Below are 115343 nucleotides of genomic sequence, written 5' to 3'. Positions count from 1 at the left end.
GAGGGGCTTTTTTGTGCCCGCACCCAGGACGGAGCAGCACCGAGGAGACACCATGCCCCAGGACCAGGACCAGGACCAGACCGCGCTGGCCACGCCGACCGTCGCGACCGTGAAGGCACCCGAGACCTCGCCCGCCGAGCACACCGGCCCGGCGGGGCAGGCTCGGATCGAGGCCCGCTGGCAGGAGGTCTGGGAGCGGCTCGGGGTGTTCCGGGCCCGCGACGACGGATCGGCCGAGCGCCGGTACCTGCTGACGATGTTTCCGTACCCGTCGGGCGACCTGCACATGGGGCACGCCGAGGTCTTCGCCCTCGAGGACGTCGTCGCGCGGTACTGGCGCCTGCTCGGGCACGACGTGCTCAACCCCATCGGGTGGGACTCGTTCGGCCTGCCGGCCGAGAACGCTGCGATCCGGCGGGACGAGAACCCTGCGGTGTTCACCGAGGCCAACATCGCGACCCAGGCCCGCTCGATCCGACGCTACGGGGTGTCGTTCGACTGGTCGCGGCGCCTGCGGACGTCGGACCCCGAGTTCATGCGCTGGACACAGTGGCTCTTCGTGCGCCTGGTCGAGAGGGGGCTCGCGTACCGCGCGACGGCCTCGGTCAACTGGTGTCCGCAGGACGCGACCGTCCTGGCCAACGAACAGGTCGTGGGCGGATCGTGCGAACGGTGCGGGGAGCCCGTCGTGCGGCGTGACCTGACGCAGTGGTTCGTGCGTATCACGGACTACGCCGACCGGTTGGTCGACGACATGGACGATCTCGTCGGACAGTGGCCCGAGAAGGTCCTGACGATGCAGCGGAACTGGATCGGGCGCAGCCGCGGGGCGCGGGTCGAGTTCGAGGTCGCGGACGGGAGGCCACGACCGGGCGGCCGCCAGAGCGTGTCGGCCTTCACGAGCCGACCCGAGACGCTTTTCGGCGTGACGTTCCTGGCCGTGGCGCCCGACGCCGACGTCGCGCGCGAGCTGTGCGCGCCGGACCGCGCGCAGACGCTCGACGCGTACCGCGCGGCGAGCCGGGACCTGAGCGACATCGACCGCCGGTCCACCTCCCGGGACAAGACCGGCGTCTTCCTGGGGACTCATGTCGCGCACCCGGTGACGGGCGAGCGGCTGCCCGTGTGGGCGGCCGACTACGTCCTGCCCGGGTACGCGTCGGGGGTCGTGGCGGGGGTCCCGGCGCACGACGAGCACGACCGGGCGTTCGCCGAACGCCACGGTCTGCCAGTGCGCCGGGTCCTGCGCTCCGGGGGCGAGGGGGACGCGGTCGTGCACGACGTCGTCGTGCGCTCGAGCGGGGGCGGGCTGACGCTCGACGGGCTGAGCGCAGCAGAGGCCGCCGAGCGCGTCGTGACCTGGCTGTCCGCGCACGACCGAGGTGGGCCGCAGGTCGTCTTCCGGCTGCGGGACTGGCTGGTCTCGCGTCAGCGCTACTGGGGCGCCCCCATCCCGATCGTCCACTGCGCCGTGTGCGGTGAGGTCCCCGTACCCGACGACGAGCTGCCCGTGCGCCTGCCGGATCTGCGCGGCAAGGACCTCGCGCCCCCAGGGGTCTCGCCGCTGGCCGGCGCCGAGTCGTGGGCGCGCACTCCCTGCCCACGGTGCGGCGACGAGGCGCGACGGGACACCGACACGCTCGACACGTTCGTCGACTCGTCGTGGTACTTCCTGCGGTACTGCTCCCCCGGGCACACCGCCGGGCCCTTCGACCCCGAGGCCGTGCGGCGCTGGATGCCCGTCGCCCAGTATGTCGGCGGTGTCGAGCACGCGATCCTGCACCTGCTCTACAGCCGCTTCGTGACGAAGGTGCTGCACGACATGGGACTGGTCGACGTCATCGAGCCCTTCACCACCCTGCTCAATCAGGGGCAGGTGATCAACCAGGGAAAGGCCATGAGCAAGTCGCTGGGCAACGGGGTGGACCTGAGCGCCCAGCTCGACGAGCACGGCGTCGACGCGGTGAGGCTGACCATGGTCTTCGCCGGGCCGCCGGAGGACGACGTCGACTGGGCCGACCTGTCTCCGCAGAGCATGCGGCGCTTCGTGGGGAGGGCGTTGCGCGTCGCCCAGGACGTGACGAGCCCTGCCGTGGCCGACACGTGGTCGACGTCCTGCCCGGCGGCGTCGGGCGGCGACGAGGGGCTGCGGCGGACGACACACCGGGCCGTCCAGGACGTCTCGACGCTGCTGGAGGCCTCCCGGTTCAACGTGGCGGTCGCGCGCGTCATGGAGCTCACCCGCGCGGCACGCAGGGCTATCGACGCCGGGCCCGGTCCGAGCGATCCGGCCGTGCGCGAGGCCGCGGAGACCCTCGCGATCATGCTGAGCCTGTTCGCTCCGTACACGGCCGAGGAGATGTGGGCCGCGCTGGGGCACGCACCGTCGGTCGCGGTGGCCGGATGGCCCGTCGTCGATCCCGCTCTGCTGTCCGAGCCGACCGTGGTCGCCGTGGTGCAGGTCGACGGCCGGGTGCGAGACCGGCTGGCCGTCCCCGCGACGATCGAGGAGGACGCCTTGCGCGCTGCTGCTCTGGGGCGTGATGCCGTTCGTCGCGCCGTGGGCGACCGGTCCGTGACGCAGGTCGTCGTGCGCGCCCCGCGGGTGGTCAACGTCGTGACCGTCCAGGCATGACAGGTGAGCCCGGTCACCTCCGCCGACGACCAGCTCGTGACCTTGGCCACGACCGGGTGAATTCACCCGCTCCTGGTTCTTTGGAACATGCACGGGTGTGCCACCTTCGTTGTCGACATTTGACGACAAAGGATGCGACATGGCACACGACACCGGCGCAGGCCCACGAGGAACAGGATCTGGGCCGCACTCACCGCGCTGGTGGTAGCGCTCCCCCTCGTGGTCGCCCCGGCGACCACGGCGACCGCCGAGGAACCCGGGTTCCTCACGGTCACCAAGACCGCCTCGGTCACCGAGGTCGTGCCCGGGCAGCGTTTCACGTACACCGTCGAGATCGGGTGCACCACGTTCGGCGCCGGCTGCACGAACGCGACCCTGAGCGACCTCGTCCCCGACGGCCTCCTCGTCGTCGGCGAACCCGTCCTGGGCGGCACCACGACCGGCGACGTGCGCGTCGACGGCAACCAGGTCGACGTCGTGTTCACCAACGCGCTCACCGACCCCGTCGGAGCCGTCGGCATGCCCGCCGCGTCCACGGCCATCGTGACCATCACGGTCGACGTCGACCCCGACCTCCCCTACACCGCGAGCGGCATGCCGATCGTCAACACCGCGACCGCCGACGCCACCAACGCCGGCCCGGCCACGGACGACGCGACCGTGACCCCCACCGTGCCCCTCGCGCTCCGGGCGAGCGTGACCAAGTCCATCGACCCCGCGTCGGCCCCCGCCGTCCCGGGCGCCTCCGCGACCGCGACCCTGAGCGCGACCAACAGGTCCAACGCCGCCGTCGAGTCCCTCACCCTGACCGACCCGGCGGACCCGCCGCCACGCCCAGCCCGTTCGAGCACCTCGCGTTCGCGGGCTTCGGCACCGTGACGTTCCCGCAGGACGCCGACCAGGCGCAGGCCTTCGTGTGGGACGGGTCCGCGTGGGTCGCGGGCCCCGTCGGCGCACAGCCCACGCTGCCCGCCGGGATCGACCTCGAGGACGTCCGCGGGGTCCGCGTCGAGTTCACCAGCTCGACCGGCGCGCACCTGCCCGCCGGAACCACCGCGACGGTCCCCCTGGAGCTCGTCCAGCGCCCGAGCGTGTCGACGCTGACGGACCCGCTGACCGTGACCAACACCGCGACGTCGAGCGTGCGCCTCGGCGCCGCGACCGCGACGTCGGCCCCTGCGAGCGACACCCACGAGATCCTCCCCGTGCACCTGTCCGCGACCGCCGGTAAGACCTTCTCCCCCGACCACGTGCGGGCGGGCGACCCCAGCACGGTGACCCTCACGGGGACCAACAGCGGCACCGCCGTCACGTCGCTGTCCATCGCCGAGCCCGGGCCCGGCGCCGCCACGAACCCCTTCACCGACGGCCTCACCTTCACCGGCTTCGGCTCCGACGGCGCCGGTGCGGACGTCGTGTGGCCCACGGGTGCCACGAGCGCCGGCGTGACCTTCACCTACGCCGACGGCTCGACCCGGACCCTCACGGCCACGGGCCCCGACACCCTGCCCCAGCCCCCGGCCGGCAAGACCGTGACCGGGTTCGTCGTCGAGTACACGGGCGCGATCGTCGCCGGGGCGCAGGCCACCGTGCCTTCACCGTGGACACCGACCCGGACCAGAGCATCGAGGAGCACGCGCGGCACAACGAGATCCTCGTGACCGTCGTCGACGGCCCCGACAGCGGGACCGCGACCGCCGCGCACACGCTCACGAGCTACGTCGACCGCCTCGCGGTCGACGTCACCAAGCGGATCAGCCCCGCCGAGATCCTCGCCCACCCCGGCGAGATCGCCACGGTCCAGCTCCCGACGCAGATCAAGCCCTTCCCCGCCTCGACCACCGACGCGACCCACCTCGTGGTGCAGGACCCGCGCGTCCTGCCCGCCTCCCCCTCGCCCGACCCCTGGTGGAACGCGTTCGACGCCCGCAGCATCGCGCAGACCGCCGTCCCCGCCGGGGCGACCCTCACGATCCGCTACTGGGACGGCTCCGGGTGGGTCGTGCTGCCCGGCGGCGCGAACCTGGCCGGCCCGCAGATCGTGAACCTGCCCATCCCCGACGCCCTCAAGGACGACGTCCACGGGCTGCAGTTCGACTTCGCGAACCCGGCGGGCTTCCCGCCGGGCACGAGCGTCCAGCCCAACTTCTCGGCCGAGCTGCGCGCGACGCAGCGCGACGGCGCGCCCCTGCAGAACCTCGCGCAGACGATCGAGAACTGCGCGTCGGCGAGCGCCACGGACGGCGCCGTCTCCGGGTCCGCGGACGTCGCTCCGCCGTGTCCGGCGATCACCCTGATCCCCGTGACCCCGGGAACGGGCGACCTGGTCGAGAAGGAGTTCCTCGAGCCCGTGCCGGGCGCCGGAAAGACCGTGGTCGCGCGCTCCGGGGACCGGGTCGACGCCCGCCTGCACTGGTCGACGGGCGGTTACTCGGGCCTCGACGAGGTCGCGATCTCCGACGTCGCGGACCCGCAGACCACGAACGTCGCCGACTCGGTGTTCGACGCGTTCGACCTCGTCGCGGTCAGGCCCGTCACCCCCGCGACCGACCCGCTCATCGCCTACGACGCCGTCGCACGCGTCGAGCTGTGGGACGGGACGCGCTGGGCGCGTGCCGCGAACGACCCCTGCGCCGCGGGCTCCGCGTGCGACGGGACGTTCCCCGGGGTCACCCTGACCGCTCAGGAACGTGCCTCGACGCAGGCCGTCCGGCTCGTCGTGGTCGAGTCGACCACGCGCGGCGCGCGCCTCGCGGGCGACCCCACGCTCCCCCAGCCCGGTGACGGGGTGGCCCGCTCGACCGGCAACGGCCGCACGATCGACCTCACGTTCCAGGTCCGCGACACCAGGCGCAGCGACGGGACGCCCGCGCTCGGGAGCTCCTCCGGCGTCGTGTACAACCAGGCGGCGGCCGGGGACGTCCTCAACTCCGCACGCGTCTCGGGCGTCGTCGCGGGCTCCCAGGTCGTGACCGACACCGACGTCGACGTCGTGACGATCGTCGACGTCCCGCTCAACGTCGACGTGACCAAGTCCTGGACGGGCGGACCGCTGGGCATCCCCGTCGCGGGCACGCCCCGGGACGACTACCCGTCGGCGCGCGTGCGGGTCGAGGCGACCAACGCGACGGCCGCGAAGGTCGACCGCCTGACGGTCACCGAGCCCGGCACGACGGACCCGGCGGACGACCCCTTCGACGTGTTCGACCTCAAGGACGTCGTGACCCTCACGGTCCCGGCGGGTGCGACCAGCACGACCGTGACCCTGGTGCGCGAGGACGGGTCCACGACGACCCACACCCGGGCCGAGGCCCTGGCGCTCTCCGCGACCGACCTGGCCGACGTCGTCGGCGTCACCGTGGACCACGAGGGGCGCATCGCGGCGGGGGCGACCACGGTCCTCGTGCTCGACCTGCGCCTGCGGCCGGACACCCGCGGTACGGCAGACCCCGTCACCGTCGCGGCGTCCCCCGTGCGCAACCTGGCCCGCGCGAGCGTGGCCGACCTGGGCGGCAACGCCACCGGGGCCGACCCGACGGCGGACGACGACGCGACCATGACGCTCGTGCCCCAGGGCCTCGAGCTCGTGGTGACCAAGAAGTTCACGCCGGGCGTGCTGACCGAGCCGCGGACCGGCCCCGTCACCATGACCCTCACCGGGACCCCGGGCGGGGCGTCCCGAGCCCTCCGCATGGTGCTCACCGACGACGAGCCGCAGTTCTGGAACCAGTACTCCTTCACGGGCTTCGCGCCCACGTTCGGCCTGACCGCACCCATCGACCGCGTCCAGGTCGACGCGCTCGTCGGCGCCACGTTCACCGCCGACGAGGTCGGGATCTCGACCGCGGGCGGCCGCTGGGTCACGGGCTCGCCCACCACCGCGGCAGGCGTCAGGCTGCCCGACGGCGTGTCCCCCGCCCAGGTGCAGGGGCTGCGGTTCACGTTCACCCGGGCCGACGGGAAGATCTGGGAGAACCCGGCGACGCCGACCCAGTCCGTCCCGGTCCTCGTCGAGCGCCGCACCGACCTGCTGACCGGTGGCCCCGTCCTGTCGGACATGGCGGGCAACGCCCCCGCGCCCGGTGAGCGCACGCCCGGGACGGCGAGCAACTCGGTCCGGGGGCTCGTCCAGGGCGCCGAGCTCGTGGCCGGGTTCCCGATCTCCGCGAGCGACGAGGCGGAGGCCTCGATCCTCTACCAGCACCTGCCGAACGCGGTGAAGGTCGTCAAGAAGGCGAACGGGTCCGTGGCCGGCGGCTCGCAGGTCCCGGGACGCGCGTTCCCGTACACGCTCGAGGTCACGAACACGGGCCAGGTCGCGATCGTCGACCCGGTCGTCACGGACCGCCTGCCGAGCGACGCCGACGGCGCGCAGCTCGTGTTCGACCCGGTCGCGCACCCCGGTGGCGCGGGCGCCTTCGCCTACTCCCTCGCCGGGGCCGCCCCGAAGCCCGCGAGCGGGCCGGCGATGCCGTCGGCGCCCGCCGACGTGACGGTCGACGTCCAGGGTGACGTCGAGGAGCTCCGCTTCACGTTCCCCCAGGGCTCCGTCCTCGAGGTGGGGCAGACGTACACCATCACGGTGCGGCTCATGCTGCGCCCGGGCCTGCCCGGCGGCACGGCCGTCGTCAACACGGTCGGCGTGACCGGTGAGCGGCCGTGGGACCAGTGCTCCCCGACCCTCGACCCCGCGACGGGCGAGTGCCGCGCCTCGACGACGGTCACGTCCGTCAAGGCGGGCACCCTGCGCTCCGAGAAGCTCGTCCGCGCCGAGGACGACGAGCTCGGCGCGTTCGCCTCGACCGGTGGCGCCACCTGCGTGCCCGACGCCGACGGCTTCCACTCCTACCCGTGCGTGCCCGTGACCAAGCCCGCCTCGAGCGAGGTGTGGCGCCTGCACTACACGAACACCGGCAACCTGCCCATGGACCGCCTGCGGGTGATCGACAAGCTGCCCGCGCCGGGCGACACCGGCGCCGTGAACCCCTTGCCCCGTGGGTCGCAGTGGCGGCCCCTGCTGGAGGGGCGGGCCGAGCTGGCACACCCCCCCCAGGGCGCGACCATGGCGCGGTACTACACGTTCGACGCGACCCCGTGCGTCGACGGCACCTCCTGCGCACCGGGTCGATGGACCGCGTTCACGGGGTCCGAGGGTCCGGAGATCCTCGACCGCGTCACGGGCGTCATGACCGAGGTCGCCTTCACGGACCAGGACCTGCTCGCCCCCCTCGGCGAGGTCAAGATCGACCTCTGGACGACGACCCCTGCGGTCTCGCCGACCACGGGCCCCGACACCATCGCCTGGAACTCGGTCGCCGGGACCGCACGGACGGTCGACGGCGCGAACCGGCAGTGGATCGCCGCCACCGAGGGCAACAGGGTCGGTGTCGCGCTCGCGACCGGACCCGTCAGCGTCGTCAAGGAGGTCACCGGTGACGGCGACCGCTTCGCACCCGGCTCGTTCCCCGTCCGGCTCGTGTGCCGCTCGGGCGTCGGGACCCGCCTCGAGCAGGAGGTGCCGCTCGGCGCACGCGGTGACCTGACCCTCGTCGCCGGGGTCCCGCAGACCGTCGCGGACGTCCCGTGGGGCTCCGAGTGCACCGTCGAGGAGGACGACGCCGCGACGGCGCCCACCGACTTCGACGCGACCACCGTCACCGTCGGCCGCGACGACCAGGCCCCGCCTGTCGTGATCGCTACCAACCGGTACGACCAGGCGTCGCTCCGGATCGCGAAGACCGTCGACTCGGCAGCCGTCGACCAGGACGGGACCCCCGTCGCGTACGGCCCGTTCACCATGACGGTGCAGTGCACGTTCCTCGGGGCCCCCGTCCACGCCGACGGCTTCGGACCGGGCAAGCCCATGGTGGTGTCCGTCGACGCGGGCGCCCAGGTCGAGCTGACCGGCCTGCCCGCCCGGGCCGAGTGCACGGTGACCGAGACCGGGACCGCGGGCTCGCCGTCGGGCTCGGTCACCGTCACCCAGGGGGCGGACGCACCCGTCACGTCCCCCGGGACGACCGCGACCCTGACCCTCCTGCCCGACGACGACGGTGAGCCGGCCAGCACGGTCACCGTCACGAACTCGTTCGAGGTCGGCGAGGTCGTGCTGACCAAGGTGGTCGACGGCGCCGGCGCGGACTTCGGCACGGGCCCCTTCACGCTCGCGCTGACGTGCACGCTCGACGACCCCAGCGGGACCCGGGTCGTGTACTCCGGGACCGTGGTCGTCGGCGGGGACCAGCCCCTCGAGGCGACCGTCGGGAACCTGGCGAGCGGTGCGGTGTGCGCCGTGTCCGAGCCCGGCGACGGCGGCGCCACGACCACGACCGTGTCGCCCGACGTCACGGTCACGACGGGGAGCCCGGCGCACCTGACGGTGACCAACACGTTCGAGGTCGGCGACCTGGTGGTCACCAAGGACGTCGTCGGGGACGGCGCGGAGCTCTACGGCGCCGGACCGTTCGAGGTCACGCTGCAGTGCACGCTCGCCGGCTCACCGATCACGGTGCCCGGGGGCGCCGCCCGCGCCGTCAGCCCGGACGGGCCCGCGACGTACCTCGGCCTGCCCGTCGGCGCGGAGTGCGACGTGACGGAGACCCGCACCGGCGGCGCCACGACCACGGTCGTGGGCGGCGACGACGAGACCGCCGCGGGCGAGGCCGTCGTGGTCACCGCCGGCACCCCCGTCCAGGTCACGGTGACCAACACGTTCGACGTGGGCGAGGTCCGCGTCGTCAAGCGGCTCTCCGGGTCCGGCGCGGCGCAGCACGAGGACGACGAGTTCACGTTCCTGCTCGTGTGCACGCGTGACGTCGACGGCACGGCCGTCCCCGTCGCGGTCCCGGACGGCCCGACCCGCACCGCGTCGGCGGCCTCCGACTGGGTCGCGATCTTCACCGACCTCCCCGTCGGCGCCACGTGCACCGTCACCGAGACCACGGTCGGCGGGGCGGACGAGGTCCGGGTCGTCGTCGACGGCCGGACCACCGTGACCGACCCCGCCGCCGGTGACCCCACGTCGGTCGAGTTCCGGCTGCCGTCCGGCCCGGACGTCTGCCTGCCCGTCGAGGTCGTCAACACCTGGGGGCTGAGCGGGGCCCTGGGCGGCACGGCCGGCGGACCCCTGGGCGGCACGGCCGGCACGGCCGGCACGACGACCCTGGCCTCGCGCACGGCGTCCCCGTTCGGGACGCCGCAGGTCGGGCTGAGCAACGACGCCGGGTGCGCCACCACGCCCCCCGGCGGCCTGACGCCACCGGACGAGGAGCCTGCTCCCGGCGACGGGGGCTCCTCGGCCGGCGGGACGACCCCCGGCGTCGGGACTCTCCCCCCTGACCGGCGTGAACGTCGGCCAGGCCGCCCTGCTCGCGAGCCTCCTCGTCGCCACGGGGTACGTCCTGGTCCGGGGCGCACGCACGCGCCGGTCATGAGGGCGCGGCGCCCCGGCGGGTGATCTCGCCGGGGCGCCGGGCTAGGCTCGAACCATGCTCCTGCGTGCCTACGACGACTCCGACGCCGACGCGACCCTGGGCGTCTTCCTGCGGGCCGTGCGGGTCACGGCTCGCGCCGACTACACGCCCGAGCAGATCGCGGCCTGGGCCTCCGACGACATCCCCATCGACGTCTGGGCGGCCAAGCGACTCCTGGTCGACACGGTCGTCGCCGTCGAGGGGGACGAGGTCCTGGGGTTCAGCGACGTCGACGAACGCGGCTACATCGACATGATGTTCGTCGACCCTGCCGTCACCCGGCGCGGTGTGGCCACGGCCCTGCTCGGACGGGTGACGGAGATCGCCCGCGAGCAGGGGGCCGACGAGCTCACCACGTATGCGAGCCTCACGGCCCGCCCGTTCTTCGAGAAGCACGGGTTCGTCGTGGTCGAGGAACGTGAGCCCGTGCTCCGCGGCATCTCGTTGACGAACTTCAGCATGCGGCGCGCACTCGTCTGATCCGTCCTGCATCACGCTCCCCGAGGTCCCGCTCCTTCCAGGTAGCGGGTGCACCCGCACCCGCCACGACCGAAGGAGGGGGCACCATGGCACTCACGACCAGCGCGCTGACACTCATCGGCCGACGGCACCCAGCGATCTTCGACCTGCTGGGCAACCCGTACGGCCCCTTCACCGGCTCCCGTGGAGCCGAGGTCTTCCTCAACCCGCAGCCGCTGCCGCCCGGCCCCCCGGACGGGATGCGCACCGGGTTCCACGCGGGCGCGGCGCTCGTCCAGCTCGCGTTCACCGCGCACCACCTTCACGTGGGCTTCGACATCGACATCGACGACTGGTGCCCGACCCCTCCCCGCCGCCCCAAGCTCCCGCCCTGGCCGGGTCCTCGCCCGCGCCCGTGGCGCACGGAGGTCGTCGACGAGTCCTGGGGGGCCGACTACGTGCTCGGGCTCGCGGGCTCGCTCGAGGTGTCGGCCTCCGTCTGGGAGGGGTTCGCCGGGGCCGACGTCCTGGACGGTGTCCACGGCAGGGCCCTGGAGATCGGGGCCAAGCAGGGGTGAGGCGGCGCCCGGTGCACCGAGATGCCGCTGGTCGTCGCCCCGGGGGGTGGGGCGACGACCAGCACCCGGGCGGGAGAGGTGTCGGGTCGGTGCCGGGAGCGCCCGGACGTCAGCCCTGACGCCCGACCAGCACCGAGACCGCGACGGCCGCCCCCGTGCCCACCTCGACGGCGACGGCGTGGCCGAGGCCCAGGTCCACGTCGTCCGCGGTGGTCAGCGCGACGTACCCCGCCTCGCCCTGGCGGAACCCGCACGAGACCGATCCGAGGGCTGCGCCGTCGACGGTCACGTGAGCGTCTCCGTCGCCCTCGCACGTGATCGCCACGGTGAGGGGCGCAGCGCTCGGCAGGTCCGCCCCGTCCGCGAGCGCCCCGGGTTCGACCGTGAGGTCGAGCGAGGAGCGCCCGACCGAGGACACGAGGTCGGTGTCCGCCGGCATCAGGTCACGCTGCGCCTGCAGGAGGTCGTCGGGCGTGACGGGGTCCACCGCGCACCCGGTCAGCAGGACGAGGGCCGCGACGACGCACCCGGTCAGGAGCCCGGGCCTCGATCGGCGGCGGGCACGTACGGGTCCGGTCCTCATGGGCCCCGAGTATGCCAGCGCGTCCCCTACTGGAAGTCCCGCGACCGCGACGCGACCTGCAACGACAGCGGCGCGAGGTGCTCCGCGAGGAGGTTCGTGGCGCCGTCGGCCCGTTCGAGACGCCCCCGCACCACGAGCGCGGGCGACGACCGCGCGACCCGCCGGAACCGCTGCCACAGGCCGGGCGTGCAGATGACGTTGAGCAGCCCCGTCTCGTCCTCGATCGACAGGAACGTCACGCCTCCCGCCGTCCCGGGGCGCTGGCGGTGGGTCACGACTCCCCCGACCGCGACCCGCCGACCGGCCTCGTGCTCGACGGCCTCCGCGACCGTGACGACCCCGGCCCGGCGCAGCCCGGGGCGCACGTACTGGGTCGGGTACGAGTCGGGCGAGACGCCCGTGGCCCACACGTCCGCGACCGCGGTCTCGACCTCGCTCATGCCCGGCAGCGTCGGCGCCTCGACCCCGACCGAGACCCCGGGCAGCGTGTCCGGGCCCTCCTGGGCGAGAGCGCCCGCGGCCCACAGCGCCTCGCGCCGGGCCACGCCCAAGGACTCGAGCGCGCCGCCCGTGGCGAGCGCCTCGAGCTGGGTCGTGGTCAGGTCGACGCGTCGCACCAGGTCGCGCAGGTCCGTGAAGGGGCCGTCCGCGCGCGCCGCGACGACCGCCTCCGCGACCGGGTCCCCCACCCCGCGCACGCTGCCCAGCCCCGTGCGCACCGCGAGGGACAGGTCGGGGTGCGGGGCGCCGTCGGGCGGGGCGGGAGAGCGCGGGGCGGCGGGACCGCGTCGGGGTGCGGCGCGGCTCGCCGGCGCCCGGGGCAGCCGCTCGAGCCCCGCCTTGACGCCCGACGCGTTGACGTCCGGGCGCAGCGTCGTGACCCCGTGACGGCGCGCGTCCGCGACGAGCGACTGCGGCGAGTAGAACCCCATGGGCTGCGCTGCGAGCAGCCCTGCGTAGAACGCGGCCGGGTGGTGCACCTTGAGCCACGCGCTCGCGTACACGAGGTACGCGAACGAGTAGGCGTGCGACTCGGGGAACCCGAAGTCCGCGAACGCCTTGAGCTTGTCGAAGATCTGCTCGGCGACGTCCGGGGCGACCCCGTTCTTCGCCATGCCCTCCAGGAGCCGCCCGTGCAGCGCCTCCATGCGCTCGACCGACCGCTTGGACCCCATCGCGCGGCGCAGCTGGTCGGCCTCGGCCGCGCTGAAGCCCGCGACGTCGATCGCCATCTGCATGAGCTGCTCCTGGAACAGGGGCACGCCCAGGGTCTTGGCGAGCGACTTCTCGAGCAGCGGGTGCAGGAACGTGACCTTCTCCCGGCCGCGGGCCCGGTTGATGTACGGGTGCACCGAACCGCCCTGGATGGGGCCGGGGCGGATGAGCGCGACCTCGATCACGATGTCGTAGAACGTGCGCGGCTGCAGACGCGGCAGCGTCGCCATCTGGGCGCGCGACTCGACCTGGAACACCCCGACCGTGTCCGCCGCGCACAGCAGGTCGTACACGGCCGGGTCCTCGTCGGGCAGCGAGTGCAGCTCCAGGTGGAGCCCTTCGTGCTCGGCGATCAGCTCGAACGCGACCCGGATCGCCGTGAGCATCCCCAGGCCCAGGAGGTCGAACTTCACGAGCCCCGCGTCCGCGCAGTCCTCCTTGTCCCACTGCAGGACCGTGCGCCCCTCCATGCGGGCCCACTCGACCGGGCACACCTCGATCACGGGGCGGTCGCACATGACCATGCCGCCCGAGTGGATGCCGAGGTGCCTCGGGAGCCTCAGGAGGCGCTCCGCGAGGCTCAGCACCGGGGCCGGGATCTCGCCCTCCTCGGCGGCCGACGGCGGGCGGTGGGCGGGCACGACGTCGTGCGGGTCGTCGGAGCGCAGCGCGGGGTCGTCCCGCCGGTCCGCGTCGTCGTGAGCCAGCGGGTCGACGACGCGACCCGACAGGTCCGGGGTCCGGTCGGCGTGCCCCGCGTGCGGGCGGTCAGGGCGTCGCCGGGGTGCACCGGTCCCCCAGACCTCGGCCGCGCGGGCGTCCTTGGCCGCGGTGCGGGTCACGACGACGGGCGGGCCGACGGGCGTCGTGACCCGCCCCGCCGAGGCTGCGGCCCCGGCCGCCGGGCCGTGCGCCCCGCGCGCCGCGATCGCCCGTTCCCGGGCCGCCCGGTCCGCCGCGGGGCTCGACGGGTCCGGCCCGCGCAGCGACCCCCACCGCTCGATCGACTTGCTCCACGCGTCCTGCTGCCCGACGTCGTGCCCGAGGGCCCGCGCGGCGTCCCGCACCGCGGACTTCGGCCGGTAGGAGATGACGTTCGCGACCTGCGCCGCGTGCGTGCGCCCGAACCGCTCGTACACGTACTGGATGACCTCCTCGCGGCGCACCGACTCGATGTCGACGTCGATGTCCGGCGGGCCGTCGCGCTCGGGCGCGAGGAAGCGCTCGAACAGCAGGCCGTGCTTGACGGCGTCCACGGCCGTGATGCCGAGCGCGTAGCAGACGGCCGAGTTCGCGGCCGAGCCGCGCCCCTGGGCGAGGATCCCGCGCGTGCGGCAGAACTCCACGAGGTCGTAGACGATGAGGAAGTACCCGGGGAACCCGAGCTGCTCGATGATCGCGAGCTCGTGGTCGATCTGCCGCCACGCACCGGGCTCGTGCTCGGCGTCGCGCGGGCCGTAGCGGTCCGTGGCCCCCCTCTCCACGAGCACACGCAACCACGACCGCTCGTCGTGGCCGGCCGGGACCGGGTACGGCGGCAGCTCCGGGGCCACGAGGCGCAGGTCGAACTGGCACTCGGCCCCCAGCTCCGCCGCGGTGACCACGGCCTGCGGGTGGCGGCGGTGCCGGTCCGCCATCTCGGCCGCCGAGCGCAGGTGCGCGGTGGGGGCCCCGGGCAGCCAGCCGTCCATGTCGTCGAGCGACGAGCGTGCACGCACGGCCGCGAGCGCCCCCGCGAGAGGCGCGTCGCGGGGGCGCGCGTAGTGGACGTTGCCGGTCGCGACGAGCGGCAGGCGTGCCCCCGCGGCCAGGTCGGCGAGCGCGTCGCACAGGTCGCTGTCGCGGGGGTCGCCCGAGTCGGTGATCTCCACGGCCACGTTGTCCGGGCCGAAGACCTGGACGAGCCGGTCGAGCTCGCGCCGAGCGGCCCGCGGCCCCTCGGTGAGCAGCGCCGAGCGCACCGCGCCCTTGCGGCAGCCCGTGAGGACGAGCCACTGGCCGCCCGACTGCTCGCCGAGCAGGTCGAGGCGGTAGTCGGCCGCCCCCTTGGTGCCCGTCGCGAGGTGCGCGGTCGCGATCGCGCTCGACAGGTTGCGGTACCCGTCGGGGCCGCGGGCCAGGACGAGCAGGTGGGACGCGCGCGAGTCCGGCACGCCCGTGGGTGCGTCCAGGACGGGGGCGGCACCGGGGGTGGGCGCGACGGGCAGGTGCAGCTCGGCGCCGAACACGGTGGGCAGGGACAGCGCGCGCGCTGCGGTCGCGAAGCGGACCACCCCGTACAGACCGTCGTGGTCGGTCACCGCGAGCGCGGACAGGCCCAGGTGCGCGGCCTCGGCCGCGAGCTCCTCGGGGTGGCTCGCGCCGTCGAGGAAGCTGAACGCGGAGTGCGCGTGCAGCTCGGCGTAGCGGGGCGCCGAACCGACGGGCCTAGTCATAGACGGCCTCCACGGTCCAGCGCCCCTGGGCGCTCGCGAGCAGCACACCGCGCCCGTCGTCGAGCAGCACCTGCAGGTACGCCCGGCGGCGCGGTGCCTCGCTCCACCAGCGTTCGGCGAGCGGCCACGGCCCGGACCAGCCGAGCACGCGTCTGCCGGCCCCGGCGCGAGGCGCGAGCCACCGCACGGTCGCGGGCGGTGCGCTCATCGCAAGGCGTACGTCGACGCGGACGGGTGCTCCGGCGTCGTCCAGGACCGCGACGTCCTCCGGGACGTCCAGCACGAGGGCGGGCGCGGGCTCGGGCAGGCGTCCCGGCCACGGCAGGTCCGCCCGCCGGGGCGCGGGAGCCGCGTCCCCCCAGGGGGCGAGGTGCACCTGGTCGTGGACGTCGCGCCCGCCCTGCGTGGTGACGCTCAGGACGCCGTCCCCGCCCAGGAGCCCCTGGACGCGGCCCAGCGCACGCCGGGCGCGTGCGTCCTCGCCGCTCGACACGCCCCACAGCCGCGGCTGCTCGACCCCTGCGGGCACGACCTCCTCCGCGGTGATCGCGAGCCGCACGAGCGGCGAGGGCCGGTCCTCGGGCAGGTCCGGCAGGTCGTCGTGGGCCGTGCCGTCGTCCGGCTCGCTCCCGCGACCTCCCTGCGGGCTCCCTCGTCGCTGCCGCTGCTCCTGGCGCCGGCGCTGCCCCAGCGCGACGCGCGACGCCGTGAGCCACCCCTCGAGCTGCCAGCGCACGCGGTCGGTGATCCGGGCCGCGGTGAGCCCGCCCATGGCCCCGTCGTCGCAGCGCCAGGTCCGTTCGAGCTCGCGCCCGTCCTCGGTGCGGGCCGTGATGCGCAGCCGACCGCACGACGACGACCGTTCGACGAGCTGGGCGTGCAGGTCCTCGGCGAGGCGGCGGGCCGCGAAGGTCGCGACGTCGACGCGCTCGGCGGGCGGGTCGAGCTCGCACCCGACGGCCACGTCGGCCTCGATGCGACGCCTCGCGGGCGGGCGCAGGTCCTCGCCCTGCGCGAGGCGCTGGGCCCACGCTCCCAGGTCGCCGAAGCGCGACAGGACGCTCGCGGCGGGCAGCGCCGCGAGGTCGGCGAGGGTCCGCACACCGAGGCGTCCCAGGAGGTCGACGAGCTCGGCGACGGGCTGGGCGTCGCCCGCGACGACGTGGACGAGCTCTCCCAGCGGGCGGGGGGCGAGGTAGGCGCGCGAGCCCCCCGCGGGCACGACGGACGAGGCCCGCGCCGCGAGCACCGCGGCCAGGATCCCGTCGGCGACGCCGACCTGGCTCTCGTGGCCGGTGTCGTGGACGACCCGCTCGACGAGCACCTGCGCGAGGCGCTCCTCGGTGCCGTGGTAGCGCGCGGGGCCGCCCGAGGGCAGGAGCAGCAGGCCCGGGCGCGCGACCTCGATGCCCGCGACCACGGTCTCGGCGGCGAGCGCGACGGGCTCGAACTCGCGCGCGTCGCGGGCGTTGTCGGCGTCGAGCAGCTCGATCTCGGGGCAGCACTCCTGCGCCCGACGGCGCCGCATCCCCCGGCGCACGCCCTGCGCCCGCGCGGTGGCCGAGACCGCGAGGACCCGGCGGCCGTCGTGCGTGGCCGCGGGCACGTGCGCGGGGACCTGCGCGGCGCCCATCGCGGCGACGACGGGCCAGTCCGGCACCCACAGGACCGCGGTGCGGGTGGCTGCCTCGGTGCTCATCCGACGAGCCGGAGGCCGGGCGGGGTCTTCTCGACCTGCCGCGGGTTCTTCACGGCGCCCCCGTGCAGCGGCAGCTCGACCTGGCGCACGATGCCGCGCGAGGCACCGGCCCGCCCGCTGCGCTCGACCGTGAGCCGTCGCCTGCGCAGGTACCCGGCACCGTGGTCCGTACCCGACCACGTGCCGTCGCGGACCGTGAGGACCACGTGCGCCCCCGCCCAGGGTTGTGCGGCGACGAGGAGGTTCCCGCGCTCGCGGGCGCGGGAGGTCAGGCGGCGTCGGTCGGCGTCCGTCAGCGCGGCCTGCGGTCCGACCACGACGACGTCGATCCCGTCGAGCAGGGCGGCGACGGCTGCCGCGGCGTCGGGGCCCGGGGACGGGACGAGCGCGACGCGGCCGAGATCGATGCCGGCCTCGGCCGCCGCGAGGATCCCGAGGCGGGGGAAGCCGACCATCGCCGTCCAGGCCCCCGTGCGGGAGGCCTCGGACAGCAGCGCGAGCAGGAGCGAGGTGGACCCGTCGACCACGACCGCGGTACCGCGCTGGAGGCCGCCGGACGGGAGCAGGCCGGCCAGCTCGTCGGGGACGGGGAGGAGCTTCTCCTCCCCCGTGGCGTCCGGGCGCCCGAGGCTCCCCGGTGCACGCCGGGCCGAGAGCTCCGCGCGGCGCAGCACCGACCGGGCGAGCAGAGCACGCTGGGCGTGCGTGGTCGCGGCGGGCGGGACGGTGGCCGCAGGGCTGCCCAGGGTCTCCCGGAGGGTGTCGTCGACCAGGGTCATGACACCTCCTGCACGCTCGAAAGTTCTTCGAACAGGTGTTCGAACACTTCCAGTACACGCGCTCCCCGAGGGGGTGTCAACTCGCCTCACCCGGTCGCCCGCAAGGGTGAAGCCGTGGTCGAGGGTTGGACGAGACAGCAACCCTCGACCTCACCTTGAGGCATTCCGGAACCTTCAGGCCGGCCTTCACCCTTGGGCCGAGAACCCCGGAATCGCCACGATCCAGCCGGCCCCCACCAGCCGGAGCGACCAGCGAGCAGGCCGCACCGTCGGCAGGGCGCGACGCGCGCCAGCAGGCATCCGGACACGCCGGGTCGCCGCTCCGCCCCCTGGCACCCGCCCCACCCGCCGGGCACGATGGACCGATGAACCTCGCCGACCGCCCGATCGCCCCCGACCCCTACTCGCTGCTGCCCCCGGTGCCGCGCTTCACGGTCACGAGCGACGACGTCGTGCACGGAGAGCCCATGGCCCGCACCCACGCCGCCGAGGGCGACAACCGCTCGCCCGAGCTCTCCTGGAACCACTTCCCCGGGGCCACGCGCTCGTTCCTCGTGAGCTGCTTCGACCCCGACGCCCCCACCCCGGCGGGGTACTGGCACTGGACCGTGGTCGACGTGCCCGTGGCCACCGTGACGCTCGCGCAGGGCGCCGGGTCCCCGGGCGGCGGCCACCTCCCGCCGGGCGCGTTCCAGACCCGGCACGACGGCGGGGGGCCGGGCTACCTGGGCGCCGCACCTCCACGCGGGGACCGGGCGCACCGGTACGTGTTCGCGATCCACGCGCTCGACGTCGAACGGCTCGACGTGACCCCCTCGACACCCCCGACGGCGGTCGCGATGGCCGCCCTGCCCCACACGGTCGCGCGCGCGACCATCGCCCCCACCTACCGGATCCTGGTGACCGCATGAACCACTCCACGAGCGACCCGCTGGCCCTCCCGACGCTCGGCGACCTCGCATGGGTCCCGGCCGCGACCAGGCTCGACCTGCTCGCGTCGCCCGTCGCACAGGCCCTCGCCCGCTGGGCCGAGCACGAGCCGCGCGTCACCGAGCAGGTCGCGGTCGTCGAGATCGACCCCGACCTCGCCGACACCGCGACCCTCAACACGGCCCACGACCTGCCGCCTGCCGCCTCGGCGAACTGCGTCCTGGTCGCGGGGCGCCGCGGGGGCGACGAACGCCTCGCGGCGGCCGTCGTGCGTGCCACGACCCGGGCCGACGTGAACTCGCGCGTGCGGTCGCTGCTCGACGTGCGCAAGGCGTCGTTCCTGCCCACGGACCGGGCCGTCGCCGAGTCCGGCATGGAGTACGGCGGGATCACCCCGATCGGGCTCCCGGACGGGTGGCGCGTGCTGCTCGACGCACGCATCGCGACCGACGGCGAGCCCGCGCTCGTCGGGAGCGGGCTGCGCCGGTCCAAGCTGCTGCTGCCCGGTGCGCTGCTCGCCCGGCTGCCCGGCGTCGAGCTGGTCGAAGGGCTGGGCGTGCCCGTGGGGTGAGCGCGAGCGCGCCGGGCCCCGCGCAGCCGTCAGCCCGCGACCCTCGCGGCCGTCAGCCCTCCGCGCGGCCCTCGCGGCCGTCAGCCCTCCGCGCGACCCTCGCGGCCGTCAGCCCTCCGCGCGACCCTCGCGGCCGTCAGCCCTCCGCGCGACCCTCGCGCCAGTAGCCCATGAACGCGACCGAACGACGGTCGACGCCACGCTCGGACACGAGGTAGCGGCGCAGCGTCTTGATGACCGACGCCTCCCCCGCGAGCCACGCGTAGAGCTCGGCGCACGCGACCAGCGGCGTGCCGTCATCGTCCACGGGGACCTCCCAGAGGATCTCCGTGTCGATGTCGACGTCCTCGAGCTCGGCGACGTCGTCGGCCCCGGCCGGACGGCGGGCGAGCCCGCGCGCTGCGCACGTGAGCGAGTGCGTCGCGCCGCAGACGTTGCGCTCGAGCAGACGGTCCGCGGCCTCGCGGACCGCGGGGACCAGCAGGTCGCCGTGAGCGCGTCCCTCGCGCGCGAGCCAGGTGACCTCGATGCCCGGAGGCGCCGAGACGGGCAGGACGTCGCCCTGGTGAGGAACCTCGAGGAAGACCTCGCCCACCTCGTCGGCGGGCAGCGACCCCAGGATCGAGGCGATCGCGGGGACCGCGGTCTCGTCGCCCGCGAGGAGCAGGGCGTGGCTGCGGACGGGGCGGGAGAACTCGACGCCGCCGTGCGGGCCGGTCCACAGGCCGTTGGGGCCGAGCAGCACGACCTCGGAGCCGGGGCGGGCCGCGAGCGCCCAGCGGGAGGCGGGGCCCGTGTCGCCGTGCAGGACGAAGTCGACGTCCACCTCACGGGCCTCGGGGCGGACCGCGCGCACGGTGTAGGTACGCAGGACGTTGCGGCGCTCCTCGGGCTGGGCACGCCAGGCGGCGTACCAGTCGTCCGTGCGGACGAGGTGCTCGTAGCCGCCGTCGGCTGCAGGCAGGACGAGCTTGATGCGCTGGTCGAGGCCGTTGTCGGCGAACTCGTGGAGGTCGCGACCCGTGAAGGTCACGCGCAGGAAGCTGGGGGTCAGGGACTCGACCCGGCGCACCTGCACGTCGAACATGCGGAACGGGGAGATGTCCTGCTCGGTCACGACGCTGGTCTGGGTCACGTAGGCGAGCCTAACCAAACTTGGGACCGGAGAGAACCCCCGGACCCGGACCTGTGGTCGGGATCACTCCCCCGCCCCGGGCTCACCGCTCACGCCTCGCGGCCGCGGCTGCGCCACAGGAGCCACACGAAGTACGGCGCACCGATGAGCGCGGTCGTCAGCCCTGCCGGGATCTGGGCGGGCGCGATGACCGTGCGCCCCACGGTGTCGGCGACGCTCACGAGCACCGCACCGAGCAGCATCGCGACCGGGATGACGCGGCCGTTGCGCGACCCCACCAGGGCGCGCGCGGCGTGCGGGGCGACGAGCCCCACGAAGCCCACGACCCCGACCGCGCACACCGCTGCGGCCGTCAGGCACGCGCTCGCCCCGAGGAGCAGCAGGCGCGTGCGGTCCAGGCGCAGCCCCAGGACGCGCGGCGTGTCCTCGTCGAGCGCCAGGACGTCCATCTCGCGCCGGTGGAGCACCGCGAGGGGGACGACGACGAGGAGCGCGAGCACCACGGGGACCAGGTGCTCGAGCGTGCGCCCGTACGTCGACCCGGACAGCCAGGTGAGGGCGAGGTTGAGGTTCCAGGGTGCGACGACGACGATCACGAGCGTCGTCAGGGCCGTGGCCCCCGCGCTCATGCCGATGCCGATCAGGACGAGGCGGTCGGAGCTCAGCCCGCCCCGGTACGCCAGGCGGTAGACGATCGCGAACGTGCCGAGCGCGCCGACCACGGCCGCGACGGACATCCCCACGATGCCGACGCCGGGAACGAGCAGGACGACCGCCACGGCCCCCAGGCCCGCGCCCGCGGTCACGCCGAGCAGCCCCGGCTCCGCGAGCGGGTTGCGGCACACGGACTGCACGACGGTGCCGGCCAGCCCCAGCGCGGCCCCCGCGAGGATCGCCGCGAGCGCGCGCGGGAAGCGCTGGTCGAGCACGAAGCCGACCTGCTTGCCCGCGCGGTCGGTGGCCCAGTTGAGCACGTCGCCCGTGAGCAGGAGCCTGTCGCCCAGCAGGAGCGCGGCGATCGTGGCCGCGACCAGGAGCGCGACCAGGACGGTCGTGACGACCAGGGCCCATCGCGAGGTGCGGGGCCGCACGTGCGCGGCCCGGGTCCCCGCGGCGGGGCCGGAGTCCTTGAGGCGCCGCGCGAGCCACACGAGCGTCGCGGCCCCGAACACGGTCGTGATGACGCCCGTGGGGACCGCGACGCCGTACGTGCCGGGCAGCAGCAGGCGCAGCAGGACGTCCGCGCCCAGGATCACGATCACACCTGCGATCCCCGAGAGCGGGATCAGCACCCGGTGCCGGTTGAGGCCCGGCACCTTGCGCGCCACGAGGCGCACGATCACCGGGGCGCACAGGCCGACGAACCCGACCGGCCCGGCGACCGTGACGGCCGTCGCGGACAGCAGGACCGCGAGCAGGATGGTCACGACGCGCGTGGCGCGCACGTCGATCCCGAGCACGGTCGCGGTGTCGTCGCCCAGTGCCAGGAGGTCCAGCCGGTGGGCCACGAGGACCAGCCCGCCCAGGCCCACGACCACGAGCGGGGCCGCGAGCGCGACCTGCGACGTCCCGGACTGCACGATCGATCCGCTGCCCCACGCGAAGAGGCCCATGGTCTCCTGCTGGAACAGCACCAGGAGAACGGTCGTCAGGGAGTGCAGGGCCAGGGTGATCGCCGAGCCCGCGAGGATCAGGCGGGTCGGTCCGGCGGCACCGCCGCGGGCCAGGGCGAGCACGAGACCCGAGGCCGCCAGCCCGCCGACCAGCGCGAGGGTCCCGGAGAGGTAGAACGGCAGGCTCACGCCGACGACCGCTGCCGCGACGACCGCGACGTAGGCGCCCGCGTTGACCGCGAGCGTGTCGGGCGAGGCGAGCGGGTTGCGGGCCACGGACTGCAGCGCGGCACCGGCCGCGCCGAGCGAGACGCCCACGAGGAGGCCCGCGAGCAGGCGCGGCAGGCGCGAGGCGACCAGCACGGCGGCGGCGGTCCGGTCCGCAGCGGCGTCGCCGCCGGAGTCCGCGCCCACGGCGAGCCGCAGCAGGTCGCCGAGCCCGACGTCGGCCGTCCCCTGCGTGAGGTGGACCGCGGCAAGCACCAGGACGACGAGGATCGCGACGACGAACGCCGAGGCGACCGTGAGGCGGAACCGGGCGCGGGGGCGCCCCGGGGGGACGGGACCAGCGACGTCGTCGGGGACGGCCAGCAGTCCCTCCGGGGCGCTCGTGCTCACTGGGTCAGGGCCGCGACGAGCGCGTCGACGTAGGCGTTCGCGGACGCGGGGCCACCGAACATCCAGATGCCGTCGGGGATGCGGTGCACGTCACCGGCCACGACGAACGGGAGCTGCTCCCAGATCGCGTTGCCGGCCAGCCCCTCGGCGAACGGGTCGGCCTCGGAGTCGCTCGCGGCATAGACGAACTGGACGTCGCTCAGCGCGGTCAGGCCCTCGACGTCGGTCTGCGCGAGACCGTAGTCGGGGTCCCCCTCGCCGGTCCAGGCGTTCTGCAGGCCCAGCTCGGCGCCGATCGCGCCGAGGAACGAGCCGGGCGTGTACATGCGCACCGAGACCGTGCCGTTGTTGACCCAGCCGTCGGCCATGGTGAACGACGCTCCGGCGACGCCGGCGTCCTCGAGGGTCTTCTTGCCCTCGGCGACCTTGGCGTCGAAGCCCTCGAGCAGCTCGGCGCCCTCCTCGTCGGTGCCGGTCGCGGTCGCGAGCGTCTCGACCGTCTCGCGCATGTAGGCGATCGGGTCGGTGCCGTCCGAGCCGCGCAGGGTCACGACGGGGGCGATGTCCTCGAGCTGGTCGATCACGTTGTCGGCCGTGTCGGTCGTGACGGCGATGAGGTCGGGCTCGAGCGCGGAGATCGCGTCGAGGCTCGCCTCGCCGCGCATCCCCACGTCGGGCGTGGACGGGTCGAGCGCGATCGACGTGTCCCAGGTGTTGTAGCCCGTGACGTCGGCCTGGCCCACGATGTCGACGCCGAGCGCGAGCAGGTTCTCGGTGAGGCCCCACTCGAGCGAGACGACCTCGGTCGCGGGGGCGTCGAGCGTCTGCTCGCCGCGCTCGTCGGTGAAGGTGACGGGGCCCGCGTCGGTCGCCGCCCCCGTGTCGGCAGCGCCGGCGTCTGCCTCCTCGGTGGTGCCGCAGGCGGTGAGGGTGAGCGCTGTCACGAGCAGGACGGCGGGCAGGCCGGTCCGGAGGGTCGTTCGCATGGGGTCCTGTGTCCTTGAGGTGCGGCCCGCGTCAGAGGCGCGGGCTGGGTGGGCCGCCACGTCGGGGTGCGTGGCAGCGCGGTGCGGGTTCGGGTCGTCAGGGGACGGCGACGAGCCTGCGGGTCGTGTGCCGGCCGACGGGTGCGGTCTGCACCGTGCCGGTCAGCGGGTCGTGCGTGACGTCGATGCGGATGCCGTACGTCTCGCTCAGCGCGTCGGCCGTCATGACGTCCGCGGCCGTGCCCGCGGCACGGACGACGCCGCGCTGGAGCAGGACCACGTGGTCCGCGACCGCGGCCGCCTGGTTGAGGTCGTGCAGCACGACGCCCACGGCCACGCCGTGGTCGTCCGCGAGGTCGCGCATCAGGTCGAGGATCTCGACCTGGTAGCGCAGGTCCAGGTAGGTCGTGGGCTCGTCGAGGAGCAGGACGCCCGTGTCCTGCGCGAGGCACGTCGCGAGCCACACGCGCTGGAGCTCGCCGCCCGAGAGCTCGTCGACGCCGCGCCCGGCCATGGCCGCGACGCCCGTGACGTCCATGGCCCAGGCGATCGCGCGGGCACCGTCGGGGTCGGTGGAGCGGAAGCGGGCCCGGTGCGGGTGGCGACCGTACCCGACGACGTCGCGCACGCTCACGCCGTTGGGCGTGGGCCTGCTCTGGGAGAGCAGGGTGACGCGCCGCGCGAACTCCTTGGGGTGCAGTGCGAGCGCGTCCGGGACGTCGGGCAGGCTCACGGTGCCGTCGAGCGGCTTGTGGAGCCGGGCGAGCGAGCGCAGGAGCGTCGACTTGCCGCTGCCGTTGGGGCCGATGAGGGCCGTGACCTGTCCGGGGAGCAGGCGGAGCGAGGCGTCGTGCACGACCGTGGTCCCGTCGTACGCGAGGCTCAGGCCTGCGCCGGCGAGGGCCGGTGGGTCGGTGTCCTGGGTGGCCGGAGCGCCGTCGGTCCCCGATAAGGTGTGGCTCACAGAGGTGAGCCTAACCAAACATGGTGGTCGGGAGAACCCTGGGAACCGAAGATGTGGTCGGGATCACGACCGGCGACGGGAACGAACCTCAGCGCACGATCGTCACGGGGCAGTGCGCCTCACGCACGAGCGCATGGCTCACCGACCCCAGGACGAGCGCTGCGAACCCTCCCCGCCCACGGGACCCCACGACCAGGCGCTCAGCCCCTTCCGACGCCCTGACCAGCGCCGGAGCGGGCTGTGCCTCGACAGCCGACCCGTCGACCTCCAGGTCCGGGAACTCGTCGTGCACCTGCGCGAGCGCGGCCGCGAGCAGCCGCTCGGCGCCGTTCTCGGCACGCTCGCGCGGGAACTCCGCGGCGACGTAGCTCTCGAGATGGACCGAGGCGCGCGTCCACCACGCCACCACGACCCGCAGCGAGGCCCCCCGCGAGACGGCGACATCGGCCGCGTGGCGCAGCGCCCCGCTCGAGTGCGTCGAGCCGTCGACGCCGACGACGACCGGCAGGTTCACGTCCCGCAGCGCCTCGACGTCACCGTGCACCACGACGACCGGGCAGTGCGCGTGCGCGGCGACCGCGAGCGCCACCGACCCGCCGAGCTCGCCCCGCACACGCCCGTGGTCCCCCGAGCCGACGACGACGACCGACGCGTCGAGCGAGGTCCCGACGAGCGTCGCGGCCGGGGTCGTGTACTCGACGGTCGCCTCGACCTCGAGGTCGGGCTCGATCTCGAGCGCCGTGTCACGACCGCGCGCCGCGAGCGCCCGGGCACCCGCCTGCGCGTTCTCGCCGCCGCCGGGCATCGACGGATCGAGGTGCGTGTCGTGCGCGTCCCGGGCGAGCACGACGTCCAGACGGGAGCCGCGCCGTCGGGCCTCGCGCGCGGCCCAGCGCACTGCGGAGGTCGCCGAGGGCGACCCGTCATACCCGACGACGACCGGTCCCGTGGACATAGGTCCATGGTCGCCCCGTCCTGGCTCCGGCGCGAGGGCGGGCCCTCACTCCCGCAGGCCGATGCTCTCGACCGGTCGGCCCCGCAGCGCCGCACGGGTCGGCAGGATCATCGAGAGGTACCCGACGACCCCCGCGCCCGCGACTGTCGCGAGGTACGCCGTGGGAGACAGCGCGGGCGTCGCCCGCTGCCCCTCGCTCAGCCCGAGGCTGATGCCCGTGAGCGGCGGCAGGAGGATCACGGTCGCGATGAGCACCGCGATGCCGACCACCACGCCGGTCTCGACCCGCATCATCCGCAGGACCTGCCGGTCCCGGGTACCGACCAGGCGCAGCAGCGCGAGCTCGCGCCGGCGCTCGGCCGTCGACATGACCAGCGAGTTCGCGACATTGAGCGCGACGTACCCGAACAGCACGACGAGCAGGATCATCGAGGTCCATGTGTTGGCCTCGAGCGCCGCCTTCTCGGCAGCGACCAGCGAGGCCCGGTCGGCGAGCTCGACGCCCGGGAGCGCAGCGACCGCGGCATCGAGCGAGGCCGCGAGCCCGGCGACCTCGACCCCCTGCTCGGCCACCACGAGCAACGAGCCGTCGAGCCCGTCCCCCGTGCTGCCCAGCACCAGGTCGTGCGGGAGGAGGGCGTCGCCGAACCCCAGGCCGCGGCCGTAGATCGCGACGACGACGGGCTCGGTCCGGGTGCCGTCCGCGAGCCAGAGCTCGATCGTGTCCCCGAGCCCGGCCCGCGCCTTGCTCGCCCCCGTGACGCTGAGCGCGACCGACTCCCCGTGCAGGTCGTCGGTCGACCCCTCGCGCACGTCCAGGTCGATCGCGGCGGCCAGGTCCGACGGGTCGACCCCCTGCGCGCTCAGCGCCTCGGCCGTGAGCGTGCCGTCCGGCTCCGCGAAGCGCACGAGGCCCTGGCTCCGGACGGTCGGGGTCACCGAGGCGACGCCCGGGACGCTCGCGACCCGTCCTGCCAGATCGGGAGACAGCCCCGTGCCGCTGCTCGCGAGCACGAGGTCGGCCCGCAGCCCGTCAGCCACCTGGCGCTCGGTCTCGGCCACCTGCGCCGCGCCGAGCGAGACCTGCACGACCGTCATGGTGATCGCGAGCACGAGCGGCACGACCGCGCCCGCGAGCCGCCGCGAGCTCGCGCGGGTGTTGCGGCCCGCGAGGTAGGTGCTCGCGTGCGGGCTGCGCCGCAGGAACGGCTCGACGAGCAGCACCAGGCCGTGCACGATCCGCGGGCCCAGGAGCGCGACCGCGATCACGAGCACCATGCCGGACAGCGCGGCCCCCGCGAGCGCGTCCTCGCCCGCGACGAACGCGGGCAGCATCGACAGGAACACCCCGCCCGCGAGCAGGACCACCCCGATCACCGTGCGCGTGACGCCCAGGCGCGGGGTCTCCACGGCGGCATCGCCGAGCGCCTCGACCGGCCTGACCCTGATCGCACGCCGGGCGGACATCCGCCCCGCGACCCAGGCGACGCCCACCGTGAGCACCACCGCGACCAGGACCGGCACCGGGCCCACCGCGACCGGGTAGTCCGCCGAGACGACCCCCGCCCGGACGAACAGGGCGTGCAGGCCCCGGACCGCGACGATGCCCAGGAGCGCCCCCGGGACGGCCGCCGTCGTCGACAGGACGAGCATCTCGGCCGAGATCATCCGGCGGACCTGGCGAGGCGTCGCCCCCACCGCGCGGAGCAGTGCGAGCTCGCGCCGTCGCTGCTGCACCACGAGGCCCAGCGCGCTCGCGACCACGAACACGACGACCATGAGCATGATCCCGCCGAAGCTCCCGGCGATCGCGATCAGCGTGGTCGCCGAACCGGAGGCGTCGGCGAACTCGACCGAGCCGCGGGCGGCGCCCGTGTGCACGGTCAGCCCGGTCCGTTCGCGCACGTCCGCGGCGAGCGCCCGGACGTCCGTCCCGTCCGCGGCCACGATCCCGACGGCGTCGATCTCGCCGCCCGCGCCTGCCGCCCCAGGCAGGCCGCTCGTGCCGTGCCCACCTGCGGCGAGGTCCGCGACCTGCTCGTCGGTGAAGAACACCACGCCCTGGCGCAGGGCCCCGGCCGCGACAGGCGGGGGGACGACCCCGGTCACCCGGTACTCCCCGGGCGTCGAACCGACGGCCAGGGTGACGTCGTCGCCTGCTCCCACGGCGAGCCGAGCGGCGAGCGCGTCGTCGAGCACGACCTGGCCCGGCGCCGTCGGGCCCTCGCCGTGCACGAGGACGAACGGTCCCAGGTCCGCGGTGGACCAGGCGTGCCCCACGGGCGGGCGCCCGTCGATCGTCCCGGCCGGCTCCCCGGACGGCCCGACGGCGCCCAGCGCCACCCCGACGTCGCCCACCGCGCGCTCGACCCCGGGGATCGCGGCGAGCTCGTCGACCGCGGAGGCAGGCAGGGGGACCCGCCCGCCGAAGGGCTCGTCGTAGTCCACGTCGACCGCGAGGGACTGCTTCGCGGTCACGACCAGGTCGGCGCCCGCGTAGCGTTCGGGGCTGATGCCCTGGCGGATGCCCGACTCCATGAGCAGCCCGCACGCCGCGACGAGCATCGCGCTCAGGAACAGCGCGACGAACGGGCCCACGAAGCTCCTGCGGCGCGAGCGCAACGTGCTCAGCGCGAGAGACAGCACCCTCACCACTCCCCGAGGTGCGTCATGCGGTCGGCGACCTGCTTCGGGGTGGGGTGCTCGAGCTCGCCCGCGACCTGACCGTCGGCCAGGAACACGACGCGGTCTGCGAACGAGGCCGCGACCGGGTCGTGCGTGACCATGAAGACGCTCTGGCCGAGCGTGTCGACCAGGAACCGCAGCAGCTCGAGCACCTGCTTGCTCGTGCGCGTGTCGAGCGCCCCGGTCGGCTCGTCCGCGACGACGACGTCGGGGCGCGTCACGAGCGCTCGCGCGATCGCCACCCGCTGCTGCTGACCGCCCGAGAGCTCGCTCGGGCGGTGGCCGAGGCGGTCCTCGATCCCGACGCGGGCCGCGATCTCGCGCAGCCACGCCGGGTCCACCCGCGCGCCCGCGAGACGCAGCGGCAGCCCGACGTTCTCCGCGACCGTCAACGACCCCATGAGGTTGTAGGCCTGGAACACGAACCCGATGCTGCTACGGCGCAGGGCCGTGAGCTCGTCCTCGGTCATCCCGGACAGGTCCGCGCCGCCCAGGTGAACGGACCCGCTGCTCGGTCGGTCGAGTCCTGCCGCGCAGTGCAGGAGGGTGCTCTTGCCCGAGCCCGACGGCCCCATCACGGCCGTGAAGCCGCCGCGGGGCAGCGCGAGGGACACTCCCCGCAACGCGTGCACGGACCGTCTTCCCGCGGTGTAGGTCCGGGTGATCCCCGTGACCTGCAGTGCGTACGGCGAGGCCGCCGCGGCATCCCGGACGGATGCCGCGACGGCCCGCTTGCTCGTCTGTGTCCTCAACGTGAGACCCCTGTCGTGGTGCGAGTCTCGAACGTAGCGAGCGGGGGACGAACCGGACCATCCGGCCTGTCCCCCGAGCGGGGTGGGGCTGTCCCCCCGTGGGGGGCGGCCGGGGCCAGGGCTCCGGCCCCGCCGCGAACCCCGCCCCGTCCCTGCCCGCTAGGGCGCGAGCCGGTGCAGGTCGCGCGGGAACAGCGTGACCTCGCGGACGTTGGTCGCGCCCGTGAGCCGCGCGGTCCACCGCTCGAGGCCGATCGCGAACCCCCCGTGGGGCGGCATGCCGTGCTCGAACGCCTCGAGGTAGGTCGCGTAGGCCGCGGGGTCCTCGCCGCGGGCCGTGACCGCCGCGACGTAGTCCGCGTACCGGTGCAGCCGCTGCCCGCCCGTGACGAGCTCGAGTCCACGGAAGAGCAGGTCGAAGCTGTTGCTCCACCGCGGGTCGTCGGGCTGCGGGTGGGTGTAGAAGGGGCGCTTGGCCATCGGGTAGCCCTCGACCGCGAGGAGGTCGCTGCCGTGCTCGGCGAGCGCCCACCGTCCCAGCGCGCGCTCGTGCTCGGGCGCGAGGTCGGGTTCGTCGGCGGGCGCCCCGAGGAGGGCGAGCGCGTCGGCGAAGTGGATCACGGGGATCTCGGCGGGAACGACGGGCACGGCGAAGCCCTGGGTCTCGACGGCGTCCCCGGCGTGCTCGTGGACGGCCGCGACCATGCCCGCGAGGACGTCGCGCAGCACCCGCAGCACGTCGCGGTGGTCCCGGACGAAGCCGAGCTCGACGTCGAGCGAGACGTACTCGGCGAGGTGGCGCACGGTGTCGTGCGGCTCGGCCCGGAAGACGGGCCCCACCTCGTACACGCGCTCGAACACCCCGACGAGCTGCTGCTTGGAGAGCTGCGGGCTCTGGGCGAGGAAGGCCGGCCGCCCGAAGTAGTCGAGCGTGAACACGTCCGCACCCGACTCGGTCGCCGCCGCGACGATCTTGGGCGACTGCACCTCGGTGAAGCCCTGCGCGTCGAGGGCGCTGCGGAAGCCTCGCAACGACGCGGCCGCGACCTCCCACCGGGCACGCTGGGCGGGGTGGCGCCACGCGACCGCGGCGTGGTCGAGCAGGGTCGGCAGCCCCACGTCGAGCGAGGGACGCCACAGCTCGACGGGCGGCGTCGCCGCGGGGTCGGTGAGGAGGACGACGGTCGGCGATGTCACCTCGACCCCATCGGGCGCCTGGGCGTTCGCGGTCGCGACCCCCGTGACCTCGACCACGGTCTCCTCCGGGGGCACGTCCTGCCCGTCTGACGGGCGCACGACCACCTGGGCGAGGCCCGAGCGGTCGCGGAGCACCAGAAACGTGACGGCGGCCAGGGCCCGGCGGCGGTGCACCCAGCCGCGGAGCGTGACCGTGGCTCCCGGCGGTGCGGCGGGCAGGTCAGCGGCGAGGGTCCGGGCCGCGGTCGAGGGGGCGACGGGTGGGGTCGGTGGTCTCATGGTTCCTCCAGCAGGCGAAGGCCCTGGAGGAGCGGGCGGGGGCTAGGTCGCTGTGCCACCACTCCTTCGCCGGGAGGTCCCGGCCTCTCGTCGGTACGCCGCACGCGCGGGGGACGCCTGCCCATGCCACGAGGTCCAGGCCGAGGGTCGTCACGCCTCACGTCCGCCGTCCCCGACGATACCCACGGGCCGCCCGGACGTCGCGCGCATTCTTCGCGCCGTCCGCCGTCGGTGCGCTCAGCGCCCGGGGGCGCGCTCGGGCACGTGCAGCCGCCGCAGGAAGCGGTCGGTGCGGGGCTGCGGGCCGCGCCGGTCCCGCAGGGACACGACGACGGTCGTGGCGGTCGCGAGCGGGATTGTCCAGGCCGCGGGCTGGGCCAGGAGGCTGCGCGCGAGCCCGTCGCCCGGACCGACCGCCGAGGTCACGAGCAGCGCCGCGGCGCAGAGCGCGCTGCCGACGACCATGCCCGCGATCGCGCCGCGCGCCGTGAGGCGCCGCCACCACACGCCCAGGAGGATCGTCGGGGACAGCGCCGAGGCTGCGAACACGAACACGGTCCCGACGCTCGTGACGAGGCCTCGCGGGATCGTGACCAGGGCGAACGCGAGGGGCACGAGCGTGCACGCGACCGCGGACCAGCGGAACGAGCGCACCGTGCCGCCGAACAGGTCCTGGCTCACGACCCCGGCGAGGGAGACCACGAGACCCGACGACGTCCCGAGGAACGCCGCGAACGCCCCGGCCATGACGAGCGCCGAGAGCAGGTCTCCGCCCGGGCCGGGCACGAGCCGCGACGGCAGGACCAGCGCGACCGTGTCCGCGACGCCGGGGGCCGCGAGGTCCGGCGCGACCGCGCGCGCGACCAGGCCCATGGTGCTCGAGACCATGTAGAAGACGCTGATCATCCCGATCACCACCACCGTGGTCCACCGGGCCGAGACCCCGTCGGGGCTCGTGTAGAAGCGGACCAGGACGTGCGGCAGGCCGATCGTCCCGAGCAGCAGCGCGAGGAGCAGCGAGGCCGTCGTGTAGGTGTCGTAGGACCGCGGACCCGCCTCGGGCGGGAAGACCTGGGCCGGGTCGAGCGCCAGGTCCTGCCCGCCGAGCACGACGAGCAGGAAGAGCACGGGGACCGCGAGCGCCGTGAGCTTGACCCAGTACTGGAACGCCTGGACGAACGTGACCGACCGCATGCCGCCCGCGGCGACCACGGCGCTCACGACGGCCGCGACCCCGACCGAGCCGACCCACGGCGGGACGGGGGCGACGGTCGTGATGACGAGCGCGGCCCCGTGGAGCTGCGGGACGACGTACAGCCACCCGATGACGAGCACCAGGACGCTCGTGACGCGGCGTGCCGCGAGCGAGTCGAGCCGGGCCTGGACGAAGTCCGGGATCGTGTACGCGCCGCTGCGCCGCAGGGGCCCGGCGACGAACAGCAGCACGAGCAGGTAGCCCGCGGCGTACCCGACGGGGAACCAGAACGCCTCGGCCCCCGAGAGCAGCACGAGCCCGGACAGCCCCAGGAACGTGCCGGCCGACAGGTACTCGCCGCTGATCGCCGACGCGTTCCACACGGGCCGCACGGTGCGCGAGGCGACGAAGAAGTCGCTCGTGGTGCGCGAGATCCGCAGCCCGTAGAACCCGATGATCCCGGTCGCGAGCAGCAGCAGGCAGACCGCGACCAGGGGCAGCGCGGAGGTCACTCGTCCTCCACCAGGGCCCGGAAGCGGCGCTCGTTGCGCGCGGCCGCGAGGGCGTAGACGAGCGCGAACGCACCGATCACGGGGTAGAAGCCGTACGCGTGCAGGAGCCACGGGAGGGGCACGCCGAGCACGTGCACGTCGCCGAGCGTCGGCACGGCGCTCATGGTGACCGTGAGCAGCGCGACGACCGCCAGGAAGGACGCGACGCACGCGAGCGCGAGCCGGAGCTGGGCGCGTGCGAGGCTGCGGGCGTAGACGGCTGCTGGTTCGCTCCCGCCGTCGGGCCCGGGCGCGTCCGCGCTCCCGGGCGCCCTGCCCGCGCTCGCCCTGCCCGACGGCGTCCCTCCCGCCCCGGCCCACGCGGCGCCCGGGGCGTCGGTCCGGACGGGGGTCGTCGGGTCGGTCGAGCGGACGACGACCCGCGGGGGCCGCGCGCCCGAGCTCACGGACGGCCACCCGTGCGGCCCAGGAGCGCGTCGCGCACCGCCGGGGCCATGCGCCGGCTCACGGGGACCTCGTGCCCCGCGAGGACGACGACGGGGTGCGATCCGCCCAGCCGGACCGCGGTCACGGCGGACCGGTCGACGAGGTACGAGCGGTGCACGCGCAGGAAGCCCGCGGGGGCCCAGCGCTCCTCGAGGTCGGACAGGGGTTCGCGCACCAGACAGCTGTCGGTGTCCGTGACCAGGCGCGAGTAGTCGCCCTGCGCCTGGACCCACCGCACGGCCGAGCGCAGCACGACGCGCGTCGTGGTCCCGACGGTGACGGCGATGGTCTCGTCGGCCGGGGTGCGGTCGGGCGCCCCTCGATCGGTGCCCGGCGCACGTCCCGCTGCGACGTGCCCCGCGACCGCGCGCTCCACTGCCCGGGCCAGCCGCTCGCGGCGCACGGGCTTGAGGACGTAGTCGACGGCCTCGACGTCGAAGGCCTCGATGGCCCGGGCCTCGTCGGCCGTCACGAACACCACCGCGGGCCGGACCGAGAAGCACGACAACGCCCGGGCCAGGTCGAGCCCGGACAGGCCGGGCATGTGGATGTCGAGGAAGGCCACGTGCACGGGGTGCTCGGACAGGCGGCGCAGCGCCTCGGCCCCCGATGCGACGCCGTGCACCGACCGCACGTGCGGGTCGCTGCGCAGGAGGTGGACGAGCTCGTCGAGCACGGGGCGCTCGTCGTCGGCCACGAGGACGTCGACGCCGCCGGGCAGGCCCGCACCGCCGGGGCTGCCGGTCGAGGTGCCGGGCCGGGCGGGGGTCTCGTCGTGGCTCATCTCCTGCTCACCTCGGTCTCGTGCTGGGGCTGGGACTTCGGGACGCGCATCCGGACGAGGGTACCCGCGCCCTCCTCCGTCTCGATCTCGAGCGCGTGCTGGTCGCCGTAGAGCTGGCGCACGCGCGTGTCGACGTTGCGCAGCCCGACGTTGGTCGCGCGCGAGCCGGTCGCGAGCAGGGTCCGCAGCGTCTCGGGGGACATGCCGACGCCGTCGTCCTCGACCGTGATCTCCGTCTGGGTGCCCTCGTCGCGTGCGCTGATGACGATGCGTCCGCCGCGCTCGCGCGGTTCGAGGCCGTGCCGGACGGCGTTCTCGACGAGCGGCTGGACGCTGAGGAACGGGATGACGGTCGACAACGACTCGGGCGCGATCTGGAGCGTCACGGTGAGACGGTCGCCGAACCTTGCGCGCTCGAGCTCGACGTACGAGTGCACGCTGCCGAGCTCGTCGGCGAGCGTCGTGAAGTCGCCGCGCCCCCGGAACGAGTAGCGCGTGAAGTCCGCGAAGTCGAGCACGAGGTCCCGTGCACGCTCGGGGTCGGTGCTGATGAAGGAGGCGATCGCGCCGAGCGAGTTGTAGATGAAGTGCGGGCTGATCTGTGCACGCAGGGCCCGCAGCTCGGCCTGTGCGAGCGCCGTGCGCGAGGCCTCGAGCTCGCCGAGCTCGAGCTGGGCGGCGCACCACTGCGCGACCTCGCCCGTGGCGCGCACGAGCGGCGGGCGCACGCGCGTCGCGAATGCGACGACGGCCCCCGCGACGACGCCGCCGGCGAGCACGGGTGCCCCCACGGCCTCCGGTGTGCCCGACGACGGCTCGCCGCTGGTGTAGACCTGTCGCCTCCCGGTCTCGATCGTCCGGGCGCCCACGCGCCGAGCCTCGGACCGCAGGGCGGTCGGGCCGTCGAGGGCGACGACCCCGTCGGGCGTCACGACAGCGAGCGCGTCGCAGCCGAGCAACGTGCGCAGGTGCCGGGCCGCGCGGCCGACGTCGTCCCCGTCGAGGCCGTCACGCAGGTGCTTGGCCGCACGCGACGCGAGGTGCAGGGTGCTGAAGGTCGCCCGCTCCGAGTCGCTGCCGAGCTCGCGCGTGCCGCGTGCGAGCCGCCACGCGAGGACCAGTGCGGCGGTGAGCAGGACGCCGACGACCAGGCCGACGACGGCCCCGGTGAACACGGGTCCGGACATGCCGAGATCCTATTCCGGTCCGCCCCGGTGGATGACCGCTCGCCGCCTCAGCAGCAGCGGGCACCGGGGTTGCGGTCCTGGTCGTCCATGCGCTGGCGCCAGAACTGGCGCTCGTCCAGGACCGGGACGTCGGGCCCGTGCGCGGCGCGGCGGTGCTTCACGTACACCCGGTACGCGTCGTCGCCCATGAGCTGGCGGACGTACCAGGCCGCACCTCTCGCCGCTCGGGCGAGCGCGTCGCGCACGGGCCCCACGATCAGTGCCCCCCGCCCGAGGACACCGGCTGCTTCTCGGGCGGGAGCTGGGCCCACGCGGCCTCGATCTCCTTCTCGGCCGCGGTCGGGAGGAGGCCTGCCGGGGCGAAGCGGCGCGAGGCCACGGGCTCGTCCTCGTGGTTCTCACCGCCCCCGGCACGGATCGCCTTCACGGTCGTCACGAGGGCCGCGACCATGACGACGATCGCGAGGACCACGAAGATGATCGACAGCGTGCCCTGCACGAACGTGTTCCGCACGACCGCCTCCATGGCCTCGACCGAGGGAGCCGTGCCGAACGACGTCTCGCCCGCGGCGAGCGCGTCCTTGAACGCGTTGTGGTTGGCCCAGTAGCCGACCGCCGGCACGGGCGAGAAGATCTTCTCGAACGATGCCGTGATGGTCACGACCGCGGTGAAGGCCAACGGCACCGCGACGATCCAGAGCCAGCGGACGTACGAGCGACCGCGCTTGGCGACGATCGCCAGGACGACCGCGAGCGCGATGGCCGCGAGGAGCTGGTTGGCGATGCCGAACAACGGGAAGAACGTGTTGATCCCGCCGAGGGGGTCCGTCACCCCGAGGTACAGGATGCTGCCCCACCCCGCGACCATGACCAGGGTGCAGAGCCACACCCCCGGCCGCCACGTGACGTCCCGGAAGCGGGGCACGACGTTGCCCACCGAGTCCTGCAGCATGAACCGCGCGACGCGCGTCCCGGCGTCGACGGCCGTGAGGATGAACAGGGCCTCGAACATGATCGCGAAGTGGTACCAGAAGCCCATCATCGCGGCGCCGCCGAACAGCTGCTGCATGATGTGCGCGAGCCCCAGGGCCAGCGTGGGCGCGCCACCCGTGCGGGACACGATCGACTCCTCGCCGACCGCCGCGGCGGTCGAGGACAGCATGTCGGGCGTGAGGTTCACACCGGCCAGGCCGAGCGAGTTGACGAACGCGACGGCCCCCTCGATGGTCCCGCCCGTCGCGGCGGCGGAGGCGTTCATCGCGAAGTAGATGCCGCGGTCGAGCGAGATCGCGGCGACGAGCGCCATGATCGCGACGAACGACTCCATGAGCATGCCGCCGTACCCGATGAAGCGCGCCTGGCGCTCCTTCTCGAGCAGCTTGGGCGTCGTGCCCGAGGCGATGAGGGCGTGGAAGCCGGACAGGGCGCCGCACGCGATCGTCACGAACAGGAACGGGAAGAGCGAGCCGGAGAACACCGGCCCCGTCTCGCCGCTCGCGAACTCGCTGACCGCGGGCACCGAGATCTCGGGGCGCACGATCACGATCGCGCCCGCGAGCATCACGATGACGCCGATCTTCATGAACGTCGAGAGGTAGTCGCGCGGGGCGAGGAGCAGCCACACGGGCAGGACCGCCGCGATGAAGCCGTAGATGATGATGCCGATCGCGATGGTCGTGCGGTCGAGGTGGAACAGGTCCGCGCCCCACGTGGTGTTCGCGACCCAGCCGCCGCCCACGATCGCGGCCATGAGCAGCACGAAGCCGATGATCGAGACCTCGGTGATGCGACCGGGGCGCAGGTAGCGCAGGTACACGCCCATGAAGAGCGCGATCGGGATGGTCATCGAGACGCTGAAGACGCCCCACGGGCTCTCGCCCAGGGAGTTCACGACGACGAGCGCGAGGATCGCGACGATGATCAGCATGATGAGCAGCGACGCGACGATCGCGGCCGTGCCGCCGATGCGCCCCAGCTCCTGGCGGGCCATCTGGCCGATCGTGCGCCCGCCGCGACGCATCGAGAAGAACAGGACGAGGTAGTCCTGCACGGCACCGGCCAGGATGACGCCGACGATGATCCACACCGTGCCGGGCAGGTAGCCCATCTGCGCGGCGAGGACGGGGCCGACGAGGGGGCCGGCTCCCGCGATCGCGGCGAAGTGGTGCCCGAACAGCACGCGGCGGTCGGTCGGGACGTAGTCCTTGCCGTCCGAGCGGACCTCCGCCGGGGTCGCGCGGCGGTCGTCGGGGCGCGTGAGGTACCGCTCGATGACCTTGGAGTAGAAGCGGTAGCCGATCAGGTAGCTGCACACCGCGGCGAACACGAACCAGATGGCGTTGACGGTCTCGCCGCGCACGAGCGCGAGCATGACCCAGGCGACGCCGCCGAGCAGCGCGATGCCGGTCCAGAGGACGACCTTCTGCCAGGTCCAGCGGGGCTTGAGCGCGGACTCGGGGACCGCGGTGGGCGGGAGGGTCGGATCGGGCGCGAGCCCGTCGTCCCGGGCGTCCTCCGCCGTCGATCGGGTGGTCGTCGTCATCAGTTCTCTCTCCTCAGGTCGCGTCGTTGCGTCCGACGCGGCCAGGCTAGGGACCCGGTGGGCCCGTGATCCACGTCACGTCGACGGGCGGTCGAGGTGTGCGACGAGCGGTAGGCGCCGTGCGACGAACGGTCGCCGGACGGCTGCCGGCACGGGTGCGGACAGGCGGCCCGCGTAGTGTTCGGGGTCGTGCCGACGTCCGGCACGGTGCCCGAGAGGACCTTCGTGAGCCTGATCCGCCTGAACGCCGTGAGCATGCAGTTCGACGACAAGGTCGTGCTGCGCGACGCCTACCTCAAGCTCCGCGAGGGCGAGCGCGTGGGGCTCGTGGGCCGCAACGGCACGGGCAAGACGACGTTCCTCGAGCTGATCCTGGGCCGCAAGGAACCCACGGCCGGGACGGTCGACGTCAACCTCGGGGTCAGCATCGGCTACTTCTCGCAGTTCTCGGAGCTCGCGGGCCACCGCAGCGCGGCCGAGGAGCTCAGCGAGCTGTTCGCCGACGTCCACTCGACGCAGGCGCGCCTCGACGCGATCGGCGAGCGCCTCGCCGAGCCCGACCTCATGGACGACGGCGGCGACGAGATGACCCGCCTCCTGACCGAGCAGGCCGACCTGTTCGAGCGCATGGACGCGCTCGACGGGTGGTCGTACGAGAACACGATCGACACGGTCCTCACGCGCCTCGGGTTCGACGCCGAGCGCCGCGAGCTGCCCGTCGACCAGCTCTCGGGCGGCTGGCGCAACCGCGCCGCGCTCGCACGGATCCTGGTGCAGCGCCCCGACGTGCTGCTGCTCGACGAGCCCACGAACTTCCTCGACCTCGACGGCGTGCGCTGGATCGAGAACTGGCTCCAGACCTACCCGGGCGCCGTGCTGGTGGTCTCCCACGACCGACAGTTCCTCGACGGCGCCGTCAACCGGATCGTCGAGATCGAGAACCGTCGCCTGCACGAGTACGAGGGCGGGTACTCCGACTACGTGCACGCCAAGCAGTCGCGCCTCAAGACCATCGAGCGGCAGTTCGCGCACGAGGAGGAGCTGCTCGCGTACGAGGTCGAGGCGAGCGACGCCCGCAAGCAGGCCGCGAAGGACAAGAGCCGCGGCCTCAGGCGCAAGCTCGCCGACATCAAGAAGCGTCAGGCTCCGCGCCCGGTCGACCAGGTCATCACGACGATCTACGCGGACCTGCACGTGAGCGACCGCCTCGTCGAGGTCGAGGGGCTGGCCAAGGGGTTCGGCGGCGCTCCGCTGTTCAGCGACCTGACCTTCTCGCTGCACCGCGGCGACCGCGTGGCCGTCGTCGGCGCGAACGGGTCCGGCAAGTCGACGCTCCTCGACGTGCTCACCGAGGTCACCCCGCCGGACGCCGGGCAGATCACGTGGAAGAAGAACTCGACGTTCGTCTCCTACAACCAGGTCGTGGCCGACCTCGACCTGGACGACACGGTCGCCCACGCCGTCAGCGCGGCGCCCGGCACGCTCGCCTACTCGGCGACCAAGAAGAACGTCAACCGGTTCCTGACCATGCTGCAGTTCTCCGAGATGGAGCTCAAGCAGAAGATCGGCACGCTCTCGGGCGGTCAGCGCGCCCGCGTCGCGATCGCGCAGTGCCTGCTGTCGGGCGCCTCGGTGATCGTGCTCGACGAGCCGACCAACCACCTCGACCTCACGAGCGCCCAGGTCATGGAGCGCGCGCTCGCGCACTTCCCCGGTGCCGTGGTCGTCGTGAGCCACGACCGCTACTTCATCGACAAGGTCGCCGACCGGCTCCTGACGTTCGACGGCGCGGGGAACGTGGTCGAGACCGCCGCGACCGGCGCCCTCTGACTCGGGGCTGACTCAGTCCTGCGGGACGGGGACGACGGCCCGGGTCGGTGGCGTGGCGGCCGCGGCACGGGCCGTCGCGATCCGCACGACCGCGGCCATCCCACCGTCCCCGTACGTGGCGTCGTCGACCGGGACCTCCGGATGGTCGAGCACCAGCTGCTCCCAGGCGTCGAGCCGCGCGATCGACGCCGCTTCCTGGGCCAGGAGCACCGCACGCAGGTGCTCCTCGAACAGGGGGCGGTGCCGGTCGACCAGGCGGCCGTAGAGCTCGAGACGCCTGTCCATGCTCCGCACGTTGGCCGAGGTCGGTGACGTGCGGTACTCGATCAGCGGCTCGGGCACGATCTCGATCCGCCCGCCCGCCGCGAGCAGCGCGAGGAAGAAGTCCCAGTCCTCGAAGCCGTCCCGCATGCGCTCGTCGTAGCCTCCGGCCGCGCGCCAGCGGTCACGGCTCAGCATCACGGTGGCCGGCGAGGCGTTGCGGTGGAGGAAGTCGACCGCCGCTCCCCCGGCGGGACGGGCGATCGCGTGGGCGACGCCGTGCATGCGCAGCCAGGACGAGGCGCCGACGACGTCGGCGTCCTCCTCGAGGAGGGCCGCGGTCCGCTCCACGAAGGTCTCGGCGAGGCGGTCGTCGCCGTCGAGCACGACCGCGAGGTCGGTGCCCAACGCGGACAGGCCGGCGTTGCGCGCCGCGCTCACCCCCGCGTTCTCCTGGCGCAGGACCTGCACGCCACCGTCGGCCGCCAACACGTCGAGGACCGCGAGCGACCGCACGTCGGTCGAGCCGTCGTCGACCACGACGACCTGGTCGGGTGCTCGGGTCTGCCGCAGCACCGACCCGACGGCCTCTCGCACCAGGTCTCCCTGGTCGAACCCGGTCACGACCACGCCCACGGTTGCTCGCACGCGACGATGCTAGCGGCGCCGCGGCGGCCGACCGCGCCCGGGTCGTCCCGGTCGTCCGGTGCGGAGCGTCGTGTGGGTGGCGGTCCCTACCTTTCCCGGCATGGACCACGACACCTTCTGGCAGATCCTCGACGACGCCCGTGCCCGCGCCGGGCGGGGGGCCGACGACCGCGGCGCCCCGGACGACCCGCTCCCCCGCACCCTGACCTCCCTGCTCGTCGAACGGTTGCAGCCCGAGGAGATCCTCGCGTTCGCGGACGTTGCCGACGACGTGGGCGCCGAGGCCTACGCCTGGCCGGTCTGGGGCGCGGCCTACCTCATCGAGGGCGGCTGCAGCGACGACGGGTTCATGGACTTCCGCGACGGCCTGGTCCTCGCGGGGCGCGAGGTGTTCACCCGGGCGGTCGCGGCCCCGGACTCGCTCGCGGACCACCCCGTCGTCTCCGGCATGTCCGGCGACGACACCGGCTGGTTCGGGTACGAGTCGCTCGGCTCGCTCGTGCGACGGGCCTGGGCGCAGTCGACGGGCCGCGACGACGAGTCGTACTACTCGGCGCGGGCGGCGGGGGCGTCCTCCTCCGGGCACGGCAACGAGGCGGGCCCCTCCGCCGACCCGAGCGGCGAGAGCTGGGACTTCGACGACGAGGACGAGAACCGCCGTCGGCTCCCGCGGCTCACGGCGCTCTTCGGCTGACCGCTCCCCCGCACCGGCCTGCGGGCGTGCCCGCCTCTCAGTCGTCCTCGAGAGGCGGCGGGTTCAGCCCACCCAGCAGGGCCGACGCCGCCCCGAGGACCAGCCCGACCCGCAGGTGCGGGGCGCGGACGCCGCGGGCCCGCATCCGCTCGCCCCAGCGGTACGCAGCCTTCTCCCCGACGACGCCGAGCGCGGCGGTCGCCCCGACGACCACGGCTGCGCCGACCGCGATCGCGACCTTCCCGGTCGTGGTGATCCCGACAGGGGTCAGGTGGGAGGCCGTGCCGTCGGAGGCACCGGGCTCGACGTGCGCACGGTCGACGTCGGCGGCGAACCCGTCGTACGGCCCGACGCCCGCAGGGTCGGGCTCCCTCCCCGCGTCCCGCACCGCGTCGCGGACCTTGCGGACGCCGTCGATCGCCTGGCGCCCGTCGACCGTCCGCAGGAGCACCACGCAGCCCGCGACCCCGCAGACGGTCTTGAGCAGAGCCCGGGTGCTGCGGCGCTCGACGAGGTCGGGCACGGTGTACCAGGCGGCGGTCGTCAACCCGTTGACGACACCTGCGCGGGCGTCGAACGTCCATGGGCGGGTGGTCTCGGTCGGCTGCACCGGCATCTCGTCGTCCCTGCTGTGCGGCGTCCGCACGTTCGTCCGTCCCTGGACGCCACCGGCCTGGTCCGCCGGTGCGTTCACGGGCTGTCGTGAGCACCAACGAGGCACCTGCCCGGTTCGTTCCTTCGCCCTGGTGCGCGCTCGGCACGACCGGCCGGAGGGTCGCGCGTGACGACGATCACACCCCGGCACCCTGACGACGCAGGACGCCCCGGCGCGCCCGCGTGGTCTCCTGGGTCGGTGAACGCCAGGACGAAGGAGACCATGATGGGACACGACGAGCCGCGGGAGATCGCCGTGCTGGGTGCGGGAGGGGTCGGCGGGCTCGTCGGCGCGCTGCTCGTCCGGGCGGGCAGCGACGTGACGTTCGTGGCGCGGGGCGCCACCGCCGAGGCCCTGGACAGGGACGGGCTGCACGTCCGCAGCGCCCAGCTCGGCGACCTCGACGTCGCGGTCCGGGCGACGACGCACCTCGACTCCCCCGTCGACGTGCTCCTCGTCGCCGTCAAGCAGACCGGACTGGCCGACGCCCTGGACCTGGTCGCGCCCGAGGCCCTTGCCGACGGGGTGGTGGTCCCGCTGCTCAACGGCGTCGAGCACCTCGACCTGCTGCGCGCCCGGTACGGCTCCGCGCGCGTCCTGCCCGCCGTGATCCGGGTCGAGGCGACCCGCGTCGCACCGGGCGAGATCGTGCACGGCAGCCCGTTCGTCGAGATCGACCTCGCTCCCGGGGACGTGGCCGCGGAGAAGGTCGAGGCGGTGCGCACCCTCCTCGCAGGTGCGGGGATCACGACGACGGTCCGGGCCGACGAGGCAGCGCTCGTGTGGGCCAAGCTGTCGTTCCTGGCGCCGCTGGCCCTGCTCACGACGCGCCACCGCGCGACCGTCGGCGAGGTGCGCACGGCCCACCGGTCCGAGCTCGAGACGCTCGTCGCGGAGGTCGCGGCCGTCGCGGCGGCCTCGGGTGCGGCGTCGGACCCCGCCGCCGCCCTGGCCCTCTACGACCGCTTCTCTGCGGGGGCCCGGTCCTCGATGGAGCGCGACGCCGAGGCCGGCAGACCGCTCGAGGTCGACGCGATCGGCGGCGCCGTGGTCCGTGCCGCAGAGCGTCACGGGGTCGCGGCACCGCTCACGGCCCGGCTCGTCGCCGACCTCTCCTAGGCCCGGCCGGCTCACCCTCCCCGCCCGGCTCCCCGTCCCCCCGCCCGGCCGCCGGGCGCGGGAGGCCAGCCGGGCGCGGGAGGCGGCCGGAGGGCGGCGCGGTTCGTGCCCACCTACCAGTCGGCGGGCACGACCCAGTGCCGGGGCGCCGACCGGTGCTCGTGGAGCCTGGCCTGGGCGCGCCGACCGTGCTGCGCACGCTGCTCGGGGGTCAGCCCGTCGAGCCAGGCGACGTACCGACGTTCGAGCTGCCGGAACCGCGCACGTCCGACGGCGAAGACCACGACCGAGGTCAGCCAGGGGGTCACGAGAGCCGCCCCCACGAGGAGCACGGCCACGGGCGTCGTCATCACGGGGTAGGCACGCAGCCCGCACCACAGGATCACGATGACCGTGGCGAGCTGGCTCACGCTCGCCACGAGCGGCCACCCGCTGGTGACGGGTCCGTGCAGCCCGGCTCGCCGGTGCCAGCACGGGACCAGGGTCGCCTGCTCGGCGTCGAGCGGCGGGTAGAGCTCTGGCGTCGGCCGCACGGTCACCCTCCCGCGAACGGTGGGAGCACGTCGATGGTCACGGGACCGGCGACGGGGGCGTCCGCGGCCTCGGGGCGCAGCGCGCGTCCGTCCTGCAGGAACGAGCACACGACCTGCACGCGGCGCATGGGCTCGCCGTGGCGGCGTGCGCTGACGCGGAGCGCCGACGCGGGGCTCTCGGTCTCGATCACCTCCTCGTCGAGGCCGTTCGCCGCGGCACGGGCCGCGGCGTAGTAGCGCAGGGTGATGGCGGGCATCTCGTCGTTCCTCTCTCGGGTGGTCTCGGGTGGTCTCGGGTGGTCTCGGGTGCTCTCGGGTGGTGACGTGCCGGGCGGCGCAGGCCTCAGCCGCCGATCGCGGACATGCCGCGATCGGGCTGCCGGAACCCGGGGCTGCCGACCGTGTGGCCCGCGGCCTTGGTCCGGACGGCGAGGCCGAGGGCCTGCGCGATCCGCTCGTCGTCGGCCCCTGCGCGCAGGAGCGTGCGCAGGTCCGTCTCGTCGCGCGCGAACAGGCAGTTGCGGAGCTGACCGTCGGCCGTGAGGCGGATCCGGTCGCACGCGCCGCAGAAGGGCCGTGTCACGGAGGCGACGATCCCGACGACGGCGTCGGTCCCGTCGACCGTCCACCGTTCGGCGGGAGCGGCGCCGCGGGTCGGGACCGGGACCAGGTCGAAGGCCCCGGTGAGCGAGGCGAGCACCTCATCGGCCGTGACCATGCCCTCGCGCGTCCAGGTCCGGCCCGCGTCGAGCGGCATCTGCTCGATGAAGCGCAGCTCGTAGCCGCGGTCGAGCGCGAACCGCAGGAGCTCGGCGGGCTCGTCGTCGTTGACCCCTCGCACGAGGACCGCGTTGAGCTTGGTGCCGGTGAACCCGGCCCGGTCGGCGGCCGCGAGGCCGTCGAGGGCCTGGCCCAGGCGGTCACGCCGCGTGAGGAGGGTGTACCGCTCGCGGCGCAGCGTGTCGAGCGAGACGTTGAGCCGTCGCAGCCCTGCCTCCCGGAGCGGGTCCGCGAGCGCCGCCAGGCGCAGGCCGTTGGTGGTCATCGAGACCTCGGGGGCGCCGGGGAGGGACGCGAGCCCGGACACGATCTCGACGATGTCGGGGCGCAGGAGCGGTTCGCCGCCCGTGAGGCGGATCTCCTCGACGCCGTGGCGCACCGCGACGGCCGCGACCCTGGTCATCTCGGCGACCGTCAGGAGGTCGTCCGACGGGAGCCAGGGCATCCCCTCGGCGGGCATGCAGTAGGTGCACCGGAGGGAGCACCGGTCTGTCAGCGAGATCCGCAGGTCGCGGTGTCGCCTGCCGAACCCGTCGACGAGCCCGGGAACGGCCGCGCGGCCCGACGGCGCCGTGCGGCCTGGCAGGAGAGCGTCCGGCGGCGTCGCACGCCCGGGGAGCGCGTGACCGGACGCGACGTGCCCGGCGTGCGCGGCGCCGTCGGGCAGGGGGCGGGTGGCTCCGCGCTCGACCGTCGACGTGAGGCTCACAGCGACCCGACCCACTCGTGGCTGCCGTCGACGAAGACCTGCCGCTTCCACACGGGCAGGGCGACCTTGATCTCCTCGACGAGGGCGGCGCACGTCGTGAACGCCTGGGCGCGGTGCGCCGAGGCCACGGCCGCGACGAGCGCGACGTCCCCGATCGTGAGGTCGCCGACGCGGTGCGTCACGGCCACGCGGACGTCGCCGTCGGACTCCGCGGCGACGCGCGCCGCGATCTCGCCGATGATCCGGCGCGCGTCGGGGTGCGCCTCGTACCTGAGGGCCGCGACCGACCGGCCGGCGTCGTGGTCGCGCACGACGCCCGCGAAGGTCACGACGGCTCCCGCGTGCGCGGTGGTCACGGCGCGCTCGTGCGCGGCGACGTCGAGCACGGCCTCTCCCACGTCCGCGAGCGCCACGCGCGACGCGGCCTCGCCGCTCATGAGCGCACCGTGGGCCGGGCGGGCGCGCCGGGGCGCGGCGCGCTGCGCTGCCGGTAGACCACGTACGGCCGGGCGAGGTACGCCACGGGCACGGACCACACGTGCACGAGGCGCGTGAAGGGCCAGATCGCGAGGAGCAGGCACGCGAGGACGGCGTGCCAGCCGTAGACCGCGGGTGCGGAGGAGATGAGCGACGGGTCGGGCTGGAGGACGAACAGCTGACGGAACCAGACGGAGACGGTGCCGCGGTACTCGTACCCCGAGCCGAACACGTTGATCGCGACGGTCTGCCACATGCCCACCCCGATCTCGACCGTGAGCAGCAGGTACAGGACGCGGTCCATGGGGGTCGTGACGACGCGGATGCGGTCCGAGACGTAGAACCGGCGCAGCAGCAGGATCACGAGGCCCGCGCACAGCAGGACGCCCGCGACGGTCCCGGCCGCGACCGCGACCACGTGGTAGGCGTGGTCGGAGATCCCGAGGGCCTGGGTCCAGGAGGTCGGGATCAGGAGCCCCGCGGCGTGCCCGAGGATCGCGAACAGCGCCCCGAAGTGGAACAGGGGCGAGCCCCACGCGAGCCAGCGCTTCTCGAGCACCTGGCTCGTGCGGGTCGTCCAGCCGAACTGGTCGCTGCGGTACCTCCAGACGTGCCCCACGACGAAGATCGCGAGGCAGACGTACGGCAGCACCACGAAGAGGAGGGTGTCCATGGGTCAGCGTCCTTCCGGGGCGCAGGTGAATTCCGGGGGCCCGAACGGCGCGCCGGGGGTGTCGGTCCAGCTCGCGCCGCCGTAGGGCATCGAGGCGATCTCGAGGCCGGCGTCGTCGGTGGGTGGTCCGCTGAGCGCGAGCTGGTCGACCTCGCCGCGCTGGCGGTCCGTCACGGGGCCCAGCAGGTCGCCGATCGCCTCGAGGATCTCGCGGTAGTGCGAGCCGCGGTCGGCGAGCGAGCGGCGGATGAGCTCGATCCCGCCGCGGTGGGTCCGCAGCGGTGCCTCGCCCGCCCCGGTCCCGGCGCGCGACGCGAACTCGAGCACCATGGGCAGGTAGTCGGGCAGCTCGGCGTCGTCGGGCGCGAACCCGCACGCGCGGTAGCGCTGCTTGAGCGCGAGGAGCGCCATGCCGCGCTGGCGGGTGTCGCCGTGCAGGTAGTAGCTGAGGAACAGCGACGACTTGCGGCGCAGGTCGAACGTCTCGACGTAGTGGGCCCGTGCGGCGCGCGGCTCGAGCCGCGCGTGCTCGTCCCAGAACGCCTGCAGGTGCGCCGCGGGGGCCGAGGCGGGCAGGGCCGCGACGGCCGCGCCGAGCTGGTCGGCGTCGGCGTACCAGGCGTCGTCGGGGTAGGCCAGCAGGATGCTGGCCAGGGCCAGGACGTCTGCCCGGGCGGGGACCTCGACGAGGTCCTTGCGCCGCGAGCGCCGCAGGAGCGGGATGATCGCGCGCCTGCCCGACGGCGGAGCCTGGGTCGTCATGACGGCCTCCGGACCTGCAGGGGTACGGACACGGGCCCGCCGCGCGTGGAGGCGGCACTCATGCCGGGCCCGCCCGGGTTGTCGAGCGAGCAGCCCGAGGCCCACGACGCCATCTCGGCGGCGTCCTCCTTGTGCGCCGCGGGGATGACGTACCGGTCCTCCATCTTGGCGATGGCCAGGAGCCGGTAGAGCTCCTCGACGTCCTCGGCCGTGTACCCGACCTGGTCGAGCAGGGCCTGGTCCACGTCGCCGTCGAGCGTGCGGCGGCGCATGTGGCTGCGCATCGCGGCGAGCTTCATGAGGACTCCCGCGACGACGTCGACGTCCCCGGCCGAGAACAGGCTCGCGAGGTACTCGAGCGGGATGCGCAGCGACGCGATCGTGTGGAACACGTCGTCGGCGTCGGCGTCGTCCTTGCCGAGCTCGGTCGTGACGTCCAGGACGGGCGAGAGCGGCGGCACGTACCAGACCATGGGCATGGTCCGGTACTCGGGGTGCAGCGGCAGCGCGACCTTGAACTTCTGGATGAGCTTCCAGATGGGCGAGCGCTGCGCGGCGCCGATCCAGTCCTCGGCGATGCCGGCCGCCCGTGCCGCCGCGATCACCTCGGGGTCGGTGGGGTCGAGGAAGACGTCGCGCTGGGCGTCGAGCAGGTCCTTCGGGTCCTCGACGGACGCCGCGGCCTCGACCGCGTCGGCGTCGTAGAGCACCAGGCCGATGTACCGCAGGCGGCCCACGCACGTCTCGGCGCACACCGTGGGCTGCCCCGCCTCGATGCGCGGGAAGCAGAACGTGCACTTCTCGGCCTTGCCCGTCTGGTGGTTGACGTAGACCTTCTTGTAGGGGCACGCCGAGACGCACATGCGCCAGCCGCGGCACGCGTCCTGGTCGACGAGCACGATCCCGTCCTCGACGCGCTTGTACATGGCCGACGACGGGCAGGCCGAGACGCACGCCGGGTTGAGGCAGTGCTCGCAGATCCGGGGCAGGTGGAACATGAACGTCTGCTCGAACGAGAGCTGGACCTTGTCGACCATCGACGCGAGGTTGGGGTCCTTCGACGCGATCTGCGGCGATCCGCCCAGGTCGTCGTCCCAGTTGGGACCCCAGGTGATCTTCATGTCCTTGCCCGTGATCGCGCTCTTGGGCCGCGCGACCGGGATGTGCGGCGAGTTCGCCGGGGCGGAGATGAGCTGGTCGAAGTCGTACGTCGCCGGCTCGTAGTAGTCGTCGAGCCCCGGGAGGTCCGGGTTCGCGAAGATCGACGCGAGGCGCCGCAGCCGGCCGCCCGAGCGGAGCCGGAGCCGCCCCTTGCGGTCGAGCTCCCACCCGCCGTGCCACCGGTCCTGGTCCTCGTACCCGCGCGGGTACCCCGTCCCGGGCTTGGTCTCGACGTTGTTGAACCAGACGTACTCGACGCCGTCGCGGTTGGTCCACGTCTGCTTGCACGTGACCGAGCACGTGTGGCACCCGATGCACTTGTCGAGGTTCATGACCATCGCTACCTGCGACATGACCCGCATCTCAGTACTCCACTTCCTGGTTGCGCCGACGGATGACCGTGTACTCGTCGCGCTGGTTGCCGGTCGGCCCGTAGTAGTTGAAGGCGTAGGTGAGCTGGCCGTAGCCGCCCAGGAGGTGCGTGGGCTTCATCATGATCATCGTCAGCGCGTTGTGGATGCCCCCTCGCTTGCCCGACGCCTCGGCCTTGGGGACGTCGATGTTGCGGTCCTTCGAGTGGTACATGTAGACCGTGCCCGTGGGCATGCGGTGCGAGACCACGGCCCTCGCCACGACCACGCCGTTGCGGTTGACCGCCTCGATCCAGTCGTTGTCCGCGATGCCCGCGGTCCGCGCGTCCTCCTCCGAGATCCAGATCGTGGGGCCCCCGCGCGAGAGCGCGAGCATGTACGGGTTGTCCTGGAACTGCGAGTGCATGGACCACTTGGAGTGCGGGGTCAGGTAGCGCACCGTGACCTCGGTCGAGCCGGGCTCGCTGAAGCCCTGGTGCCCGAAGTGCCGGGCCATGTCGAGCGGCGGCCGGTACACCGGGAGCTGCTCCCCGAGCTCGGTCATCCAGTCGTGGTCGACGAAGAAGTGCTGGCGGCCCGTGAGCGTGTGCCACGGCTTGAGCCTCTCGACGTTGACGACGAACGGCGAGTAGCGTCGTCCGCCCTGCTCGGAGCCCGACCACTCGTAGCTCGTGAAGACGTTCTGCGGGCCCGTGAGGGTCTGGGCGAACGTGACCTGGCGGTCGTGGTTCTCCTCGGCGAGGTCCGCGAGCGGCTTGCCGACCCGCTTCTCGAGGGCCTTGAAGCCCGCGACCGAGACCGCTCCGTTGGTCGTGCCCGACAGCGCGAGGATCGCCTCGCAGAAGTGCGCGGCGGTCTCGAGCGAGGGGCGGCCCTTCGCGATGCCGTCCTTGCGCACGCCGTTGGCCTTCGCGAGGAACTCGACGGCCTGCTCGGGGACCACCGTGACGCCCTTGGTCGTGGTGCCGACCTTCGAGATCAGCGGCCCGACGGCGCGCATCTTCTCCGCGATCTGGGTGTAGTCGCGCTCGACCACCACGAGGCGCGGCATCGTCACGCCCGGCACGGGCTCGCACTCGCCCTTGCGCCAGTCGAGGACGACGCCGCCCGGCTGGGCCATCTCGTCGGGGGTGTCGTGCGTGAGCGGTGCCGCGATGACGTCGGTGCGGGTGCCCAGGTGGGTCTTGGCGAGCTCGGAGACCTTGTCGGCGAGCCCGAGGAACGCGTCGTAGTCGGTCCGGGCCTGCCACGGGGGTGCGATCGCGGCGTTGAGCGCGTGCACGAACGGGTGCATGTCCGTGGTCGAGATGTCCTGCTTCTCGTACCAGGTGGCCGCCGGCAGCACGACGTCCGCGAAGAGCGACGTCGAGGTCATGCGGAAGTCGATGTTGGTCAGCAGGTCGAGCTTGCCCTCGGGGGCCTCGTCCCGCCAGACGACCTCCTCCGGGCGACGTTCGGGCGGGGTCTCGTGCGCCCGCAGGGACGAGTCGGCGCCGAGCAGGTGCTTGATGAAGTACTCGTTGCCCTTGGCCGAGTTGCCGATGAGGTTGGCGCGCCAGACCGTCAGGACGCGTGGGAAGTTCTGCGGGTCGTCCGGGTCCTCGACCGCGAACTTGAGGTTCCCGCTGCGCAGCTCGGAGACCACGTGGTCGGCCACGGGCACACCCGCGGCTGCGGCCTCGTCGCACAGGTCGAGCGGGTTGCGGTCGAAGCCCGGGTGCGAGGGCGTCCAGCCCATGCGGGCCGCCTGCGTCAGGCAGTCCATCATGCTGCGGTTCTTGAGGGTGCCCGGCCCCGTCGGGGACGCGAGCTCGTCGGCCCCGAAGCCCTCGTAGCGCCACTGGTCCGTGGCGGTGTACCAGAACGCCGTCCCCGCCATGTGGCGGGTCGGCCGCTGCCAGTCGAGCGCGAAGCCCATGTGCTGCTGACCCGTCACCGGCCGGGCCTTCTCCTGGCCCACGTAGTGCGCCCAGCCGCCGCCGTTGACGCCCTGGCACCCCGTGAGGGTCAGGAGCGCGATGAACGTCCGGTAGATGGTGTCCGCGTGGTACCAGTGGTTGGTCCCCGCGCCCATGATGATCATCGACCTGCCCTTGCTCACCTCGGCGTTGCGCGTGAACTCGCGCGCGATCCGGGTGCACTGCTCGGCCGGGACCCCGGTCAGGGACTCCTGCCAGGCGGGGGTCCCGGGCGACGTCGGGTCGTCGTAGCCCGTGGGCCACGACCCGGGCAGACCGTCGCGACCCACCCCGTACTGGGCCATGAGCAGGTCGAAGACGGTCGTCACGAGACGTCCGCCCACGCGGATCGCGGGGACGCCGCGCAGGACCGAGGTCCCGCCCTCGGTCTCCCCCACGTCGAACCGCGGCAGCTCGACGACGACGCCGCGGGCCTCGGCGCCCGCGTGCGTCAGGCCCAGGAGGCTCAGCGCCGGGTCGTGGTCCTCGAGGTCGAGGTTCCAGCGGCCCACGCCGTCCTCGGTCCACCGGTCGGCCAGCGTCCCGTTCGGCACGGTGAGCGCGTCGGCGGCCGTGTCGAGGAAGACCGGGCGGAACTCGGGGCGCTCGCCCGTCGCCCCCGCGACGGGCAGCCCGTCCAGGTCGGCCGCCGTGAGGAACTTGGCGGGCCGGAAGACCGGGGCGGGGGCGCCGTCGGGCCCCGTGGCGTCCGGGGACGCCGAGGACGGACCCTCGTCGAGCGTGACCAGGAAGGGCGCGTCGGTGTACGTGCGCGAGTACGCCTCGAAGTACGGGACCTGGCGGTCGCGGTAGAACTCGGTGAGCAGCACGTGGCCCATGGCCTGCGCGAGCGCGCCGTCCGTGCCGGGGGCGGGCGCGAGCCAGTCGTCCGCGAACTTCACGTTGTCCGCGTAGTCGGGGCTGACCGCGACGACCTTGGTGCCCTTGTAGCGGGCCTCGGCCAGGAAGTGCGCGTCGGGCGTGCGCGTCACGGGGACGTTCGAGCCCCACATCATGATGTAGCTCGAGTTCCACCAGTCGCCCGACTCGGGGACGTCGGTCTGGTCCCCCCAGATCTGCGGGCTCGCGGGCGGCAGGTCCGCGTACCAGTCGTAGAAGCTCAGCAGCGTCCCGCCGATCATCGACAGGAAGCGCGTCCCGACGCCGAAGCTCGCCATCGACATGGCCGGGATCGGGGTGAATCCCACGCAGCGGTCCGGCCCGTACGCCTTGATCGTGTAGACGTGGGCCGCGGCCATGATCTCGGTCGCGAGCTCCCAGTCCGCACGGACGAGGCCGCCCTTGCCGCGGGCCTTCTTGTAGAGCGTGGCCTTGAGCGGGCTCTCGACGACCTCGGCCCACGCGAGCACGGGGTCGCCCAGGCGGCAGCGCGCGTCGAGGTACATGTCGAGCAGGACGCCGCGCACGTAGGGATACCGCACGCGCGACGGCGAGTACGTGTACCAGGAGAACGACGCGCCACGAGGACAGCCGCGCGGCTCGTACTCGGGGCTGTCGAGGCCCGTCGTCGGGTAGTCGGTGCCCTGGTGCTCCCAGGTGATGAGACCGTCCTTGACGTAGACGTCCCACGCGCACGAGCCCGTGCAGTTCACGCCGTGGGTCGAGCGCACCACCTTGTCGTGCGCCCAGCGGTCACGGTAGAACCGGTCCCACTCCGAGGGGTCCGTCTCGATCATGGCGTGCGCCGAGTCGAACACCTCGGTCTGCGGGAAGTGGCTGCGCGTCTTCAGCAGCTTCTTCATCAGGGGCGACATGGTCGCCGGGTCGTCGATCGTCATGACGGGTACTCCTCGGGGACAGCGTGGGGGGCGTTCGTGCGATGGTTGTCGTGGTGAGCACGCCGGCCGGGGGCAGCCGGACGTCTCGACGTCAGTGATCGGTGAGCGGGAGGAAGTGGGGCGAGCACGTGCCCAGACAGCACGTCAACGGTGGTTTCGACGGCACGACCGGTCGCAGCGACCACGGTGGGAGACGGACGCACGTCATCCAGCTGCTGCGCGACTCCAGGGCGCCGGTGTCCGTCCAGGACATCGCCCAGGAGGTCGGCATCCACCAGAACACCGCGCGGTTCCACCTCGAGGCGCTCGTCGACGCCGGGCTGGCCGAGCGCACCCAGCAGGCCAGGACGACACCGGGTCGGCCCAAGGTGCTCTACCGGGGCACGCTGCCCAACCAGACGCACGAGCGCGCGCAGGCGTACCGGCTCCTGGCCGAGGCCCTGACGACCGCGGTCGCCGCCAACGTGCCGGAGGCCGCGACGGTCACGTACTCGGTGGGCCGCAGCTGGGGCAGGAGCCTCACGGAGACTCCCGACCCGGGCGAGGCGTACAGCGAGGACGAGGTCTCGGCCCGGCTCGTGTCCAAGCTCGACGCGCTGTGGTTCGCGCCCACCCCACGGGGTGAGCCGTCCGCGCACGTCTCCGCGCCCGGCAAGGGCATGGACGCGCTCGTGCTCAACAACTGTCCGTTCGTGGCGACCGCCCGCAGCACCCCGCAGGTCGTGTGCTCGCTGCACGCGGGGTTCATCAACGGCACCCTGGCCGAGCTCGGCTCGGAGCTGCGCGCGACGGCCCTCGTGCCGCACTTCGGCGAGCACCACTGCGTCGCACGGCTCGAGACGGTGACGCCGGGGCGCCACGACGAGACCGTCCCGATCCCGATCCTCGTGACCGGGGGTGCAGGGGGTCCCGGCGCCGCCGGGCCTGCTGCCGCGAGGCCCGCGCCCGACGCCTGCTGAGCGTCGGGCCGCGGGTCCGCGGGGGTGCGCTGCGGGGGGTCGCACGGTCAGCTCTTGGCCTCGGCGCCGGGGCGTGCGTAGAAGTGCCAGGCGATGCCCGCGCACAGCAGGGCGTAGGCGATGATCCCGCCGAACACCGCCGTCCTCGGCAGGTAGTTGAACAGCATGGAGAACAGGAACGGTCCGAACGCCGCGATCGCGGCCGTCCAGCCGATCACGCCGCCTGCCTGGCGGGCCGGGAAGATCATGGGCATCTGCTTGAACGTCGCGGCGTTGCCGACCCCGCAGAAGAAGAAGATCAGGACCATCCCGGTCATGAAGATCGGGAGGCTCGGCGTCTGGCCGTCCGCGACCGTGACCTGGCCGAACAGGACGAGCCCGGCCGAGGCCGCGACGCCGATCCCGGACACCACGGTCCACACGCCGCCGCCGAAGCGGTCGCAGAGCGGCCCCCAGCACATGCGGGCGAGCGAGCCGACGAGCGCACCGAGGAAGACCCACGTCAGGTACTCGGGGCCGAACTGCTGCTTGAGGAGCATGCCGAACGTGCCGGCGAGCCCGGAGAAGATCCCGAAGGTCAGGACGTACTCCATGGTCATGAGCCAGGTGTGCTTGTTCTGGAAGATGTCGAACTGCTGCTTGAGGTTGGCCTTGACGGGCACCGACTTGAGCAGGGTCCACGCGAGCACGACGCCGACGACCGCGAACGGGATGAAGATGAGTCCGGGGTTCTGCAGCCACACCTGGCGCGGCTCGGCGTTCTGCGGGTGCGCGAGCTGTCCGGCGAGGCCGAACATCCCGAACCCGATGGCCCACGGCACGACGAACTGGACGACCGAGACGCCGAAGTTCCCGATCCCGGCCTGCAGGCCCAGCGCCGTGCCCTGCTTGCTCTTGGGGAAGAAGTACGACGTCGAGGGCATGTAGCCCGAGAACACGCCACCACCGAGCCCGGCGGCGAGGGCGAGCGCGACGAGCAGCGCGTAGGAGGGCTGCGTCGGGAGCATCACGACCCAGGTCCACCCGACGAACGGGATGATCATGAGGAGCGCGGACAGCGTCAGCATCTTGCGGGTGCCGAGCATGGGCGGGAGCATCATCCAGACGATGCGCAGCAGACCGCCCGTCAGGCCGGGCATGGCGAGCAGCCAGTAGGACTGGCTCTCGCTCAGGTCCCATCCGGTGACCGTGCCGAGCGTGGGGATGAGGGCCCCGGGCAGGTACCAGATGATGAACGCGAGCATGAGGTTGAACGTCGTGACCCAGAGCGTGCTCCAGGCGACCTTCGAGTCCCAGCGCTGGGGGTCGTTGGGGTCCCAGTCGATCAGGTCGCGGCGCGCGTCGGTGCTCACCTGGTGTGCTGGTCTGGGGGCTACGTCGGCTGTGACCACCGGGTGTCTCCGTCCGAGAGGTGGGGGGTTGGGGCACCCACAACATATGGACGAGATCACTCGTGCGTACCGGGACCTAGGTCCCGCCGGAGCGCCCTTGGTCCCGAACCGGGACACCGGCCCTCGAGGGGCTCTGACCTGCTCCTTTGCGGGCCCGGGGAGTTGTTTCGGATCAACTCGGGCGTGCTCGTCCGCCGTGGCCCGGTGGCGCCCGACGGCGGGCCGTCCGAGGCGTGCGGGCGGCGGCGGGAGCGGCGGGTTTCGCCCGAAGAACGGGTCGATGGTGGTGCGCGGCGCGTCGGTCCCTGGACTTTGTGCTTTTCGTCACAATCGACGTCGTCCGAGGTCAGGAGGCGGGCGCGGCGCCCGCGCGGGTACCGCTTGCCCGACGGCGCCGCTCACGTCAGGCGGTGCGCTCGCCGTCGCCGAGCGAGGTCCCGAGGCCCCGGCAGGTCATGGAGTCTGGTGTCGACGTGCCGGTCGTGTGAGCGCGCAGCTAGACGTACGGGAGCACTCCACCGGGACATGCCGACACGGTGTACCCCACCGCTCCACCCTCCGTCACGATCGGCTCGCCCCCGGCGAGCGGGACTCCGATGAAGTAGACCCAGCACATGAGGTCCCCGATCCCCTGCGGATCCCGGGCCGCGTAGTCCAGCTCGCTGCCCCAGACGTGGCAGAACGCGGCCTTCTGCTCCTGGAGGTAGTGGTCGACGCATCCGAGACCCACCTCCTGGAGCACCTGGACATCCGTCGACTCAGCGACCACCGCGACATTCGCCTGGCCGCCCTTGGCTTCCTTGTCGACCGCCACGGAACGCACCATCGACTCGTCGAAGGTCATCGGCTCCGGCTCGGGTTCGACCGGGGCAGGATCCTCTTCTGGAGCCGCTTCCTCGGGGGTGGGGGCGGGTGGGAGGTCAGCCCCGTCGGGCATGGGGCCGGCTGCCTCGCCCGGCGACTCTCCCGCCGACGACGACGCCGGTCCAGGCACGTCGCCAGCCTCCGTCGAAGCGCACCCTCCCAGGACGAGGAGGGACAGAACAACGAGGGAAACCACCCGGGGAGTCGTCACGGTGCCATCCTGGCCTAACCGCGGCACTCGAGGCCAGGCCCAGGATCTCAGGCCAGTGTCGCCCAGAACACCACCGCGGCGCTCGCCGCGACGTTGAGCGAGTCCACTCCCCCGGCCATCGGGATCTTCACGACGTGGTCGACGGCCGCCAGCGTCGAGCGTTGGAGCCCGTGCCCCTCGGTCCCGAACACGAACGCCGACCTCTCGTCCCCCCGTGCGACGTACTCGTCGAGCGTCAGCGAGTCGTCCGACAGCGCGAGCGCCGCGACCGTGAACCCGTGCTCGCGCAGCTCCTCGACGCCGCCCGGCCACGACTCGAGCCGCGTCCACGGCACCTGGAACACCGTCCCCATCGAGACGCGGACGCTGCGCCGGTACAGCGGGTCCGAGCACCGCGGCGACACCAGCACGGCGTCCACGCCCAGGCCCGCCGCGCCCCGGAAGATCGCGCCCACGTTGGTGTGGTCGACGATGTCCTCGAGCACGGCCACACGCCGCGCCCCCTGCCCGTCGCGGGCTGTGGTGAGCAGCTCGTGCACGCTCGGCAGGACCGGGCGGTGCATCGCGGACAGTGCGCCGCGGTGCAGGTTGAACCCGGTGATCGACTCCAGGACGGCGGGTTCGGCGACGTACACGGGCACGGGCTCGCCCGTGCCGCCGGGCCCGTCGTCCAGCCCGACGGCGGAGATCGCCTCCTCGAGGCCGGGGAGCCACTTCTCGGCCATGAGGAACGACCGCGGCCGGTGCCCGGCACGGAGCGCACGGTGGATCACCGTGGTGCTCTCAGCGATGTACATGCCCTTCTCCGGCTCGTTCTTCGAGCGGAGCTCGACGTCCGTGAGGTTGGTGTAGTCGGCGAGGCGCGGGTCGGCCGGGTCGGTCACGTGGATGATCTGCACGCTCAGATTCTCCCGCACCCACGGCGGGGGTCCCCAGCGGGCCCCTGCCCGCCCCGGTGCCGAGCACGAGGTTGCGGTCGTTCTGACGGCATTCGCGACCTCAACCTCGTGGTCGAGCGCGCGGAACCTCGTGCTCGGCGGCCGGGCGCCCCACAGCAGCGACGAGCCCGCCCGGTTCGCGCTGCCCGGTCGGTACCGTCGGGCGGAACACCACGCGCCTCTGCACCTGATAGCTCGTCGCGAACAGCAGCACCTCGGTCAGGACCTTGGCCGGCAGCAGCGCGAGACCCAGCCCGGTCAGCCCCCAGAGCATCCCGTACCCCGCGACCAGCAGCCCGACCGCGAGCGCCGCGTACCGCAGCGCGGCCCGCCGCCCCGTGCCGGGCGCACCCCCGCGCCCCGGGTCTGCCGCCGCACCGGCGCCGGCGCCCGCTCCGAACACCCGCCGGTTCACCAGGAAGTTCACGGCCCCGCTGACCCCGCGCGCACCGACCACGGACACGAGCAGCGACCCCGTGACGGCGTCGAGCACCAGCAGCGCCGCGGTGTCGATCCCGAACGCGAGGAGCGACGACAGCGAGAACGCGAGCAGCGGCGCGTAGATGCGGGCCGAGTCGGCGAGCGGACGGAAGTGCGAGGAGGCGTTGCCGTCGAGGTAGATCGTCTCGATCCGGACCTCGACCACGGGTCGCCCTTCGCGCGCCGCGGTCAGCAGCACGTTGAGCTCGTACTCGTACCGGTCGCCGCGCACGGCGAGCAGCCATCCGATCATCGAGGCGGGGTAGCCGCGCAGGCCGGTCTGGGTGTCGTGGACCCGCAGCCCGGTCGCGGCCCGGAACAGCCACCGGGTGACGCTGTTCCCCAGCCGGCTGCGCACGGGAACGTCCCCGACGAACGCCCGCGCTCCGAGGACCACGGCCGCGTCACGCTCGGACACCCGCTCCCCGACCCGCAGGACGTCGGCGACGGCGTGCTGCCCGTCGGCGTCGGCGCACACCACGTCCTGCCCGGGCCAGCGCCGCGCGACCTCGGCGAACCCCCGCCGCAGCGCCGCGCCCTTGCCGCGGTTGTCCGGGAACCCGACGACGACCGCTCCGAGGCGGGCGACGTCGTCGAACACCGGGCGGAACGCCGGCCCGCTGCCGTCGTCGACGACGACGATCCCCCGCACCTCGCCCGTGGCACGCAGCCCGGAGACGAGCCGCACGAGCGCCCGGTCCGGCTCGTAGGCCGGGATCAGCACGATCATGCCCGCTCACTCCCCGACGTAGAGGATGTCGGAGGTGCCGCGCTCCTTGCCGCGACCCAGGGGGTCGTTGACGAGCTCGCCGTCGTAGTACATGGTCGACGACCCGCCGCCGTCGAGGTTGTACGCGGTCGTCGCGCCGAGGTCCTGCATGATCTCGGCGAGCTCGGTCATGGTCATGCCGCGGCTGTACCCGGCGCTGCGTCCGTCGACCACGACGAAGACGAGGTGGTTCTCGCCGATCACCCCCACGGCGGTGCGGGGCTGCTCGCCCTGGATCGAGTGGTTGCCGACGTTGGTGTCGACCTCGACCTCGTCGATCCCGTCGATCACGTCGCCGTCCTCGAGCAGGGCGGGACCGAACGACACCGTGTTCCACACGCCCGCGTCGACGAGCTCCTGGGCGGTCGTGGCGGTCTCGTCGTAGACCTCGACGGTCCCGTCGCGGTAGAACGCGAGACCGTCCCGGGCGCCCTCGTCGCGGTAGACGACGCCGTTGCGGATCACGATCCCCGTGGACCGGAACCCGTAGTAGTCGCCGTTGATCGCGAAGAGGGCGTCGTTGTCGGCCGCGATGTCGGAGGTCTTCTCGGTGATGTTCTCCCCGAACGCGTTCTGGGCGAACGCCGAGCGCAGGTCGGTCGCGTCCCCCAGGACGACGTCCGCGACGTAGTACGTCACGGTGTCGTCGCCCGTGCCCTCGACGACCTGGCGCACGCTCACGCTCGTCCCGTCGGAGGACGCGCTCGTCCCGGCGTCCGTGGTGCCCGACGACGTCCCCTCCGTCCCGGATCCGCTCGCCGACACCTGGCTCGCCTCGTAGGCGGCGACGTCGGCGATCTCGACGTGCTCGACCACGAAGCGGTCCAGGGCCCACGCGGCGACCCCGCCGAGCGCGAGGGTCAGCGTGAGACCGCCCGCGACGAGCGCACGGTGCGGGCGTCTGCGGCGGGCCGCCACGGGTGGAGCCGCTCCCGCCGAGCGGTCGGGGACGGTCCCGGCGTCAGGGACGGCCGCGTCGTCGTGACCGAGCGCCTCGGCGGGCGACGGGTCGTCCGAGCGGGTGGGCAGGCTTCCTGTCTGCTGGTCGTCTCGTGTCATGCCCCCAGGTCTACGCAGCGCGCGTGTGCCCGGCACAGGTGCTGCCTGAGGGTGTCCTGTGAGGTGCGTCCTGACAGGTGCGCGTGATCGCCGTCACGAGGACACGCTCCCGGCGGACCTGCGAGTGAGACGTCGCTCACTCTTGCGCCCCTCGACGGTAAATGCATACTTTCCGCACGGTTCCTGCGTGATTTCATGGATGCATGAAGAAGCAGATGATGGCACTCGCTGCCGTGGGCGCGATCGCGCTCCTGAGCGCGTGCGGCACCGAGACGACGACCGACAGCGGCTCCTCCACCGACGAGACCCCTGCGGGCGCGACCAACATGCAGGTGTGCGAGAAGTACTTCGAGCCGAGCGACCTGCCGTCGGTCGCCGAGCGCGTCTCGGAGGAGCTCGAGTACGACATGGAGGCGCTCACGGACGACCAGTCGAACGCGATGCGCAGCACGAACATCCAGCTCGAGGCGATCCTGCGCCTCGCCGGGCCCGAGGACACCAACCTCGTCATCAGCAAGATCAAGACGCCGTTCCAGATGGCTGACGACATCGTCGCCGGGACCGGCACCTCGATCGACACGACCGGCGCTGCCGAGGCCGTGGCCGAGCTCGAGGCGATCTGCGAGACCGCGGGCTACACCGCTTCCTGATCAGCAGTTCCATCATCCAGCACTGAACTCGTCCCCATCCCGGACGAAGCCCCGAGAGCCGGTACCGCCCAGAAGGCGGGACCGGCTCTCGTCGTCCTGGGGTGTCGGGCGGGCCTGCTCAGGGCCGGCCCGCCCGCGTGCTCAGCGCGTCATCTCCCCCTCGGCGATCTCCTCGACCGCGGCCGCGGCGAACTGGCTCTCGTAGAGCCGTGCGTACGCGCCGCCCTTCTCGATGAGCACCTCGTGGTTGCCCATCTCCACGATCGCGCCGTCCTCCATGACGAGGATGACGTCGGCGTCGCGGATGGTCGACAGGCGGTGCGCGATCACGAACGAGGTCCGCCCGGCGCGCAGGGCGTTCATGGCCTGCTGCACGAGCACCTCGGTGCGGGTGTCGACCGAGCTGGTCGCCTCGTCGAGGATGAGGATCGCCGGGTCGGCGAGGAACGCGCGCGCGATCGTCAGGAGCTGCTTCTCCCCCGCGCTCACGCCCGAGCCCTCGTCGTCGATCACGGTCGCGTAGCCGTCGGGCAGCGTGCGCACGAACGGGTCCACGTGAGTGGCCCGCGTGGCCTCGAGGAACTGCTCCTCGGTGACCTCGACGCCGTCGGGCACGCCGTAGCGCAGGTTCTCCTCGATGGTGCCCTTGAAGAGCCAGGTGTCCTGCAGGACCATGCCGATGTTGGACCGCAGACCGTCGCGCGTCATGGTCCGGGTGTCGACGCCGTCGAGCGTGATGCGCCCGCCGTCGACCTCGTAGAACCGCATGATGAGGTTGACGAGGGTCGTCTTGCCCGCGCCCGTGGGGCCGACGATCGCGACGGTCTGGCCGGGCTCGGCGACGATCGACAGGTCGTCGATGAGGGGGCGGTCGGGCACGTACCGGAACGAGACGTCCTCGAACGTGACCCGGCCCTGCACGTTGGTGAGCACGGCCGCGGGCGACGGGTCCGGGGACTGCTCCTCGGCGTCGAGCAGCTCGAACACGCGCTCCGCGGAGGCGACGCCCGACTGCAGGAGGTTCATCATCGAGGCGATCTGCGTGATGGGCTGGGTGAACTGGCGCGAGTACTGGATGAACGCCTGGACGTCACCGAGCGAGAGCGTGCCGGACGCGACGCGCAGGCCACCGACGACGGCGACGATCACGTAGTTGAGGTTCGCAACGAAGCCCATCGCGGGCTGGATGATCCCGGAGATGAACTGCGCCTTGAAGCTCGCCTCGTAGAGCTCGGCGTTCTCGTCCGTGAACGTGTCGACGGCCGTCTGCTGGTGGCCGTAGACCTTGACGAGCGCGTGGCCCGTGTACATCTCCTCGACGTGCGCGTTGAGGCGCCCGGTCGCGGCCCACTGCTTGATGAACTGCGGCTGCGAGCGCTTGGCGATCATGGCCGTGACGAGCACCGACAGGGGCACGGTCACGAGCGCGATGACGGCGAGCAGGGGCGAGATCCAGAACATCATGGCGAGCACGCCGACCACGGTCAGGACCGAGGTCACGAGCTGCGACAGCGTCTGCTGGAGCGTCTGGGCGACGTTGTCGATGTCGTTGGTGACGCGGCTGAGCACCTCGCCCTTCTTCTGCCGGTCGAAGTAGGACAGGGGCAGGCGTCCGAGCTTGGCCTCGACCTCGGCGCGCAGCCGGCGCACGGTGCGCTGGACCACGGACGTGGTCACGCGTCCCTGGATCCACCCGAACAGGAAGGAACCGACGTAGATCGCGAGGACCCACAGCAGGATCACGCGCAGGGCCGTGAAGTCGATGCCCTGGCCGGGCACGACGTCCATGGCTGCGAGCATGTCGGCCTGCGTGCCCTGTCCGTCGGCGCGCAGGGCCGCGACGGCCTGCTCCTTGCTGACGCCAGCCGGCATCTGGGAGCCGATCACGCCCTCGAAGATGACGTTGGTGCCGTTGCCGAGGAGCTTGGGTCCCAGCACGGCGAGCGTCACGGACAGGATCGACAGGACCGTGATGACGGCGACGGCCAGGCGCTCGACGCGCAGGTAGCCCGCGAACCGCTTGAGCGAGCCGGTGAAGTCCATGGCCTTCTCGGTGGGCATGCCCATGCCGCCCATGGGGCCGTGGCCGCCGCCCTGGGGGCGGCCCTTGAGCCGCGTCGCGGACAGGTCGGGCTTGTCGCCCGTGCCGTGCGTCTCGGGTGCGTCCGTCACGGGCGCCCCGGCGCCCGACGGCGTCACGTGCGTCTCGGCGTTCTTGTCGCCCGGGTTGTCGCTCGGGCGGGGGGTCTGGGTGCTCATGCTGCCTCCTGCGCCGAGAGCTGCGAGTACACGATCTCCTGGTACGTCTCGCACGTCTCCAGGAGCTCGTCGTGGGTGCCGGTGCCGACGATGCGGCCGTGGTCGAGCACGACGATCTGCTCGGCGTGCCGGATGGTCGCGACGCGCTGGGCGACCAGGAGGACCGTGGCCTCGCGGGTGCGGGGCGCGAGGGCGAGCCGCAGGGCGGCGTCGGTCGCGTAGTCGAGGGCCGAGAACGAGTCGTCGAACAGGTAGACGCTGGGCTTGCGGACGATCGCGCGGGCGATCGCGAGCCGTTGGCGCTGACCGCCCGAGAAGTTGGTGCCGCCCTGGGACACGGGGGCGTCGAGCTGCCCGTCGAGCTGTTCGACGAACTCGCGCGCCTGCGCGACCTCGAGCGCCTCCCACACCTCCTCGTCGGTCGCGTCCTCCTTGCCGTAGCGGACGTTGTCCCCGACGGTGCCGGAGAACAGGTAGGCCTTCTGCGGCACGTAGCCGATCATCGACCACAGGTCCTGGAGCGCGACGTCACGGACGTCGGTGCCGTCGATCCTCACCGAGCCGGCCGTCGCGTCGAACAGCCGCGGCACGAGCTGGAGCAGGGTCGTCTTGCCGGATCCCGTGGACCCGATGATCGCGGTCGTGCCGCCGGGGCGGGCCGTGAACGTGAGGTCGTGGAGCACGGGGTCCTCGGCACCGGGGTACCGGAAGTCGACGTCCTCGAACGTGATGACCCCGGTGCGGTCGGCGCGCGGTGCGAGGTGCACGGGCGACGCGGCCTCGACGACGGTGGTCTCGGTGTCGAGGACCTCGCCGATGCGCTCGGCCGAGACCGCGGCACGCGGGACCATCATGAAGATCATGGTCGACATCATCACGGCCATGAGGATGTACATGATGTAGCTGAGGAACGCGGTCAGCGCCCCGATCTGCATGCCGTTCTCGACGCGGTAGGCGCCGAACCACAGGACCGCGACGCTGGTCGCGTTCATGACGAGCATGACGGTCGGGAACATGAGCGCCATGAGCTTGCCGACACGCAGCGACGTGTCGTAGAGCCGGTCGTTGGCGACCGCGAACCGCTCCTCCTCGCGACGCTCGCGCACGAACGCGCGGATGACGCGGATGCCGGAGATCTGCTCGCGCAGCACGCCGTTGATCGCGTCGATCCGCTTCTGCATCTTGCGGAAGTAGGGGACCATGCGGGAGACGATCAGCCCGACCACGACGCCCAGGACGGGGACGACGACGAGCAGGAGCCCCGAGAGCTCGACGTCCTCCTGGAGCGCCATGATGACGCCGCCGACGAGCATGATGGGCGCCATGACCATGATGGTGAAGGCCATGAGGACGACCATCTGGACCTGCTGGACGTCGTTCGTGGTGCGGGTGATGAGCGAGGGGGCTCCGAGCACGCCCATCTCCTGGGCGGAGAAGGACTGGACCCGGGTGAAGAGCCCGTTGCGCACGTCGCGCCCGAACGACATGGCGACCTTGGCGCCGAAGTACACCGCGACGATCGCGCAGATCACCTGCCCGAGGCTGATGACGAGCATGACGCCGCCCGTGCGCATGATGTAGGCGGTGTCGCCCTGCGTGACGCCCTGGTCGATGATGTCGGCGTTGAGGCTGGGCAGGTAGAGGGTCGCGATGGTCTGCACGAGCTGGAGCACGAGCAGGATCAGGATGGGCGTCCGGTAGGGACGCAGGTACGTCCTCAGTAGACGAAGAAGCATGTGGGGTCCTGTCAGGGGTGGGGGCGAGAGGAGGACGGGGATCTCGACGGTGCCCGACGGCGGCGCGCACGTCGAGCGGATTCGGGGACCTCGCCGACCGGTCCAGCATGCGTCGCCGGGGCGACGACCGCGAGGGCGGGGCGACGGGGTCAGGCGAGCGACGCCGTCGGGACGGGGCGGGGCGGCGGACCGGTGCCCTGGCACGGGTCGTCCAGGACGCCGTGCAGGAAGACGTCGACGATCTGGGTCGGGTCGAGCGGCCCCTGCGTGATGAGCGGGCTCGCGTGCCCGTGCACGAGGAAGAAGAACACGCTCGCGGCGACGCGCGGCTCGGTGCGCAGCTCCCCGGCGTGCAGGTCGATGCGGGCCTCGATCGCGGAGACGATGTCCTGGACGGCGGACATCCGGGCGTCGTGGTGGGATCCGGGGCCGTGCTCGCCGTGGCGCCCACGGGCGTCGCCGCCCGAGCCTGTCGGCCCCAGGCCGCCCGGGTGGCCCCGCAGGGCCCCGGCGCCGGGCCGGTCCCCCATGACCTGGTGGGCGACCTGCACGATCCTCGCGGTCGCGCGCTGGCTGTCCTGGATGACCTCGGCCAGCGCCACGAGGGTCGCCTCGAGCGAGTCGTGGGCGGGGAGCTCGTGGATCGACCGGACGAGCGGCGCGGGGTCGAGGGCCGCGACCAGGGCCGCATGGATCAGCTCGTCCTTGTCCTCGAACGCGCGGAACAGGGTGCCCTCGGCGACGTTCGCGGCCTGCGCGATCTGCCGCGTGGTGACGGCCGCGCCGTAGCGCGCGAGCAGGGGGACGGTCGCGGTGGCGATCGCCGCGCGACGGTCGTCGCGGCTCATGGGTCGGGCTCTGCCCGAGGAGGTGGTCACCCGCCGACCATAAGTGAGTGAGCACTCACTCGTCAAGGTTGCCTGGCGCAACCGACGCCCTCGTCGGAGGCGCCCGACCCGAGGGTGGCCAGGCGACCAGCGCCGTCACCCGACCCCGCTCGGGGTTCGGCACCGTGGCGACCGGGCGGACGCCGGAGGGGCGCCGCTCACGCGACGCCCCTCCGGGACCTCTGTTCTGCCGTGCCGCCAGCGACACCGACCTGCTCGCGCTACGGACGGTCCTCCGGAGCACCGCCGTCGGTCGCGTCGTCCTGCACCGGCGGCGTACCGAGAGGCCGCGGCGCAGCCGTGCCGGGCTCGGGCGTGGGCACGTGGCGCTGACCCGGGCCGCCCGGGCGCTGCCCGCGCTCGGCCTCCGGGTCGAACGGCAGGCCCGAGTGCGTGCCCGCGCTCGTGGCGTCTGCCGTCGCGGCCTCCGCCTGACGACGAGCCTCCGCGAGAGCCTCGGCCGGGTCCACCAGTGCAGGGGTGCCGAAGTTGACCCGGTCACGGTCGCGCTCACGACGGGCCGTCTCGGAAGCCTCCGACCCGTCGCCGGACGGCGTGGGCAGCCCCCCGAAGCCCTGGGCGATCGACCCCAGCGCTGCCGTGAACTCGGTGGGGATGACCCACAGCTTGCTCGCGGTGCCGTCGGCGATCTTGGGCAGCATCTGCAGGTACTGGTAGGCGAGCAGCTTGGGGTCCGCGTCGCCCTCGTGGATCGCGTCGAAGACCTGCAGGATGGCGCGCGCCTCGCCCTCCGCGTTCAGGATCGCCGCCTGGGCGTTGCCCTCTGCACGGAGGATCGCGGCCTGCTTCTCGCCCTCGGCCGTCAGGACCTGGGACTGCTTGATGCCCTCGGCCGTCAGGATCGTTGCGCGACGGTCACGCTCGGCACGCATCTGCTGCTCCATGGAGCCCTGCACGCTCGCGGGCGGGTCGATCGACTTGAGCTCGACGCGGTTGACGCGCACGCCCCAGCGCCCCGTCGCCTCGTCGAGCACGCCGCGGAGCTGGCCGTTGATCTGGTCGCGGCTCGTCAGGGTCTGCTCGAGGTCCATGGAACCCACGACGTTGCGCAGCGTGGTGACCGTGAGCTGCTCGATGCCCTGGATGTAGTTCGCGATCTCGTAGACCGCGGACTTGGGCTCGGTGACCTGGAAGTAGATGACCGTGTCGATGCTCACGACCAGGTTGTCCGAGGTGATCACGGGCTGCGGTGGGAACGACACGACCTGCTCGCGCAGGTCCACCCCCGCCCGCACCCGGTCCACGAAGGGGATGAGCAGGTGCAGGCCGGGCTCGAGCGTGCTCGAGTAGCGGCCCAGCCGCTCGATGATCAGCGCGGTCGCCTGCGGAACGATCCGGACCGCCTTCACGAGCGCGACGATCACGAACAGCAGGATCAGTCCGAGGACGATGTACACGGCGATCATTCCGGTGTCTGGGTCACTCATCGATGTTCTCCTGAGGATGGTTCTCGGTGGGCTGACGGGTCGTGCGGAGAGTCGTCGCGCGCAGGGGTCCTGGAGCGCGGGTCAGGCGCTCAGACGCTGTGGCTGTCCGAGGCGAGCGACTGGACGACCGCGGTCGCGCCGTCGATGCGGACGACGCGGACCTCGGTGCCGACGGGGAGCTCGGGCGACCCGTCGACCGTCCGCGCGCTCCAGATCTCCCCCTGGAGCTTGACCCGGCCGCTGAGCCCGGTCACACGGTCGACGACGACGGCGGTCCGGCCGATCTGGGCGGCGGCGCCGGTCTCGGCGAGCGGCACGCGGTGGCGCAGGTGACGCAGCAGCCAGGGGCGCAGCGAGAGCAGCAGGGCGGCCGACACCACGGCGAACGTGACGATCTGCAACCAGAGCGGACCACCGGCCGCGTTGACCCCGGCCGCGGCGAACGCCCCGCCCGCGAACATGATGAGCACGAGGTCGAGGGAGACGATCTCGATCAGGATGAAGAGGAGGCCCGCTCCGACCCACCACAACCAGTCCATGACGGTTCCTTCCGTCGTGAGGCTCGTTCGCTGCACGTCGTCGACGTGCCGACACCACCTGCGTTCTTTGCCCAGATTTTACCGGAAGGACGAGATCCACGCACCTATCGGGCGTGTCGCGGCGCCCCGCGCGCGGCGAGGCGTCAGCGCGCCGCGCGAGCCATCCAGCGACCGCCGCCGTGCGCGACGATCAGCGGCAGGGCGAACGCCTCGCTGAGGTTCTCCGCCGTGAGGACCTCGGTCAGCGGGCCGGCACGGTGCACGGCACCGTCCTTGAGCAGCAGGACGTGCGTGAAGCCCAGCGGGATCTCCTCGACGTGGTGCGTCACGAGGACCAGGACGGGCGAGGCGGGGTCGCTCGCGAGCTCCGAGAGCGCCCCCACGAGCTCCTCGCGCCCACCCAGGTCCAGCCCCGCGGCGGGCTCGTCCAGGAGCAGGAGCTCGGGGTCCGTCATGAGCGCCCGAGCGATCTGCACCCGCTTGCGCTCGCCCTCGCTCAGCGTCCCGAACACGCGCTCGGCGAGCGGCAGGACGTCGAACGCCGCGAGCAGGTCGTCGGCACGCTCGGTGTCGAAGTCCTCGTAGGCCTCGGTCCAGCGGCCCGTGACCCCGTACGCCGCGGTCAGCACGACGTTGCGCACGGTCTCCGCTGCCGGGATGTGCTCGGCGAGCGCGGCGCTCGCGAGCCCGATCCGCGGACGCAGACCGAACACGTCGGTGCGCCCGAGGCGCTCGCCCAGGACCTCCGCGGTCCCCGCCGTGGGGTGCATGCGCGCCGCAGCGATCTGCAGCAGGGTCGTCTTCCCGGCGCCGTTGCGGCCCAGGATCACCCACCGCTCGCCCTCGTTCACCTGCCAGTCCACGGAGTCGAGGATGGTCTTCGTGCCACGGCGCACCGTGACTGCCTGCAGGTCCAGAACCGAGCTCATGGGACACGACCCTATAGGTTGGCTGACGTGGAATCCCACTCGACCCTCCCGCTCCCCCGCGCCGTCGTCCTCGCCCTGTGGGTGCAGGCGCTGGCACCGTCCCCCGGCGAGACCGGTGCACCGGACGACGCGCTCCTCCGGCGGGCCGTCGCGGCCGTCCGGCAGGACGACGAACCTCACACCGTCGAGGGCCCGGACGAGGCCACGACCCTCCTCGAGCTGCTCACGCGCTGGACGCGCACGCCCGTCGAGGTGTGCGCCGTGCTGCCCGCGCCGGGCGACGTCCTCGGCGTGCCCGCCGCGGTGAGCGCGGACGCGACCGACGCGCAGGAGTGCCTGCTCGTGCAGTCCGCGACCGGCGCGTGGGCGCTCGTGCCCGAGGTCACGGAGTTCGGGAGCGTGTACGAGACCGGCCACCTCGTCGCGTGGCGCATGACACCCGTGCCGACGTGGCGCACCCAGGTGCTCGCCGCCGTCGGGCCGCTCGCGGACGCCGAGCGCGACCTGCGCGTGGCCCTGCTGACCGCGACCGAGGCCCTGGCGTCCCTGGACGTCGCGCGCTGGCGCGAGGACGCGGCCGAGACCATCGCGTCGCTCCGCTCCACGACTCCCCCGGACTGGCCGCTGCCCGCGGTGCGCGGGGAGGCCGAGGCGCGTCGGGTGCGCGTGCTCGCCCAGGCCGCGCGGCTGCGGGCCATCGTGGACCTGGCCACGGCCGACGACGGCGGCGCGGTCAACCTCTGGCAGGCCGACCAGCGCTCGACCGCGCTGCGCGAGGTCGACCGGGCCGCGCGGCGCGCCCTGTCCGCCGCGACCGCCCGCTACGCGACGGGACCGGACCCGAGCACGCTGCGGTAGACCTCGAGCGTGCGGTCCGCGATCGCGTCCCACGCGAAGTGCTCCTCGACGCGCGTGCGGGCCGCGCGACCCATCTCCCGGGCACGCTCGGGGTCGGACACGACCGCGACGAGCGCCGCGGCGAGGTCGGCGACGAACCTCTCCGGGTCCACGGGTGTGCCCGTCCCGTCGTCGACCTGCTCGATCGGGACGAGGAGCCCCGTGACGCCGTCGTCGATCACCTCGGGGATCCCGCCGGTCGCAGAACCGACGACGGGGAGGCCCACGGCCATGGCCTCGAGGTTGACGATGCCCAGGGGCTCGTAGACCGAGGGGCAGACGAACACGGTCGAGGCCGCGAGGACCGCCACGAGCTCCTCGCGCGGGAGCATCTGCTCGATCCACACGACCCCCGTGCGCTGCTCGGCGAGGCGCCCGACGGCGTCGCTCACCTCGGCCGCGATCTCCGGGGTGTCGGGGGCACCGGCGCACAGGACCAGCTGGACCTCGGGCGGGAGCTGCTCGGCCGCGCGCAGCAGGTACGGCAGTCCCTTCTGCCGCGTGATGCGCCCCACGAAGACCACGGCCGGGCGCTCGGGGTCGATCCCCAGGTCGCGGACCACGCGGTCGGCCGCGGCGACCTGCGCCTCGGACCCGGGGCGACGCCACCCGTCGAGGTCGATCCCGTTGTGGACCACGTGGACCCTGGCCGGGTCGACGTCGGGGTAGCAGCGCAGGATGTCCGCGCGCATGCCCGCCGAGACCGCGATGATGCCCGCGGCCGCCTCGTAGGCCGTCTTCTCGGCCCAGCCCGACAGCGCGTAGCCTCCGCCGAGCTGCTCGGCCTTCCACGGCCGCAGGGGCTCGAGCGAGTGCGCGCTGAGGACGTGCGGGATCCCGTGCAGCAGCGACGCCAGGTGCCCGCCGAGGTTCGCGTACCAGGTGTGCGAGTGGACGAGGTCGGCGCCCGCGACGTCGTCGGCCATCGCCAGGTCCACGCCGAACGTCCCCAGGACCGGGTTCGCCGACGCGAGCGAGCCCGGGACCGAGTAGCCCGTGACCCCCTCCTCGCTGCGCGGTCCGTCGAACGCGCGCACGCGCACGTCGATGCGCTCGCGCAGCACGCGGGACAGCTCGGCGACGTGGACGCCGGCACCCCCGTAGACGTGGGGCGGGTACTCACGGGTCAGCAGGTCGACTCTCACGCGGCACACGCTAGCGCGGACCGCGCGGCTCGTGCGCACCGCCCCGCCCGACCGGGCGCGTCGGGGTCCGCGCGGACCGGTGCGCCCCGTCGGGGGACCCGACCGGTCCGGCCGTGGGACGACCGGCGACCACCCTGCGGTTCGGGCACGGCGAACCACGCTCGTGGCCTTATGGTTTTGCCCATGGCCGCCCCACGTGTCCTTGCAATCGTCCTCGCCGGTGGCGAGGGCAACCGGCTCATGCCGCTCACCGCCCACCGCGCCAAGCCGGCCGTCCCCTTCGGCGGTATCTACCGCCTGGTCGACTTCGCGCTGTCCAACCTGGTGAACTCGCACTACCTGCACATCGTCGTGCTGACGCAGTACAAGTCCCACAGCCTCGACCGCCACATCACCAAGACGTGGCGCATGTCGTCGTTGCTCGGGAACTTCGTCGCGCCGGTGCCGGCACAGCAGCGGGTGGGCAAGCACTGGTACCTCGGCAGCGCCGACGCGATCTACCAGTGCCTCAACATCATCGAGGACGAACGCCCCGACATCGTCGTGGTCGTCGGTGCGGACCACGTGTACCGCATGGACTTCTCCCAGATGGTCGACGCGCACATCGCCTCGGGCGCCGAGCTCACGGTCGCCGGCATCCGCCAGCCCATCTCCATGGCCGACCAGTTCGGCGTCATCGACACCGACCCCGAGGACCCCACCAAGATCCGCGCGTTCCTCGAGAAGCCGACCGACCCCGTCGGCCTGGCCGACTCCCCGCGCGAGATCCTCGCGTCCATGGGCAACTACGTCATCAACGCCGACGCCCTCGTCGCCGCCGTGACGGCCGACGCGAGCGACCCCGACTCCCGTCACGACATGGGCGGCGACATCGTCCCTGCGTTCGTCGAGCGCGGCACCGCGGGCGTCTACGACTTCATCCGCAACGACGTCCCCGGCTCCACGGACCGCGACCGCGACTACTGGCGCGACGTCGGGACCCTCGACGCGTACTACGACGCGAACAAGGACCTCATCTCGATCACGCCCGTCTTCAACCTGTACAACGACGAGTGGCCCCTGCACACCGGGTACGTGGGCCTGCCGCCCGCGAAGTTCGTCCACTCGGGGCAGGGTCGCCTGGGCCACGCCGCCGACTCGCTCGTGTCCCCCGGTGTCATCATCTCCGGCGCGACCGTCGTGGGCTCGGTCCTGTCCCCCGGCGTCTACCTGCACTCCTGGTCGTCCGTCTCGGACTCGGTCCTCATGGACGGCGTCCAGGTCGAGCGGCACGCCCAGGTCCACCGCGCGATCCTCGACAAGAACGTGATCGTCACCGAACGCGCCCGGATCGGGCTGGACCCCGCGCAGGACCGCGCACGGGGCTTCACGGTCACCGACTCGGGCATCACCGTCGTCCCCAAGGGAACCATCGTTGAATAGCACCATGACCCACCGCCCCGTCTCGACCCGCCGGCTCGTGGTGATGGACGTGGACTCCACGCTCATCACCCAGGAGGTCGTCGAGCTCCTCGCCGACCACGCCGGGACCCGCGCGCTCGTCACGGACGTCACCGAGCGCGCGATGCGCGGGGAGATCGACTTCGCGGAGTCGCTGCGCGAACGCGTCGCGACGCTGGCGGGGGTCCCCGTCTCGGCGTTCGAGGACGTGCTCGGCCGGGTCACGCTCACGCCGGGCGCCCCGGAGCTCGTCGCGGAGCTCCAGCGCCGCGGGTGGACCGTGGCACTGGTGTCGGGCGGCTTCGAGGAGATCGTCGCTCCCCTGGCCGCACGCCTGGGGATCACGCACTTCCGGGCCAACCGACTCGAGGTCGCCGACGGAGTCCTCACGGGGCGCACGACCGGGCCCGTGGTCGACCGTGCCACCAAGGAGGCCACGCTGCGCGAGCTCGCGGCCGCCGAGGGCGTCGACATGGCGGACACCGTCGCGATCGGTGACGGCGCCAACGACCTCGACATGATCGGGGCCGCCGGGATCGGGATCGCGTTCGCGGCCAAGCCGGTCGTGGTCGCCCAGGCGCCGTACTCGGTGCCCGGTCCGCGCCTCGACGCGGTGCTGGAGATCATCGACGCGCAGCCTCACACCGACTGACGCCTCCACGACGAAGGCCCCTTCCCCCGCGCGGGGCAGGGGCCTTCGTCGTGGAGGCGGGACCTCAGCTCGAGGGGCGCCCGACGTACGTGAGGTTCGCGACGCCGTCGCGCCACTCGCTCCACGGCGTGTCGGACTCCAGCACGCTGTACGTCGCGGTCGGGACACCGACGCGGACCTGGGCCAGCGCACCCGAGTCCGAGGACGGCGAGGCGAGCTGGGCCGCGGTCGCCGCCATGGTCGGCTCGTGCCCGATCACCAGGACGGTGCGCACCCGGGAGTCGGCGCCGTGGACCAGGTCCACGACGTCCTTGACCCCCGCGGCGTACAGGGTGTCCGTCACGACGACAGCGGGGGCGACGTCGCCGAGGTTCGCGGAGAGCAGCTCCCACGTCTGGCGTGTGCGCAGCGCGGAGGAGCACAGGACGAGCTCGGGGACGAGCGCGGAGTGGGCGAGCGCAGCACCGACCCGACCGGCCTGACGCCGGCCGTTGAGCGCGAGCGGACGCAGGACGTCGTCGACGCCCCCCGCGGGCTCGGCCTTGGCGTGCCGGAGCAGCACCAGCCGGTGGGTACGGCCCGGGTTCCCGGGCCCGGCGGCGTCGAAGGACGCCGCCGATCGGCCATCTCGCACGTTCGTCCCTCTCGTCACAGACCCATGGCGTGCACGCCGCCGTCGACGTGCACGATCTCCCCCGTGGTCGCGGGGAACCAGTCTGACAGGAGTGCGACGACCGCGCGTGCGGCGGGCTCGGCGGTCATCTGGTCCCAGCCGAGGGGTGCGCGCTCGGGCCAGCCGCCCTCCATCTTCTCGAAGCCCGGGATGGACTTCGCGGCGGTCGTGCGGATCGGGCCCGCCGAGACGAGGTTGGCGCGGATGCCCTCGGGGCCGAGGTCGCGTGCAAGGTAACGGTTCGCGGACTCGAGCCCGGCCTTCGCGACGCCCATCCAGTCGTACACGGGCCACGCGAACTGCGCGTCGAACGTCAGCCCGACGACGGCGCCGCCGTTCGTCATGAGCGGCTTCGCGGCCACGGCGAGGGACTTGTAGGAGAAGGTCGAGACCTGCAGAGCGGTCGCGACGTCCTCCCAGCTCGCGGACAGGAAGTTGCCGCCCATGACGCTCTGCGGCGCGAACCCGATCGAGTGGACGACGCCGTCGAGCGTGTCGACGTGCTCGCGGACGGCGTCGGCCAGCCCGGCGAGGTCCTCGTCGTCGGTCACGTCGAGCTGCACGACGGGCGCCTCGACGGGCAGGCGCTTCGCGAACGCCTGCGTGAGCTTCATCTGGCGACCGAACGAGGAGAGCACGACGGTGGCCCCCTCCTCCTGCGCGAGCCGGGCCGCGTGGAACGCGATCGAGGAGTCGGTGAGGACACCGGTGACCAGGAGCTTCTTGCCTTCGAGCAGACCCATCAGTTCTTCTTCCGTTCTTTCGTCGTGCGCTGCTTGAGCGTACTCATGGACGACCCGCCCGGGTAGTTCTGGAGGGGTCGCGCGGTGTGTCGAGGAGCACGCTGCGCTCCCCGGGAGGTTCGAGGTGGTGGTCGACGGCCCGACGACCGGTCAGTGCCCCATGCCGAGGCCGCCGTCGACGGGGATCACGGCGCCGCTGATGTAGCCCGCCTCGGGCGACGCCAGGAACTGCACGACTCCCGCGACCTCGTCGGGCTGGGCGAAGCGCCCGGCGGGGATGTTGGCCTTGTACTGCTTCTGACGCTCCTCGGGCAGCTCGGCGGTCATGGCCGTCTCGATGAAGCCCGGGGCGACGACGTTGGCCGTGATGCCCCGCCCGCCCAGCTCGCGCGTGATCGAGCGGGCCATGCCGACCAGGGCCGCCTTGGACGCCGCGTAGTTGACCTGGCCGGGGCCGCCGTAGAGGCCCACGACCGACGAGATGAGGACGATGCGCCCGCGTCGCAGCCGGATCATGCCCTTGGAGACGCGACGCACGCAGCGGAACGTCCCGGTCAGGTTCACGTCGATGACGGACTCGAACTCGTCGTCGGTCATGCGCATGAGGAGCTGGTCGCGGGTCACGCCCGCGTTCGCGACGAGGACCTCGACCGGGCCGAGCTCGGCCTCGATCGCGGTGAAGGCCGCGTCGACGGCGTCGGTGTCGGTGATGTCGCCCACGACGCCGAAGACGCCGTCGGGCAGGTCGCCGCTGCGGTAGATGGTCGCGACGCGGTCGCCGTTCGCGACGAAGCGCTCGGCGATCGAGCGACCGATGCCCCGGTTGGCACCCGTGACGACCACGGTGCGCGGGCTGGGGGAAGCGGGGGCTTCGGACACGACATCTCCTCGTTCAGTGGTGTGGGAGGCGACGCCCGCGGCGGGAGGGGTCCCGCGCGGCCGGCTGATCGCCGCAACGACCGTACCGCGCGGCCCGGACCCCGTGCGCGCAGGGACCATCACAGGCGGCCGGGGTCCTTTGTCGAGTTCCGACAAACGTAGGATGGAGAGGTGAGCAGCAACAACCAGGTGCCGAGCATCTCGAACGCACCGGAGTCGCTCGCGGAGGACCAGGCGCGGCGCACCAGGCGCTACCTCATCCAGATGGGGATCCGGCTCGTGTGCTTCCTCGCCGCGGTGGTCGTCCACGGGTGGTTCTCGTTCGTCCTGATCGGCGCCGCGATCGTGCTGCCGTACGTCGCGGTGCTGCTCGTCAACGCGGGTCGGGACCAGAAGACCTACGACGTCTCCCCCATGGAACGGCTCCAGGTCGACGCCGCGCCCGACCACCGGAGCCTCGGGCGGGTCGTCGAGCTCGACGACGAGGGCCAGGTCCGCGACGACGTCCAGGGCACCACCGCCGGTGCGCCGCCCGCCGATGCCCACGAGACGCCCCGCGACCGCACGCCCCACCGGACCACCGACCGAACCACCGACCGAACCACCGACCAGGAGCCGCACGATGGTTGACCTCCTCCACCTTGCCGACCCCGTCGACGAGGGCGAGCTGATCTGCAGCGGCAAGGGCTGCCGCGCCGAGGCCGTCTGGGGGCTGCTCTGGAACAACCCCAAGCTGCACACGCCCGAGCGCCGCAAGGTCTGGCTCGCGTGCGACGACCACCGCGAGCACCTCGAGACGTTCCTCGGGGCGCGTGACTTCTGGAAGCAGACGGTCCCCGTGGCGGACCTCGAGCGTCGGCCCGAGCTGTGACCCACCCTTCCCCCGGCGCCGACCTCCCGGGCGGCTCGCACGAGACCCCTGCCCCGGGGGGTGCTCGCCGGCCCGACGCGGCCCAGCTCGCGCACGACGTCTCGCGCGACGCGAAGGCCGAGCCCCGGACGCTGCGCCAGTGGGTCACCCTGGCCCTCGGGGTCCTGCTCGTGGCGGCGCTGTGCGTGCTCGCGGGCCGGTGGCAGTGGCACCGCTACGAGTCGCGCTCGGCGCAGATCGAGATCATCGAGTCGAACTACGACGCGGCCCCCGTCCCCCTGACGGACGTCCTGGCGGGGCCCGGGGCGGTCCTGGACCCCCAGGACGTGTGGCAGCGGGTGACGCTCGAGGGGACCTACGTCGAGGACGCCACGGTCCTGCTGCGCAACCGGCCTGCGGGCGGCAAGGCGGGGTTCCACGTCCTGGTGCCGTTCGTGACCACCCCGACCGACGACGGCGAGCAGGTCGTCATGGTCGTCGACCGCGGGTTCGTGCCTCTCGGCGCCGACGCGAGCGCCCCGGACGAGGTGCCCGCTCCCCCGGCGGGCACGGTCGAGGTGACGGTCAGCCTGCGCGCGGACGAGCCGGCGTCGAGCCGTGACGCCCCGGCAGGCCAGGTCCAGGCCATCAACACGGCCCAGGTCCTCGCCGAGGGGCCCGACGGCGCCGCGTGGGCCGAGGGGGCGACCGTGGGCGCGTACGGCTCGCTCCGGGCAGAGGTCCCCGCCCCCGCCACGGCGCTGCGAGCGCTCCCCGTGCCGGACACCGACCCGGGCTCGCACCTGTCGTACACGTTCCAGTGGTTCGTGTTCGCGGCGGGGGCGATCGGCGGGTTCCTCATCCTGATCCGCCGCGAGAAGCGCGAGACCGTGACCGCGGGCGACCTGCTCGGCGAGGAGCGGGCGTCCGGCCGGGCACCGGGCGAGACCCCGCCCCGCCGCAAGCGCGGTCCCACGGCCGAGGAGGAGGAGGACGCGCTCATCGACGCGCAGCTCCCCGAGCCTCGCCCCTGACGGCGCGAGAGACCAGGTACGACGACGGCCCGCCTGCTCCGAGGAGCGGGCGGGCCGTTCGTGCTTCCCACGCCGGGCACGTCCGTCGGCTCCCTGCCGGGGGCCTGCGCGCCGTCAGGCCAGGGAGATGAGCTCCGCGTAGGAGTCGTTCCACAGGTCCTCGTCGCCGTCGGGCAGCAGCAGGACGCGCTCGGGCGAGAGCGCCTCGACCGCGCCGTCGTCGTGGGTGACCATGACGACGGCCCCCTCGTAGTTCTTGAGGGCGTCGAGGATCTCGGCGCGCGAGGCCGGGTCCAGGTTGTTGGTGGGCTCGTCGAGGAGCAGCACGTTCGCACCCGAGACCACGATGGTCGCGAGCGCGAGGCGCGTCTTCTCGCCGCCGGACAGCACGTTCGTGGGCTTGTTCGCGTCGTCCCCGGAGAACAGGAACGAGCCGAGCACCGAGCGGACCTGCGTGTCGGTGAGGTCCGGCGCGGCGTGGCGCAGGTTCTCGACCACGGTCACGTCCATGTCCAGGGTGTCGTGCTCCTGGGCGTAGTAGCCCAGCTTGAGCCCGTGCCCGGCGATGACCTCACCCGTGTCCGGCTTCTCGACGCCTGCCAGGATGCGCAGCAGGGTCGTCTTGCCCGCACCGTTGAGCCCGAGGACCACGACGCGGCTGCCGCGGTCGATCGCGAGGTCCACGCCCGCGAAGATCTCCTGCGAGCCGTACGACTTGGACAGGCCCTCGGCCGTGATGGGCGTGCGGCCGCACGGCGCCGGGGTCGGGAAGCGCAGCTTGGCGACCTTGTCGCTCACGCGCTCGCCCTCGAGGCCTGAGAGCATGCGCTCGGCGCGCTTGATCATGTTCTGCGCAGCCACGGCCTTGGTGGCCTTGGCGCGCATCTTCTCGGCCTGCGCGAGGAGCGTGCCGGCCTTCTTCTCGGCGTTGGCGCGCTCGCGGCGACGACGGCGCTCGTCGGTCTCGCGCTGCTCGAGGTACGCCCGGTAGCCCAGGTTGTACTGGTCGAGGACACCGCGCGTCGCGTCGAGGTAGAAGACCTTGTTGACGGTCGCCGAGAGCAGCTCGACGTCGTGGCTGATGACCACGAACCCGCCCGAGTAGTTCTTCAGGTAGTCGCGCAGCCACAGGATCGAGTCGGCGTCGAGGTGGTTGGTCGGCTCGTCGAGCAGCAGCGTCTCAGCACCCGAGAACAGGATGCGCGCGAGCTCGATGCGTCGGCGCTGACCGCCGGAGAGGGTCTTGAGGGGCTGCGCGAGGATGCGGTCGTCGAGCCCCAGGTTCGACGTGATGCGCTGCGCCTCGCTCTCCGCGGCGTACCCGCCGGCGGCCGTGAAGCGCTCCTCGAGCTTGGGGTAGCGCTCCATCGCGGCGAGGTGCGTCTCCTCGTCGGCGCTCGCCATCTCGCCCTCGGTCTCGCGCATCTTGCGCACGAGCACGTCGAGGCCGCGGGCCGAGAGCACACGGTCCATCGCGATCACGTCCAGGTCGCCCGTGCGCGGGTCCTGCGGCAGGTAGCCGACCTCACCCGTCCGCACGATCTGCCCCGCCGTCGGCAGGGTCTCCCCCGCGAGGGTCTTCGTCAGGGTGGTCTTGCCCGCTCCGTTGCGACCCACCAGGCCGATCCGGTCTCCGGCTGCGATGCGGAAGGACGCCTCGTCCAGCAGGACGCGGGCGCCGACGCGCAGCTCGACGGCGTGGGCAGTGATCACAGAGAGTTCCTCCGGTGGGGAGTCAGGGGGCAGGGGGTGGGTGCGACGCGCTGTGCGCGAGACACAAACGCCACCGATTCTAGTGCCGTGCGGCCGCAGGCGGAACGGGATTTCGCGGGCTGGTCCGTCACAGTCGGCCGCGAGCCGCCGAGAACGGGGTGGTGGCCGCGCTGGGGACCTCGACGACCTCAGGTCCGTCCGCGGCCCGCCCGCAGGCCCGACGGCGTCGCTCACCTCCCGGGGCGAGCCGCGCCCGGCCACGACGGCACCGCAGGGGCGTGACGCCGTCGGGTCCTACCACCGACGCACCGTCGTCGCCCGAGATGGCACCGCAGGACGCCGTGACCTGCGACGACGAGTAGCGTTGGCCCCGTGACGTTCAACGAGGGTGGTTCATTCGAGGGTGGCCGGGTCCGCAAGGGCGGGCGCGGCAAGGGGCCCGTGATCGCGGGCGGCGGCATCGCGGCCGTGCTCGTGGCGGTCGTGGTCGCGCTCCTCAACGGCGGCGACCTGGGCAGCGTGCTCGGGACGGTGAGCGAGCAGGTCCAGCCCGCCGGGGCCGAGGACACCGCGCAGCAGCAGTACGTCGAGGAGTGCACGGTCGAGCAGGCCAACACCGAGCGCGAGTGCCGGCTGTCCGCCACGGCGCTCTCGCTCGACGACTACTGGTCGGAGGCGCTGCCCGACCAGGTCGGCGTCGACTACGTCGTGCCCGACGTCGTGAGCTTCGAGGCGGCGACCGCGACCGGGTGCGGGTCCGCGACGAGCGCTGTCGGCCCCTTCTACTGCCCGCCCGACCAGACCGTGTACATCGACGTGTCGTTCTTCGACGAGCTGCGCGACCGCTTCGGTTCGTCGGGTGGACCGCTCGCCGAGGAGTACGTCGTCGCGCACGAGTTCGGGCACCACATCGAACAGCTCTCGGGCGCGATGGCGTCCGCCGACCGCTCCGGGACCGGGCCCGAGTCCGACTCGGTGCGCATCGAGCTCATGGCCGACTGCCTCGCCGGCATGTGGGCCGGGAACGCGGCGACGAACATCGACGACAAGCGCGGCGTACCGTTCATGCAGGAGATCACGCCCACCGACCTGAAGGACGCCCTGTCCGCCGCCTCGGCAGTGGGCGACGACCGCATCCAGCAGTCCGCGACCGGCTCGGTGAACCCCGAGGCGTGGACGCACGGGTCGAGCGAGCAGCGCCAGCGCTGGTTCATGACGGGCTACGACGGCGGGACGTTCCAGGACTGCAACGCGCTCGAGGCGTCGACGCTCTGAGCCTGAAGCGCCGCTACCGCCGGACCGATGAGTTCACGGCCGTCCCCCCGTCTCAGTGGTGAGACCAGGCCGCCGCCAGGCGGCGCCACGGCAGGGGAACGACACGGACGGGGACGGACCCATGGCAGAGCTGCTCGTCGACTTCATCACCTCGCTCGACGGCTACGCGTCGGGCGAGGGCTGGCCCGGGTTCTGGGGGCTCGAGGGCCCCGAGTACCTCGGGTGGCTGCAGGAGCAGCCCGAGGTCACGTACCTGATGGGCGCGAACACCTACCGGCTGATGTCGGGCTTCGCGGCCGGTCAGGTGCCCGAGGGGACGGACGAGTTCACGGCCGACGAGGAGGCGTCGGTCGACGAGCTCACGGCGGCTCGGAAGGTCGTCTTCTCCAGCACGCTCCCCGAGCCCTTGACGTGGCCGAGCTCCACGCTGGTGCGCGGCGACGCGGTGGAGGCGGTCCGCGCCCTGAAGGACACCGAGGACGGGATCCTCAGCACGATCGGCAGCCTCAGCCTGGCACGAGCGCTGCTGCGGGCCGGGCTCGTCGACCGGTTCCGGGTGGGGATGTTCCCCGTCATCACCGGCGCGACCGGATCTGAGCGGATCTACGACGGCTACCCCGACGTCGTGCTCGAGATGACCGACCACCGCACCTTCGACACCGGCATCCAGATCGTCGAGTACCGCCCGCGCGTCCTGGAGGGCCCGCCCCTGGCGGCAGCCGACAGGTGAAGGCGCCGGGGCGGACGAGGCTCAGGCGTCACGGCGCCCGGCACCCCGGCACCCGGGCGGGCACCCGGGCACCGACGACCGACCCGGTGCCGCCGGTCCGGGTTCCTCGGACCGAGGAACCCGGACGCGTTCACCGCGTCAGCTCACCATGACGCGCTGGTGGAGGTTCTGCACCGCGTACCGTGCCGACCAGAAGGCACCGTGCTGCCACGCGGAGATCTCCGACATCCAGTCCCCCGCGAAGTACGTGTTGCCCACGCCCTGCTGAAGCTGCTTGAACCGCGGCGACGCGGTGTTCGGGTAGGCCCACGCACCCTCGATGTAGGGGACCTTGTGCCAGGCGATCGAGAACGAGCTCTGCAGCTCCGTGCGGTACTTCTCGCCATGGATCTTGACGCCCTGCTCGACCGCGCGCATCTGTCGTTGCCGCGGAGTCATGTCGGCGTAGGCTCGGGCGTTCGCACCCGTGTTGTAGTACCCGACGACGAGGCCCTTCTTCTCGCCGTACCCGTACGAGGGGTACCAGATGTGGGCGAGGTCCATGTCGGTCTCGGTGACCCCGCCGAAGATGCGGTGGTCGTCCTCCCAGAAGCGCGACCGGTACTGCAGGCCGATCTTGCCCGCCGGCGAGCCGACCGCGAACTCACCCAGCGCGGCGTCGATGTCGGGGCCCCAGTTGGTGGCCCAGCGACGCATGAGACCCGCCGGCGCGGACACGATCGCGAAGTCCGCCTCGATCTGCCGCGCCTTGCCGTTCGCCGCCGTGTAGCTGACCTTGACTCCACGGCTCGTGTTCTCGACCCCGGTCACCGGTGAGCTGAAGTGCACGTTCTGCTTGCCGATCGCGCGCACGAAGTACTCGTACGTCGTGTCCATGCCGCCCTTGGGCTGGAACATGAGCATCGACTGCTCCCAGTTGATCTCGAACGGGAAGTACTGGCCCACCTTCGAGGCGAGCACCTCCGAGACCGTGCCAGGGCCGGGCAGCGGTGTGCCGTGCTCGTTCCAGGCCGACGGGTAGACCGAGTACCCGCGGTTGCTCCCGCCCTGGTACTTCCCGTCGGCCGTGAGCGACCCCCAGCTGCGCAGGAAGGAACGCAGGTTCTCCTTGTCCGCAGCGGTCAGCTTCTGGTCCAGGGCCCCCTGGTCCGTCGCGTAGCCGAGAAGCTCGGAGGTGTACCCGAACACGTCCGCCTTGGCCGTGCGGTAGCGGACCGGGTTGCCCGGGGTGGCGCCCGAACGCTCGTTGTAGAGGTAGGCGTCGGCGTTCGCGTTGGTGAAGACCTCGTACGGCACTCCCAGCTCGCGCAGGTAGTCCATGGTGACCATCCACTGCGCGATGCGACCGGCGCCGGCGTTCATGTACAGGCCGTCGGCGAATCGCGCCGTCTGCGTGACGCCGTTGACGTCCGTCTCGGAGTCGCCGCCCCGGATCGTCAGGGTGCGCCCACCGGCCCGGTGGCGCGCCTCGAGCACCGTGACCTTGTAGCCCGCCTTCTGCAGCTCGTACGCCGACGCCAGACCCGCCGGGCCGGCCCCGACCACGACGACCTTCTTGGCCGAGCGCCCGGTCAGGGAGAAGTCGCTCCCCCGGGGAGGGGTCCAGGACTCGTTCCGGGGCTGGGCCGCGGCCGTCGGGGCGAGGCCGACGGCTCCCATCGTCGCGAACATGACGCCGGCGCTCGAACCCACGCCGACCGCCTGGAGGAAGCTTCGGCGTGAGACGCCGGAGGAGTCGTTCTCTGAGACCACGATGCCCTACCTCTCGTCTGAGGTCTGACGGGCGACGTCCTCGACCGCGAGCGCGGGGCCGCCGTCAGCACCGAGGGTGACGCTAGGGCCGCCTCGTCTCCTGGAGAGGTCCTGGGCGTTTCGTCGTAGTTGCCCGCGGTAACGAGTCCGTTTCGACCCGTTGCTCCAGGTCGCAGGCAGGGGGCGAGAACGGATGGTCGGCCGGCGGGACGGACTTCAGAACGCCTCCGGACGTTCACCGACCGGAAACGACTCCTGGTTACGTTCCTGGCCAACCGGTTCTCGACGGACCGGCACCCACCGGCGTCATCTCGCCCGCACCGTGCCCCGGAGGCCCTCATGAAGAACAGCGTCAAGATCCTCACCGCGGTCGTCGTGACCGCGGCCGTCGCGATCCCGGGAACCGCCTACGCGAAGGACAGGCTCTTCGCACCGCACCCGACCGAGGCCGTCGCACTCGTCACGGGCGACACCCCGTCGATCGCCAACGGCGTCGCGATCGGCAAGAACGTCTCCTGGTACAAGTCGTCGGGGCTCGGCCCGTCCGCGATGAACACCGCGCCAGGGGTGTCGGCCGAAGCGCGCTACATCCCGACCGACGTCTTCCCGGGCGGCCAGCTCCCGGCCGGTGTGACCATCACCGAGGCCCAGGGCATCAACGTCCTCATGCGCATCGGCGAGAACCTGACGAAGGCCGGGCTCTCCTACGAGGACGTCGTCTCGATGCGGGTCTTCCTGCAGAACCCCCAGGGCGCCGAGAAGATGGACTTCGACGGCTGGAACCGTGCCTACCGGCAGTTCTTCGCCAACACGAACCTGGCCACCGGCGCGACCCTCGACGTCCAGCTCGGTTCCGCCACCACCAAGCCCATGGTCGTCAACGAGACCCGTCCCTCGCGCTTCGCGCTGGAGATCGAGAACCTGCCCGTCAACGGCTGGCTGGTCGAGGTCGAGGTCGACGCCGTCTACCCGGGGACGGACCACAAGCACTCGAAGTAGCGTGCCGCGGGACGACCGGCCGCCGTCCCCCGCACGCCCGAGGGCTCTCACCCGATCAGCAGATCAGGTGAGAGCCCTCGTCCAGGATCCAGGTCAGACGTTGAAGCCCAGCGCGCGCAGCTGGTCCTTGCCGTCCTGCGTGATCTTCTCGGGGCCCCACGGCGGCATCCAGACCCAGTTGACCCGGAAGCCGTCGATCAGACCGTCGAGGGACTGCGCCGTCTGGTCCTCGATGACGTCCGTGAGCGGGCAGGCCGCCGACGTGAGCGTCATGTCGATCACGGCGTGGTTGTTCTGGTCGACCTGGATGCCGTAGACGAGGCCGAGGTCGACGACGTTGATGCCGAGCTCGGGGTCGATGACGTCGCGCATGGCCTCCTCGACGTCGGCCGCGGTCGGCGGGGTCGGCGCCGCAGAGGCGGCGGGGGTCTCGGTCGTCATCGGTTCTCCTGAGGTGACTGAGTGGACGTGGTCTGGTCGAGCTCGGGCTGGGTGGCGTGGGCGTCCGCGAGGACCCCGGACGTCGCCAGGGTGTCACGCAGGGCTGCCCAGCCGAGCAGCGCGCACTTGATGCGGGCCGGGAACTGCGCGACCCCGGTGAAGGCCGTGGCGTCGCCGAGCTGGTCCTCGAGGTCGTCGTCGAGGCCCTTGCCGCGCGACTGCATGAGCTGGCGGAAGACGTCGCCCAGGTGCTCCGACTCGGCGACGGGCGCGCCCGTCACGAGGTCCGTGAGCACGGACAGCGAGGCCTGCGAGATGCTGCAGCCCTGCCCCTCCCAGCTCACGCTCGAGATGGTCGGGGCCTTCGGGTCGGCGGTGTCGAACTCGACGCGCATCGTGACCTCGTCGCCGCACGTGGGGTTGATCTGGTGCGACTCACCGTGCAGGTGCCCCTCGGAGAGTTCCACGAAGCCTCGCCCGTGGGGGGACTTCGCGTGGTCGAGGATGACCTGCTGGTACATCTGCTCCAACGAGCTGCTCATGGCGGGGGTCGTGCTCCTTCGGTACATCCTGCGGGGCCGTGGGGACCGCGCGAACAAGTGTGGGACGTGCGGGTTCTCAGTCCACTGAGAAGAACGCCCGGACCCCCGCCAAACCTTCCCGGAACGCCGTGACGTCCTCGGACGTCGTGTACACCGAGGCCGAGGCGCGCGCCGTGGCGGCGATCCCGAACCGGCGGTGCAGGGGCTGCGCGCAGTGGTGACCGACCCGCACCGCGATCCCGGCGGCGTCGAGCACCTGGCCCACGTCGTGGGCGTGGACGCCGTCGACGACGAACGAGACGACCGCGAGGCGGTCCTCGGGGGTGGTGGGGCCGATGATCCGCACGCCGGGGACGTCCGCGATCTTGAGCAGCTCGACCGCGAGGTCGTGCTCGTGGGCGGCGACGTTCGCCATGCCCAGCTCGTCGAGGTACTGCGCGGCGACGCCGAGCCCGACGATCTGCGCGACGGCCTGCGTGCCGGCCTCGAAGCGCTGCGGCGGCGGCATGTACGTCGCCTCGGTCATCGTGACGACCTCGATCATGGAGCCGCCCGTCGTGACCGGGGGCAGCGCCTCGAGCAGCTCGCGGCGCCCGTAGAGCGCGCCGACGCCCGTGGGCCCGAGCATCTTGTGCCCGGAGAACGCCGCGAAGTCGACGTCGAGCGCGTGCAGGTCGACGGGCAGGTGCGGGACCGACTGGCAGGCGTCGAGGACCGTGAGGGCCCCGACCTCCTGGGCCCGCGCCACGATCGGCGCGACGGGCGTGATCGCGCCCGTCACGTTCGAGGCGTGCGTGAACGCGACGACGCGCGTGCGCTCGGTGATGACCGAGTCGGCCTCGTCGACGCGGACGCGCCCGTCGTCGTCCACCCCGAACCAGCGCAGCACCGCCCCGGTGCGCGCGGCGAGCTCCTGCCACGGCACGAGGTTGGCGTGGTGCTCGGCCTCCGTGAGGACGATCTCGTCGCCCGGCGCCAGGGCGAAGCGACGGGCCGCCTCTCCCCCGCGGCCGATGCTCGCGTTGGACAGCGCGTAGGTGACGAGGTTGATCGCGGCCGTGGCCCCGGAGGTCCACACGATCTCGTCCGTGTCGGCCCCCACGAAGCGTGCGACCGCCGCCCGGGCGTCCTCGAACGCCTCGGTCGCCTCCTCCGCGAGCTGGTGCGCACCGCGGTGCACCGCGGCGTTGCGCTCCTCGTAGAAGTCGACCTCGGTGTCGAGGACGACCTGCGGCTTCTGCGAGGTCGCGCCCGAGTCGAGGTAGACGAGCGGACGGCCACCCCGCACCGTGCGGGCGAGCAGCGGGAAGTCGGCTCGCACGGCGGCGAGCTCGGTGGCGCTCAGCCCTGCCCGCACGGTGTCGGTGGTGGTCATCGCAAGTCTCCTCGGGTTGTCAGGTGCCCGCCGGCGGACCGGCGGACGGCTGGACGGGTCAGGCCGTGGCCGCACCCGTCAGGAAGCGGTCGTAGCCCTCGTTCTCGAGGCGCTCGGCGAGCTCGGGGCCGCCCTCCTCGGCGATGCGGCCGTCGACGAACACGTGCACGAAGTCCGGCTTGATGTAGCGCAGGATGCGCGTGTAGTGCGTGATGAGCAGCACGCCGACGTCCGTGGACTCCTTGGCGCGGTTGACGCCCTCGGAGACGATGCGCAGCGCGTCGACGTCGAGGCCCGAGTCGGTCTCGTCGAGGATCGCGATGCGCGGCTTGAGCAGCTCCATCTGCAGGATCTCGTGGCGCTTCTTCTCACCGCCGGAGAAGCCCTCGTTGACCGAGCGCTCGGCGAAGGACGAGTCCATGCGCAGGTTCTCCATGGCGCCCTTGACGTCCTTGACCCACGTGCGCAGCGCGGGGGCCTCGCCGTCGATCGCGGTCTTCGCGGTGCGCAGGAAGTTCGAGACGGACACGCCGGGGACCTCGACCGGGTACTGCATGGCGAGGAACATGCCGGCGCGGGCGCGCTCGTCGACCGTCATCGCGAGGACGTCCTCGCCGTCGAGCGTCACGGTGCCGCCCGTGATCGTGTACTTGGGGTGCCCGGCGATCGAGTACGCGAGGGTCGACTTGCCCGAGCCGTTGGGGCCCATGATCGCGTGCGTCTCGCCGCTGTTGATGGTCAGGTCGACGCCGCGCAGGATCGGCTTCGGCCCTTCCTTGGTCTCGACGCTGACGTGCAGGTCGCGGATCTCCAGAGTGGACATGTGGTGTTCTCCAGTATTCGAGAAAAGTTCAGGGGTCAGGACGGGGAGACGGTCTGGTCGATGTCGACGAGCACGCGCTCGCCGTCGATCGTGACCGGGTAGACGGGCACGGGGCGCATCGCGGGCAGCGCGGTGGGCATGCCGGTCCGCAGGTCGAACTGCGAGCCGTGCAGCCAGCACTCGATGAAGCAGCCCTCGACCTCGCCGTCGGACAGCGAGACCGCACCGTGGGAGCAGATGTCCGAGATGGCGTGCCAGTTCCCGTCGCCGTCGCGGACGACCGCGACCTCGACGGGGCCGCTCTCGCCCTCGAGCTCCACGCGCAGCGCCTCCTCGGGCGCCACGTCGTCGGTCATGCAAGCAAGCTGTGCAGTCATGCGGGTCCGGTCACCGGCCTTCGATGACGCTCATCGACTTGGCGAGCTCGGCCTCGATCGACTCGAGCAGGCGCTCCTCGACCGAGGGGACGCCGATCTCCTGGATGAGCTCTGCGAAGAAGCCACGGACCACGAGACGACGGGCGTCGGTCTCGGGGATGCCGCGGGCCTGCAGGTAGAAGAGCTGCTCGTCGTCGAAGCGACCGGTGGCCGAGGCGTGCCCGGCCCCCTCGATGAGGCCCGTCTCGATCTCGAGGTTCGGGACCGAGTCCGCGCGCGCGCCGTCCGACAGGACGAGGTTGCGGTTGAGCTCGTAGGTGTCCGTGCCCTCTGCCTCGGTGCGGATCAGCACGTCGCCGACCCAGACCGTGTGCGCGCCCTCGCCCTGCAGCGCGCCCTTGTACGTGACGCGGGACTTGCAGCTGGGGACGGCGTGGTCGACGAAGAGGCGGTGCTCCTGGTGCTGGTCGGCGTCCGCGAAGTACAGGCCGACCATCTCGACCTCGCCACCGGTGCCGGTGAACTCGGCGTCGGGGGTCACGCGGACGACGTCGCCGCCGAACGTCACGACGACGTGCTTGAGCTTGGCGTCGCGGCCGATGCGGGCGCGGTGCGAGCTCGCGTGGACCGCGCCCTCGCTCCAGTCCTGCACCGAGACGACCGTGAGGTGGGCGCCGTCCTCGACGACGATCTCGACGGTCTCGGTGAGCGTCGCGGAGCCGACGTGGTCGATGACGACGACGGACTCGCTGTGCCGCTGCGCGTGGACCAGCAGGTGCGTCGCGGTGGGCTCGTCGGACAGGCCCTCGATGCGCACCGAGGTGACCTCGCTGGCCACGGCCTCGGCCGGGATCGTGACGACGGTCGCCTCGGAGAACGCGTTCCACGCGGTCACGGCGGTGCGGTCGCCCGGGACGCCCGCGCGGCCGAGCCGCTCGTCGTCACGGCCGACGATCTCGACCGTGACCTCGGGCGCGTCGACCACGGTCGTGCGCACGCCGGCGCTGCCGAGCGTCGTCGAGAACAGCGGGGCGAGGCGCTTGACCGGGGAGAAGCGCCACTCCTCCTCGCGGCCGGTGGGCTCGGTGATCACGGCCGGGTCGAACGACGTGATGCGCTCGGCGCGGGAGCCCTGCGGCGTGCCGCCGACCCCGTGCGAGTGAGCGCCGTCCTGGGTCGCCTGGGAGTGGTCCGTGCTCAGGCCGACGGGGTCGGTCTGGGGGGTGCTCGCAGTAGTAGTCATTTAGCCGACGGACCCTTCCATCTGCAGTTCGATGAGGCGGTTGAGCTCGAGCGCGTACTCCATGGGCAGCTCACGGGCGATGGGCTCGACGAACCCGCGCACGATCATGGCCATGGCCTCGGTCTCCGCCATGCCTCGGGACATGAGGTAGAACAGCTGGTCCTCGCTCACGCGCGACACGGTCGCCTCGTGACCCATCGAGACGTCGTCCTCGCGGACGTCGACGTACGGGTAGGTGTCGGACCGGGAGATCTGGTCGACGAGCAGCGCGTCGCACAGAACGGTGGAGGCGGAGTGCTCCGCTCCCTCGAGGACCTGGACGAGGCCGCGGTAGGACGTGCGTCCACCGCCGCGCGCCACGGACTTCGAGACGATCGAGGAGGACGTGTGCGGGGCCGCGTGCACCATCTTGGCGCCTGCGTCCTGGTGCTGGCCCTCGCCCGCGAACGCGATCGACAGCGTCTCGCCCTTGGCGTGCTCGCCGAGCAGGTAGATCGCGGGGTACTTCATGGTGACCTTGGAGCCGATGTTGCCGTCGACCCACTCCATGGTCGCGCCCTCGGCCGCCGTCGCGCGCTTGGTGACGAGGTTGTACACGTTGTTCGACCAGTTCTGGATGGTCGTGTAGCGCACGCGGGCGTTCTTCTTGACGATGATCTCGACGACCGCGGAGTGCAGCGAGTCGCTCGAGTAGATCGGGGCGGTGCAGCCCTCGACGTAGTGCACGTACGAGCCCTCGTCCGCGATGATCAGCGTGCGCTCGAACTGGCCCATGTTCTCCGTGTTGATGCGGAAGTAGGCCTGCAGCGGGATCTCGACGTGGACGCCCGGGGGGACGTAGACGAACGAACCGCCGGACCACACGGCCGAGTTGAGCGCGGCGAACTTGTTGTCACCCGAGGGGATGACGGTGCCGAAGTACTCCTGGAAGAGCTCGGGGTGCTCGCGCAGCGCGGTGTCGGTGTCGAGGAAGATGACGCCCTGCTTCTCGAGCTCCTCGTTGATCTGGTGGTAGACCACCTCGGACTCGTACTGGGCCGCGACGCCGGCGACGAGGCGCTGCTTCTCCGCCTCGGGGATGCCGAGCTTGTCGTAGGTCTCCTTGATGTCCTCGGGCAGGTCGTCCCAGGAGGTGGCCTGCTTCTCGGTGGACCGCACGAAGTACTTGATGTTGTCGAAGTCGATGCCCGACAGGTCGCTGCCCCAGTTGGGCATGGGCTTCTTGTCGAACAGGCGCAGGGCCTTGAGGCGGTAGTTCAGCATCCACTCGGGCTCGCTCTTGAGCGCGGAGATGTTGCGCACGACCGCCTCGGAGAGGCCGCGCTGCGCGGTCGCGCCGGCATCGTCCTTGTCGTGCCAGCCGTAGCCGTAGGAGCCGATCGAGGCGATGATCTCCTCGTCGGACTGGCCGGTGCTCTGGGACACGCCAGCGGTGTCCTGGGTGGGAGCGCTCATGTCATTCCTTCCACGTTCCGTCGGACGACGGAGGGGGGCGGTGGGCGGTGGTCGGTGAACCTGTCGGTTCGGGGTGTCGTGCTGGGGGGTGCGCCGGGGCGCGCGGTCCGCGCGCGGTGGCACGGCGTTCGGTGGTCTCGTGCCCGACGGAGTCGCGCGCCTCGGGTGCTCGGACGGTCCCCGGCAGGACGGGGACGTTGGTGGTGCACGCGTGCCCGCCGCCCGCGAGGGTCGCGAGCCGCTGGACGTGCGAGCCGAGGAGCCGGGAGAAGACCTGGGCCTCGGCGTCGCAGAGCTGGGGGAACTCCTCCGCGACGTGCTGGACGGGGCAGTGGCCCTGGCACAGCTGGACGGTCGCGGTGCCCGCGACGGGGCGCACGCTCGCCGCGAAGCCGTCCTCCGCGAGGACCGTGGCGAGCTGCTCGGCCCGGCCCGCGACGTCGTCGGCCGTGATGCGGCTCGCGTAGCGGTCCGTGAGCGCCTCGAGCCGGCGGTGCGCGAACTCCTCGACCGCGTCCTCCCCCGCGACGTCGCGCAGGTAGCGCAGCGCCTGGGTCGCGAGGTCGGGGTAGGCGCCCGAGAGCTCTGACTGCCCGCGGTTCGTGGCGACGTAGTGCCGGGCGGGGCGCCCGCGCATCCCGGTCGCCGTCCCCGACTCGTGGACGGCGATGAGGCCGTCGGTCTCGAGCTGGGCGAGGTGTCGGCGGACGCCTGCGGGCGTGAGGCCGAGGTCGGTCGCGAGCGAGGCGGCGCTCACGGGGCCGTCGGAGACGATGAGCGCGAGGACGCGCTCACGGGTCGTGCCGTCGCCGTCGACGGGGGCGGGTCCGGGGACGGTCGCGGCGCTCGGCGCGCGGGAGGTGCGTGCGTCCTCGCTCATGCCTCACCTCCACGTCGTGTCCGGCCTGCTGGTTCCTTCCGCCTGGCCCGCGGGCGCGCGAGATCCCGGGAGGCGTCGTCGATATAGGTAACAGTCTCATGCGCTAATTGTTCCGGCGCAAGCAAGGCGTACCTCACACCGGGCCCCAGGCGGCTCCCCTACAATCGCCACCGTGCCCGACTCCCCTGCCGTCGTCCTCCAGGACGTGGTCAAGCGTTATGACGGCCGGGCGGTCGTCGACCACCTGAGCCTGACCGCCTCGCGCGGCGCCGTGACCGCGGTCCTCGGCCCCAACGGGGCCGGCAAGACCACCACGATCGAGTGCTGCGAGGGCCTGCGTGCCCCCGACGAGGGCAGGGTCGAGGTCCTCGGCCTCGACCCGCTGCTGAACGCGCGTGACCTGCGCCCGCGGGTCGGCGTCATGCTCCAGGACGGCGGGCTGCCCACGGGCGTGCGTGCGCTCGAGATGCTGCACCACGTCGCGTCGATGTACGCCAACCCTCGCGACGTGGCGGAGATCACGGAGCGCCTGGGGCTCGCGAGCTTCGCCCGGACCACGGTCCGGCGGCTGTCGGGCGGCCAGCGCCAGCGTCTCGCGCTCGCCGCGGCGATCGTGGGCCGCCCCGAGGTCGTGTTCCTCGACGAGCCGAGCGCGGGCATGGACCCGCAGAGCCGGCACGCGGTGTGGGAGCTCGTGCGCGAGCTGCGCGCGGACGGCGTCGGGATCGTCCTGACGACCCACCTCATGGACGAGGCCGAGGACCTCGCGGACCACGTGTACATCGTGGACCACGGGCAGGTCATCGCGTCGGGGGCGACGGCCGACCTGCTGCACGCGGGGCCGTCCGCGGACGGGGACCGCACGCTGCGCCTCGAGGCCCGCGAGGGCCTGGACGTGGATGCGCTGCGCGGACGCGTCGAGTCCGGCCTGACGGCGTCACCTGCCTCCGCGTGGACCGTCACCGAGACCCAGCCCGGCTCGTACAGCGTGACGGGGCCGGTCGACCCGTCGACCGTCGCCGTCGTGACCGCGTGGCTCGCGGAGCAGAGCGCGCTCGCCTCGCGTCTCACGATCGGTCGCCGCACCCTCGAGGACGTGTTCCTCGACCTGACAGGACGAGAGCTCCGATGACCGACCAGACGACGGCCGGCCCGGCCGGCCCGGGACCCTCCGTGCCGACCACGACCGACGGCGCGGCCCCGGCGTGGCGCCGGGTCGCGTCCCAGACGGCGTTCGAGACGCGCATGATCCTGCGCAACGGCGAGCAGCTGCTCGTGACGATCGTCCTGCCCGTGATGCTGCTCGTCGGGCTCGCACGCACGAGCCTCGTGGACCTCGACACCCAGGGCTACTCGCGCATCGACTTCGTGACGCCAGGCGTCCTGGCCCTCGCGGTCATGTCGACGGCCTTCACGTCGCAGGCCATCGCGACGGCCTTCGACCGCCGCAACGGCGTGCTGCGGCTGCTGTCCACGACGCCGCTGGGCCGGGGCGGGCTGCTCGCGGGCAAGATCCTCGGGGTCCTCGCGGTCGAGGTCGTCCAGGTGGTCGTGCTCAGCGGGGTCGCGCTCGCGCTCGGCTGGTCCCCGGACCCGGCCGGCGTCCTGCCGGCGCTGCTCGCGGTGCTGCTCGGTACCGCGGCGTTCACGAGCCTCGCGCTCCTGCTCGCGGGGACCCTGCGCGCCGAGGGTGTGCTCGCGGTCGCGAACCTGCTGCTCGTGCTGCTGACCGTCGCGGGGGGCGTGCTCGTCCCGGCCGCCCAGCTCCCGGGCGCGCTCGAGCAGGTCGCGCTCCTGCTCCCGTCGGGCGCGCTCGGCGAGGCCATGCGTGGCGCGCTCCTCCTGGGCGAGGTCCCCGCGTTCTCGGTGGTCGTGCTCCTCGGCTGGACCGCGGCGCTCGGGTGGGGAGCGGGCAAGCTGTTCCGCTGGCACTGACGTCCGCGCACGGACGGGCGCGCGCAGGGGCGCCACGGGGCCAATCTCACACCGCGCGAGGCCCTCGCGATGGGAGCACCCGGGCCCGGCGCGACTACCTTGGGACCGTGAGCAGCGCAGAACTCGCCCCGGCACCCTCGACCCCCGCCTGGTACGCGAAGGTCGACCGCTTCCGTCGCTGGACCCGACCGGTCCTCGTCGCGAACCTGGTCGGCCAGATCGGCATCATCGTCACGGGCGGCGCGGTGCGCCTCACGGGCTCGGGGCTCGGTTGCTCCACGTGGCCCCTGTGCGAGCCCGGGAGCTTCACGCCCGAGTTCCACTCCGCGATGTCGATCCACCCGATCATCGAGTTCGGCAACCGGACCCTGACGGGCGTGCTCGGCGTCATCGCGGTCGCCGTGCTGCTGCTCGTGTGGACCGACGCCTCGCGCTCGTCCTCGTACCGGCGCCTCGGCTGGGCCCCGCTCGGCGGCGTCGCGGCGCAGGCCGTGATCGGCGGCATCACGGTGCTCCTGCACCTGCACCCCGCGGTCGTGGGCTTCCACTTCCTGGTGTCGGCCGCGCTCGTGTGGGTCTCGGCGTACCTGCTGTACCGCCACGGCGAGGGGGACGCCCGGCCCGTCGCGGTCGTCGACGCGGGGACGCGTGCGGTGGGCAGGGCGCTCGCCGTCCTCTCCGTCCCGCTGCTCGTCCTGGGCGTCCTGGCGACGGGGTCGGGCCCGCACGGCGGCGACGACGAGGTCGCGTACCGCTTCGCCCTCGACCCGGCGCTCATCAGCAAGGTGCACGCGGCCTCGGTGTGGCTGTTCCTCGTCGTGCTCGCAGTGCTCGCGGTGCGGGTCCTGCGCCGGAAGGACTCCCCCGCGCGCTCGCGCAAGGCCGTCGTCGTGCTGGTCGCCGTGACGCTCCTCCAGGGCCTGATCGGCTACGTCCAGTACTTCACGGGCCTGCCGGAGATCCTCGTCGCGGCGCACATGCTGGGTGCGGGGCTGCTCATCACGTCGCTCACCTGGACCCTGCTCACGTTCCGCGTGCGCGACTGACCTCTCCGACCGTCGCCCGCGGCGGTCGAGAAGGGCCGCGGTCCCCGTCGGGGGCCGCGGCCCTTCTGCGTCACGGGGACGCGGCCGCGCCGTGACAGCGCCCTGACACCCGCGTGACAGGCACCTCCCGGAGGCTGGGTCCATCAGCCACCAGGAGGAATCCATGACCCACGAATGGGCGGTCGAGGCGCACGGCCTCGTCAAGACGTTCGGCGACAACCGGGCGGTCGACGGAGTCGACCTGAGCATCCGCACCGGCTCGGTGTACGGCGTGCTCGGCCCGAACGGCGCCGGCAAGACCACCACCATCAGCATGCTCGCGACGCTCCTGCGCCCCGACGCGGGCGAGGCCCGGGTCTTCGGGCACGACGTCGTCCGCGAGGCCCAGGTCGTGCGCCAGCTCATCGGCGTCACGGGCCAGTACGCCTCGGTCGACGAGACGCTGAGCGCGACCGAGAACCTCGTGATCTTCTCGCGCCTGCTCGGCCTGGGCCGGGCCGAGGCTCGACGCAAGGCAGCCGGGCTGCTCGAGACGTTCGGCCTGACCGAGGCGGCCACCCGGCCCCTGAAGAACTTCTCAGGGGGAATGCGCCGTCGTCTGGACCTCGCGGCGAGCCTCATCGCCCAGCCACCCCTGATCTTCCTCGACGAGCCCACGACGGGGCTCGACCCGCGCACCCGCGCGCAGATGTGGGACACGATCCGCGAGCTCGTCGCGACGGGGTCGACGGTCGTGCTCACGACGCAGTACCTGGACGAGGCCGACCAGCTCGCTGACCGGATCGCGGTCATCGACCGCGGTCGCGTGGTCGCGGAGGGCACGGCCGACGAGCTCAAGGACGCGGTGGGCAACCAGTCGCTCCAGCTCGGCCTGGTCGCGGCCGCGGACCTGGGGTCGGCGCTCGACATCGTGGAGACGACGTTCGGCGTGCCCGCGACCACGTCCCCCGAGGCGCGCCGCATCACGGTCCCGGTGACGGGGCCCGACGAGGTGACGGACCTCCTGGTCCGGCTGCGCGAGGCCCGCATCGCGGTCGACTCGATCAGCATGGACAAGCCGAGCCTCGACGAGGTGTTCCTGACCCTCACGGGCCACGGCGTCGCTGCCGGGGGCGAGCAGGGCACAGCGGGCGCGACGCCCACGGACCGCGTCGCCCCGGCAGCCACCAGCACGCGAGAGGAAGCCCTGCGATGACCACGACCCTCACCGCTCCCCGCCGGCAGATCCAGGCCGGCTCCGACCGCAGCCTGTCCAACCGCACGAGCGTCGGCCAGACGGTCCGCAACACGTTCACGATGGCGTACCGCGGGCTCCTGAAGATCCGCCGGACGCCCGAGCAGCTCGTCGACGTGACGCTCCAGCCCATCCTGTTCACGCTCATGTTCACGTACATCTTCGGCGGCGCGATCGCGGGCGACGTCGTGAGCTATCTGCCGACGATCATCCCCGGCATCCTCGTCCAGACCGTCATCACGACGTCGGTCGTGACGGGCGTCCAGCTCCGTGAGGACATGGACAAGGGCGTGTTCGACCGGTTCCGCTCGCTGCCGATCGCGCGCATCGCGCCGTTGTCCGGGGCGCTGCTCGCGGACACCGTCCGGTACGGCATCGCGACGACCCTGACGTTCGCGATGGGCTACGTCATGGGCTACCGCCCCGCGGGCGGTCTGGGATCGGTCGTCCTGGCGGCCCTGCTCGTGATCGTGTGCTCGTGGGCCGTGAGCTGGATCTTCGCGTTCTTCGGTGTGATCGCCCGGACCGCGGCGAGCGTCCAGGGGATCTCGATGATCGTCCTGTTCCCGCTCACGTTCCTGTCGAACGCGTTCGTGCAGCCCGACACCATGCCGGGCTGGCTCCAGGGCTTCGTCAACGTCAACCCGGTCTCGCACCTGGTCACGGCGGTGCGCGAGCTGACGAACGACGGGGTGATCGGTGCGGACGCCGTGATCTCGCTCGTCGGCGCGGCCGTCATCGTCGCGGTCTTCGCACCGCTCACGGTGCGGGCGTACATGCGCAAGGCCTGAGCGTCGCGCTCGGACGGGCGGTGCCCCGGCCGCCCGACGGCGTCGCGCACCTCGTCCACGTGCGCGTCGCCGTGCAGGGCGCGCGCCCAGGCGACGTGCTCGGGCAGGCGGAGCGAGGGCGCGTCCTGGCGGGCCCCCATGCGGCGTCCGAGCTCGAGGAGGGCGAGCCCGTCGTCGAACCGGTCGAGGCCCGGCGACGACCACAGGTAGGCCCCGAGGGCGAGCGCGGCCGTCCCGAGGACGGGGTAGTCGACCATGGCGGGCGAGGCGCGGTGACCGGCGACCATCCGCACCCGCAGCTCACGGGCGAGGCGCTCCGCCCGGGGCGACGGCAAGGGGTCCGGCACCCACGGGCCGGTCGTGCCGGGGGCGGGCAGCAGCATCGTCGACAGCCACCCGGCGGCGAACATCGTGTACCAGGGCGAGCGCCGCGCGGACCCGCTGCCGACGGCCGCGTTGGCCGCCTCGAGCTCGGACAGGGCGCGCGCGTGGTCACCGCGGGCGACGGCGATCTCGGCCAGCCCGGCGTGCCCGATCGAGCGCACCTCGTGCGCGGACCCGCCGATCCCGGGGGGTACGGGGTCGTCGTCGGTCTCGACGAGCGACGTGAACAACGGCTCGGCCTCCGCGACGCGCCCGACGAGCACGAGGTTGGTCGCCTCGAGCCAGTCGAGCTGGCGCAGGTCCTCGTCGGCGTGGAGCCGGCCGAGCCCCTCGCGGGCCGTGGCCACCCACTCGAGCGCCCGCGCAGCGTCGCCCTGCTCGCTCGCGAGCTGGGCGAGGAAGAGGGCCGAGGTCGCGGCTCCCCAGGTGTCCTGGGCACGCGTCGCGAACCCGTGGGCGACCGTGACCTGGGCGACCGCCTCGTCGAGGCGTCCGGCGTTCTCCAGGAGCTGGGCGCTGAGCAGGTGGGCCACGAGCGCGACGAACGGGTCGTCGGACGTGTGCAGCTCGGCCAGCCGCGGTCCCATGCCGAGCGGGTCGCCTGCGTCGGCCAGGAGGTCGGTGAACGCCGGGGCGCGCGAGCCGATGTCGGCGTCGCGGTGCAGGCGCCGCAGACGGGCAGCGGCCCGGACGCCGGTCGCCGGGTCCCCGGTGGGCGTCGCGGCCGTGAGCAGGAACAGCACGATGCCCGCCTCGCGCGTGAGCTCCTCGACCGGGGCGTCGGGTGCACCCCGCACGAGCCGGCCCTGCCAGCCCGCGACGACGCGCAGCACGTCACGGCCGAGCCCGACGACCTCGGTGTGCGCCCCGCGCAGGGACCAGTGCAGGCCGAGCGCGTGGAAGACGGGCAGGACCACGTCGGCCCGGTCGGCCGCGAGCGCCGTGCGCAGCACGTGCACGAGGTTCTCCTGCTCGACGCGCAGCGCGAGCATCGCGGGGACCTGCGTGGGCCCTTCGAGGCGTGCGACCTCGCGTCGTGCGAGGTCGACGGCCCACCGGTACGTCGCCTCCTGGGCGGTCTCGCGCTCGCCGGCCTCGGCGAGCGCGAGCGCACCGAACTCGCGCACGGTCTCGAGCATGCGGTAGCGCGCGGTGCGGCACAGGGGTTCGTCGGTCACGGTCAGGAGGGACTGGTTGACGAGCGCCTCGACGTCGTCGAGCCCGACGGCGGAGGCCGCCTGGGCGGTCTGCACGCCGAACCCGTCGGGCAGCAGGGACAGCCGGCGCAGCAGCTCCTGCTGGGGTGCGGTGAGGAGGTTCCAGCTCCAGTCGATGACGGCGTGCAGCGTCCGGTGCCGGGCGGGGGCGCTGCGGTCGCCCGTGGTGAGCAGCGCGAAGCGGGCGTCGAGCCGGCGCTCGATCTCCTGGACGGACAGTGTGCGGACGCGCGCCGCGGCGAGCTCGATCGCGAGGGGCAGGCCGTCGAGGTGGGTGCACAGCCGGTCCAGGACGTCGTCGGGCAGGTCGGCGCCGGGGCGGGCCGCGAGCGCCCGGGCGCGGAAGAGCTCGACGGCAGGCCCGGGGCCCTCGGTCCCCGTACCGGTCGTCGCGAGCGGTTCGAGCGGGTGCACCTGCTCTCCTGCGACCAGGAGGGGCGAGCGGCTGGTGGTGAGGATCGTGAGCCCGGGGACGGCGGCGAGCAGGTCGGCGGCCCAGCGCGCGGCCTCGTCCACGACGTGCTCGCAGTTGTCGAGCACGAGCAGGGTCTCGGTCTCCCCGAGGCGTTCGGCCACGAGCTCGTGGACCTCGGCGCGCGCGACCTGGTCGCCGAGCCGCAGGCCGCGCGTGTCGCGGATCTCGAGCGCGGACGTGAGGGCCAGGCCGATGTCCTCTCCCGTGCGCACGCTCGCGAGCTCGACGACGGCGACGAGCGGGGTCGTGGCGCTCGCTCGGCGGGCGACCTCCTGCACCACGCGCGTCTTGCCCATCCCGCCGGGGCCGAGGACGGTGACGAGCCGGGAGCGCGCGAGGAGACCGAGGATCGCGACGACGTCGGTCTCGCGGCCCACGAGGGCGTTCGGGGCGGCACGCAGGCCGAGCGCCGTCCCCCGGCGGGGCGCGCGGGCAGACGGGGTGTCGGCGCCCTGCAGGATGCGTGCGTTGAGCGCGACCAGGTCTGCGCGCGGGTCGGCGCCCAGCTCGTCCGCGAGCCGGGTGCGCAGAGCCCCGAACGTGCGCAGCGCGTCGGAGGGTCGACCGCTGCCCGCGTAGGCGCGCAGGAGGGCGAGGTGCGCGTCCTCGTCGAGCGGCGCGCGCTCGACGAGGCGTTCGGCCCACTCGACGGCGGCCTGGTGGTCGCCGGCCGCGAGCGCGCCGGCCGCCGCCCGTTCGAGCTCGTGCACCTCGTCGAGGTCGCTGCGGGCGCCGAACGAGTAGCCGCCCGGGCCCGAGACGAGGATCCCCTCGGCGAGCACGGCGCGGGTCCGCGAGACGAGGCTCTGGAGGGCGGCGCGCGGGTCGGCCGGCCGGTCGTCCGGCCACAGGTCGTCCACCAGGGAGGCGGTGCTCACGGCGCGGCCGTGGGCGAGCACCAGGGCCGCCACGAGGGTGCGGGCGCGGGCGCTGGGCGGGGTGACCGGTGAGCCGTCCCGACCGTCGACGGTCACCGGGCCGAGGACGAGGGCACGGTGGGGTGGGACCGACGAGGACACCCGCCACACTCTAGTGCGCGGGCCGCGCGGGCCGGAGGGGACGCGGGGGCCCGACGGCGGGTGACGCCGTCGGGCCCGGGTGCGTGCGCGTCAGACGACGGGCCTGCCGGCCGCGAGCGCCTCACGGTCCTGCGCGTCGACCGGGCGCAGCACGCGGCACGGCGTGCCGAGCGCCACGACGCGGGGCGGGACGTCCTTGGTCACGACGCTGCCCGCGCCGATCACGGAGCCCGCGCCGATCGTCACCCCGGGCAGGACCACGACGTTGGAGCCGATCCACACGTCGTCCTCGATGCGCACGGGCCGCGAGAACTGGGTCCCGCCGCGACGGGCCTCGGGCGAGAGGGGGTGGCCTGCCGTGGTGATCGTGACGTGGGGCGCGAACATGACGCGGTCGCCCACGTGGATGTCGGCGTCGTCGACGAGCACGAGGTCGAAGTTGGCGTAGACGTCGTCCCCCAGGTGCACGTGCGAGCCGTAGGACACGCTCAGCGGCGGCTCGATCCAGACCCGCTCGCCGATCGTGCCGAAGAGCTCGTGCAGGATCCGCTCGCGCTCGGCGACCTGGCCCGGGCGGGAGTGGTTGAAGTCGTACGCGAGCTCCTTGCCCGCGACCCGCTCGGCCTCGAGCTGTTCGAGACCCTCGCCGTAGTCCACGTAGTGCTCGCCCGTGTTCATGCGCGCCCGGACGGTGCGGTACTGCTCGGTCGTCATCTGTGCTCCTGGTCGTTCGGTGGTCGTCCGACGCTACCGGGTGGCGGCGAAGGGTCTGCACGCCTGTGCCCGGTCCCGCATAGGATCGTCGCGTGGCGAGGGACGGCGTGTACGCGAAGGGGCGGCTCAAGCGCGAGGAGATCCTCGACGTCGCGCTCGAGGTCTTCTCCGACGAGGGGTACCGCGGGACGAGCCTGCGGACGATCGCGGCGCGCTGCGGGCTCACCGTGGCCGGGGTCATGCACTACTTCGACTCGCGCGAGGACCTGCTGACCCAGGTGATCGTCCGCCGCGACCAGACGGGCCGCCCGCTCGAGCGCGACGTGCCGCGCACGCTCGCGGAGAACGTCCGGGGCAACGCGGGCAGGCCGGGGCTGGTCGAGCTGTTCGTGTCCCTGACGGCCGCGGCCCGCGACCGCGAGCACCCTGCCCACGAGGTCCTGGCCCAGCGCTACGCGGGCCTGTGCGCGATGCTGCGGGAGGACCTGCTCGCGCGGCAGGAGGCGGGCGAGATCCCGGCGCACCTGGACCCGGACGCGCTCGCGCGCCTGATCATCGCGACGGCCGACGGCGCGCAGCTGCAGTGGATGGTCGACGACGGGGCGAGCCTCGAGGGGCCGCTCGACACGCTGCTGTACGACGTGCTGGGGCTTCCGCGCCCCTGACCGCGCGCGCGGCTCCCCGCGTCCTCGTCCCACCCTCGCTCGCCTCCCGGTCACCACCATCACGATTACCTATCAGTGTATGGTTTTCTTCCACGGTCCAGGGACGCCGCCCCGGGCCGCCCGTACCGACCCGCGCCACCGTCGTCGTCTCGAAGGGACTCCCATGTCCGACCGCCTGCCCTACCAGGACCCGTCCCTCCCCGTCCCGGAACGCGTCGCCGACCTCGTCGGGCGCATGACGCTCGCGGAGAAGGTCGGGCAGATGATGCAGCTCAACGCTGCCGATGGCGTCGAGCGCCTCGTGAACGAGGTCCACGTCGGTTCGATCCTGCACACGTCACCCGAGAACGCGCTCCTCGCTCACGAGCTCACGGCGCGCAGCCGCCTGCAGATCCCGCTGCTCGTCGCCGAGGACTGCATCCACGGGCACTCGTTCTGGCACGGCGCGACGATCTACCCGACACAGCTCGGCATGGCCGCGACCTGGGACCCCGACCTGGTCGAGCAGGCCGCGCGGGCCACCGCGGTCGAGGTCGCGGCCACCGGCATCCACTGGACCTTCTCCCCCGTGCTGTGCATCACGCGCGACCTGCGCTGGGGGCGCGTGAGCGAGACCTTCGGCGAGGACCCGTTCCTCATCGGCGAGCTCGCGTCCGCGATGGTGCGCGGCTACCAGGGCGACGGGCTCGCCGACCCGACCGCGATCCTCGCGACCGCCAAGCACTTCGCCGGCTACTCCGAGACCCAGGGAGGACGGGACGCGAGCGAGGCCGACATCTCCCGCCGCAAGCTCCGGTCCTGGTTCCTCCCGCCCTTCGAGCGCGTCGCCCGCGAGGGCTGCCGCACGTTCATGCTGGGCTACCAGTCCATGGACGGCGTGCCGATCACGGTCAACGAGTGGCTCCTGAGCGAGGTCCTGCGCGGCGAGTGGGGCTACACGGGCACCCTGGTCACGGACTGGGACAACGTGGGCCGCATGGTCTGGGAGCAGCACATCCAGCCCGACCACACCCACGCGGCCGCGGCCGCTGTGCGGGCCGGGAACGACATGGTCATGACCACGCCCCAGTTCTTCGAGGGCGCCCAGGAAGCCGTCCGCCAGGGCCTGCTCGACGAGGACCGGCTCGACGCCGCGGTCGCCCGCATCCTCACGCTCAAGCTCGAGCTCGGCCTGTTCGAGAACCCCCGGCGCCCCGACCCGGAACGCCAGGCCCTGGTCGTCGGGTCCCCCGAGCACGCCGAGCTCAACCTCGAGGTCGCGCGCCGCTCGCTCGTGCTGCTCACGAACGACGGGACGCTCCCCCTCGACGGCGGTCTCGCTGCAGGCCCGGACGGTCGAGCGGTCGCCTCGGGCGCCGGGGCGCCGACCCGCCGGATCGCGGTCGTCGGACCCAACGCGGACGACCCGCACACCCAGCAGGGCGACTGGGCCGGGGCGTCGGGCCAGGTCGACTGGCTGCCCGACGGCCACCCGCGCGAGATGACCCAGACCGTCCTCGACGGCTTCCGGGACCACGTCCCCGCGGGCTGGGAGGTCACGCACGCACGCGGCGCCGACATCCTCACCCTTGTCCCCGACCCCGACGGCGAGACCTTCCCCGACGGGCAGCCGCGCCCCCAGGTCGTCCGGCCCGCCGAGCCCGACGCGGCGATGATCTCGGAGGCCGTCGCGGCCGCACGCGACGCGGACTACGTCGTCGCGGTCGTCGGTGACCGGATCGAGCTGGTCGGCGAGGGCCGCTCGACCGCGACGCTCGACCTCGTCGGCGCCCAGGTCGCCCTGCTCGACGCTCTCGCCGAGACGGGCACGCCCCTCGTCGTCGTGGTCGTGGCGTCCAAGCCGCTCGTCCTGCCGCCCTCGGCACGGGACGCCGCGGCGATCGTGTGGGCCGCCAACCCCGGCATGCGCGGGGGCCGCGCGGTCGCCGAGCTCGTCCTGGGCCTGATCGAGCCGTCGGGCCGCCTGCCGATCTCGTTCGCCGAGCACGTCGGACAGCTGCCGGTCTTCTACAACCAGCTCCCGGGTCAGCACGGCACGCGCTACGCCGACCTCACGCAGCGCCCGCCCTTCGCGTTCGGCGAGGGCCTGAGCTACACCACGGTCGAGTACGCGGACCTCACGGTCCTCGACGCCGCGGTCGGCCTCGACGGCACCGTCCGGGCCCGGGTCACGGTCGGCAACACCGGGTCGCGACCCGTCCGCGAGACCGTCCAGGTCTACGTGCGCGACACCGTGACGTCCGTGACCTGGGCCGAGAAGGAGCTCAAGGCCTACCGCCAGGTCGACCTGTCCCCCGGGGAGTCGCAGGTCGTCGACCTCGAGGTCCCCGTCGCCGACTGCACGCTCGTCGACGCCCAGGGGCGGCGCGTCGTCGAGCCCGGGGCGTTCGAGCTCCTCGTCGGGCCCTCGTCGCGCGACGAGGCACTGCTCAGGGCCGGCTTCACGGTCACCGGCTGACCCGTACGCCCTGCCCGGGCACGAGCCCGGGCACGACGAGGGCCCGACGGCGTGACGCCGTCGGGCCCTCGTGAGCTGTCCTGCAGGACGCGCCTCAGGCGCGCGGGTCTCCCCCACGCCGCTCGGGCCACGGCGTGTCCGCCGGACGCAGCGACGACCACCCGGTCGCGCGCGCCGCAGCGGCCGCCAGGATCCCGACGACGGCCGACGGGTTGTGCAGGTCCCCGGCGAGGACCGCGGACACCGCCTCGTCGAGCGGGACCCAGCGCAGCTCCATGCCCAGCTCCTCGGCCTCGCGCACGTGGCGCTCACCCTCCGGGACAGGTGACAGGTCGCGTGCGAGGAACACCCGCAACGCCTCGTTGCTGCCGCCCGGGGTCGTGTAGTAGTCCGCGAGGACGTCCCAGCGCGCGGCGCGCAGGTCCGCCTCCTCGCGCAGCTCGCGCGCGGCCGCGGCCTGCGCGTCCTCGCCGTCCACGTCCAGGAGACCGGCCGGCGGCTCCCACAGCTCGCGACGCACCGGGTGACGGTACTGGTGCAGCAGCAGGACCCGCTCGTCCTCGTCGAGGACGATGATCGCGACCGCCCCCGGGTGGTCGACGAACTCGCGCGTCACCACGCCGCCCTCGCCCAGGTCCACCTGCTCCGAGCGCAGGTCGAAGATGCGCCCCGCGTGCAGGACGCGCGCCTCGCCGACGTCCCGGACGACCGGGACGTCGGCGAGCGGGCGGGCCGTCACGTCAGGCCGTCCGAGCCTCGAGCGCCGCCGCGACCAGGCCCGCGAACAGCGGGTGGGCGCGCGTCGGGCGGCTCTTGAACTCGGGGTGTGCCTGCGTGCTCACGTAGTACGGGTGCACGTCGGCCGGGAGCTCGACGAACTCGACGAGCGACGAGTCGGGCGACGTCCCGGAGATGACCAGGCCGGCCTCCTCGAGGCGCGCCCGGTAGGCGTTGTTGACCTCGTAGCGGTGGCGGTGGCGCTCTGTGACGGACTCCGCACCGTAGGTCTTCGCGACCACCGAACCCGGCCGCAGCGCGGCCTCGTACGAGCCCAGACGCATGGTGCCACCCAGGTCGCCCGCGCCGTCGACGATCGCGAGCTGCTCCTCCATCGTGGCGACGACCGGGTTCTTGCTCTCCGGGTCGAACTCGCTCGACGACGCGTCCTCGATGCCGAGGACGTTGCGCGCGTACTCGATGACCATGGACTGCAGGCCCAGGCAGATGCCGAGCGTCGGCACCTTGTTCTCGCGCGCCCAGCGCAGCGCGCCGAGCTTGCCCTCGATGCCGCGCACCCCGAACCCGCCAGGGACCAGGATCGCGTCGGCGCCGCCGAGCGCGTCCTCGGCGCCCTCGGGCGTCTGGCACTCGTCCGAGGGGACCCAGCGGATCGTGACCTTCGCATCGTTGGCGAACCCGCCCGCGCGCAGCGCCTCGGTCACCGACAGGTACGCGTCCGGCAGGTCGATGTACTTGCCGACGAGCGCGACCTCGACCTGGTGCTGCGGCTGGTGCACGCGCTCGAGGAGCTGCGACCACCCGTCCCAGTCCACGTCGCGGAACGCGAGGCCCAGGCGGCGCACGACGTACGCGTCGAGGCCCTCCGAGTGCAGCACGCGGGGGATGTCGTAGATGCTCGGGGCGTCGATCGCGTTGACCACGGCCTCGTTGTCCACGTCGCACATCAGCGCGATCTTGCGCTTGACGGGCTCCGGGACCACACGGTCCGCGCGCAGGACGATCGCGTCCGGCTGGATACCGATCGAGCGCAGCGCCGCGACCGAGTGCTGCGTGGGCTTGGTCTTGAGCTCGCCCGAGGGGCCGATGTACGGCACCAGGGAGACGTGCAGGAAGAAGACGTCGTCACGGCCGAGCTCGTGGCGGACCTGACGGGCCGCCTCGAGGAAGGGCTGGGACTCGATGTCGCCGACCGTGCCGCCGATCTCCGTGATGATCACGTCGACGCCCTCGCCCGCCTGGGCGCGCATGCGCGACTTGATCTCGTCGGTGATGTGCGGGATGACCTGCACCGTGTCACCCAGGTACTCGCCGCGGCGCTCCTTGGCGATGACCTGCGAGTAGACCTGGCCCGTCGTCACGTTGGACGAGGCCGGGAGCTCGACGTCGAGGAAGCGCTCGTAGTGCCCGATGTCGAGGTCGGTCTCGGCGCCGTCCTCGGTCACGAAGACCTCACCGTGCTGGAACGGGTTCATGGTGCCGGGGTCGACGTTGAGGTAGGGGTCGAGCTTCTGCATCGTGACGCGCAGGCCACGGGAGCGGAGCAAGCGACCCAGGCTCGAGGCCGTCAGCCCCTTGCCGAGGGAAGAGGCCACGCCGCCGGTCACGAAGATGTGCCGGGTGCTGTGGTCCGAGCGACCGCCGTTGACGGCGAGGGGTCTGTTCAGGTGATCTGCCACGGAACTCCATGCTAACAGTGACTCGTCGACGTCGCGCGAACCTGACCTCCCGGAGAGGGTGTGATGACTCTCAGTCGGTCGCGGTCGAGCCCTGCGGAGCCCGACGACGCAGCAGCCCGACCACCGACGACCTGTCCGCGACGAGCGCCAGCCCCACGACGAGCACGGCCGCGACCAGCGCGACCCCGACGCCCACGGCGAGCACCACGGCGACGTGCGCGCCGTCGGGCAGGAGGACCGCGCCGAGGCCCCGCCCTGCCGCTCCGCCGAGGGCCACGCCCACGACCAGCACCGCCACGGTACGAGGCACCCCCTGCACCGCTCCCGGGCCGGCGTGCCGGCGCACCGCGAGCAGCAGCAGGACCCCCGCGACGGTCATGCCCACCGCGGTCGCGAGGCCGAGGAGCGCCAGCACCCGCACCTGGTCCCCCTCTCCGAGCGTCGCCGGGCCCACGACGGCCAGCACGGCGACGACGGCCCAGCCGGTCGCCGTCGCGACGACCGCGGCGCGCTGACGGTCCAGGGCGTAGAGCGCGCGCGACAGGTGCAGGATCAGGGCGAAGCCCACGATGCCGGGAGCCATCGCAGCGGTGGCCGCGCCCAGACCCTCGACGGACGAGCCGGAGACGACGGCGAAGAGCGACTCGACCGCGGCGGAGGCAGCGACGAGCGCAGCCACCCCCACCCCCGAGACGAGCAGGATGGTCCGCGTGGTCGACGCGAGCAACCTGTTGAAGAGGTCGTGGCTCCCCTGCGCGACGTGCTCGGCCAGGCGCGGGAACGCGCTCGTGGCGAGCGGGAACGCGAGCACCGCGTACGGCAGCAGGTAGACCTGCTGCGCGAAGAAGTACGTCGGGAACGTCTCCTCCGGACCGAAGTTGTTGGCCGAGTACATCGCCGCGAGCACCGACACCTGCTGCGCGACGAGCGCCCCCACCCCGGCGAACGCCAGGTTGCGGGCTCGGACGCCCTCCCCTCCGGGGAAGCGCAGGGTCGGGCGCAGCCGCGTCCCGGTCCGCGCGACGGGGACGATCAGCGGCAGCGCCAGCGCGGCCACCCCCACGGTCGTGCCCCAGCCCAGCCACGCGATCGCGGTCGTGGACAGCGCCGCGACGTCACCCTGGTTCCCGTCCGCCATCCCCGCGAACACCAGGTACACCGCGATGACCACGAGACTCGACACGAGGGGCGCGAACGCCTGCCAGAAGAAGCGCTTGTGCGCCTGCAGGATCCCCCCGAGGATCACCGCGAAGCCGTACATCGGGATCTGCAGGGCGAACACGCGGACGAACAGCGCCGTGACGTCGATCAGCTCGGGATGCGTGTTCATCAGCACGTACGCGATGGGGTAGGCCAGGGCCGCGAGCAGCGCCCCGAGCGGCACGAGGACCAGGAGGGTCCACCCGAGCAGCGCCGAGGCGATCTTCGAGACGTCGACGCGTGCGCCCCGTGCGATCGGTCCGGCGAGCAGGGGCACCACCGCCCCCGCGAGCGCACCACCCGCCGCGACCTCGAACAGGACGTTGGGCAGGATGTTCGCCGAGGTGTAGGCCGCACCGATGCCCTCGGTCCCGACCGCCGACGCCATGACGAGCGACCGGGCGAAGCCGACGAGACGGCTCGCGATCGTCACGACCGTGATCATGAGGGCAGCACCCGCGAGCGTCTGCGTGCCCGCGCGCAGCCGGGAGCCGCGGGCGGTGCGTGGCGCGGCGGCCGGGCCCGGCGTCACGTCCTCGCTCAAGCCGGTGCGTCCTGACCGGGCGCGGACTTGTCGTCGAGCCCCGCCGGGGCGGGCGCCTGCGCCGAGGCCGCCGGACGGCGACCCCACTGGTCCACGCGGCGCAGCACCGGGCTGCCGTCGATGACCTTCGAGAAGCTGACCTTCTCGCTCGCGACGTTCAGGCCCAGGATGCCCGCGAGGGCGAGCAGGCGCACGGCACGCGGCGCACCGAACGCGATCTGGGTGCCGACGAGCGCACCGAGCGCGTTCGCGCCGCCGTCGCCCAGCATGTCGCGCTCGCCCAGGTCGCCGGGCGCCGCAGCGGCCGCAGCGCCGAGCACCGCCCCCGACGTCGCCCCCACGGACGTCACCGCGAGCGGCACGGCGAGCGCGACCCCGGCCTTGAGCGCACGCCCAGGACGCAGGTCGAGCAGGTTGAAGAGGTTGGCGCCGAGCGCGACGATCGACCCGTTGACCGCGACGTCCGTGAGGTAGCCGAACGTCGAGCCGGTCCGACGCGTGCCGACGAAGGCCGCGGCGAGGGACGTCGTCCCGATCCCGAGGACCTTGAGCCCACCCGTGGTGACCCTGCCCTGGAGCAGGGCACCCACGTGGCCCTTGATCCCCTTGGTCCGGGTCGAGGTGTCCTCGGCGAGGTCGTCGACCAGACCGAACGCCCCGCCGCCCGCGGTCGCCAGCGCGACCGCGGTCCGCGTGCGCGCGTCCGGGCCCGCGACGAGCGCACCCGTCACGAGGCCGGACGCGACCGCGGGACCTTCGAGCAGGCTGATCGGCTCACCGCGATGGTTGGTCCGCGTCCAGCGGTCCGGGCCACCGGGCGGAGCCGTGTCGAGGAGCGCGCGTGCCGTCGCGGTCGCCGCGGCGGACGCGAGCGTCGCGGCGACGGTGCGCAGGAAGGTGCCCATGGACGTCATCCCTCCGTCTGCGGGTCGTTCGCGATCGCGTCGCTCGCCGTGTCCGAGGTGCCCAGGGGCGAACGGTCCACGGGCGGGAGCTGCACGGCCGGCGGGATGACCGCGGTCGCGCCCTCCTCGAAGCCGAACTGGCCCACCTTGTCTCCCAGGCGAGCCGCCAGGGCGAGCGGGACGGAGATCTGCCCGGCCGGCGCCTCGATGCCGCTGACGGTCGAGAGCACCGCGGCGAGGTCGGCGTCCGCCGTGATCGTCGAGATCAGGTCACCCGGCACGGGGGTCGAGCCCGCGACGAGCGACCCCTCGGAACGCGCCTGTGCGGCCTGCGCGAGCAGGATCTCGACCGTGACCGCGTAGGCCTTGGCGTCGTCCACGGCCGCTGCCTCGGTCGTGCCGTCCACGGGCACGGTGGATGCCTGGGGCTCGAGCAGGAGGATCACGTCCGCGGGCGTCTCCTGCGGCAGCACGACCTCGATGAGACCGGCCTCGGCCAGCTTCTGCTCGATCAGCACGGCCTCCGAGGTGCGTGCCTCGGGCGCCGCGAGCTGCTTCGCGGAGAGCGAGGTCGCGAGGGCTGCGGCGAGCTTCGCGTCCGTCCCCGCCTCCTCCACCCCGGACACCAGGTTGGCGACGTCGTTCGCGGCGACCTTGCGGGCGTCCTCCTGGTCCTCGGCCGTCCAGTCCCCGCCGAGACGGACGTGACCGACGACGCTCGCGCCCGATGCCTCGAGCTGCTCCTGGACGGCCTCGTAGCGTTCTCCGTCGACCTCCCCGAGGTCGACCACGGCGACCCGGCGGTCCTGGAGGGCGCCCTCGACCAGCTGCGGTCCGGCGGCGACGATGAACTCCTCGTTGTCGGCCGCCTCCAGGTTCGTGGCGTCGAGCTCGTCCCGCAGCTCGTTCCGCTCGAGACGCAGCTGCTCGACCTGCCCCGTGAGCTGGTCGCCGATGGCGCCCTGCAGCGGACCGGCGCCCAGGATGATCCCGACCGCCAGCGCCAGGAAGACCGAGATCAACGAGACGATGTGGTACCTGAAGTCGATCACTGTGCTGTTGCGTCCTTCGTGTCCGTGCGGGGCGACGTGCGGGCGGCGCGCGTCGAGGGGAGGTGGAGGTCGTTCGCTCGCAGGGTCACACGCCCCCGAACAGTGCGCCGATCCACGACATGAAGTCGTCGAAGCGAGCGCCGATGATACCGAACACGGTCTGTCCGGCAGCCGTGGACCACATCGCCATGATCACGGCGAACAGGCCCGCCAGCGACAGCAGCGTGAGCTGAAGGTTCGAGATCCGGTGCTGGTAGAGGCGCGAGACGCCCTTGGCGTCGACGAGCTTGCCACCGACGCGCAGGCGCGTGAGGAAGGTGCTCGCCATGCCGGAGCGTCCCTTGTCGAGGAACTCGACGAGCGTCGCGTGCGTCCCCACGGCGACGATGAGCTCGGCGCCCTTGTCGTCGGCCATGAGCATCGCGATGTCCTCGCTCGTGCCGGTCGCCGGGAAGACCACGGGGTCGACCCCGAGGGCCTGGACCCGCTCGAGACCCGGGGCCTTGCCGTCGCGGTAGGCGTGCACCACGATCTCCGCGCCGCACGCGAGCGCGCGGTCCGAGACCGAGTCCATGTCGCCCACGATCATGTCCGGCTTCCAGCCGGCGTCGAGGATCGCGTCGGCCCCGCCGTCGACCCCGATCAGCAGAGGTCGGTACTCCTTGATGTAGGGGCGCAGCGTCGCGAGGTCCTCGCGGTAGTGGTACCCGCGCACGACGATCAGGACCTGGCGGCCCTCGATCTCGGTGCGGATGTCGGGCACGCCCACGCCGTCGAGCAGGAGCTCGCGCTCGCGCCGCATGTAGTCCATGGTGTTCTCGGCGAAGCGCTCGATCTCCTCCGAGAGACCCGCGCGGGCCTCGTCGAGGCTGACCGCGATGGTCTCGGGGGTCTGCCGCACGCCCTCGGCGAGCAGGTCGTCGCCCGCGAACACCTTGCCGTCCTCGAGGCGCAGCTCGCGACCGTCGGAGATGCTCATGATGCCGCTGCCGAGGTCGTCGATCAGGATGATCCCGGCGTCGACCAGGATCTCCGGCCCGAGGTTCGGGTAGCGACCCGAGATCGACTTCGCGGCGTTGAGCACCGCGAGGGGCTTGGCGGTGACGAGCGCGTCGGCCGCGACCCGGTCGATGTCGAGGTGGTCGATGACCGCGACGTCACCGGGCTTGAGCCGCTTGGTGAGCGCCTTGGTGCGGGCATCGACCCGGGCGGGGCCGCTCGTTCCCGGCTCCGCCGCGTCGGACGTGGTTCTGCGCAGAGTGATTCTCATCGCGGCTATCGTCCCACGACCGAGGACTCGAGCAGTTCGAGCGCGTGCTGGCGGGCGGCGTCGGACTCGTCCTGGCCGGAGAGCATGCGCGCCAGCTCACGGACGCGGTCCTCCCCCGTGACCTCGCGCACCCCGGTGACCGTGACCGGGTCGACACCGTCGGCGTCGCCCGACGACTTGGTGACGACGAGCTGGGAGTCGGCGAACGCCGCGACCTGGGCGAGGTGCGTCACCACGACGACCTGGGCCGTGCGTGCCAGGGACGCGAGACGCCGCCCGACCTCGACCGCGGCCCGGCCGCCGACGCCCGCGTCCACCTCGTCGAAGACGAACGTCGGCAGGGGCGCGGCGTCGTCGGTGCCGGCGTCCGCCCCCGACGTGGCCAGGGCGACCTCGATCGCGAGCATCACGCGCGACAGCTCACCGCCCGAGGCCCCCTTGCCGAGCGGGCGCGGCGGAGAACCGGGGTGCGGCACGAGCGAGAGCGTCACGAGGTCCGCGCCCCACGGGCCGGGCTCGTCGGCGGGGACGACGTCGACCACGAGGCTGGACCCGCTCATGGCGAGGCCGGCGAGCTCGTCCGTGACGGCCGCGGCGAGCCGCTGACCCGTCGCGGTGCGTGACGCGGTGATCCGGGCGCCGAGCCCCGACATCAGCGCCGTGAGCTCGTCGGCGCGCTCGGTCATCGAGCGCAGACGTTCGCCGCCGTCGTCGAGGTCGAGCAGCCGCAGCCCGGCGTCGCTCGCCCAGGCGAGGACGTCGTCGATCGTCTCGCCGTAGGTGCGCGTGAGGCCGCCGAGCGCGGCGAGGCGCGTGTGCGCCTGCTCGAGCCCGCCCGGGTCGGCCTGGAGGTCCTCGACGTAGCCCGAGACCTCGGTCGCGATGTCCGCGAGCACGTACCCGACGCCGGCGATGCGCTCGACGAGCCCCGCCAGGCTCGGGTCGAGGTGGCTCGCGGTCTCGAGAGCGCGGCGCGCCCGCTCGACGGCAGAGGTCGCGTCCCCGGGGACGTCGCCGCCGTCGAGGGCGTCGTCGCCCACGATCGCGTCGTGCGCGGCCTGGGCCCCGAGGCGCAGCTCCTCGGCGTTGCCGAGGCGGGCGACGAGCGCGGTCAGCTCGGTGTCCTCACCGGGCTGCGGGTCGACGCGCTCGATCTCGGTCAGCCCGATCCGCAGCAGCTCTGCCTCGCGTGCGCGCTCCTGCGCGCGCGCGGTCAGGTCGGCGATCTCCTCGAGCAGCCCGCTGCGCTCGGTCCACGCCGCGCGGTACTCGTCGAGGAGCTCGGCGTGCGCGCGCCCGGCGAACGCGTCGAGCGCGGCGCGCTGGTGGCTCGGGGTGCGCAGCCGCAGCTGGTCGGCCTGGCCGTGCACGGTCACGAGGTCGTCGGCGATCTCTGCGAGCATGCCCTGGGGCACGCTGCGCCCGCCCAGGTGCGCCCGCGAACGTCCTTCTGCGGCGACGGTGCGCAGGACCACGACGGTCCCGTCGTCGTCGACGCTCCCGCCCGCCTCGTCGATCCGCTGCCCGACGGCGTCACGTCCGCTCACGCGCAGGCGACCCTCGACCACGGCACCGGTCGCCCCGGGGCGGACGGACGACGGGTCGGCCTTGCCGCCCATGAGGAGGCCCAGACCGGTCAGGACCATGGTCTTGCCCGCTCCCGTCTCCCCGGTGATGACGGTGAGCCCCGGGTGGAGCGGGACGCGGGCGGAGCGGATGACACCGAGGTTCTCGATCGAGATCTCTTCGAGCACGGTCAGTCCTCCTTCGGGTCGGTGGCGGGGGGTCGGCTCCCGAGCCGGGCGGCGTCCACGGCGTCGGTCGCGGCCTTGCGGGCCACGCGTGCCGCGTCGGCGGCGTCCTCGGCCACGCGGCCGCGCCAGCCCACGACGGGCAGGGAGAACTTCGAGACGAGGCGGTCCGTGAAGGGCGCGGTGGACAGGCGGGCCAGCAGGATCGGGGAGTCGCCCCGCTCGACCTCGACGCGGGCACCCGCCGGCAGGTCGATGCGTCGACGCCCGTCGCACGTGAGGACGGCCGCGCCCGAGCGTTGGAGCAGCTCGACCGCGAACGTCGAGGTCGGTCCCACGACGAGGGGGCGCGCGAACAGTGCGTGCGCGGCGAGCGGGACGAGCAGCATCGCGTCGACGTCGGGCCACACGACCGGCCCCCCCGCGGAGAACGCGTGGGCCGTGGAGCCCGTCGCGGTGGACATGACGACGCCGTCGCAGCCGAACGACGACAACGGCCGGCCGTCGACCCCGATCGCGACCTCGATCATGCGCTCGCGGGACGCCTTCTCGACGGTCGCCTCGTTGAGCGCCCAGCCGATCCGGGGCTCGTCCTCGCCCGGCAGGGTGACGCGGACCTGGAGCACGCCGCGCTCCTCGACCACGTAGTCGCGGGCCGCGAGCCGCTGCACCGCGGCGGGCAGGCCCTCGCGCTCGGCCTCCGCGAGGAAGCCCACGTGACCGAGGTTGACGCCGAGCAGCGGGACGCCGGTGCCGTGCGTGAGCTCGGCGGCGCGCAGGATCGTGCCGTCCCCGCCGAGGACCATGACGACCTCGGACTCCGCGACGCCCTCGCGCGTGCGCAGCTGGGCCATGTGGTCGCCGAACGTCTCCGCGAGGTCGTCGTCGTGCAGCCCGACCTCGAAGCCCGCGTCCTGGAGCTCCTTGACCGCCTCGTGCAGCGCGACGACCGCCTCGGGCCGTCCACCGTGCGTGACGATCAGCACTCTCCTGGTCACAGGGCTCCTCCGGTCGGTCGGTGCTGGTCCGCGGCGGCGCCGCGGTCCTGGGTGGGTGCCCCGTCGTCGGGCACCGTCTGCGAGTCTTGCAGGTCTGCCGGCCCCCGAGGGGCCGGCGGTGACGTGACGTGGCCGACGTCTCCCGTGCGGGGGTCGTCGGAGGGCTCCCCGACCAGCGCCACCAGGGGGACGGTCTCCACGGGCGAGGACACCGCGCGGGCGACGGCGCGCTCGAGCTCGTCCCGGTCGGCGCGAACCGACCCTCCGGAGGCCCGCAACCACACGAAGAACTCGCGGTTGCCGCTCGGCCCGGGCAACGGGCTGGGGACCACCCCGAGCGGGCGCAGGCCGAGGGCGTCCGCCTCGAGGGCGACGTCGAGCACCGCGCGCGCGTGCAGCGCCGGGTCGCGGACCACTCCCCCGGTGCCGAGGCGTTCGCGCCCGACCTCGAACTGCGGCTTGACCATGAGCAGCAGGTGCGCGCCGGGGCCGACGACCGCGGCCACGGGTGGCAGGACGAGACGCAGGGAGATGAACGAGAGGTCCGCCACGACGACGTCGGGAGCCTCGTCGAGGTCGTCGGGCGTGAGGTCGCGGACGTTGAAGCCCTCGCGGACCACGACGCGCGGGTCCTCGCGCAGGCCCGGCACGAGCTGGTCGTGGCCGACGTCGACGGCCACGACCCGACGTGCTCCACGGCGCAGCAGGACGTCGGTGAACCCGCCCGTCGAGGCGCCCAGGTCGAGGCAGGACGCCCCGGTGACCACCGGGGCGGCCCCGGGCGCGGTGGCCGCGACCGCGTCGAGCGCCCCCGCGAGCTTGAAGGCTGCCCGTGAGGCGTAGCCGGGGTCCGTGGGGTCCTGCTCGACGACGAGCACCTGCTCGTCGCCGACCGGGAGCGAGGGCTTGGAAACGGTACGGCCGTCGACCGTGACGCGGCCCGCGACGACGAGCTCGGCGGCCTGGCGCCGCGACCGGGCGAGGCCACGGCGGACGAGCTCGGCGTCGACGCGTGCGCCCACGCTCAGTCCTCCGCGTCCGCGAGGCGCTCCTGGAGGGCCTCGTGGACGGCGTCGAACACGGCGACGTGGTGGCTCAGCGGGGCGTCGTCCAGCTCGTCGAGGCGGCCGAGGGCCTGGGCGACCGCGTCGTCGGCGGGCTCGTCGCCCGACGGCGGCGCGACGGGCCGCACGTCCCCGGGGGTGGGGACGGGGGGCTGGGTGGGGGCGCCGTCGTCGACGGTGTCCTGCGCCATGCGTGGACCTCCAGTCCGTTCCAGGGTGCGGGGCGTCGCACCGGTGCGGCCTCGCGGCTCACGCCGCAGCTCGCCGCACCGGTGCAACGCTACCGGTCAGGACACGATCTCAGGGGTTGCCGACAGCCAGCTCGGGGACGGTGTCGGCATCCACCGAACCGCCGGCGTCGACGGTCGCCCAGGCCGCGCCGCACGCGGCACGGATCAGGTCGACCCCTTCGGGACCGCTCAGCTCGAGCGTGCCGTCGGTCACCCGCGCCGCGCCCTCCCCGCACGTCCACCAGCCCTCGGCGCCCTGGACAGGCGCTGCGTGGGGCTCCAGGAGGCTCAGGAGGTCCGCACCGATGTAGTGCGGGCGCATGCCGGCGTCGGCGAGGACCGCGTCGCGGCCGCCGTTGACGCCCGTCAGCACGTGCAGCCCCGGGTACCCGCCCGACCGCGCCCCCGCGAGGTCGGTGTCCAACCGGTCCCCGACGACGAGCGGCGAGGAGGCCCCGGCACGCTCGATCGCGAGCCGGTACATCGTCGGCGAGGGCTTGCCCGCGCTCGACGGCTCGACGCCCGTCGCTGCCTGCACGGCACGCACGAGCGAGCCGTTGCCCGGGGCGAACCCGCGGGCGGTGGGCAGCGACAGGTCGAGGTTGCTCGCGACGTGCCACGCACCTCGCTGGACCGCGTACGCGGCCTCCGCGAGCTGGGCCCAGCCGAGCTCGGGCGCGAAGCCCTGCGCGACCGCGACGGGCTCCTCGTCGGCGGTCTCGACGATCACGAAGCCGGCGTCGTGCACGGCCGTGAAGAGTCCGGCACCGCCGACGACCAGGACGCGTGCGCCGGGCTCGAGGCGGGTCCGCAGGAGCGCGGCAGCGGCCTGGGCGGCCGTCATCACCTCGTCCGAGGACGTGGGGATGTCCAGCTCCGTGAGCTGGGAGGCGACCGACTGCGGCTCCCGCGACGCGTTGTTCGTCACGAACACGAGCCGCATGCCCGCGGTGCGAGCCCCCCCGAGGCCGGTCGCGGCGTTCGGGATGGGCTCGTGCCCGCGGTAGGCGACACCGTCGAGGTCGACGAGGGCCAGGTCGTAGCGCTCTGCGAGCGGGACGTCGCTCGAGATCAGCCCCAGGCTCACTTGGTCTCCTCGTCGTTCTCCGTGCCCGACGCCGCAGCGTCCGTCTCGTCCGCGGGCACTGCCGCGGACGTGGTGGCCGTGGCGTCGTCGCCGTCCTCGTCGTCGCTGTCCTCGTCGTCGATCTCGACGGCGTCCTCGGTCAGGTCGTAGACGACGACGTCCTCGTCGAGCGAGGTGCCGAGGGCAGCGGCGAGCGCGCGGGGGTCGACGTCCGCGAGGATCGCGGCAGCCTCCTCGAGACGACCGGCAGCCTCCAGGACGCTGGCCTTGGCCTGCAGCACGCGCAGCGCCAGGTCTCCCTGCGCGTCGGCGGCCGGGATCTGGTCGAGGACCGCGAGGGCAGCCTCGAACTCACCGAGATCGACACGAGCACCGCTCACGACGAGAGCGAGCTCGGTGCGCCCGGTCGCGTCGAGGGTCGACGCCTCCTCGGACGCCGCCAGGGCGATCGCCCGCTCGGGACGACCAAGGCCACGCTCGGCGTCCGCCATGATCGGCAGGTGCTCCGACGAGCCGTTCAGACGGCGCACGGTGCGCAGCTCGCGCAACGCCTCGGCGTACCGGCCCGTCTGGTAGGCCGTCAGGCCGGCAGCCTCACGGACCACGTCGACGCGGCCGGCGCGACGCACCGCGGCCTGAGCGTGCTCGTACGCCAGTTCGGGGTCGGAGTCGATGAGCTTGCCCGCCATGACCAGGTGGCGGCCCACGACCGTGGCGTTCTCCTTGCTCAGGGTCCGCAGGCGACCGCGCACGTCACGGTCGAGGTCCGAGAACTGCACCGCCTCGTCGATCTCCGGACCGGCGTGACGCTGGTCCTGCGGCGGGCGCGACTGGCGCTCGCCCTGGTCGGCAGAACGCTGCGGACGGTCACCGAAGCTCTTGCGCTCACCACCACCGGACTGGGGGCGGTCACCGTAGGAGCGGCGCTCGCCAGAGCCCGAGGACTGGGGGCGGTCGCCGAAGCTCTTGTGCTCTCCGCCACCGGACTGCGGGCGGTCACCGTAGGAGCGGCGCTCGCCACCACCGTAAGAACCGCCACCGGACTGGGGACGGTCACCGTACGAGCGACGCTCGCCAGAGCCCGAGGACTGGGGGCGGTCGCCGTAGGAGCGACGCTCGCCAGAGCCCGACGACTGCGGGCGGTCGCCATAGGAGCGGCGCTCGCCACCACCGTAGGAGCCACCACCCGACTGCGGACGGTCGCCGTACGAGCGACGCTCGCCACCACCGGACTGGGGACGGTCGCCGTACGAGCGACGCTCGCCAGAGCCCGAGGACTGGGGGCGGTCGCCGTAGGAGCGACGCTCGCCAGAGCCCGACGACTGCGGACGGTCGCCATAGGAGCGGCGCTCGCCACCACCGTAAGAACCGCCACCCGACTGCGGACGGTCGCCATAGGAGCGACGCTCGCCACCACCGTAAGAACCGCCACCCGACTGGGGACGGTCACCGTACGAGCGACGCTCGCCAGAGCCCGACGACTGCGGGCGGTCGCCATAGGAGCGACGCTCGCCACCACCGTAAGAACCGCCACCCGACTGCGGGCGGTCACCGTACGAGCGACGCTCGCCAGAGCCCGACGACTGCGGGCGGTCGCCATAGGAGCGACGCTCGCCACCACCGTAGGAGCCACCACCCGACTGCGGGCGGTCACCGTACGAGCGACGCTCGCCAGAGCCCGACGACTGGGGGCGGTCACCGTACGAGCGACGCTCGCCAGAGCCCGACGACTGCGGACGGTCACCATAGGAGCGGCGCTCGCCACCACCGTAAGAACCGCCACCCGACTGCGGGCGGTCACCGTACGAGCGGCGCTCACCGGAGTCGGGGCGGCGGTCGCCGCCGGCGCGCGGGGGCTTGCCGGAGCTCCCGTCGCGGCGGGGTCCTCCCTGGCCGCGGCCCTGGGAGCCGGAAGAACGACCGGTGTCGCCGGACCGCCCTGCCCCGGAAGACCTACGGTCGCGGTCGTCGGCGTGACGTTCTGGGCTGTCGTTCACAGCGGTGTCCCTTCGATATGCACTGACGTTCATCATCCCACGAACAGGGTCGTAGGGGGTTGCCCGGTTAGATCACAGGCACGCCAAAGGCCCACCCCGTGAGGGGTGGGCCTTTGGTGAATGGTTGTCCGGCGGCGACCTACTCTCCCACCCCGTCTCCAGGGCAGTACCATCGGC

Annotated in this window: 96 protein-coding genes and 1 pseudogene; 30 read left to right on the top strand and 67 right to left on the bottom strand. The window is 73.1% G+C overall.

The annotated features are described in order from the left end of the window. The first annotated feature begins 52 nt into the window (after positions 1-52). From leuS to NHG27_RS07210, 6 genes are all read left to right on the top strand, one after another. Positions 53-2635, top strand: a complete 2583-nt coding sequence (gene leuS / locus NHG27_RS07235; RefSeq protein ID WP_497015475.1) for a leucine--tRNA ligase — start codon at positions 53-55, stop codon at positions 2633-2635. A 201-nt stretch (positions 2636-2836) separates the two neighbouring features. After that, positions 2837-3514, top strand: a complete 678-nt coding sequence (locus NHG27_RS07230) for a hypothetical protein (protein WP_497015473.1) — start codon at positions 2837-2839, stop codon at positions 3512-3514. Then, the gene (locus tag NHG27_RS07225) at positions 3511-4296 is read left to right on the top strand and encodes a hypothetical protein (protein ID WP_497015472.1); all 786 of its coding nucleotides are present in this window, start codon (positions 3511-3513) and stop codon (positions 4294-4296) included. The genes NHG27_RS07230 and NHG27_RS07225 overlap by 4 nt, the downstream gene beginning before the upstream one ends. Further along, complete coding sequence (locus NHG27_RS07220) at positions 4236-10091, top strand: DUF5979 domain-containing protein (protein ID WP_497015471.1); 5856 nt, start codon at positions 4236-4238, stop codon at positions 10089-10091. The genes NHG27_RS07225 and NHG27_RS07220 overlap by 61 nt, the downstream gene beginning before the upstream one ends. A 31-nt stretch (positions 10092-10122) precedes the next feature. Further along, on the top strand, positions 10123-10587 hold the full coding sequence (locus NHG27_RS07215) for a GNAT family N-acetyltransferase (protein WP_193721006.1): 465 nt from the start codon (positions 10123-10125) through the stop codon (positions 10585-10587). 86 nt (positions 10588-10673) lie between these two features. Beyond that, the gene (locus NHG27_RS07210; protein WP_497015469.1) at positions 10674-11144 is read left to right on the top strand and encodes a hypothetical protein; all 471 of its coding nucleotides are present in this window, start codon (positions 10674-10676) and stop codon (positions 11142-11144) included. Positions 11145-11253: 109 nt separating this feature from the next. On the opposite strand, the gene NHG27_RS07205 is transcribed toward NHG27_RS07210, so the two are convergent. The 4 genes from NHG27_RS07205 to imuA' are packed head-to-tail and all read right to left on the bottom strand — an operon-like array spanning position 11254 to position 17855. Further along, complete coding sequence (locus NHG27_RS07205) at positions 11254-11727, bottom strand: hypothetical protein (protein WP_497015468.1); 474 nt, start codon at positions 11725-11727, stop codon at positions 11254-11256. A gap of 26 nt (positions 11728-11753) precedes the next feature. After that, positions 11754-15377 (bottom strand): error-prone DNA polymerase, encoded by a 3624-nt coding sequence (locus tag NHG27_RS07200; RefSeq protein WP_497015467.1) that lies wholly within the window; start codon positions 15375-15377, stop codon positions 11754-11756. Then, positions 15370-17076: a DNA polymerase Y family protein gene (locus tag NHG27_RS07195; RefSeq protein WP_497015465.1), complete on the bottom strand. Its 1707-nt coding sequence runs from the start codon at positions 17074-17076 to the stop codon at positions 15370-15372. The genes NHG27_RS07200 and NHG27_RS07195 overlap by 8 nt, the downstream gene beginning before the upstream one ends. Then, the gene (imuA', locus tag NHG27_RS07190; RefSeq protein WP_497015464.1) at positions 17073-17855 is read right to left on the bottom strand and encodes a DnaE2-dependent mutagenesis accessory factor ImuA'; all 783 of its coding nucleotides are present in this window, start codon (positions 17853-17855) and stop codon (positions 17073-17075) included. The genes NHG27_RS07195 and imuA' overlap by 4 nt, the downstream gene beginning before the upstream one ends. A 365-nt stretch (positions 17856-18220) precedes the next feature. Between imuA' and NHG27_RS07185 the strand changes: the two genes are divergently transcribed. Further along, positions 18221-18766, top strand: coding sequence for a YbhB/YbcL family Raf kinase inhibitor-like protein (locus NHG27_RS07185; protein WP_497015462.1), 546 nt, complete (start codon positions 18221-18223; stop codon positions 18764-18766). Further along, a complete protein-coding gene (locus NHG27_RS07180) occupies positions 18763-19356 on the top strand; it encodes a YbaK/EbsC family protein (RefSeq protein ID WP_497015460.1) in 594 nt (197 codons plus the stop codon). The genes NHG27_RS07185 and NHG27_RS07180 overlap by 4 nt, the downstream gene beginning before the upstream one ends. Positions 19357-19492: 136 nt before the next feature. Here the strand turns inward: NHG27_RS07180 and NHG27_RS07175 are convergent, their stop codons facing one another. The 14 genes from NHG27_RS07175 to NHG27_RS07110 all read right to left on the bottom strand — a co-directional run bounded on the left by NHG27_RS07175 (position 19493) and on the right by NHG27_RS07110 (position 37246). Further along, positions 19493-20443 (bottom strand): siderophore-interacting protein, encoded by a 951-nt coding sequence (locus NHG27_RS07175; protein ID WP_497015493.1) that lies wholly within the window; start codon positions 20441-20443, stop codon positions 19493-19495. Positions 20444-20580: 137 nt separating this feature from the next. Then, positions 20581-22722 (bottom strand): iron ABC transporter permease, encoded by a 2142-nt coding sequence (locus NHG27_RS07170; RefSeq protein WP_497015458.1) that lies wholly within the window; start codon positions 22720-22722, stop codon positions 20581-20583. After that, entirely contained in the window at positions 22719-23708 is a 990-nt protein-coding gene (locus NHG27_RS07165) for an ABC transporter substrate-binding protein (protein ID WP_497015457.1), read from the bottom strand. Before NHG27_RS07165 ends, NHG27_RS07170 begins: the two co-directional genes overlap by 4 nt. Positions 23709-23805: 97 nt before the next feature. After that, positions 23806-24672 (bottom strand): ABC transporter ATP-binding protein, encoded by an 867-nt coding sequence (locus NHG27_RS07160; RefSeq protein ID WP_497015455.1) that lies wholly within the window; start codon positions 24670-24672, stop codon positions 23806-23808. Positions 24673-24760: 88 nt separating this feature from the next. Beyond that, positions 24761-25627 (bottom strand): universal stress protein, encoded by an 867-nt coding sequence (locus NHG27_RS07155; protein WP_497015453.1) that lies wholly within the window; start codon positions 25625-25627, stop codon positions 24761-24763. A gap of 45 nt (positions 25628-25672) precedes the next feature. Continuing rightward, on the bottom strand, positions 25673-28279 hold the full coding sequence (locus NHG27_RS07150; protein ID WP_497015451.1) for an FtsX-like permease family protein: 2607 nt from the start codon (positions 28277-28279) through the stop codon (positions 25673-25675). Further along, on the bottom strand, positions 28276-29064 hold the full coding sequence (locus tag NHG27_RS07145; RefSeq protein WP_497015449.1) for an ABC transporter ATP-binding protein: 789 nt from the start codon (positions 29062-29064) through the stop codon (positions 28276-28278). Before NHG27_RS07145 ends, NHG27_RS07150 begins: the two co-directional genes overlap by 4 nt. Positions 29065-29223: 159 nt before the next feature. After that, entirely contained in the window at positions 29224-30540 is a 1317-nt protein-coding gene (gene aspS, locus NHG27_RS07140) for an aspartate--tRNA(Asn) ligase (RefSeq protein WP_497015447.1), read from the bottom strand. A 237-nt stretch (positions 30541-30777) separates the two neighbouring features. Continuing rightward, the gene (locus NHG27_RS07135; protein ID WP_497015445.1) at positions 30778-32247 is read right to left on the bottom strand and encodes a sodium/solute symporter; all 1470 of its coding nucleotides are present in this window, start codon (positions 32245-32247) and stop codon (positions 30778-30780) included. Beyond that, positions 32244-32693, bottom strand: a complete 450-nt coding sequence (locus NHG27_RS07130) for a heavy metal transporter (RefSeq protein ID WP_497015444.1) — start codon at positions 32691-32693, stop codon at positions 32244-32246. Before NHG27_RS07130 ends, NHG27_RS07135 begins: the two co-directional genes overlap by 4 nt. Continuing rightward, on the bottom strand, positions 32690-33517 hold the full coding sequence (locus NHG27_RS07125; protein ID WP_193720568.1) for a LytR/AlgR family response regulator transcription factor: 828 nt from the start codon (positions 33515-33517) through the stop codon (positions 32690-32692). The genes NHG27_RS07130 and NHG27_RS07125 overlap by 4 nt, the downstream gene beginning before the upstream one ends. Next, complete coding sequence (locus NHG27_RS07120) at positions 33514-34704, bottom strand: sensor histidine kinase (RefSeq protein ID WP_497015442.1); 1191 nt, start codon at positions 34702-34704, stop codon at positions 33514-33516. Before NHG27_RS07120 ends, NHG27_RS07125 begins: the two co-directional genes overlap by 4 nt. Before the next feature lie 47 nt (positions 34705-34751). After that, a complete protein-coding gene (locus tag NHG27_RS07115) occupies positions 34752-34949 on the bottom strand; it encodes a YbdD/YjiX family protein (protein ID WP_497015441.1) in 198 nt (65 codons plus the stop codon). 11 nt (positions 34950-34960) lie between these two features. Beyond that, a complete protein-coding gene (locus NHG27_RS07110; protein WP_193720571.1) occupies positions 34961-37246 on the bottom strand; it encodes a carbon starvation CstA family protein in 2286 nt (761 codons plus the stop codon). Positions 37247-37471: 225 nt separating this feature from the next. On the opposite strand from NHG27_RS07110, the gene NHG27_RS07105 reads away from it, so the two are divergent. Next, complete coding sequence (locus NHG27_RS07105) at positions 37472-39076, top strand: ABC-F family ATP-binding cassette domain-containing protein (protein ID WP_497015439.1); 1605 nt, start codon at positions 37472-37474, stop codon at positions 39074-39076. Positions 39077-39088: 12 nt separating this feature from the next. Here NHG27_RS07105 and NHG27_RS07100 read toward each other — a convergent pair whose 3' ends face one another. Further along, positions 39089-39985, bottom strand: a complete 897-nt coding sequence (locus tag NHG27_RS07100; RefSeq protein WP_497015438.1) for a glycosyltransferase family 2 protein — start codon at positions 39983-39985, stop codon at positions 39089-39091. 100 nt (positions 39986-40085) lie between these two features. On the opposite strand from NHG27_RS07100, the gene NHG27_RS07095 reads away from it, so the two are divergent. After that, complete coding sequence (locus tag NHG27_RS07095; protein WP_497015437.1) at positions 40086-40679, top strand: DUF4240 domain-containing protein; 594 nt, start codon at positions 40086-40088, stop codon at positions 40677-40679. 37 nt (positions 40680-40716) lie between these two features. On the opposite strand, the gene NHG27_RS07090 is transcribed toward NHG27_RS07095, so the two are convergent. After that, positions 40717-41373: a hypothetical protein gene (locus NHG27_RS07090; protein ID WP_497015434.1), complete on the bottom strand. Its 657-nt coding sequence runs from the start codon at positions 41371-41373 to the stop codon at positions 40717-40719. Positions 41374-41559: 186 nt separating this feature from the next. Between NHG27_RS07090 and NHG27_RS07085 the strand changes: the two genes are divergently transcribed. Further along, positions 41560-42453, top strand: coding sequence for a ketopantoate reductase family protein (locus NHG27_RS07085; protein WP_497015433.1), 894 nt, complete (start codon positions 41560-41562; stop codon positions 42451-42453). A gap of 113 nt (positions 42454-42566) precedes the next feature. Here NHG27_RS07085 and NHG27_RS07080 read toward each other — a convergent pair whose 3' ends face one another. The 8 genes from NHG27_RS07080 to NHG27_RS07045 form a co-directional block, all read right to left on the bottom strand. Continuing rightward, positions 42567-42986, bottom strand: coding sequence for a hypothetical protein (locus NHG27_RS07080; RefSeq protein WP_193720577.1), 420 nt, complete (start codon positions 42984-42986; stop codon positions 42567-42569). Positions 42987-42988: 2 nt separating this feature from the next. After that, a complete protein-coding gene (locus NHG27_RS07075) occupies positions 42989-43243 on the bottom strand; it encodes a MoaD/ThiS family protein (protein ID WP_193720578.1) in 255 nt (84 codons plus the stop codon). Between the two features lie 86 nt (positions 43244-43329). Next, positions 43330-44352, bottom strand: a complete 1023-nt coding sequence (moaA, locus tag NHG27_RS07070; protein WP_497015491.1) for a GTP 3',8-cyclase MoaA — start codon at positions 44350-44352, stop codon at positions 43330-43332. Positions 44353-44471: 119 nt separating this feature from the next. Beyond that, a complete protein-coding gene (locus NHG27_RS07065; RefSeq protein WP_497015431.1) occupies positions 44472-44912 on the bottom strand; it encodes a molybdenum cofactor biosynthesis protein MoaE in 441 nt (146 codons plus the stop codon). Beyond that, positions 44909-45625 (bottom strand): respiratory nitrate reductase subunit gamma, encoded by a 717-nt coding sequence (gene narI / locus NHG27_RS07060; RefSeq protein ID WP_497015429.1) that lies wholly within the window; start codon positions 45623-45625, stop codon positions 44909-44911. The genes NHG27_RS07065 and narI overlap by 4 nt, the downstream gene beginning before the upstream one ends. Before the next feature lie 3 nt (positions 45626-45628). Next, entirely contained in the window at positions 45629-46387 is a 759-nt protein-coding gene (gene narJ / locus NHG27_RS07055; protein ID WP_497015428.1) for a nitrate reductase molybdenum cofactor assembly chaperone, read from the bottom strand. Beyond that, the gene (narH, locus tag NHG27_RS07050) at positions 46384-47910 is read right to left on the bottom strand and encodes a nitrate reductase subunit beta (protein ID WP_497015427.1); all 1527 of its coding nucleotides are present in this window, start codon (positions 47908-47910) and stop codon (positions 46384-46386) included. The genes narJ and narH overlap by 4 nt, the downstream gene beginning before the upstream one ends. Position 47911: 1 nt before the next feature. Then, entirely contained in the window at positions 47912-51676 is a 3765-nt protein-coding gene (locus NHG27_RS07045) for a nitrate reductase subunit alpha (protein ID WP_497015425.1), read from the bottom strand. Positions 51677-51804: 128 nt separating this feature from the next. On the opposite strand from NHG27_RS07045, the gene NHG27_RS07040 reads away from it, so the two are divergent. Continuing rightward, a complete protein-coding gene (locus tag NHG27_RS07040) occupies positions 51805-52635 on the top strand; it encodes a helix-turn-helix transcriptional regulator (RefSeq protein WP_193720584.1) in 831 nt (276 codons plus the stop codon). 47 nt (positions 52636-52682) lie between these two features. On the opposite strand, the gene NHG27_RS07035 is transcribed toward NHG27_RS07040, so the two are convergent. The 5 genes from NHG27_RS07035 to NHG27_RS07015 all read right to left on the bottom strand — a co-directional run bounded on the left by NHG27_RS07035 (position 52683) and on the right by NHG27_RS07015 (position 58347). Then, positions 52683-53987, bottom strand: coding sequence for an MFS transporter (locus NHG27_RS07035; protein WP_497015424.1), 1305 nt, complete (start codon positions 53985-53987; stop codon positions 52683-52685). A 535-nt stretch (positions 53988-54522) separates the two neighbouring features. Further along, a complete protein-coding gene (locus NHG27_RS07030; protein WP_193720586.1) occupies positions 54523-55101 on the bottom strand; it encodes a hypothetical protein in 579 nt (192 codons plus the stop codon). Positions 55102-55148: 47 nt separating this feature from the next. Next, a complete protein-coding gene (locus tag NHG27_RS07025) occupies positions 55149-56006 on the bottom strand; it encodes a TrmH family RNA methyltransferase (RefSeq protein ID WP_497015489.1) in 858 nt (285 codons plus the stop codon). A gap of 94 nt (positions 56007-56100) precedes the next feature. Continuing rightward, positions 56101-57249, bottom strand: coding sequence for a glycosyltransferase family 2 protein (locus NHG27_RS07020; RefSeq protein WP_193720588.1), 1149 nt, complete (start codon positions 57247-57249; stop codon positions 56101-56103). A 6-nt stretch (positions 57250-57255) separates the two neighbouring features. Continuing rightward, positions 57256-58347 (bottom strand): phosphodiester glycosidase family protein, encoded by a 1092-nt coding sequence (locus tag NHG27_RS07015; RefSeq protein ID WP_497015423.1) that lies wholly within the window; start codon positions 58345-58347, stop codon positions 57256-57258. A 203-nt stretch (positions 58348-58550) separates the two neighbouring features. Between NHG27_RS07015 and NHG27_RS07010 the strand changes: the two genes are divergently transcribed. Next, entirely contained in the window at positions 58551-58997 is a 447-nt protein-coding gene (locus NHG27_RS07010; RefSeq protein ID WP_497015421.1) for a hypothetical protein, read from the top strand. Between the two features lie 141 nt (positions 58998-59138). Here the strand turns inward: NHG27_RS07010 and NHG27_RS07005 are convergent, their stop codons facing one another. The 6 genes from NHG27_RS07005 to NHG27_RS06980 form a co-directional block, all read right to left on the bottom strand. Next, positions 59139-61256, bottom strand: a complete 2118-nt coding sequence (locus NHG27_RS07005) for an ABC transporter ATP-binding protein (protein ID WP_407671924.1) — start codon at positions 61254-61256, stop codon at positions 59139-59141. Then, positions 61253-62992 (bottom strand): ABC transporter ATP-binding protein, encoded by a 1740-nt coding sequence (locus tag NHG27_RS07000; protein WP_193720591.1) that lies wholly within the window; start codon positions 62990-62992, stop codon positions 61253-61255. The genes NHG27_RS07005 and NHG27_RS07000 overlap by 4 nt, the downstream gene beginning before the upstream one ends. Before the next feature lie 149 nt (positions 62993-63141). After that, complete coding sequence (locus tag NHG27_RS06995) at positions 63142-63840, bottom strand: TetR/AcrR family transcriptional regulator (protein WP_193720592.1); 699 nt, start codon at positions 63838-63840, stop codon at positions 63142-63144. A gap of 260 nt (positions 63841-64100) precedes the next feature. After that, the gene (locus NHG27_RS06990) at positions 64101-65327 is read right to left on the bottom strand and encodes an SPFH domain-containing protein (protein WP_497015417.1); all 1227 of its coding nucleotides are present in this window, start codon (positions 65325-65327) and stop codon (positions 64101-64103) included. 89 nt (positions 65328-65416) lie between these two features. Then, positions 65417-65866, bottom strand: coding sequence for an NfeD family protein (locus NHG27_RS06985; RefSeq protein ID WP_497015415.1), 450 nt, complete (start codon positions 65864-65866; stop codon positions 65417-65419). A gap of 143 nt (positions 65867-66009) precedes the next feature. Further along, positions 66010-66795 (bottom strand): ABC transporter ATP-binding protein, encoded by a 786-nt coding sequence (locus NHG27_RS06980; RefSeq protein ID WP_497015414.1) that lies wholly within the window; start codon positions 66793-66795, stop codon positions 66010-66012. 27 nt (positions 66796-66822) lie between these two features. Here NHG27_RS06980 and NHG27_RS06975 point away from each other — a divergent pair, with 27 nt between their 5' ends. Then, the gene (locus NHG27_RS06975; RefSeq protein WP_497015413.1) at positions 66823-67653 is read left to right on the top strand and encodes an Rv1486c family protein; all 831 of its coding nucleotides are present in this window, start codon (positions 66823-66825) and stop codon (positions 67651-67653) included. On the opposite strand, the gene glgA is transcribed toward NHG27_RS06975, so the two are convergent. Then, positions 67617-68837, bottom strand: a complete 1221-nt coding sequence (gene glgA / locus NHG27_RS06970; RefSeq protein ID WP_497015411.1) for a glycogen synthase — start codon at positions 68835-68837, stop codon at positions 67617-67619. The two genes, NHG27_RS06975 and glgA, sit on opposite strands and share 37 nt — an antisense overlap. A gap of 183 nt (positions 68838-69020) precedes the next feature. Between glgA and NHG27_RS06965 the strand changes: the two genes are divergently transcribed. Beyond that, complete coding sequence (locus NHG27_RS06965; RefSeq protein WP_193720598.1) at positions 69021-70259, top strand: glucose-1-phosphate adenylyltransferase; 1239 nt, start codon at positions 69021-69023, stop codon at positions 70257-70259. A 4-nt stretch (positions 70260-70263) separates the two neighbouring features. Then, a complete protein-coding gene (serB, locus tag NHG27_RS06960) occupies positions 70264-70929 on the top strand; it encodes a phosphoserine phosphatase SerB (RefSeq protein WP_193720599.1) in 666 nt (221 codons plus the stop codon). 64 nt (positions 70930-70993) lie between these two features. Here the strand turns inward: serB and NHG27_RS06955 are convergent, their stop codons facing one another. From NHG27_RS06955 to NHG27_RS06945, 3 genes are all read right to left on the bottom strand, one after another. Further along, entirely contained in the window at positions 70994-71491 is a 498-nt protein-coding gene (locus tag NHG27_RS06955; RefSeq protein WP_497015410.1) for a SixA phosphatase family protein, read from the bottom strand. A gap of 86 nt (positions 71492-71577) precedes the next feature. Next, positions 71578-72345: an enoyl-ACP reductase FabI gene (fabI, locus tag NHG27_RS06950; RefSeq protein WP_193720602.1), complete on the bottom strand. Its 768-nt coding sequence runs from the start codon at positions 72343-72345 to the stop codon at positions 71578-71580. Between the two features lie 150 nt (positions 72346-72495). Further along, positions 72496-73224 carry a beta-ketoacyl-ACP reductase gene (locus NHG27_RS06945; RefSeq protein WP_321575440.1) on the bottom strand — a complete coding sequence of 243 codons (729 nt, stop codon included), beginning with the start codon at positions 73222-73224 and terminating at the stop codon, positions 72496-72498. A 171-nt stretch (positions 73225-73395) separates the two neighbouring features. On the opposite strand from NHG27_RS06945, the gene NHG27_RS06940 reads away from it, so the two are divergent. From NHG27_RS06940 to NHG27_RS06930, 3 genes are read left to right on the top strand one after another with little or no spacing between them, the layout of a single operon-like run. Beyond that, complete coding sequence (locus NHG27_RS06940) at positions 73396-73854, top strand: DUF3099 domain-containing protein (RefSeq protein WP_497015405.1); 459 nt, start codon at positions 73396-73398, stop codon at positions 73852-73854. Beyond that, positions 73847-74095 (top strand): hypothetical protein, encoded by a 249-nt coding sequence (locus NHG27_RS06935; RefSeq protein ID WP_138824645.1) that lies wholly within the window; start codon positions 73847-73849, stop codon positions 74093-74095. The genes NHG27_RS06940 and NHG27_RS06935 overlap by 8 nt, the downstream gene beginning before the upstream one ends. Next, complete coding sequence (locus NHG27_RS06930) at positions 74092-75108, top strand: SURF1 family cytochrome oxidase biogenesis protein (RefSeq protein WP_497015402.1); 1017 nt, start codon at positions 74092-74094, stop codon at positions 75106-75108. Before NHG27_RS06935 ends, NHG27_RS06930 begins: the two co-directional genes overlap by 4 nt. A 114-nt stretch (positions 75109-75222) precedes the next feature. On the opposite strand, the gene NHG27_RS06925 is transcribed toward NHG27_RS06930, so the two are convergent. Beyond that, positions 75223-76821 carry an ABC-F family ATP-binding cassette domain-containing protein gene (locus NHG27_RS06925; RefSeq protein ID WP_497015399.1) on the bottom strand — a complete coding sequence of 533 codons (1599 nt, stop codon included), beginning with the start codon at positions 76819-76821 and terminating at the stop codon, positions 75223-75225. A 372-nt stretch (positions 76822-77193) separates the two neighbouring features. Between NHG27_RS06925 and ypfJ the strand changes: the two genes are divergently transcribed. Then, on the top strand, positions 77194-78096 hold the full coding sequence (ypfJ, locus tag NHG27_RS06920) for a KPN_02809 family neutral zinc metallopeptidase (protein WP_497015397.1): 903 nt from the start codon (positions 77194-77196) through the stop codon (positions 78094-78096). Positions 78097-78217: 121 nt separating this feature from the next. Beyond that, positions 78218-78826, top strand: coding sequence for a dihydrofolate reductase family protein (locus NHG27_RS06915; protein WP_497015396.1), 609 nt, complete (start codon positions 78218-78220; stop codon positions 78824-78826). A 138-nt stretch (positions 78827-78964) separates the two neighbouring features. Here NHG27_RS06915 and NHG27_RS06910 read toward each other — a convergent pair whose 3' ends face one another. Then, positions 78965-80518 (bottom strand): flavin monoamine oxidase family protein, encoded by a 1554-nt coding sequence (locus NHG27_RS06910; RefSeq protein ID WP_497015395.1) that lies wholly within the window; start codon positions 80516-80518, stop codon positions 78965-78967. 399 nt (positions 80519-80917) lie between these two features. Between NHG27_RS06910 and NHG27_RS06905 the strand changes: the two genes are divergently transcribed. Continuing rightward, positions 80918-81577, top strand: coding sequence for a Rid family hydrolase (locus NHG27_RS06905; RefSeq protein WP_497015393.1), 660 nt, complete (start codon positions 80918-80920; stop codon positions 81575-81577). 93 nt (positions 81578-81670) lie between these two features. Here NHG27_RS06905 and NHG27_RS06900 read toward each other — a convergent pair whose 3' ends face one another. From NHG27_RS06900 to NHG27_RS06865, 8 genes are all read right to left on the bottom strand, one after another. Next, positions 81671-82018, bottom strand: a complete 348-nt coding sequence (locus tag NHG27_RS06900) for a metal-sulfur cluster assembly factor (RefSeq protein ID WP_056647167.1) — start codon at positions 82016-82018, stop codon at positions 81671-81673. Beyond that, positions 82015-82560, bottom strand: coding sequence for a Fe-S cluster assembly sulfur transfer protein SufU (gene sufU / locus NHG27_RS06895; RefSeq protein WP_193720608.1), 546 nt, complete (start codon positions 82558-82560; stop codon positions 82015-82017). Before sufU ends, NHG27_RS06900 begins: the two co-directional genes overlap by 4 nt. 76 nt (positions 82561-82636) lie before the next feature. Then, positions 82637-83935 (bottom strand): cysteine desulfurase, encoded by a 1299-nt coding sequence (locus tag NHG27_RS06890; protein ID WP_497015391.1) that lies wholly within the window; start codon positions 83933-83935, stop codon positions 82637-82639. A gap of 58 nt (positions 83936-83993) precedes the next feature. Then, positions 83994-84758, bottom strand: a complete 765-nt coding sequence (gene sufC, locus NHG27_RS06885) for a Fe-S cluster assembly ATPase SufC (RefSeq protein WP_193720610.1) — start codon at positions 84756-84758, stop codon at positions 83994-83996. Between the two features lie 35 nt (positions 84759-84793). Next, complete coding sequence (locus NHG27_RS06880; RefSeq protein WP_030152220.1) at positions 84794-85135, bottom strand: non-heme iron oxygenase ferredoxin subunit; 342 nt, start codon at positions 85133-85135, stop codon at positions 84794-84796. Positions 85136-85145: 10 nt separating this feature from the next. Continuing rightward, positions 85146-86378, bottom strand: a complete 1233-nt coding sequence (gene sufD / locus NHG27_RS06875; RefSeq protein ID WP_193720611.1) for a Fe-S cluster assembly protein SufD — start codon at positions 86376-86378, stop codon at positions 85146-85148. After that, positions 86379-87833, bottom strand: coding sequence for a Fe-S cluster assembly protein SufB (gene sufB, locus NHG27_RS06870; protein ID WP_193720612.1), 1455 nt, complete (start codon positions 87831-87833; stop codon positions 86379-86381). Between the two features lies 1 nt (position 87834). Continuing rightward, complete coding sequence (locus NHG27_RS06865; protein WP_497015389.1) at positions 87835-88713, bottom strand: helix-turn-helix transcriptional regulator; 879 nt, start codon at positions 88711-88713, stop codon at positions 87835-87837. Positions 88714-88885: 172 nt separating this feature from the next. Between NHG27_RS06865 and NHG27_RS06860 the strand changes: the two genes are divergently transcribed. From NHG27_RS06860 to NHG27_RS06840, 5 genes are all read left to right on the top strand, one after another. After that, positions 88886-89845, top strand: coding sequence for an ABC transporter ATP-binding protein (locus NHG27_RS06860; RefSeq protein ID WP_497015387.1), 960 nt, complete (start codon positions 88886-88888; stop codon positions 89843-89845). Next, positions 89842-90648: an ABC transporter permease gene (locus NHG27_RS06855; RefSeq protein ID WP_497015385.1), complete on the top strand. Its 807-nt coding sequence runs from the start codon at positions 89842-89844 to the stop codon at positions 90646-90648. Before NHG27_RS06860 ends, NHG27_RS06855 begins: the two co-directional genes overlap by 4 nt. A gap of 107 nt (positions 90649-90755) precedes the next feature. Continuing rightward, the gene (locus tag NHG27_RS06850; RefSeq protein WP_497015384.1) at positions 90756-91694 is read left to right on the top strand and encodes a COX15/CtaA family protein; all 939 of its coding nucleotides are present in this window, start codon (positions 90756-90758) and stop codon (positions 91692-91694) included. 163 nt (positions 91695-91857) lie between these two features. After that, entirely contained in the window at positions 91858-92889 is a 1032-nt protein-coding gene (locus tag NHG27_RS06845) for an ATP-binding cassette domain-containing protein (protein WP_497015382.1), read from the top strand. After that, the gene (locus NHG27_RS06840; RefSeq protein WP_227748655.1) at positions 92886-93719 is read left to right on the top strand and encodes an ABC transporter permease; all 834 of its coding nucleotides are present in this window, start codon (positions 92886-92888) and stop codon (positions 93717-93719) included. The genes NHG27_RS06845 and NHG27_RS06840 overlap by 4 nt, the downstream gene beginning before the upstream one ends. Before the next feature lie 2543 nt (positions 93720-96262). Here the strand turns inward: NHG27_RS06840 and NHG27_RS06835 are convergent. Further along, a pseudogene (locus NHG27_RS06835) lies at positions 96263-96577 on the bottom strand (AfsR/SARP family transcriptional regulator); the annotation flags it as partial. Between the two features lie 327 nt (positions 96578-96904). Next, positions 96905-97528, bottom strand: coding sequence for a sugar O-acetyltransferase (locus NHG27_RS06830; protein WP_497015380.1), 624 nt, complete (start codon positions 97526-97528; stop codon positions 96905-96907). Between the two features lie 92 nt (positions 97529-97620). Between NHG27_RS06830 and NHG27_RS06825 the strand changes: the two genes are divergently transcribed. Together NHG27_RS06825 and NHG27_RS06820 are read left to right on the top strand one after the other, a co-directional pair. Next, a complete protein-coding gene (locus NHG27_RS06825) occupies positions 97621-98193 on the top strand; it encodes a TetR/AcrR family transcriptional regulator (protein ID WP_193720619.1) in 573 nt (190 codons plus the stop codon). 163 nt (positions 98194-98356) lie between these two features. After that, positions 98357-100651, top strand: coding sequence for an exo-beta-d-1,3/1,6-glucosidase (locus NHG27_RS06820; protein ID WP_497015378.1), 2295 nt, complete (start codon positions 98357-98359; stop codon positions 100649-100651). 94 nt (positions 100652-100745) lie between these two features. Here NHG27_RS06820 and NHG27_RS06815 read toward each other — a convergent pair whose 3' ends face one another. The 12 genes from NHG27_RS06815 to NHG27_RS06760 all read right to left on the bottom strand — a co-directional run bounded on the left by NHG27_RS06815 (position 100746) and on the right by NHG27_RS06760 (position 113948). Beyond that, the gene (locus NHG27_RS06815) at positions 100746-101390 is read right to left on the bottom strand and encodes an NUDIX domain-containing protein (RefSeq protein WP_497015377.1); all 645 of its coding nucleotides are present in this window, start codon (positions 101388-101390) and stop codon (positions 100746-100748) included. Position 101391: 1 nt separating this feature from the next. Continuing rightward, positions 101392-103068 (bottom strand): CTP synthase, encoded by a 1677-nt coding sequence (pyrG, locus tag NHG27_RS06810; RefSeq protein WP_497015375.1) that lies wholly within the window; start codon positions 103066-103068, stop codon positions 101392-101394. Positions 103069-103138: 70 nt separating this feature from the next. Continuing rightward, positions 103139-104812 (bottom strand): murein biosynthesis integral membrane protein MurJ, encoded by a 1674-nt coding sequence (murJ, locus tag NHG27_RS06805; RefSeq protein WP_497015374.1) that lies wholly within the window; start codon positions 104810-104812, stop codon positions 103139-103141. Then, positions 104809-105717, bottom strand: a complete 909-nt coding sequence (locus NHG27_RS06800; protein ID WP_497015373.1) for a hypothetical protein — start codon at positions 105715-105717, stop codon at positions 104809-104811. The genes murJ and NHG27_RS06800 overlap by 4 nt, the downstream gene beginning before the upstream one ends. Positions 105718-105722: 5 nt before the next feature. Next, the gene (locus tag NHG27_RS06795; RefSeq protein ID WP_497015371.1) at positions 105723-106769 is read right to left on the bottom strand and encodes a copper transporter; all 1047 of its coding nucleotides are present in this window, start codon (positions 106767-106769) and stop codon (positions 105723-105725) included. Positions 106770-106854: 85 nt separating this feature from the next. Then, on the bottom strand, positions 106855-108039 hold the full coding sequence (gene steA, locus NHG27_RS06790) for a putative cytokinetic ring protein SteA (protein ID WP_193720624.1): 1185 nt from the start codon (positions 108037-108039) through the stop codon (positions 106855-106857). 5 nt (positions 108040-108044) lie between these two features. Then, complete coding sequence (gene recN / locus NHG27_RS06785) at positions 108045-109793, bottom strand: DNA repair protein RecN (RefSeq protein ID WP_497015370.1); 1749 nt, start codon at positions 109791-109793, stop codon at positions 108045-108047. 2 nt (positions 109794-109795) lie between these two features. Next, on the bottom strand, positions 109796-110788 hold the full coding sequence (locus NHG27_RS06780) for an NAD kinase (RefSeq protein ID WP_193720626.1): 993 nt from the start codon (positions 110786-110788) through the stop codon (positions 109796-109798). Then, positions 110785-111810, bottom strand: coding sequence for a TlyA family RNA methyltransferase (locus NHG27_RS06775; RefSeq protein WP_497015368.1), 1026 nt, complete (start codon positions 111808-111810; stop codon positions 110785-110787). The genes NHG27_RS06780 and NHG27_RS06775 overlap by 4 nt, the downstream gene beginning before the upstream one ends. A 2-nt stretch (positions 111811-111812) precedes the next feature. After that, on the bottom strand, positions 111813-112043 hold the full coding sequence (locus tag NHG27_RS06770) for a hypothetical protein (protein WP_193720640.1): 231 nt from the start codon (positions 112041-112043) through the stop codon (positions 111813-111815). A gap of 109 nt (positions 112044-112152) precedes the next feature. Further along, on the bottom strand, positions 112153-113169 hold the full coding sequence (locus NHG27_RS06765; RefSeq protein WP_497015363.1) for an HAD-IIA family hydrolase: 1017 nt from the start codon (positions 113167-113169) through the stop codon (positions 112153-112155). Beyond that, on the bottom strand, positions 113166-113948 hold the full coding sequence (locus tag NHG27_RS06760; protein ID WP_497015362.1) for a hypothetical protein: 783 nt from the start codon (positions 113946-113948) through the stop codon (positions 113166-113168). The genes NHG27_RS06765 and NHG27_RS06760 overlap by 4 nt, the downstream gene beginning before the upstream one ends. 24 nt (positions 113949-113972) lie before the next feature. Between NHG27_RS06760 and NHG27_RS06755 the strand changes: the two genes are divergently transcribed. Further along, entirely contained in the window at positions 113973-115268 is a 1296-nt protein-coding gene (locus tag NHG27_RS06755) for a hypothetical protein (RefSeq protein ID WP_497015360.1), read from the top strand. The last annotated feature ends 75 nt before the right edge of the window (positions 115269-115343 follow it).

The organism is Oerskovia sp. 140933, from assembly GCF_059651515.1.
The sequence above is the reverse complement of the archived record's forward strand: the minus strand, read 5'-3'. Positions and strand labels throughout refer to the sequence as shown.

What these genes read in the sequence shown, in the direction of transcription:
- leuS (WP_497015475.1), top strand. Translation starts at nt 53, where the DNA reads ATGCCCCAGGACCAGGACCAGGACCAGACCGCGCTGGCCACGCCGACC.
- NHG27_RS07215 (WP_193721006.1), top strand. Translation starts at nt 10,123, where the DNA reads ATGCTCCTGCGTGCCTACGACGACTCCGACGCCGACGCGACCCTGGGC.
- NHG27_RS07210 (WP_497015469.1), top strand. Translation starts at nt 10,674, where the DNA reads ATGGCACTCACGACCAGCGCGCTGACACTCATCGGCCGACGGCACCCA.
- NHG27_RS07205 (WP_497015468.1), bottom strand. Translation starts at nt 11,727, where the DNA reads ATGAGGACCGGACCCGTACGTGCCCGCCGCCGATCGAGGCCCGGGCTC.
- NHG27_RS07200 (WP_497015467.1), bottom strand. Translation starts at nt 15,377, where the DNA reads ATGACTAGGCCCGTCGGTTCGGCGCCCCGCTACGCCGAGCTGCACGCG.
- NHG27_RS07195 (WP_497015465.1), bottom strand. Translation starts at nt 17,076, where the DNA reads ATGAGCACCGAGGCAGCCACCCGCACCGCGGTCCTGTGGGTGCCGGAC.
- imuA' (WP_497015464.1), bottom strand. Translation starts at nt 17,855, where the DNA reads ATGACCCTGGTCGACGACACCCTCCGGGAGACCCTGGGCAGCCCTGCG.
- NHG27_RS07185 (WP_497015462.1), top strand. Translation starts at nt 18,221, where the DNA reads ATGAACCTCGCCGACCGCCCGATCGCCCCCGACCCCTACTCGCTGCTG.
- NHG27_RS07180 (WP_497015460.1), top strand. Translation starts at nt 18,763, where the DNA reads ATGAACCACTCCACGAGCGACCCGCTGGCCCTCCCGACGCTCGGCGAC.
- NHG27_RS07175 (WP_497015493.1), bottom strand. Translation starts at nt 20,443, where the DNA reads ATGTTCGACGTGCAGGTGCGCCGGGTCGAGTCCCTGACCCCCAGCTTC.
- NHG27_RS07165 (WP_497015457.1), bottom strand. Translation starts at nt 23,708, where the DNA reads ATGCGAACGACCCTCCGGACCGGCCTGCCCGCCGTCCTGCTCGTGACA.
- NHG27_RS07155 (WP_497015453.1), bottom strand. Translation starts at nt 25,627, where the DNA reads ATGTCCACGGGACCGGTCGTCGTCGGGTATGACGGGTCGCCCTCGGCG.
- aspS (WP_497015447.1), bottom strand. Translation starts at nt 30,540, where the DNA reads ATGAGACCACCGACCCCACCCGTCGCCCCCTCGACCGCGGCCCGGACC.
- NHG27_RS07125 (WP_193720568.1), bottom strand. Translation starts at nt 33,517, where the DNA reads ATGAGCCACGACGAGACCCCCGCCCGGCCCGGCACCTCGACCGGCAGC.
- NHG27_RS07120 (WP_497015442.1), bottom strand. Translation starts at nt 34,704, where the DNA reads ATGTCCGGACCCGTGTTCACCGGGGCCGTCGTCGGCCTGGTCGTCGGC.
- NHG27_RS07110 (WP_193720571.1), bottom strand. Translation starts at nt 37,246, where the DNA reads ATGACGACGACCACCCGATCGACGGCGGAGGACGCCCGGGACGACGGG.
- NHG27_RS07095 (WP_497015437.1), top strand. Translation starts at nt 40,086, where the DNA reads ATGGACCACGACACCTTCTGGCAGATCCTCGACGACGCCCGTGCCCGC.
- NHG27_RS07085 (WP_497015433.1), top strand. Translation starts at nt 41,560, where the DNA reads ATGGGACACGACGAGCCGCGGGAGATCGCCGTGCTGGGTGCGGGAGGG.
- NHG27_RS07075 (WP_193720578.1), bottom strand. Translation starts at nt 43,243, where the DNA reads ATGCCCGCCATCACCCTGCGCTACTACGCCGCGGCCCGTGCCGCGGCG.
- NHG27_RS07065 (WP_497015431.1), bottom strand. Translation starts at nt 44,912, where the DNA reads ATGAGCGGCGAGGCCGCGTCGCGCGTGGCGCTCGCGGACGTGGGAGAG.
- narI (WP_497015429.1), bottom strand. Translation starts at nt 45,625, where the DNA reads ATGGACACCCTCCTCTTCGTGGTGCTGCCGTACGTCTGCCTCGCGATC.
- narJ (WP_497015428.1), bottom strand. Translation starts at nt 46,387, where the DNA reads ATGACGACCCAGGCTCCGCCGTCGGGCAGGCGCGCGATCATCCCGCTC.
- narH (WP_497015427.1), bottom strand. Translation starts at nt 47,910, where the DNA reads ATGCGGGTCATGTCGCAGGTAGCGATGGTCATGAACCTCGACAAGTGC.
- NHG27_RS07045 (WP_497015425.1), bottom strand. Translation starts at nt 51,676, where the DNA reads ATGACGATCGACGACCCGGCGACCATGTCGCCCCTGATGAAGAAGCTG.
- NHG27_RS07020 (WP_193720588.1), bottom strand. Translation starts at nt 57,249, where the DNA reads ATGATCGTGCTGATCCCGGCCTACGAGCCGGACCGGGCGCTCGTGCGG.
- NHG27_RS07015 (WP_497015423.1), bottom strand. Translation starts at nt 58,347, where the DNA reads ATGACACGAGACGACCAGCAGACAGGAAGCCTGCCCACCCGCTCGGAC.
- NHG27_RS07010 (WP_497015421.1), top strand. Translation starts at nt 58,551, where the DNA reads ATGAAGAAGCAGATGATGGCACTCGCTGCCGTGGGCGCGATCGCGCTC.
- NHG27_RS07005 (WP_407671924.1), bottom strand. Translation starts at nt 61,256, where the DNA reads ATGAGCACCCAGACCCCCCGCCCGAGCGACAACCCGGGCGACAAGAAC.
- NHG27_RS07000 (WP_193720591.1), bottom strand. Translation starts at nt 62,992, where the DNA reads ATGCTTCTTCGTCTACTGAGGACGTACCTGCGTCCCTACCGGACGCCC.
- NHG27_RS06995 (WP_193720592.1), bottom strand. Translation starts at nt 63,840, where the DNA reads ATGAGCCGCGACGACCGTCGCGCGGCGATCGCCACCGCGACCGTCCCC.
- NHG27_RS06990 (WP_497015417.1), bottom strand. Translation starts at nt 65,327, where the DNA reads ATGAGTGACCCAGACACCGGAATGATCGCCGTGTACATCGTCCTCGGA.
- NHG27_RS06985 (WP_497015415.1), bottom strand. Translation starts at nt 65,866, where the DNA reads ATGGACTGGTTGTGGTGGGTCGGAGCGGGCCTCCTCTTCATCCTGATC.
- NHG27_RS06980 (WP_497015414.1), bottom strand. Translation starts at nt 66,795, where the DNA reads ATGAGCTCGGTTCTGGACCTGCAGGCAGTCACGGTGCGCCGTGGCACG.
- NHG27_RS06965 (WP_193720598.1), top strand. Translation starts at nt 69,021, where the DNA reads ATGGCCGCCCCACGTGTCCTTGCAATCGTCCTCGCCGGTGGCGAGGGC.
- serB (WP_193720599.1), top strand. Translation starts at nt 70,264, where the DNA reads ATGACCCACCGCCCCGTCTCGACCCGCCGGCTCGTGGTGATGGACGTG.
- fabI (WP_193720602.1), bottom strand. Translation starts at nt 72,345, where the DNA reads ATGGGTCTGCTCGAAGGCAAGAAGCTCCTGGTCACCGGTGTCCTCACC.
- NHG27_RS06935 (WP_138824645.1), top strand. Translation starts at nt 73,847, where the DNA reads ATGGTTGACCTCCTCCACCTTGCCGACCCCGTCGACGAGGGCGAGCTG.
- NHG27_RS06915 (WP_497015396.1), top strand. Translation starts at nt 78,218, where the DNA reads ATGGCAGAGCTGCTCGTCGACTTCATCACCTCGCTCGACGGCTACGCG.
- NHG27_RS06905 (WP_497015393.1), top strand. Translation starts at nt 80,918, where the DNA reads ATGAAGAACAGCGTCAAGATCCTCACCGCGGTCGTCGTGACCGCGGCC.
- NHG27_RS06900 (WP_056647167.1), bottom strand. Translation starts at nt 82,018, where the DNA reads ATGACGACCGAGACCCCCGCCGCCTCTGCGGCGCCGACCCCGCCGACC.
- sufU (WP_193720608.1), bottom strand. Translation starts at nt 82,560, where the DNA reads ATGAGCAGCTCGTTGGAGCAGATGTACCAGCAGGTCATCCTCGACCAC.
- NHG27_RS06890 (WP_497015391.1), bottom strand. Translation starts at nt 83,935, where the DNA reads ATGACCACCACCGACACCGTGCGGGCAGGGCTGAGCGCCACCGAGCTC.
- sufC (WP_193720610.1), bottom strand. Translation starts at nt 84,758, where the DNA reads ATGTCCACTCTGGAGATCCGCGACCTGCACGTCAGCGTCGAGACCAAG.
- NHG27_RS06880 (WP_030152220.1), bottom strand. Translation starts at nt 85,135, where the DNA reads ATGACTGCACAGCTTGCTTGCATGACCGACGACGTGGCGCCCGAGGAG.
- sufD (WP_193720611.1), bottom strand. Translation starts at nt 86,378, where the DNA reads ATGACTACTACTGCGAGCACCCCCCAGACCGACCCCGTCGGCCTGAGC.
- sufB (WP_193720612.1), bottom strand. Translation starts at nt 87,833, where the DNA reads ATGAGCGCTCCCACCCAGGACACCGCTGGCGTGTCCCAGAGCACCGGC.
- NHG27_RS06865 (WP_497015389.1), bottom strand. Translation starts at nt 88,713, where the DNA reads ATGAGCGAGGACGCACGCACCTCCCGCGCGCCGAGCGCCGCGACCGTC.
- NHG27_RS06855 (WP_497015385.1), top strand. Translation starts at nt 89,842, where the DNA reads ATGACCGACCAGACGACGGCCGGCCCGGCCGGCCCGGGACCCTCCGTG.
- NHG27_RS06845 (WP_497015382.1), top strand. Translation starts at nt 91,858, where the DNA reads ATGACCCACGAATGGGCGGTCGAGGCGCACGGCCTCGTCAAGACGTTC.
- NHG27_RS06840 (WP_227748655.1), top strand. Translation starts at nt 92,886, where the DNA reads ATGACCACGACCCTCACCGCTCCCCGCCGGCAGATCCAGGCCGGCTCC.
- NHG27_RS06830 (WP_497015380.1), bottom strand. Translation starts at nt 97,528, where the DNA reads ATGACGACCGAGCAGTACCGCACCGTCCGGGCGCGCATGAACACGGGC.
- NHG27_RS06820 (WP_497015378.1), top strand. Translation starts at nt 98,357, where the DNA reads ATGTCCGACCGCCTGCCCTACCAGGACCCGTCCCTCCCCGTCCCGGAA.
- NHG27_RS06800 (WP_497015373.1), bottom strand. Translation starts at nt 105,717, where the DNA reads ATGGGCACCTTCCTGCGCACCGTCGCCGCGACGCTCGCGTCCGCCGCG.
- steA (WP_193720624.1), bottom strand. Translation starts at nt 108,039, where the DNA reads ATGAGAATCACTCTGCGCAGAACCACGTCCGACGCGGCGGAGCCGGGA.
- NHG27_RS06770 (WP_193720640.1), bottom strand. Translation starts at nt 112,043, where the DNA reads ATGGCGCAGGACACCGTCGACGACGGCGCCCCCACCCAGCCCCCCGTC.